Here is a 115343-nt window from a genome sequence, read left to right as displayed (position 1 = left end):
AAACTCCTCTACAGCAGTGATATCTTGTTCCTCATAGCCAGCAGGGTGAAAAATTCTGCCAATGTATTTTCCTCGTAAACGAATTTGTCCAATGACATAAATGCCGTCTCCAACGCTGTAAACGCCCTGACTAGGATTGCGGGAGTAAATTGCAATATAACCTCCATCATTGCGTTGATAGCGATTGACCGTTGGTAAAATGCGCTCTTGGTAGCCCGGTACGGGATGATTGATCACACTCCCCTCACCTACATATACTCTGAAATCTTCACAAAGGATCCGGTTTTCCATACAGTTTTCACAATCAATGTTGTTTTTTATCCTAGTCTAGTAAAGCACCGCAAACCTAGTAGACGGAAGCGATCGCCTCCAACGCTGCACTCTTTTGTTATCACCAGCCTTTTAAAAATTGCCGATCGTTTCTAGGGCTTTCAACTTGAACGCAACACAAAGCGATTGTTTAGGGGTTGCACAGGTCTGGCATCAATGGATATTAAGTCAGCAAATCGTTGGACTTGATTTTGTGAGATTTCAATAGGCTGCTGCATCACAATCCAGTTCACTCCTTGGGAGCAGGGTGGCGTCGTCAGAGAGCCAAAGTAGCGGTAAACCTTTCGGTCTTTTGGTAAAAATTGCTCTGCATTTACCTTCACTGTCTTCACTAGTTGCTCCGGTTCGTTGCGATTTGGGAATGCGTCCCAGATCGGTTGCAAGGCAGCATTGTGTTGTCCCTGCTTCAATAACACTCCAATCACAGCTAATGCACCAGCCTCATTGCGATGCACTAGATGCAGTTCCATGTCAAATGGTTTTTTATCAATGGTGTGTTCACTGGGGTCATGGAAGTGAAATTGCACCAGATTATAGGTCTGATCGTCCAGCTTAATTGAGCTTCCTGGTTCATAGTTCACTTGGATGGTATGACCGTTATTGACGATTCGTAGAGGAGTTTGCTTATAATCAATTTCAATCGGTGACAGTCCCGCTGCGACCGCTCCCTGCAAATCAATTGGCGATTGCTGGATTCCCGTTTTGCACAGTTGAAATTCGGGAGACAGGTTGCCCCAATTCTGGGAACCGCTTTCTCCGATATAGCCCCAGTTAACTTCCTTTCCAACAGCCGCAGACGCCAACGATGGGAAACTGGCACCGAACGAAATTTCCAACGCCCCAAATCCAAAGAGTTTAAGTAAGGTTCGTCTATCCATTATTGTTAACCTAAAGTTCTAAACAGCATTTTTTAACTAATAAGCGTGAATGAGTGCAACACAACCGTTTTGACTGCTCGGACTGTTCACCAAACACAACCGTTAATTCAAATCTTACTTTATTTAACTGCAACTACTGAATCAACTTCACTGTCCCTCTAATTAGCGATACGCCGACTTCCAGAGGCGAGCTAGCGCTGCTGCTTTGCTACAGATTGCCAGCCTTCAAAGAAAATATCGCGCTGATGCACAAATCAATGACACCTTGTCAAACATTAAAATTTTCTCAAAAAACGCACTGTAAAGGATTGTTGCAATACCATTACATTGGAATCTATCTATAGATTTTGGCTGATTATAGGGGGTAGCTTGTGGAATTTTTGTCGGATTCAGTTGTGCTATCACGTATGCAGTTTGCCCTAACTGCATTATTCCATATGCTCTGGCCTGTCCTAACCACAGGTATGGGAATTTATCTGGTTATTGTTGAGGGGGTGTGGCTGAAAACTCGTAATCCTGACTACTACTACCATGCCCGTTTTTGGTCTAAGTTTTACGTCCTGAATTTTGGGATTGGTGTCGCAACGGGCATCCCAATGGAGTTTCAATTTGGCACCAATTGGTCACGCTTTTCCGAAGCAGCTGGTAACTTTTTTGGCAGTGTGATTGGGTTTGAAGCTTCTTGGGCATTTATGCTAGAAGCTGCTTTCTTGGGTATTATGCTGTTTGGTTGGGAACGCGTCAATCCTATCATTCACTACGTTTCTACCATCCTGGTTGCAGTTGGCGCAAACTTATCAACTCTGTGGATTTTAACTGCAAACTCTTGGATGCAAACCCCAGCTGGTGGGGAACTTGTTAATGGTAAGTTTATTGTTCATGATTATTTTGCGGCGATCGCCAACCCGTTCATGAAAAACAGTGTCCTCCATATGTTCTTTGCCACATTGGAGACTTCTTTGTTTGTCATTGGTGGAATTAGCGCTTGGTATATTCTCAATCGTCGTCACGAAGCTTTCTTTTCCAAGTCTTTGAAGATAGCATTGGCTGCGGCGATCGCCGTTGCACCATTGCAGATTTACATCGGGCATTTGAGTGGTGAACAAGTCTATCACTACCAACCTTCAAAACTTGCTGCAATGGAAGCGCAGTGGGAAACGACACCTGCTGGACAATCTGCAGATTGGAGTTTGCTCGCTATACCCAACGACAAAGCACAGAAAAATGACTGGGAAATTACCGTTCCCAATGCCCTTGGATATATTCTGGAATTTAAGCAAAAACTCACATACCCAGTACGCGGATTGAGTGAGTGGAAACCAGAAGACCGTCCTCACATGATTGGTCTAATTTACTACGCTTTCCGCATCATGATTGGGATTGGGTTTTTCTTCGCCGGATTAATGCTATTGAGTGTCTTGCAGTGGTTACGTGGTAAACTCTCTGCTGAGAATATTACTCAACAGCGTTGGCTGATGCGTGCGTGGGTTTTTGCGGCTCCTTTAGGATACATAGCCGTAGACTCCGGCTGGATTGTGCGTTGTGTGGGACGACAGCCGTGGATTGTTTACGGGCAGATTCGCACGGTTGATGGGGCATCCAATATACCTGCTAGCAATGTCTTAGCCTCACTCACTGGCTTTACTGTTGTCTACAGCATTTTGTTTGTTGCGGTTTTGTACTTTGGTAGCCGCATTATTCGCAGAGGTCCAAATTTAGAACTTCCTCTGCCAGGTCTAGAACCCGATGAACCCGCTGTGGACACCACTCCAGCAGAGTTTGTGCCAGATGATCGTCCTGTTGAAGCAGAACAGTAAAAAAATTCAAAATTCGTCTTGGAAAGTTTGCTACGGAGGGAAACCAACGCCCTTCGGGTATCTCCTGCGGAGACGCTACGCGTAAGTCCCAAAGGGACACGCTTACGCGAACGCCCTTGGCGTGCGCTTTGCGCTTACGCAGTCGCCTCTGTCGGGAGACCCCTTCGGGTTCGCCAGATGCCTGCGGAGGGAGACCCTCCCGCAGCACTGGTCTCACCTCCTGCAGCGCTGTCTCACCAGATACCTAGGTCGGGAGACCCTCCTGCAGTACTGGCTCCTCCTGGCAACTTTCCGCAAAATTCAAAGTTCAAAATTTAAATCATCAATTCTTTGGATTTTTGAAGAATTTGAAAATTAACACATTTATGCTCTCAACAATACACTACATCCAAAGGAGGTTGTATGGAGACGCTAGAGTATTTTCTGCCCCAGGTATGGTTTGTGGTTTTAGCCTTATTCTTGTTGCTGTATGTGACGCTAGATGGATTTGACTTAGGGGTAGGTATCTTATCTCTAACTTCAAAAGATCAAGAACGTCGTGGCATTTTAATGACAAGTTTGAGCAACATTTGGGATGCGAATGAAACTTGGCTGGTTCTTATGGGAGGAGGTCTTTTTGGAGCATTCCCGCTTGCTTATGGCACAATTCTCAATGCGCTTTACATCCCAATTTTTGTTATGATATTTGGGTTTATCTTTCGGGCTGTAGCGTTTGAGTTTCGGGAGCTATCAAACCGAAAACTCTTTTGGGATTTTGCCTTTGGTGCAGGGAGTTTTGTTGCAGCACTTGGTCAAGGTTTCTCCCTTGGTGCTGTGCTAAAAGGGATTGCTGTTGATGAGGCTGGTCACTTTATTGGGACATCTTGGGATTGGCTGAGTTGGCAGTCTGTACTGGTAGCTCTGACTTTAATTCAAGCATATGTCCTTATTGGCTCAACTTATCTGGTTTGGAAAACGACAGAGGAGTTGCAAACAAATCACTACAGAACTGCTAAAATTGCAGCTTGGACTACATTAATTGGTGCCATTTTCATCACAATTTCAACACCAATATTTTATGAAAGTGTAAGGATGCGGTTGTTTCAGCAGCCACTCGTTTACATCTTTGCCGTTATTCCAATATTAGGAGTTCTGCTCATTTGGCAACTTCTCCAAAGCTTAAACCGTAAAGAAGAAAGAGCACCTTTTCTCTGGACAATTCTTCTTTTCGTTCTCACATTTCTGGGACTGGGGTTGATTGTTTTCCCCTATATCATTCCAGTGAAGATTACCATCTATGAAGCATCTGCTGACCCCAGTTCGCTTGTTATTATGATTATCTTCATTGGCTTCCTCATCCCCATCATGCTGTTCTATAACCTTTACCAGTACATTGTTTTCCGGGGCAAAGTGACTGGCGGTCATTACGAGGGTTAAAGTATTGGAGACTGACTTGTGAGAGTCTGCTCCAGATAAACACGGATAATTTAACGGACACTTGCTGGATTGTCAGGCGTTACCTGCTTACAGCAGTGTCCTCATCTGTGGTTCTAAATATCTATGAACCAGACTTTTGCAAGAAGTTTAATCTCAAAGCTATTATGAAAATGATTATCATAATAGTTAAGCTTGCATGGAAACTCCTCCACCATCCCTTCCCAGTAAAATTGATCTAGCAATTATTGGTGCTGGACCTCACGCTCTTACTTTAATCACCCATCTGCTGCAAAAACGGCAGACTATGCGGGGTAGATTTATGGTACTTGACCCCAGTGGCAGCTGGATAAGGCGATGGCAACATCAATTTGCAGGTTTTGAAATTCCTCACTTGCGTTCCCCTGCAGTTCATCATCCTGATCCTAATCCGTTTGCTTTGCGGAAATTTGCGGAATCGCGTTCTCATGAGTTGTTTGCTCCCTACGATTTGCCAGGAACTAAATTATTTGAAGATTTTTGCTTTGATGTCATTCGCCGCTTCCAATTAGAAAATCAAGTTTATACCAGTGCAGTAACTCGTATTGAACCTTTGCCTCACCCGATTCATCCACAATTTCGCTTATGGTTGCAAGACGGACATACCTTGACTGCGCGGCGGGTGGTGCTGGCAACTGGTAACGGAAAACTTCAAATACCAGATTGGCTAAAAGAGATTCCGTCAGGATATCCCCAGGATAAACTTTTTCATTCACAAACAGTGGATTTAGGTAAATTGCGATTGACAGGTGAAAGAGTATTGATTGTAGGTGGTGGGTTGACAAGTGGACATTTAGCAGTCGGTGCGATTTCTCGTGGTGCAAAAGTTCATCTGATGATACGACGACACTTGCAAGAAAAACTTTTTGACGCTGAACCGGGTTGGTTGGGACCAAAGTATCTCAAAGGGTTTTTTGAAGAGTTGGATTTTGAAAAGCGCTTTTCTATGATTCAGCAAGCGCGTAATGGTGGTTCTATGACGCCTGCGATGGTGTTTCAACTACGCCGAGAAATGCGTAGCGGGAACTTGAGAATTGATGAAAATTGCCAAGTGCTGAAAGCTGAGTGGTTGGGTAAGACTTGGATAGTGAAGTGTGGTGATGGTAGCGAATATGAGTGCGATAGCATTTGGTTATCAACAGGAACCCGCTTCGATGTAACTGCTGAACCACTACTGACTGAAATCTTACAAACTTACCCAATTCCGATAGTTAATGGCTTGCCCGTTTTGGATACTCATCTGGGTTGGCAAGGTTGCGAATTATTTCTGATGGGTGGGTTAGCTGCTTTGCAAGTAGGACCAACAGCGCGCAATCTATCAGGTGCGAGAATGACGAGTGAGAAGATTGTGCCAGCGATTATCAAACCACGTATTGCGCTTTCTTATGCCAGAAGTGCTTGATACTTTAGTGTATAGTCTAAAAAAAAGTGGCTTTTTGAACTTGGTCAGTACAATTGTGTTATGGTTTGGCATCAGCGTTACCATGACGGTCCGCTACACATTTGGCTACGCTCACTAATAGTGTCCCAAACCCAGTGACTAAATTAATTGACATCTTACAACCAAGGCGTGAGATCCTAAGAAACAGTCAACAGAGTCAACCAAGTGTGAGCGAAATGGAACAACATCAAAAGCCAACGGTTGTGATCACAGGTGCATCATCAGGAGTCGGTTTGCAAGCGGCGAGATCGCTTTCCCAAAAGGGATGGTATGTGATTATGGCTTGTCGAAATATCCCGAAAACAGAAAACGCGGCTCAAAGCTTAGGAATGTCGCCTGACAGCTATACAATCATACATCTGGATCTAGCTAGCTTAGACAGTGTTCGCCAGTTTGTGAACAGCTTTAGGGAAAGCGGTAGATCCTTGGATGCTTTGGTGTGCAATGCTGCAGTTTATCTGCCTTTATTAAAAGAACCTTTGTACAGCCCAGACGGATATGAATTGAGCGTTGCTACGAATCACCTCGGACATTTCCTTTTGTGTAACCTTATGCTAGAGGATCTGAAAAACTCAGGTGCGAAAGAGCCTCGACTCGTCATTTTGGGCACTGTGACAGCTAATCCTAAGGAGTTGGGAGGTAAGATTCCGATTCCAGCGCCTCCAGACTTGGGCGATCTCCAAGGCTTTGAAGCAGGTTTCAAAGCGCCTATCTCAATGATTAACAACAAGAAGTTTAAATCCGGTAAGGCATACAAGGATAGCAAACTCTGCAATGTGTTGACCATGCGCGAGCTGCATCGGCGCTATCATGAGTCAACGGATATCATATTCAGTTCTCTGTATCCCGGATGTGTAGCAACAACAGGCTTGTTCCGCAACCACTTTCCCCTGTTCCAGAAACTATTCCCACTTTTCCAGAAGAACATCACAGGGGGGTTTGTGTCTGAGGAATTGGCGGGCGATCGCGTCGCCCAAGTCGTAGCTGATCCTGAATACAACAAATCTGGTTCCTATTGGAGTTGGGGGAATCGACAAAAGCCCAATCGCAAGTCTTTTGAGCAAGAGATGTCTAATGAGGCGCTAGACGATAAAAAAGCTCAAAAACTTTGGGATTTAAGCGCCAAGTTGGTTGGATTGGCGTAAGGAAGATAGTGCTTTTTTGTTTGTGGCGATACGCCGCCAGAAGTCTGCCCTTGGGGCGATCGCCTTCACCCTTGGAAAATTAATCAGCGGATGGGCAGATAAATCTGTACTTGATTCAAATGAGAAGCGCTATATACATGCTGCTTGGGTAATTGCGTAATAAGTGATTCATGAAATCAAAGATACTCGTAACACACATGTTATAAAAATTATTACAATGAGCATACAAGTATAAAGAGCAACGTTATGCCAGAAATTACCTCTGTGCCACCTACAAAAATTGGGAGGATCCCAATTTTGCAAAAAACGGTAGTGGGAGCATCTTGCTCCCTAGTTTCTAACTGAAGCGGGCAAGATGCCCCGCAGTCGCCACAACGGGAGCCAGCGCGAATGACGGCTTTCCCGACAGAGGCGTCTGGCGTTGGGGAACCCCCGCAAGGCGCTGCTCTCCGCAAGGCGCTGCTCTCCGCACTACAAAATCAAATAATTTTACACATTTGGGATGCTCCCGAAAAATTCAAATTCAACTGCCATGTTTTTTTTCCTAAAACAGCTTTAGGTAAGTTAACTTATCCTACTACAGAGTATAAACTTTTATCTGAGCGTGTTTTCGAGATTCTGGTTTCGCCTTCACCACAATCTGCACATCACAACCTAAAGCATTCAAAAATCGGAAAAGTCGTTCTGTTGAAAAACCTGATAGTTTTCCCCTCATTAGGGCAGAAATCTTAGGTTGATCCACTCCTAAAAGTTCCGCAGCTTCAATTTGAGTCATATTCTGTTTGGTGATGATTTCGCTAATTTGACGTGCAAGTTCTGCTTTAACAAGTAGCTCATCAGGATTAGCTAGACCTAAATCTGCAAAAACATTACCACTACTTGCTTTGACGTTGATTTCCTCAGTCATTTTTCTCTTCCTTTTGCTTGGCGCTATAGTTCTGGGCGTGATGCTGTTTTGCTCGTTTGAATCTTGCTTCGATTAGTTCGATATCTTGCTTTGGCGTAGCTATACCATGCTTTGATTTTTTCTCAAACGCGTGTAAAACATAAACCACGCCTTCCAATTTCACTGTGTAAACGGCTCTGTAAGTATCGCCATCAAAGTCTTCTACAACTTCCAATACTCCAGCACCTTTAAATCCTTTAAGCGGTTTTGCAGAATTATGCTTCTCGCCACACTGAGCTAAATAAAGAGCGTAACCCATCACCTGCTGAACTTCTTCTGGGAACTCTTTCAAATCATCAAGCGAGCTTCCAACCCACTCAACTGCTTTTAGTGAAAAACTCATATTGACAGTATGCTAGTTTTGGCATATTTTGTCAATGATAGCGTTCACGACTTTGCTGCGGCGGGGCGTGCGAGTCCAGCATATGCGGCGAGGGAGGCGATAAGCCGGAGGCTTGACGCTGAGTCCTTCGGACACGCTGCGCGAACGCGTATCGCAAACACTGCCATCACACTGGACATGGCGATCAGCAATGCTAGCGCTCCCTGCTGGAGCATCGCTGTTCGTCCGTCATAGAGGAAGGCGATAAGCGCACTGGCTAAGGCACCGCTCAGCATTTGCATAAATCCCACCGTAGCGGATCCAACTCCAGCAATTTCTGGCATCGGCTGGATGGCACCGTGCATCGCCTTTGATCCGATCAGTCCGCGACTGAAGGTGTTAAGTATCAAAAGTGGCATTAGCGTTATTAATTGCGCCGGAGGAGTCCTAAATGAATATACCAATCATAATACACTCCTTATCAATTCTGAATTCTGACTCAATCATTGCTGATTTTTTACGTAATTTATAGTGTTATACTGCTCTATAAGCCCATATTTCAAACTTAGCTTTTGATGAAATAATTCTTTCCAAAGAACCATAATGCCTGATACAAAACTCTTGAAAGTCTTTCATTTTTTTATCAAAGATTTCATCTGATACCTGCCAACAGAAACCATATGCACGGGATTGGAAAAAACTTAGTAACTCCTCAACCGTATTGCTAACGATCCATTCCTTAGCTACCAAGTAATTTGATACGTAACCTTTTTGATGTAAATATCCTTCTACATTTATATCTTGTATTGGCGCATCAACACGCTTTGATTCTGGCTTTGAACCTTCATATTTGGACAGTATCTCTCGGAAATAGCCTTCAAATTCTCTTCTGGCTGGTGGGGTAATCCATTGACAATTGAGATAAAAACCTCCAGGCTTCAGTACTCGATCAATGTCATCTAAAAATGCTGTCCACTCAGAGACAGTATGAACCATGTGAACAGTTAATACAACATCAAAACTGTTATCTGGAAAAGGTAACTGTGAAGCATCAGCGTGGATCAGCTTCAAATTGGGAGGAGTTCCATTTAATTTCTGACGCAACTGATTAAGCATTTCTTCAGAGACATCAATTCCCGTTACAGCATAGCCACGTCTGACCAGAGGAAGAACATTCAATCCTGTGCCAATGCCTGGTTCTAGAAAAGATGTCTCTAGTGTCGCACCAACAAGTTCAACAATAAAGTCAGCGACTGCCTCTGCTACTGTTTGTGTTAACCAGCGCGTTTGGTCATAGATCGGTGCAATATTGTCGTAGTAGTTGGACTTATTCATAATTAAATTTCTTTTGGAGGATGCCAACCCGCTAATACCCATTGTTGTCTAACTGTAACTGATACAATGTTGTTTAGTTGTAGGGCGATAACTGTAACTCGACCACAAGCAGTACGTCCAATAATTTGAGTCCCATCTTCACCCCATTCAAAATGTCTTGACCACTCTTGTTTCCTGGGATTAAATAACTTTACTCTTCTACCAGTTACGGGATCTACTGTATCAGTTTGAATTCCTTTATAACCGTTACACAGGCGACAAGCTAACCATAAATTATCTTCATCCTCTGTACCTCCTTTAGCTTTGGGAATAATGTGTTCAATTTCTAAAAGTCCAAGAGCATACATACTTTTGTAAACTACGACAGTAACCACATTGATTACCTGCTTGAGTGCGAATTTTTTCTCTGAGTGTTTCTGACATCCAGCTTGAACTCACGCATCTAAAGGTTCTCGTAAACCTCGCTGGACTGCTTCACGTAAAGCTTGAGCTTTAAGTAATAGTTTTTGTTGATAAACTTGCATTAAATCCAAAGTTCAGAATGCTCAGTATCGGCAAGTGTCCCAGCTTGTTGATTGTATAGCAATTCGCTTAACCTTTAGTCTTGTTCTGGCTCGATCTGTAATTCGGTGACGGCGATAACTTCTTCATCAGATAAAGAAACAATAGAGGGAGTTTCTTTGCTGTCAATCGATGTAGACTGGGGACTGACTGGAGACAGAGAAAGTGCTATTGCTTGCGTCAAAATATCACCCACAGCACGGTTAGTGAGTTGGGCAAAATGTTCGGCTTTTTTGTAGACTTCATCTGGTAAGTTCAAGATAATTTGAGTAGTAATAGAATTTCACACTCTTGTGCTATCTCTGGTGGTACTTTCTTCCACATTATCTTCCACATTACTAGTACAGCGCGACAGAAATAAAGCTATTATTCCAAATTCTCGCACAGTTAAATACCACGTACAGCCAGTAAGGTTCCCGTAAGTTCCATCCTCACCCACTCGTTCCATGCTGCTTAAACCAATCCTGAAGTCGTTGCCAGCCTTCTTTCGCTTCTTTCTCCCGGTAGGAGGGGCGATAATCGGCAAAAAAGGCATGGGGTGCATCTGGGTAGACAATGATTTCCGATTTGCTGCTGCCTGACTTCAGGCGATCGCGCATCTGTTCGACAGTATCAAGAGGAATGCCTGTATCCTTGCCACCATAGAGTCCGAGAACAGGGACTTTCAGCCCAGAGGCAATATCGACAGGATTCTTAGGTGTTAGTTCAGTGACATCGCCTACTAGTCGCCCGTACCAAGCGACACCTGCCTTAACTTGAGGATTGTGTGCCGCATACAACCAGGTAATACGACCACCCCAGCAGAAGCCTGTAATCCCCAACTTATTGCTATTGCCCTTTGATGATTTCACAGTCCAGTCTACTGTGGCATCGAGATCGGATAACACTTGAGCATCTGGCACTTTAGCTACTATTGGTCGAATTTCTTCGATGCTGCTTAACTTCGAGACATCACCTTGACGCACAAATAATTCGGGTGCGATCGCCACATACCCTAACTTAGCAAAACGACGGCATACATCCTGAATGTGTTCGTGTACACCAAAGATTTCCTGAATAACTAGGACAATCGGGAAATTTCCACCTTTTGCAGGCATCGCCCTGTAAGCCGGAATTTCGCCATCTTGAACAGGTATTTTCACCGCACCCGTGACTAATCCTTTGCTATCGGTGGTGATGACTTTGGCAGAAACCGGTTGTACTGCTAAGGCAAAACCTGTTGCTATAGTAGCTGTTGCAATAAATTTACGGCGCGTTATCTGTTTCATTATTCTCTTGAGTTATGCGACCAGCAGAGCAATAAGCCTTTATGGTATCGCTTTTGCTGGAAATGGTGTCTCATCAAGTAGCTATCGGGTTCATAGAATAGTTAGGTAATCTAACTATTAAATTCATATCATGAATAATCGTAAATTGAGTTGCCAACAATCTTCAGAACCCGGATTTCTCGCGAGAAGTCGGGGTTCTTGTTGAAGCAGATAGCTTGCTTGTTAAGGTTTGCTGTGATATTGTTCTAAATTAGAAAATACAATTAATCTATCGATTTAGTGAAGTTTGTAATAGTACTCAATCACTGAAATTGGTTTGTGAGTTAGAAGCTGAATACTAAGTAAAGCTTTCTATGCAGATCCAAACTGTTGTATTTTAAGTCCGGACAAATTTACTGAGCGAAATTATTACTATTCTTTCTCAAGAAAGTAGATCAAGTCATAACTTTCAAACTCATTCAGGAGACTTTCAACATGAGTAAAATACGTGCCGTCGTTGTCGATCCCAATGTATCAGGACGTTTGGCACTGCGTGAGGTTGATGCACCGACACCTGCTGCTAATGAGGCGGTGATTAGGGTAGCAGCAATTTCTCTCAACCGAGGTGAAATCAGACGTTCCACTACTGCTGAAGCGCTTTGGCGTCCTGGTTGGGACTTAGCGGGAACAGTTGAAACTCCTGCCGCTGATGGTTCCGGACCAGCTCAAGGAACGCGGGTAGTTGGTTTTCTTCGTTCTGGTGCTTGGGGAGAATTGGTGTCTGTACCCACCCACTCTCTAGCAGAATTACCACCTTCAGTATCCTTTGCCCAAGCTGCTACATTACCTGTGGCAGGTTTAACGGCTTACCATGCTTTACTCAAAGGTGGTTCGCTTCTTGGTCGTCCAGTTTTAATTACAGGTGCATCCGGTGGCGTTGGTAACTTTGCCATCCAGTTAGCACGGTTGAGTGGGGCGCAGGTTGTCGCACACATTCGCCGTCCAGAATACGAAGCTTTTGTCAAAGACGCTGGGGCGCATTCTGTTGTCATTGGTGAAGACGTTTCAGCAGCCAGTGAGTACGGTCCATATCATTTGATTTTAGAGTCAGTAGGCGGGAATGTCCTGGGAACAGCCCTCGGTTTGTTGGCACCAGATGGGGCGATTATTCTGTTTGGCACCTCAGGGGGAAATGAAGTAACATTCAACGCTCAACGCTTCTATGGTACAGGTGGTGCGAGTTTATACGGTTTTATATTGTTTCATGAACTACAACGAGAATCGGCAGCAGTTGGGTTGAAACGGCTGGCAAATTTAGTACAATCAGGACAATTGCGTCCTCACATCGATTTAGAAGCTGATTGGACACAAATAGCTGAGGTGGCACAAAAACTACTCGATAGGGGCTTTCCTGGTAAGGCAGTACTGCACGTCACGAATTGAAAAATCCTGGAGTATAATTTAGAGCCGAATCTAGCTATATTTAGCAACGGGGGAGATACGAACGATCCATTTCATCAGAAGGAAGGTTGGAACCAATGTCTCAAAATGCTGAAGATACTCAGTTGGCTGGACAGTCAATCCCTTATGCTGAATTAAATCCACAACAACAAAAACAACGACTTCAAGAACTAGCACTTGTTTTTTTGAAATTGGGCGCGATCGCCTTTGGAGGTCCCGCAGCCCACATCGCAATGATGGATTCAGAAGTGGTGACTCGTCGCCAATGGTTGAGCCGCGAGAAGCTTTTAGATTTGCTAGGTATAACCAACCTGATACCTGGTCCCAATTCTACTGAGTTGGCAATTCATATTGGCTATGAGAGAGCTGGATGGCTTGGACTGCTCGTTGCTGGTTCATGCTTCATTTTACCTGCCATGATTATTGTTTGGACTCTGGCAGCCATTTATGCTCGCTACCAAACCATTCCTCAAGTTGAATGGTTACTTTATGGTATTAAACCCGTAATTATTGCGATCGTCGTACAAGCAGTGTGGCTGTTGGGTAAAAAAGCTATTAAGGATATTCCAACAACTATTGCTGCAATAGCCGTAATTATCGCCTTTTTCCTCAAGGTGGATGAACTGCTGTTGCTACTGCTGGCTGGGCTAGGGGTAATGTTTTTCAAAAATCTGTGGCAGAGTAAAAATAGAACATCAGCAGCTTGGTTACTACCTATTTCTCTAGTTATGGGACAGACCGGAGGTGCAACTGTCGCTACTTCTGTGAGTTGGCTTCAGGTGTTTTTGTTCTTTTTAAAAATCGGCTCTGTGTTGTACGGTAGTGGCTATGTACTGTTAGCGTTCTTACAAAGGGAACTCGTAGAACAGAACCATTGGCTCACTTCTCAACAGCTTTTAGACGCGATCGCTATTGGTCAGTTTACACCAGGTCCAGTATTTACCACAGCTACTTTTATAGGTTACCTATTGGCAGGTCATGCAGGAGCGATCGCCGGAACAATTGGTATCTTTCTGCCTGCCTTTGTTTTGGTATGGATCGTTAACCCTTGGGTTCCTAAGCTACGTCAATCTTCTTGGGTGAGTAGTTTTTTAGATGGGGTAAATGCAGCTTCTTTGGGACTGATGGCAGTAGTTACGTATACCTTGGGACGCGCTGCAATTATAGATTGGTTGACTGTGCTGTTGACACTCCTGAGTTTAATTGCTGTTTTTCGCTTCAAAATCAACTCAGCTTGGTTAGTCCTTGGGGGTGGATTCGTGGGATTTGTGGCACGATTTTTGAACGGTGCGATCTGATTACCCCCAAAAATATCATAGACAAACGGTGCAAGCCGTTTCTATGATACGTAATGTTATTGATCAACTGAAGCTAAGCGCTACTGGTAACCTGGTAAAAAACCTTATTGAATATTCTGGCTTAATTTTTGATAATGAAAGGCAATATTTTTTGTAATATTTATGACTAAATATCATATCGTACTGCATCGACCTATTGACCTTGATAAAATTGCTACCGAAGCCGAGAATAATAAATGTCCTAGGCATGTAATGTGGATCTTAAAGCAAAGACTCAATGCCAGCATTCATACACCATTCGGATATCAAGGTTCTTTTGTGGACAAACTTGTTTCCAAAATAGCAGGTTCGCCAGAGTCTTGGGCAATGGCACGTGCTTTATCATCTCGACTGGAATCGGATGACATAGTATTCTGCAACAGTGAGGCTGGAGGTATTCAGGTTGCAACACTTTGTGGATTTAAGCGCAACCGCCCCAAAATTGCAGTGTTTTTTCACAATATTGATCGACCTCGTGGACGCTTAGCACTAAAGTTATTTAACTTGGCCAGTAAGATCGATTTGTTTTTAGCCTGTAGCAAGCGCCAAGTTACTTTTTTACGCGATTATCTAAACCTACCCGCATCTCGTGTTCATTTTGTTTGGGATCAAACCGATCTCAAATTTTTTGCACCTAAGCCTGCTTCCGCGAAGAAGTCGCGTCCAATGATCGCTAGTGTTGGTTTAGAACAACGTGATTACAGAACTCTGGCAGCAGCAACAGCAAATCTAGATATTGATGTGAAAATCAGCGGTTTCTCCAACGATGCACTTTTATTAAAACGAGCTTTTCCTGAAGAATTACCACGAAATATGTCACGCCGATTTTATGAATGGCCGGAGTTAGTCCAGCTATATCGGGATGCAGATATTATTGTGGTTAGCATCTTTGAAAATAGTTATGCTGCAGGAATACAGGCATTGATGGAAGCAATGGCGTGTAGGCGTCCTGTGATAGTCACTCACACTCTTGGACTCGATCAATATATAGTAGAAACTAATGCAGTAATCATGGTTAAGCCAGAAGATGTTGAAGGCTTAAAACAAGCTATTATCTATTTGTTGAATAACCCTCAAGAAGCTGATGCTTTAGCTGAACGTGGTTATCAATTAGCTCTAACTCGGCATAATAGTGACCACTACGTAAATTACATCACAAAAGAGCTTAAACAGCTTGAAGGTTAAGATTAATTTTTGAGTGGAACTTGGAGTGTTCGTGTAGATTTTTTTAAACGCAAAGTTTTTCCGGGTTAAATCTTGGGCGTTGCACTATAGAAATATGAATTAGGGCGATACGGGCGAATCGCACAAAGCAAGAGACGCGACGAGCGGGTATCGCCCTTGCTTTGTCCAAAGTGTGCATCATATCGCTTCTTTAACAATAACTGTGAAGTGAAAAACTTTTGTTAGTATTGAGCTTTTGAGATTGGGAAAAAGTATTCATATCAAGTTCGCCTAATTATTTACAAAAAAACGACTTGGCCCCCTGGCCTTCTCCTTGATAAGGAGAGGGGTGCCCGATAGCGTAGCGTGCCGTTAGGCATAGGGCGGGGTGAGGTTCTTCGTTTTTTATAAGTGTTGATCAGAACATGATATCACGGCCAGAAAAAACCTTCTGGATAAGGATTGTAGCAGATTTTGCTTTTAATAACAGCTTCCGTCTCATCACCCTTGGAAATATCCTATTCAAAGTTAGTCAACCTTATTTAGAAGGGAATGGTTATATCCGGGCGGTACGTTTTTGGGGGAAGCTTCCCCCGGAAAGCTGCCTTCTGTGATACCCTCTCACAAAAATCCTGATATATTTGACTCCCCCGACTTCCCCACTTACCCGCGTTTGTTCTAACTTTAAAGTCAAACGGTATGAGGTGGCAAAATACTCAAAGCTATCTAAGAATTTACTTCAAAAACGAGTATCTAGGTTGGGCATTTTGCAAAGCGAGTTCCAAAGGAAACCGCTAGCCCCTCTTAGGGGCTAGCGCAAACGCTAACAATAACTTTGAATAATCTTTATAAAATCCCAAAAAATCTGATAGACAAACGGAGCTAGTTGTTTATATGATACGTAATGTTACTGGTAAAATGAACTTAACTGCTACTGATGATTGGCTAAAAAAGCCTTGTTGAAGATCTATCCTAGCTTAATCTTTTTCTTTCATGAAAAGCAATATTTTTTGTAATATTTATGACTAAATATCACATTGTACTTCATAGATCTATTGACCTTGAGAAGATTACTACCGAAGCTGAGAGCAATAAATGTCCTAGGCATGTAATGTGGAGCTTAAAGCAAAGACTCAATGCCAGCATTCATACACCATCCGGATATCAAGCCTCTTTTGTAGACAAACTTCTTTCCAAAATAGCAGGTTCACCAGAGTATTGGGCAATGGCACGTGCTTTATCATCTCGACTGAAATCGGATGACATAGTCTTCTGCAATAGTGAGGCTGGAGGTATTCAGTTAGCAACACTTTGTGGATTTAAGCGCAACCGCCCCAAAATTGCAGTGTTTTTTCACAATATTGATCGACCTCGTGGACGCTTAGCATTAAAGTTATTTAACTTGGCCAGTAAGATCGATTTGTTTTTAGCTTGTAGCAAGCACCAAGTTACTTTTTTACGCGATTATCTGAATCTACCTGCATCTCGTGTTCATTTTGTTTGGGAGCAAACCGATCTCAAATTTTTTGCACCTAAGCCTGCTTCAGCGAAGAAGTCGCGTCCAATGATCGCTAGTGTTGGTTTAGAACAACGTGATTACAGAACTCTGGCAGCAGCAACAGCAAATCTAGATATTGATGTGAAAATCAGCGGTTTCTCCAACGATGCACTTTTATTAAAACGAGCTTTTCCGGAAAAATTACCACGAAATATGTCACGCCGATTTTATGAATGGCCGGAGTTAGTCCAGCTATATCGGGATGCAGATATTATTGTAATCAGTGTCTTTGAAAGTAATTGTGGTGCAGGAATACAGGCATTGATGGAAGCAATGGCGTGTAGGCGTCCTGTGATAGTCACTCACACTCTTGGACTCGATCAATATATAGCAGAAACTAATGCGGTAATGATGGTTAAGCCAGAAGATGTTGAAGGCTTAAAACAAGCTATTACCTATTTGTTGAATAACCCTCAAGAAGCTGATGCTTTAGCTGAACGTGGTTATCAATTAGCTCTAAGTCGGCATAATAGTGACCACTACGTAAATTACATCACAAAAGAGCTTAAACAGTTTGAAGTTGAAAAACAAGTCAGAACTCAGGAGTCAGAAGCGATTAGTGGGGAGATTGTGACTGTACCACTAATCGAAGACCACGCTCATCAAGGATTCAGTACAGGACTCTGACGCCTCTACTGATTCGCTCTATGGCGTCAGCCATAGAGCGCTATATGTGTTTTTGAAACACAGAGTTTTTCTGGGTAAAATATCGAATCACTACGACGCATCGACGCAAGCCCAAATCATATGATACGACACGATTAAAGCCAAGCCCGCTCGTACTGAACAGGTGAAAATTTTTCCTGTCGCAGTTTTTTGGCAGCAGATAATGCCCAGTAAGGATTGCGTAGCATCTCTCGTCCTATTAAAACAATATCTGCCTGACCTGTACGAATAATCTGATCCGCCTGTTCTGGAGATGTAATTAAACCGACAGCACCTGTGAGGATGTTTGCCTCGTGGCGGATTCTCGTAGCAAACTCAGTTTGATAACCAGGGCCAAAGGGAATTTTGGCGTTGGGTACAGAACCACCGCTAGAAGTATCAATTAAATCCACACCTAATGAATTCAGTTTCTCTGCTAAGGCGATACTCTGCTCTATATCCCAGCCATTTTCTACCCAATCTGTTGCAGAAATTCTTACCCACAAGGGATAATCTGATGGTAAGATTTCTCGCACCGCTTGAACGACTTCTCTTAGCAAACGAGTGCGATTTTCAAAACTACCGCCATATTCATCGTTGCGTTTGTTACTTAGAGGCGAGAGAAATTGGTGTAAGAGATAACCATGAGCCGCATGGATTTCAATGACTTTAAATCCAGCTTCTTGTGAACGTTGAGCCGCTTGTACGAAGTCATTTATAATCTGTTGGATGCCTTCTATGTTTAATGCTTCCGGAATAGGGTGGTTTTCGCTAAAAGGAATAGCACTACTAGAAAGTACAGGATGCCAACCACCATTGGATGTGTTTAAAACTTCTCCTCCTTCCCAAGGTGGTGCAGTACTGGCTTTCCTACCAGCATGAGCAAGTTGAATACCTGCAATCGCCCCAAAGTTATGAATTGCCCTAACAATTTTTGCCAATGGCTCAATATGCTCATCCAACCAGATACCCAAATCTTGGGGACTGATTCGTCCTCTTGGTTCGATGGCTGCTGCTTCAGTGAAAACTAAACCTGCACCACCAACAGCACGACTTGCCAGATGAATCAGATGCCAATCATTAGCATAACCATCTGTACTGGAATATTGACACATTGGCGAAACTGCGATGCGGTTGCGAAAAGTCACTGCGCCAATTGTTAGGGGTGTAAATAAATCTGTCATGGTAAGGGTGAAATCTCACTAAATTGAGTCTTGTGTGCGAAAACAGATTGCTCCTGAAAATTCATGTTGTCTTATCAAAAGTTTAAGTGTCATCTAACTGCAGGACTGTTGCCCTGGATTCTCCCATAGAATCGCTTGCTTGGAAGTCAACAATTAGGGAGTTCAGTGAGGGTTAGGGCAGGATTGTGTGTGGTGCGATAAGCTGTGCTTAAAGCATAAAGGCTTATCGCGTATTTCTTTAGCAGTGACAACAAACTCTCGTAAGTCAACACTATCCACAAACCATTGGTCTGCTTCTAAGGGTTCAAGAATGGTAGCGTGAAACATAGGATTTTAGATCGTTGATTGTAGATTTGGGCTTTAGACAGACGCGGGACACTCTGTTTGGTGTTCTAGCCGCACTTGTGCCAGCAAACAACGGTAATTCGATTAAGTTTATGACTATTAATCGTTTAATAGTAACAATTCAGGGGATAATTGCTTGTGACGAGTGATACTTTTTATGACTGTTATCCAAATATTTATTCTGATTGGAGTTTTCTTGATAGCAAGCATTATCAGCGTCATTACTGGTAGTACTTCCCTGATTACCGTACCTATAATGTTTCAGGTTGGTATTGATCCGCGCACTGCTCTTGCTACTAATATGCTGGCATTAACCTTGATGAGCGTTGGTGGCACATTGCCTTTTCTTGGGAAAGGAGTGATTGATCGTCGTCGCTTACCACTACTAATATCACTAACGCTTTTCGGTTCAATTTTGGGAGCATTACTTGTTTTTATTGTTCCGTCAAAATCAATACCGTTTATTATCTCTATCTCAATGATTGCAGTTGCCGTGTTTTCAATATTTAACCGAGATGCGGGAATAGTGCCAATAGAGGGAGTGCCTTCACGAGTAGCAGAAATAACGGGATATGCGGCTACCTTCATATTTGGTATCTATGGTGGCTTTTTCAGTGGCGGCTATGTAACACTGCTGACAGCAGCCTACATAATGCTATTTCGCATGACATTTGTCCAGGCAATAGCTACCACTAAACTCATCAATATATTTTCCTCACTTGTTGCTACCATAATTTTCATGATGCAGGGAATTGTGGATTACAAACTAGGCTTTATTCTTGGTATCGCTATGTTCTTTGGTGGAATTATTGGAGCGCGTATTACACTCAGATTAAGTAACGCCTGGTTGAAACGTATCTATCTGACAGCAATAACTATTCTTGCCTTCGTAACATTCTATAAACAAGAGCAAAAAGCGCCTCAAACAAACGTCGGCTAGAAGATTCCCGACTTTTATAAGAAGTCGGGAAACCGCATCCTAACCATCCTGCTGTCATACTGGTAGCATTCGCATTGATGGATGGTAAGCCAACAGCGATCGCTCGACTATAACCTCCTGTTCCAGCACCAATATCAGCAATAATACTTTTCTTTGGTAGGTTGAGTAAATTAATTAGAGAATTTATAATTCTCTAATCAGGAAGACGCGAATTAGAATAGACTTTGCCAATGGAATTGTAGATAGTCATTATTAGTAACCAGCATTTTTATCTACGACATTTCGTAGGGGCTTTCCGTGGCGATAGCGTGTTAAATTATCGAGGAAAAGTGCAAGCGAACGCTCTTTAACTTTGGGTGAATGACTGGAACAGTGGGGTGTAATAAAAACATTCGGTAACGTCCAAAATGGACTTTCTGGCGGCAGTGGTTCCGTAAACACCGCATCTAAAGCTGCACCTGCAATCCAATTTTCCTGCAACGCTTTTAACAGTGCAGGTTCATCCACAATTTTGCCACGAGCAATATTTATCAAATAAGCATCGGGACGCATTGATCGCAGTACTTCTGCATTAATCATGCTCTCGGTTTCCTTTGTCAGAGGTGTAGCAATAACTACGTATTCTGCTTCGTTTAGGAGTGCTTTCCACTCATTTGTACCCACTACTTTGTCGAAATTTGGTAATGGTTGCGGGTGACGACGGCTTCCAAAAATCCGCATCCCAAAAGCTTTGGCACGGGCAGCAATTTCTTGCCCAATTCCCCCTGTACCAATAATTAATAATGTCTTATCTTGCAGTTCTTCAATTTGAAAATCCCTTTGCCATTGCTGTTGAGTTTGTAGCTTGTGTAATTTTAGCAATTGCTTGGCATAAGACAACATATAAGCAATGACAAATTCGGCAATGGGAACAGCATGAACTCCTGCACCGTTAGTCAGGATGATGTCACGTTCTAAATATTTTGGTGTCAGGATATTATTGACACCCGCATTCGGTGCATGATGCCAACGCAATTGAGGTGCAGATTCTAAAACTTTATGCAAAGTTGTGGGTTTAAGATAATAAAGCCAACTGAAGTAGACTTCGGCATCTGTAGCATCACCGTCCAGATTGCCATCAATATCTGCCCGGACAAATGTTGTATCGCTAGGTAGATGCGGCTCAAGTTTATCAGCAACTTCTATCGGTATAATTAGTTTCATGATAACTGTTAATAGCCCTACGCAAAACTATATTAGCAGTCTAATTCAGCCGAAAGTTCTGTATCAGTTGCCGCTGCGATCGCTTAAGCGCCCTACGCCCCGTGCTATTCTATACTAAATAAATTATGGGGCTGGATTGGGATAATGTGTATGAACTGCATCTAACTCTGCTAAAATGTCTTGGTTGAGAATTACATTCACACTGTTAATATTTTCTTGTAGTTGTTGTAAAGACGTCGCACCAATAATTGTGCTACTCACAAACCACCGACTCCGCACGAAAGCCAAAGCTAATTGTGTAGGCTGCAAATTATATTTTCTGGCAATTGATACATAAGCCACCACAGCGTCATTTACATTTTGTTTGAGATAGCGTTGTCCAAAACCTTGAAATAGAGACAGTCGTGTATTTTCTGGTTTTTTATCGTCTGTGTACTTCCCAGATAACAAACCAAATCCCAAAGGACTATAAGCTAGTAAGCCAACATTGGTATAACGATAAACTTCTGCTAAAGCTGAATCAAATACACGATTAAGCAAGTTGTAAGCGTTTTGAATGGAGATCACTTTGGGTAATCCTAGCTGTTTGGCAACATGAACAAACTCACTAACACCCCAAGGTGTCTCATTACTCAAGCCCAGATAGCGAATTTTACCTGCTTTGATGACATCTGCAAATGCTTGTAATTGTTCAGCAATACTCACAGTTTCACGTTCAAAATCAGGTTTGTACTCTGTCTGTCCAAAGGTGGGAACATAGCGTTCTGGCCAGTGAATTTGGTACAAATCTATATAATCTGTTTGTAATCGTTTCAGACTATCATCGACCGCTTGCTTAATGTTGTTGTGGTTAATTTGAAGATTTCCTCCCCGCAGCCATTTGGACGACCGGGACCTGCAATTTTTGTGGCAATGATGAGTTGATTCCGCTGCTGTTTTTTCAACCATTCGCCAATGTAAGCTTCCGTTTTTCCTTGAGTTTCGCCACGAGGCGGTACTGGATACATCTCCGCAGTATCAATAAAATTTATCCCTTGAGCAATAGCATAATCTAACTGTTGATGCGCTTCCTCAATGGTATTCTGCTGTCCATAAGTCATGGTTCCCAGACAAATTTCAGAAACCTTGAGGTCACTCTCGCCAAGTTGGTTGTACTTCATATTCTTGAATTAATTATCTTGATTACTTTATCAGCAATTTCGTAAAAGTATAATTTGGTTAGAACAAGATCCTTGACTTTGTAACAGTTGTAGGGGATCTCCGTCTTTTATTACTAACAAAAAATTATGACCAATTTTACCGAGTTGCTTAATTATCGTTACGGCGATACGCCGCCCCAAAGGGGCGATAAGCCGGAGGCTTTACGCTCCGCGTATCGCACCGTCAATACAGATATGCCTGGAAATGACTGTATCAGTTGTGTAATTGAGATGGGAAAAGTCTATGGTTTAAGTACCTGGGGTTTATTTTGGCGAATTATTCTTCCTGGGGCATTGTCCTCTATTTTGGTGGGTGTCCGTTTTTCTTTAGGTATCATGTGGTTGACACTGATTGTTGCTGAGACAATAGCCGCTGATTCTGGTATTGGTTACATGGCAATGAACGCCAGAGAATTTATGCAAACAGATGTTGTTGTATTGAGCATTTTGCTATACGCTTTGTTCGGTAAATTAGCAGATGTTATCGCCAGAGCCTTGGAAAATTACTGGTTGCAATGGAATCCCAATTATTCTAGATCTTAGATATATCGATTTACAGTAATTTAAAGGTATGTGGTAGTTCATAAGCCCCAAGCCCTTTAATCAAAAAGAAATCTCGTGATGTTCCACCCAATCTTTCATCTTGCCTTTCCCGTCCGAAACCTCGAAGAATCTAAGAACTTTTATGTCAACACCTTCGGGGCCAAGATCGGTCGTGTCCGTGATAAGTGGATTGATGTATTTCTCTTTGAAGCTCAGATTACTTTGCACGAACAACCCTCTGAAGTGTTAGCGATGACAAAGCATGGCGTGCGTCACTTCGGCGCGGTTTTGGCGTGGAGTGATTGGGAGGCTCTTGCAAATCGTCTTGATAAAATGAGGGTTCAGTTCAAGGTAAAGCCAAATGTTTCTTTTGTGGGTACCGACGCAGAGCAAGCGAAGATGCTATTAAGTGATCCCAGTGGAAATGTGATCGAAGTAAAGGCATACAGAAATCTATCAGTCGCCTTGGAAATGGAAGATTTGCAAGAGTGTTCAGCAACCGAGGTTTAACCCAACCTAACGTGGGGCGCACAGGTAGTGGTAGTTTATATCGGGTAGTCCAATGCAACTCAAACTTTGCCACCATGTTGATTTGCAGGTACAGCTTCTGACATTTTTTTAGGATAGGGCAGGTTCAGGTTATTCATTAACATCATGAACTGGCTACGGCTGTGTCCAGCAAATCGGGGATTCCAGCGCTTTTCTTCACCAATCGTAGACACTGTTTGTCCCTGGTAGTCGTGAGCGGGATATACCAAGGTATCATCTGGTAAGGTGAATAGCTTCTGGGTAACAGCGTCATACAGCAATCCAGCATCACCGCTTTGGAAGTCGGTACGACCGCAGCCCCGGATGAATAGCGCATCTCCCGTTAACAAGTGAGTATTATTAACCAGGTAAGCCATATGACTGTCGGTGTGTCCAGGAGTCGCGATCGCCTGAATTTGTACATTGCCTATATGTAGCATCTTTCCATCGGCAATATAGCTGTCTGCACAAGTCGTCTGGGCATTCTCAGGCATGATACTTAGACAGCCTGTTATACCCTTAAGTTGTCTTGTTGCAGTGATGTGATCAGCATGGATGTGAGTTTCCAGACAGTAGCGCAGGGTTAAGCCCAATTCTCGTAATATTTGAATGTCACGTTCAACTTGCTCTGATACAGGATCTACGAGAATAGCTTCTTTAGTTTGTGGATCGGCAATCAAATATGTGTAGGTACTCGACTCTTTATCAAACAGTTGACGAAATAGCATGGCTGGTTTTGGAGCAAACCAATTTTCAACAACAGCATAAGCTATAGGATTGAGAGATTTCAGTAAATCTTGTGCCAAATTCGCGGCTTGAACACGAATTTCCGGCACAGCAGTAGTTTCCCAAAGATTTCCCTTGCGCGGTGTCCCTAGTGTATACAGTAGTTCAGAAGCATTCCCATCTGCATCCAGCAGCGCACCGTTGACAGCAGTGTCAATTCCTATTGATAGAACATTAGGACGAATCAGGCGTTGTTCTTGAAGGCTGGCGAGTAATGGATGCTGTAAAGAGCGATAATTACAGTTTGAGCCTGTGCAGTTGATAATTCGGTTAACCTGTAAAACAATCTTTGCCTGTGTTTCTCGTTCCCTAATAGTCACAGTTAATTTATTATCAAACTCCTGACAAGTTTGAATCCGTCCTGCATAGTAGCTTAATTGACCAGATTCCTCCGCAGCATCCAGCACATCAGCAATTTCTGGGGCAATTAGGTGGCGGTGAACTTCCCAATAAGCCTTGAGGTGGCGTAGAAATCTTTTTTGTTCTTTTAAGGGGAGTGTTTGCCAAATTTCTTGAGTAACTGGACGAAGTGCATCGATGACTGCCCGCCAGTCAAGTCCATGATCATCCGCTGTTCGCACTTGCTGACGTACTAAATGCAGGAGTTCTCGTGCAGTTTTTGGTGCAGTCTCTAAATCAATAAATGTGGGATAAGGAATTGTTGATTTGTGACTACACGGCTTCAATCCATGACGAGAAACAGCATGGATTTTTCCATGAAATCCTTTGGCGTGCAAGGCAACAACTGCATCTACCATCGTCAGCCCGCTTCCAATCAATAGAATAGAATCTTCTGGGTTTAAATCGGCAATCGCCTGACTCGACCAAGCATCTCTAATATTATTATTGTGGTTTTCCACACACGCAACTGGTTTTGGTAGAGATGCAGGGAAATTACCCAACGCCAGCACAGCCTTTTGAACGTACAAAGACTCACCGCGACTCAGTTTGACGATGACATTATCGCTTTTATTTTCAATGGCGATTGCTTCATCGACAATTCGCTCTAACATTACATAAGCTGGAGCGCTTGCCTCTGCTTCGCTCAAAGTCGCCTGCACATAATCCCCATAAACCTTACGTGGAACGAAGGTGGACGCCTTCACCTCTTCATGTCCGTTTCTATGCAACCAGTTCAAAAAGTGATTTGGTTCATCAGGAAACGCGCTCATTTTACCTGCCGGAACGTTAAGCAAATGACATTCAACTGGCGTACCGTAAGCAACTCCTCTGCCTACTTCTTGATTGCGTTCAATTAACTTAATGAACAGTGGCATGGTTGCTTTTAGCATTATATTTGCTGCCACCAGAGAACCACTTAAGCCGCCACCAATGATAGCGATCGTAGAAGGAGAAATAGTTGAGTTCATAATACAGTTATTCATAGGATGTAAGACTTATTTATTGACAGAATTTCTGTTGCTGAGTGCAACCATTTCTGATTTATTCAAACTCAGTATAGTTTAGAGATGTTTATTTTTCTTTAATAAGTGTCAGCAAAATCAACTTCTACAGTTTGGGCATATAAACATCAAACAAGCTAGTCACATATATGAACTATGCTGGTTGCTGTATATCTACAAATTTATAACAGATAAACAGTTTTGTGTATCTGTTTTGCAAAAAACATATGAAATTAATTTAAACTCCACTTCTACATGTGAAAAACAGGGAATTAAATTTGAGTTTTTGATTTCGCCACTTTAGACAATATGAGACCAAAAAGAACTGATACTATATAAGCCTTTTGGGGTTTTATATAGCTTAATTTCGACAAATCCGATGTAAATATCGTGGTTTTAAAATAATCCTTGATAAACTCCTCCAGAATAGAAAAAATACCTATCTAATTATCAAATTTTTCTGACATATAGCCAGCAATTTTATATGTAAAAATCAAAAACACTTTTGATAAACGTAGACACGAAATGGCTTGCCGCAGGCTATCACAGAGGCGCTCCAGAAGAGGACACTTCTGTGTAGGTATTCCCCCCCGTCCTTGGAATATGTCCGTCACAAAGGAGGAGGAAACACAGAGTTTCACCCTCTTATTATTTAGGACTGATATAGATAACTTATAAGAGTCTTTTGGTCGCTAATATACATCCGTCAAACTTTGTCTAAACCAGACTCAAGAATATTGCATGAACGGAATAAATACGATATGCAGATGAATCAAGTGTATTATTTGAGTGAAAAGTGTTGCTTTACTCCTTTAGCTGTGCAATAATTTGAGGATAACAGATAAACTACGGTATACAAATAAGCTTACCGTAAAGATAACACAATCCGATTTTGCAGCCAGATTAAATAGGGATTATGCAACTACTTTGGTTTATTCCCACACACGGAGAAGGACGCTATCTCGGCACTGCTATAGGCGGGCGGGCAGTAAATTTTGATTATTGGCGGCAAATTGCTCAAGCAGTAGATCACTTGGGCTTTACAGGTGCTTTATTACCTACAGGGCGTTCTTGTGAAGATGCTTGGGTTTTGGCATCAGCGCTGGTAACGCATACTACAAAAATGCGGTTTTTGGTGGCAATTCGTCCGGGGTTGATGTCACCAGGAGTAGCAGCGCGGATGGCTGCGACGTTTGATCGCATTTCTGGTGGGCGCTTGTTGATTAACGTGGTTACAGGGGGCGATCCTACAGAGTTGGCGGGAGATGGTTTGCACCTTTCCCATGACGATCGCTACAAACTAACAGACGAATTTTTAACAGTGTGGCGGCAGATAGCAGCAAGTGAAGTTGCAAATTTCCAAGGTGATTATCTCAACATCCAAGATGGCAAGTTACTTTTTCCATCTGTGCAGAAACCTTATCCTCCTCTGTGGTTTGGCGGTTCTTCACCCATTGCTCAAGATATTGCCGCCAAGCACGTAGATGTGTACTTGACTTGGGGTGAACCACCAGCACAGGTTGGTGAAAAAATTGCCGCAGTTCGTCGGCTGGCAGAAGCGCAAGGCAGAACACTTCGCTTTGGCATTCGCCTACACGTCATTGTGCGGGAAACCGAAACTCAAGCTTGGGATGCGGCAAATGATTTAATTCGCTATGTAGATGAAGAGGCAATCGCCAAAACTCAAAAAGCATACGCCCGCATGGATTCGGAAGGGCAACGCCGAATGCAAGAATTGCATCAAGGTAGTCGGGAAGCTTTGGAAATTAGCCCAAATTTGTGGGCAGGAATTGGTTTAGTGCGCGGTGGTGCTGGGACTGCTTTGGTAGGCGATCCTGATACCGTTGCCCAAAGAATATTGGAGTATGCAGATTTGGGGATTGAGACTTTCATCTTTTCTGGTTATCCCCATTTAGAGGAAGCATATCGCGTCGCCGAATTACTCTTTCCTCGTCTGCCTTTAGAAAATAGACCTGTTGTAGAACCACAGCTGATGAGTCCGTTTGGTGAGATAATTGCCAATCGAGAATTCCCGAAACAACAAGTCCAAGAAAAAACAGCAGCTACCGTAGATTAACTGAAAGATTATTAGCAGGAGACTTTGACAAAATTGCTCATATTTTAGCGATCGCCTACCTCTATTGGTGAGACGCTACTTTAAACGCGCAGCGTGTCGCTTTGCAACAAGCCCTTCGAGTCGCCGTGTTCATTGATTAGTCAACCATGAAGGCTGGCGGATTATTTTTGTCGTGATCTACTAGCAATTTAGAAGAAGCTCTTCTCCTGCACAGCGCTACTGTGTCCAGCGACAATTTGCCAAGTGCCGGAGGAGCGACGACACCAGATGCGGGTGTATCGGAGGTCATCTGTGAACGGTGACTCACCAAAGATGCCGGTTAGCTGCACACGAACTGAGACGATCGCAAGCCCCTCAATAAACTTTATTTTTCTTTCTGATGGTTTGATCGTTTGGAACTTGAATACGCCAGCTCGATGAAACGCCAGATCGTCCTGCTTGCTGACGACCTGACCGAGGTGACTGGTGAAGATGACATCGGCTGAAATTAGTTCATCCAGTGCTTCGACATCTGAAGAGAGCATGGCTAATCGTAGTCGCTCTTCGACATCAATAATTTGCTGTTCAGAGACGGACGGCATTGGCTAAGTCCTTTTGAGTGTAATCTAATACAAACTAACAGATCATAGGCTGCATAAAATTAAGTTCAACCGCAGCCGCTACGCAACGTGGTTAACTACGGATAACCTTAATCACGGCTACAAAGAGCCATAGCATGTAAACCCGTAAACCATAAGTGAAAATAGGTCAGTTTGTTGGGCTTTAGTCGCATCAAATCAAGGGCTAAATCCGTCCAAAACTCCATCGCACACACCCATAACTGACCATACAAACCAACCCAAAAAGTACTATGTCGGCGATGCGATCGCTTGGGTTGGAAACGTCAGTTCGGGGTGAATGGGTAGAGTAGGGCGATCGATCACCTGATCAATCAAGCCATACGTTACTGCTTCCTGTCCGGACATAAAGAAATCCCGTTCAGTATCTTGTTCTATTCGCTCCAATGGTTGTCCCGTGTAGTTAGCCATACGCTGGTTAATCTGCCGCTTCAAGTACAGAATTTCCTTCGCTTGAATCTCAATATCTACTGCCTGTCCCTGCACGCCACCAGAGGGTTGATGAATCATAATCCGCGAACTGGGCAAACTGCTGCGTTTGCCTTTAGCACCTGCACCGAGTAGAAATGCGCCCATACTGGCTGCCATGCCATAGCAAATTGTGCAAACATCCGGACGAATGTGATTCATTGTGTCATAAATGCCCAGACCTGCCAGCACAGAACCACCTGGAGAATTGATATACAGGTAAATGTCCTTTTCTGGGTCTTCGGCTTCCAGAAACAGCATTTGCGCCACAATTCGGTTAGCCATTTCAGACTCAACCGTTTCTGCCAGAAAAATAATCCGCTCACGCAGCAAGCGAGAATAAATGTCGAAGGCTCTCTCGCCCCGACCCGATTGTTCAATGACGGTAGGAATCATGCAAGTTTCTCCAGATCAGAATCAAAGGTTGGGAATTGGGATTAGGGATTGGGAATCGGGAATCGAGAATGATTAAAACTCTAATGACCCATTAGCGATTCCATTACTTGCAGGCAGCCAAGGCTAGTACATCGCCTGTCAAGAGCAGGCGCTTGAGACTAGACAAAGTCGCGCTCCAGCCTCGGCTAATGCTCATGTAAGCTTGTGCATCGAGACGATCGTGAGTCAGCGTTAACTTTACTGTTGAGCCGTTTTGCTCTAACTCGAACAACACACGTGACGGACGTTCTTCGTTGAAGCCAGGCGACTGGAAGGTATAGGAAAGCCGATGAGGTGGTTCAGATTGCAATACTTCGCCTTCCCACTCAGACTCGCCATCTTCCTTAACATGCTGCACGGGTGAGCCAACCTGCCAATCAGATTGAATTCGCCTGCCGCCCCAATATTGCTGGGTGAATGCTTCGCCGGTCAATGCCTCCCAAAGTTTTTCAAGGGTTGTGGCAATGTAGGTTACATAAACGAACTTTTGCTGATCCATGTTATGGCTCCTTGGTGTTTGCTTCCAGGTTTCGCTTTAATTCACTTAATGCTTCTAATTGCTGACGTTCATACTTACGAATCCATCGATCGTAAATGTCTTGAATCGGGGCTGGATTGAGGTAATGCAGTTTTTCTCGTCCACGCCACTCTGTGACAACCAGATTCGCTGCCTCCAACAACGCTAGATGTTTGGTAACGGCTTGCCGCGTCATCTCTAGGTGTTCGCACAGTTCACTTAATGTTTGACCGTTGTGGCTGTACAACTGGTCGAGTAATTTCCTGCGGCTCGGATCGGCAAGCGCTTTGAACACTGCATCCATATTATCATTTTATGCAACGAATTGGTTGCATGTCAACCAAAAAAAACTAGCTCTTGACTTCCACATAATAAATGAGAAACTAATAATTAGATAACCTAAATATACCACTAAGGAAGTGCATCCTACTTGTGACGAAACTGACGGGAAGAACCGATCGCTTGGAAATGCCTGTTAACTTTCCGAACCCTGCGGTCATATTGGAAACTCAGGAACTCACGCGGCGCTTTGACAAGTTCACCGCTGTTGATGCCCTGAATATCTCTGTTACATCTGGAGAAGTATTTGGCTTGCTTGGTCCAAATGGGGCAGGTAAAAGTACAGTCATTAAGATGTTGACAACGCTGCTACCGCCAAGCGCTGGACGGGCAACTATAGCTGGCTATGATGTCACTCATCAGCAAGGTGCTGTCAGAAGAGTCATCGGCTATGTACCCCAAGCTCTTTCTGCTGATGGCAGTCTTACAGGCTATGAAAATCTTTTAATCTTTGCCAAATTGTACGACATTCCCTCTAAACAACGTAGAGAGCGTATTCGTGACGTGCTGGCGTTTATGGGTTTGGAAGAAGCAAGCGATCGCTTGGTGAGAAATTACTCTGGTGGCATGATTCGCAAGCTAGAAATTGCCCAATCCATCCTGCATCGACCGCAGATTATGTTTCTCGATGAGCCAACAGTCGGACTCGATCCCGTTGCTCGCAGCCAGGTATGGAATCTTATGGAAGAACTTCGTGCAGATTATGGCACAACCATATTTTTAACTACCCATTTTTTAGAAGAAGCTGATAGTTTGTGTAACCGGGTAGCAATTATGAATCGGGGCAAAGTAATTGCGACTGGCACACCCAGCGATTTGAAAGCTGCTTTAGGTAAACCAAACGCCACCTTGGATGATGTTTTTATTCAGTATACAGGGGACGAATTAGCGTCAGGAGTTAGTTATCGTGACACAGCAAAAACCAGACGTAATGCTCGACGGTTGGGTTGAACCACGACTTAATCGGCGAGAAAGTTTTATCTATGCGCTCTCACAATTAGTTACCAAAACTCTTGTCTTAGCTGAACTAGAAGTCCGCAAACTCCGCCACGATCCAAGCGATTTGCTCATCCGAGGTGTACAGCCTGCATTATGGCTTTTAGTCTTTGGGCAAGTTTTCACCCGAACTCGGGCTATTCCTACAGGGAATTTATCTTATTTAGACTTTATGGCTCCCGGTATCTTAGCTCAGAGTGTGCTGTTTGTGGCAATTTTCACTGGTGGAATGACACTCATTTGGGAGCGAGATTTAGGAATTGTGCAGAAATTGCTCGCTAGTCCCATACCCCGTGCGGCGATGGTGTTGGGTAAAGCCGTCGGTTGTGGAGTACGGTGCTTACCACAAATAGTCATTATTTACGGATTAACGCTATTGTTAGGTGTCAATGTTAATCTAAATCCTTTGGCTTTACTCCAAGTACTCGTAATTGTGCTTTTAGGGGCGGGTTGTTTTTGTGTTTTTTCACTCATCATTGGTTGTCTGGTAAAAAGTCGAGAAAGATTTACAGGAATTGGACAATTAATAACTATGCCGTTGTTTTTTGCCAGTAACGCCATCTATCCCTTATCACTAATGCCAGGATGGTTGCATATTCTTTCCAGTATCAATCCCTTAACTTATCAAGTTGATGCTTTACGGGGTACAATGCTAGTAAATGGTTCCAGTCTCTATGGATTTGGTCTGGATTGTACAATTCTCTTGCTAACATTGATAGGCTTAACAATTATCTGTGGACGACTCTATCCACGGGTAGCGATGTAATCAGGAGAAAAACAATCCCATGAAGCTCGGTAAACCCTCTGAAGAATGTGCCGTTAAAGTCATGGATACGATTCCATTGGTGATGCGGTTTATCCGAGCGGATATGCGTGAGAACAGTGTCGCGTCTCTATCTATACCGCAATTACGGGCGATGCTATTTATCAAACGCAATCCTGGAACCTCTGTTTCGGAAGTTGCGGAACATTTAGGTGTCACTTGTGCTACTGCATCCACAACGACAGAACGCCTAGTACAACGTCATTTTATTGAACGCAGCGACCATCCCCAAGAGCGACGGCGGGTGGTTCTCAATCTCACGGATGAGGGCAAGCACCATCTTGAGCAAACCCTCGCCCAAACTCGCGCTCATATTGCAGACTTGTTAGAAGGTCTGACAGCAGAGGAAATTGCACACATTGAAGAAGGGTTGACTCTACTTAAACATGTCTTCGACCGATCCGAAGTTAAAAAAGCTCCTTAAGACTGAGGCTGTAAAACACGATCCCTTTGCAGCCTTGAGGTTTCGAGATTATCGATTATTTACGATTGGGCGCGTACTCCTGTTCACGGGTTCACAAATGCAGACTGTGGCAATTGGCTGGGAACTCTACGAGCGTACTGGTTCAGCGCTGGCGTTAGGTGGAGTTGGGCTGGCGCAAGTCGTGCCGATGATTGCCTTAACTTTGGTTGCCGGACACGTAGCAGATCGCCGTGCTCGCAAACACACTACCCTACTCTCAATCATGCTGCTAGTCCTTTGCTCGCTAGCTTTGGCGGTTGTTTCCTATAGTAAAGGCGCAATAGTTTTAGTTTATACTTGCTTGTTTTTTACAGGTGTAGCTAGGGCGTTCTTGAAGCCTGCCAGCGATGCGCTTATGTGGCATTTAATACCAACAAGTGCTTTTACTAATGCTGCCACTTGGAATAGTACTAGCTTTCAGCTAGCAACAGTTATTGGACCAAGTTTGGGAGGATTTGGGATTGCAGCTTTGGGAAGTGCCACAGGGGTATATGTATTGGCGGCCATCGCATCACTTTTGTGTTTTGCTTTAATAGTGCTCATTAGAGAAAAAAAGACAGCCCTCTCCAAGGAACCAATATCATTAAAAACACTAGCTGCTGGTGCTGAGTTTGTGTGGCAGAATCAGGTAATTTTAGCAGCAATTACTCTAGATATGTTTGCCGTCTTGTTGGGAGGTGCAGTTGCACTACTACCCATCTTTGCCAAGGATATCTTGCATGTCGGTCCAATGGAGTTGGGGTATCTAGAGGCAGCACATTCGATTGGCGCACTAATTATGGCGGTACTTCTAGCGCATCTGCCACCTTTACGCAAAGCAGGACCAGCTTTACTGTGGTCTGTGGTAGGTTTTGGTGTGGTCACAATAATTTTTGGGTTGTCTCGTTTGTTTTGGCTGTCACTGCTGATGTTGGCATTGAGTGGCGCACTTGACAGTATTAGCGTTGTCATTCGCCATACTTTAGTTCAGATTCGGACACCTGACTATTTACGCGGTCGAGTGGCTGCCATCAATAATGTGTTTATCAGCGCCTCGAATGAGTTGGGAGGTTTTGAATCAGGTTTGACTGCTGCTTTGTTTGGTCCAGTGATTTCTGTGGTTGGCGGTGGAATTGGGACGATTGTCGTGGTGATGGCGGTGGCTGCGATTTGGCCAGGGATTCGGAAGTTGGGGGCGTTGCATGAGTATGAGTAGTTAGTTTTAGCGTTTCAATGTTGTTTAAACTAACCTACAAGCTTGTGAGGTAAAATACTCAGTTTATACTTTTTTCATGGGCAAAACGTCGCAATTATTACCCATGCTATTACTAACCCAAGTTGCTAGTTATCAGCCTTCACGTATTTTGCAGGCGTTAAGCGTAAGCGTAAGCGCACGCTAAAAGCGAACGCGCAGCGTGCGCCTTTGGCGCTTAGCTCTGCCGTAGGCAATCGCCCACAACAAGATGTACGGTTGGGCGACGCGCAACCGTTACTCAAGCTTAATTTTCAACTATTTAGAACTTCTCAGACATCCTCTTAAAAGCTATCCATTACCCGGATCTTTCTTAACATTTCACCGAAAGTAGGCGGGAGTAGGGTTGTAAAGGAAGAGTCCAGTAGGAGGAGTTGACATGGAGAAGTAGATGTCTATCGAACAGAAACATTAATGTAGGCGAGTGCGCGGTTGTATTTGTTGTATTGCCGAATGCAAGTATTTTGCATCGTCGTTGACTCGTCGATTGTGAGTGCCGCGAATCAGTAAATGAGAATTAACCGGACGCTCCAGGCAAAATAAATCATAGATGTCGCCCCTGCATGACAACCATGTCACCGTTGTTAACAGTGGCGAGCGCGATTCTAGTTTTCTGTGCGGTTTGCTAGCGCGGTGAACAAGCATGTAGCAGTTGCACCAGCATGACTCCAGCCAGGAATACTGCCAACACTTTAGCGAAGCGGGGGATACGCATCGCATGACTCCTTATAAAGTAAAAAATCGAACGAAATAAATTTTTTATTTTATGCTCTTTTTTTGGGCAAAACCTCAATAATAGAATCATAGCAATCCCACTTCAATGACGGGCATTTGCAATAATTCTTCAATAAAAGGTTGAAACTATGACGGCGAAAGCAACCTATCAGTTTGCAGGCAAAACCATCCTGATTACAGGCGGTGCGGGAGATATTGGCAAGGCAACTGCACACCGTTTTGCCGCTAATGGCGCAGGTGTAGTCCTACTGGATTTGAATGAAGCGAAGATGGCAGATGTGGCTGAGGAACTAAAAGAGTACAACGTTCCAGTCGCTACGTTTTCTTGTGATGTTACGGCTGCTGATGATGTTGCCAAAGCTTTTAGTGGTGCTGTTCAGCAGCTTGGGCAAATCCACTATGTTTTTAACAACGCTGGCTATCAAGGAGTGTTTGCCAAAACGGACGAATATCCCGAGGACGATTTTCAAAAGGTCATTAACATTAACGTAGTCGGCGTTTTTCACGTTCTCAAGGCGGCTGCCCAGCATTTACGTGATGCAGGTGGAGGTGCGATCGTCAACACCGCAAGTTATGCAGGGGTAGTTAGTCCGCCAAATATGCTGGCATATGGCGCTTCAAAATTCGCGGTGATTGGAATGACTCAGACAGCAGCGAAAGATTTGGCTCCCTACGGCATCCGGGTGAATTCACTGTCTCCTGCGCTCATCGGTCCCGGTTTTATGTGGACGCGGCAAACAGAATTGCAGGCAGCAGTAGGATCACAGTACTTTGATGCCAATCCCAAGGTGGTTGAGCAACAGATGATCGATTCAGTGCCAATGCGGCGTTTGGGAAGTCTTGAGGAGGTGGCGAATGGGGTAGCGTTTCTGATGAGCGAGGAAGCAAGTTATATTACCGGGTTTAACTTGGAGATTACTGGCGGGCAATAGAAAATAGAGACAAGAGGTTTGCGGTTGGAGGTGTATAGTCGGTCGCAGCTTTCTGTATGCAGGGTAATGTCAGAGCACTTCTAGTCGAGTTGATCGCTGTACTCTGTTGACAAAGAATGAACCAACCCCAGCATAAGATTGTTTCAATTACTGGGAATATGTCCCACTGTGGGCGTGCAGGTCGCTACGAAGTGGTTATGCATTTTACTGATGAAGCAGCTGCCCAAGCGATTCTTGCTAAAATTTAGTACTAGTTGCCTTTGAAGGAGTGATATCCCAGACTTGGCACGATGGATTTAAAAATTGCTGCGATTGCCTTTGGCACTGCGCCTCGCGCAATCGCGCCAGTGAATCAAGCAATTCTCTTGACTCGAAATTCCTGTGATTTTAGGTAATACCCAGGTGTAGGGATGATATACGGAAAATTGTTATATATAGCGGTTCTCACTTCGGTGCAATACAGTCGTCACCTCACCCCGCATTTGCTGACGCAAACGCTCCCCTCTCCTTACTAAGGAGAGGGGTTGGGGGGTGAGGTTGAAAAATGTACTTCATGCAAACGAGAACCGCTATAAATACCCTGTAACGAGATAGTTATATAGAGAGTTTCTGTATAATATCTGTACCAAGGGTGTTCTGTATAAAAATTCTGTATAAATAACCTGTACAAGATAGTCAGATGGAAAGTTTCAGTGTAATAACGTAATTATGTGTAAATGAAAATCTCGACACAAACCGAAAACTGTAGCTACGACACACAATACTTAATTGAAGAAATTACAGATAGTGCCATTCACATCAATTTGGCATTTAAAAAAATCGTAAGTGTTCAGTCGAAAAGAGCCTATAGAGAGCAAATATGCAATTTAAGTCAGGGCGAATTATCAAAGTTCAAATGGATAATATCTGGTTGTGTCAATGTAGACTTTACTTGGTATCTACATGCTGTTGAGAGACAGGAGACAGATAAGGTTGGTGATATTGATAACATTACAAAACCCATTCTGGATTCTTTAATTGGTCCAAATGGAGTTTTAATTGATGATGCTCAAATCAGAGCACTATACACATATTGGCTATCACACAATGAGTTGGTCGAAGATAATTTGCTAAAAATTAAAATCTCATTCAACAATGATAATTGTCTGGAGAAATCAAACCTGATATTTATTCAATATGCTAACGCCATTTGCTTGCCGGTTAATGTCGAACCTACTGACCACAAGCAGCTTTTGGGGGCATTATTGCTTGTGAAGAGTAGGCAAAGACAGAGAACTGCTGCAAAAAGTATCAGATTTATCGGTGGAAACGTTGACAACTATTTGGTTTTATCACCTTGGGATTTTCATCGCACTAGGTTAAATGAGTTTCCTTCTTCTAATATTTATTCAGTTTCCAGTTTTAAGGAACTTTGTCGCAACAACGGCTTAACGTTCTTAGCAATATTAAGATTGATGCGAGAAGCTCGTGGTGGCACATAACAAGCGCGATAAGCCGGAGGCTTGACGCTGCGCGATCGCCCTTCCAGCATGGATTCTTACAGAAAGCGATCGCCAAATTACAGCATAGATTTACAGTGCGGTCATCTCTTGGTACTGCTCCCATTTCACAAAAATCAGATAAGACTGATATATTTAAGGCAAATAATTATCATCCAATAATTGTGCAAGAGTGTAAAGACATTTTTCTGGAAAAATCATTAAATCGGTTTTCACTTGCACAAAATCAACCGCACTTTGATAAATATTCTCTAAGTCATCCTGTAATTTATTCATTAAATTCGTGGTTAAATGATTATTTAAGTCATATCTAAATGTTTTAATTTCTCCAAGCCAATGACGATAGTTTCTTTCATATTCTACATGCCAATATTGGAGTAATAATATATGAATAATAATTTGCCTTAAAAGACTTTTTGCTTTAGCTAAATCTCTTTTCCCCAAACTAATTAATTCCTCAATTAAATTTTCTAAATCAAGTTGGTTAAATAGTTTTTGTTTTAATAACTTAATAGTTTCTTCTAGCCATAAACTATTATCAGTTTCATAGAGCTTTTTTAAGTTGGTAGTAATTGTCATATTTTTAGCTTATACCTACATTCCATAATTTCATCATACACAATTACAAATTTCTAGATGCAAACCACCAACTGGAGTTTAGACTAATTTTGGCTTTAAAACCGCCAAACCCTTATCCAGACTTCTTTTCCAATTTAGAACCGCTTTCGGATTCCAAAATGTAAAATCCTTATTGATTTAAGCAACCCCTGTTGAGAGCAAACAACTATGATTGTTAGCATAGCCCCAATAAGTAACTCGATAGGTGTATGAAAATCAAAACAATCATTCATCCAGCAGAAGAAGGGGGCTATTGGGCAGAGGTTCCCGCACTTCCCGGTTGTATTACTGAAGGAGATACGATGGAGGAGGTGATGGCTAATTTAAAGGACGCTATTGAAGGTTGGCTCGATGTTGCTAACAGTCATTATGCAATTGAGTCAACAGATCAAGTTGTCGAAATTGCTATATGAAATCGAAATCAAGATTTGAAAGTCGGAACCTTGAGAGCTTTGATGAAAATAGCCCAGCTAACTGAGGAAGATTTACTCTAATTTTGATGTTGAAGTATTGTAGGCGATGGTGTTTTGTCAACGAACGGCTTTAAGGGCATCGTACAATAACTTATATCGCTTAAAACCTGCTTCATACACAGCATTTACTTGCGGCTGTACCACACTCGCATCCTGCGGCAGAATCTTAAATGCAGCTTCTAAATTGGGGTATGCACCAACCCCCACCATTGCCAAAATCGCTGCTCCGTAAGCTGCTCCTTCTTCAGCTTTGGGAGCAATGAGTTCTGTTTGCAAAATATCTGCTAAAATTCGTAACCAGATGTTGGATCGCGCACCTCCACCTGTTGCCAAGAGTTGATGAACGGGAGCGATCGCGCTGATAACTTCCAATGCTTCCCGCAAGCTAAATGCCACGCCCTCAAGAACAGCACGAATAATATCTGGCTGCGTATGAGCCAATGACAGATTCACCCAAGCACCGCGAGTATCTGGATCGAGATGGGGACTACGCTCTCCTGAAAGATGGGGCAGAAATAGAACACCACGAGCACCGGGCAATGATCGCTCTGCCATATCCATCAGATCAGTATAGGGAACATTCGGTGCAAACGTATCCCGATACCAACGCAGAGAACCACCAGCCCCCAGCGTCACTCCCAGCTGATGATAGCCACCATCCACATGACAGAACAAATGCACCCGACCTTCTGGATCGGGAATTGGGCGCTGGCACGGTGCAAAGATAACTCCCGACGTGCCAATACTCAGACTGCCCCGGTTCAGGTTGCTTGATGAGATACCCAGACCGATCGCCGCTGCTGCATTGTCGCCTCCGCCTGCAACCACAGGTAATCCGGCTGGTAGTCCCACGCGGGTGGCTATTTCTGATTTTAGCCGTCCGGCGATCGCCGTAGACTCGATTACTGGGGGAAACAACGCTGGGTTGAGATTGAGAGCATTGAGAATATCCGTATCCCATTGCCGAGTCGCCAGATTCAGACACCCAACACCGGACGCATCGGATGGTTCTGTCACTGACTCACCAGTTAGCACATATCCTAAATAATCTTTTGGTAAAAGAATCTGCCAAAGCCGAGCATATGCTTGTGGTTCTTCAGTCCGCAACCACACAAGCTTGGGAAGCTGAAATCCTGTAATCGCCGGATTTCCAGTACGCTGGATCAACTCCTGAGGGGGAATGGTGGCTTCAATCGCATCAACGGCTTTACCAGTGCGCTGATCATTCCACAAAATTGCTGGTCTAATGACTTTACCCTCTGCATCCAGAGGAACCATACCATGCATTTGTCCTGACAAACCCAGAGCAATCGCTCGGTGTCCATCTAGCTGTTGAGCAACATCGAACAGGGCATCCAGACTCGCCTCGACCCAATCTGATGGGTTCTGTTCCGTCCAACCGGGCTGTGGGATTAACAGGGGATAGCTTCTGGTTTCTTTTGCGATAACTTGCCCTTGTAGTAGGTCTACTGCGATCGCCCGCACTCCTCCTGTACCCAGATCTAAGCCCACAACGACGTCAGTCAATTCCCCCTCCCAAATTCTCAATCTAGTGAAGGACTTCAAAACTTGAAACTTCTTTTAGTCTAATCTTCTCACATAAATGTATGAAAAACTTCCTAAACTTTTTGAAAATCGCACTACCAGTAATTACTCTTTACTCTGTTTAATAATCGCAGTTATTTCTTCAAAAACTAAATCAGCAGAGTGTTGAACAACAGAACTTAATTCTAGTCCAAAATCAAAATTTTCGGCTTCAATTAAGTAAACAGTCACCTCTTCGGGAAAGTCTTCTTTAAAGATTTTCCTACCTGCGGCTAAAGCATGATCCCAGCGAAAATCATGCAAATTATAACTGGGTTCTGGCAAAGCTTCAAGTTCTTTTCCAGGAACTTTAAATATAGCCCCTGGTTCAGAATCAGTTGAACTGGCATCAATAATAATTAACTTTTTGCTACCTCTTGCCTGAAACATGACTTCCATCCCTGCAGTACCACAGTCATAAACTTGCACATCAGGAAGAGGATATTGAGCAAGGTATTGCTGTAAGCGTTGGGCAATGAGTACGCCTACAGCGTCATCACTACGATTGAGATTACCGCAACCAATGATTGTGAGCATTTTAGATCTAACGGCTAATAGCTAAACAATTGAGTGTTACACTACCATAAACGCAAAGAACTTATATTTTATGAATTTAAAAGATCAAAATTGGAAAAATTTCACGACTAACCATTTGGGTGACTGGCATGGAATTTGGACAAAATACTCTCCCCAAGGTGAGGTGGCAGAATCGTTTCAAAGTCTCAGAAGCTTTCGGAGTAATTCAAATGAAACCGAAATCGTTCAAAAGAATCACTACGCATACAGTGATCGCAGAAGAGTAGAACAAAGTTGGGAATATAATCAACTCTCGAATAGCTTATCTAATGGAGTTTTTATTCCAGAAATTGAATCAATGAGGGCAAATTTCTTTGAATCAGGTCATGCTGCTTGGGTTTCAACTAAGTTGAAACCAGATTCATATTTTGCCGTTGAACTATTTTTTAAATACCAGGAATTAAGACATAGTGTAGGTATCGTTTATGATGATAGTGGTTGTTTGTTCAGAACGGCAAATATTCGCGAAGATAGTACTGGCTTTCCTAGTCAATACTGGTCAAATGAAACCAATCAATTGCCAGAGTGAGATTTCAGCGGTAATTGGCAAGGAACTGCTGTGACTATGACTCCAGATTTCAAAATTTCTCAGCCTGTCGCGACTCAGTTACACTGGGTTGGGGAAGGACACAAAACTTTCTTTTTGCCTGATGGCGTTTCTATCAGTTGTCCAGGCAAAGTGAGTGTTGGCACTTCCTTTACGGCAGCTAACTGGTTAGTGAAAGCCTCCGAGATGCAACAACTGCTTGTCAACTATGACGAGTGTGGAGATTTTTCCGCACTGACGCTGGAACTATTGTACCTTTGAATACGTCTAAGTAGCAGGGCTGTTTCATCCTCTAAAAGATGTAAAATTGCAAGCATCAAGGGGATGAAAAATAATGGATGCCAATCTGATTGAACAACTGCGGCAAGTCAAAGACTTTCGGACAAAAGACGGTCGAAGACACCCACTGTGGTTAGTATTGTTGTTTGTAATTATGGGAACTATGAGCGGGTATGTTGGCTATCGTGCATGGGGGGATTTTGTAAAAAGGCATCGTCGGATATTGATTGAAAAGTTTGAAATACAAAAACACGGTGTTCCTTCATACTCAACAATCCGACGCATACTCATGGGAATAGACTTTGACACACTTGCCGTGACCTTCAATCAGTGGGCACAAAACTACGTTGATTTGCAGGTATCAGAGTGGTGTGGGATTGATGGTAAAAGTATTAAAGGGACAGTCCAAGACTATAAAAGTGAGTATCAAAACTTTGTGAGCATTGTCTCCGTATTTGCACAGCATAGAGGACTAGTTCTAAGTATGGACAAATTGGAAAATAAGCAAGGTAGCGAAATTACGACCGTTCAAAATCTGATTGCAGCATTAGACATCGAAGGTGCTGTATTTAGCTTGGACGCTCTACATTGCCAAAAAAAACTTGCAAATTAATTATTGACACCGGTAACGACTACGTAATTGCAGTCAAAGGCAATCAACAAAACTTGCATCGTCAGATTCAACGCAACACAGCTAACACCAGACCGACAAGTCGTTATATCGCAAGCGAACGAACTCGAAATCGAGTTACAACACGCACCACAGAAGTTTTCAATGATTTAACTGGCATTAATCAACAATGGACTGGGCTAAAGTCTTTAATTAAGGTTGAAAGACTAGGTACTCGTGCAGGCAAACCGTATCATCAAGTTGTTTATTATATAAGCAGTCTTATACGTTCAGCAGTTGATTTCGCCTGCGGGATTCGCGGACATTGGGGAATTGAAAATCGCCTCCATTGGGGAGGCAGCGCTGTGGGCGGGTTCCCCGACTTGAGGCGACTGCCATTTAAGGATGTAGTTTTTGATGAAGACAACTCGACTATACGCACGGGAAATGCTCCTGCGAATCTCTCAATTGTGCGATCGCTCGCACTGAATATTTTGCGTCGAAATGGTTATTCTTCCATCACCTCCGCTTACAGATTTCTATCCAACGATATTGACAAACTCTTATACCTTGTGGGATGAAACAGCCCTGGTCTAAGTAGGGGAAGCACTTTTCATACTCTCAGTGTGGGTATTCTGTAAAAGGCACTAACATTTAAATTGGTGTTGAAAATCTAACAAGGAGATACGTCAATGGCAGATCTATTGAAAGTCACAAACTCACAAGGAACAAATTTCAAACAGAGTCTTAAGGACTCAAGTGATCTGGGAGTTTGTGAGAAGTTTAATGTCAGCAGTGGCAGGTCTTTTAGAGTTAAAGAAAGAGTAGAGGCAGACAAAGACCACTATAGAGTCACTCTGTTTGATAAACTTGGAAATCCTGGATGTTCTCAATTCGACACTTGGTATGTCTTTAAAAACCACGTCAATATCCAACCAGAAACATCTGGTTCTGTTGCAGACGTGGTTGTTATCAATGCTTCGAGTGGTCTGAATGTTCGGGAACAACCGGGCACGAGTGCTCGTGAACTTGGTAAGATTCCCAATGGGTCAAGAGTCTCTGTATACGGTGAAGGTAAAGATAGTAACGGTTTTCGTTGGATTAAGGTTAAATCTAACCAATGGGTTGCTTCTGAGGGCTGGGTGGCGACTGAGTTTCTAAAGATTTTATCAGTTCAATAAACTTGTAGACCGTATTGTGAGGATTGTCATTAGTCATGAGCCACTAAACCACAAAAGACTAATGACTAATGACAGTCTTGTGGGTTTGCCCTGATGTTCGCCAGTAACTTAAACGGGTAAGACTTAGGAAAACCGTGTGGATATCTTAGCTGTTTCTGTGTCTTCACATTTAGCATTAATTCTGAGGTATTTTTTTTGTTTTACGCTCTACAAAATTAGAAAAAATGATGAGATTTTGACAATAGATTTAAGTTATTTGATGAATTTAAAAATTACATCAAAAATAATCACATAACAGAAAAATTTTATACTCAAAATTTATCTATATAGGACTCATATTTTATTTTTGATGAACCGAGGTATACTTTTATTGCTTCTTCCCTGTTAAGCGTTCTCTGTCTCTACGAGTGATTCACCAAATCAAACCGGATTCCTATAGGAGTAAGAAGTTAGTTAAGACATGTTTGTTTATTTATCTTATTGTAATGAATCTGCATCAGTAAATAATTTCTTCACTTCTTGAAAAGACTTTAAGAGTATAAAAAATCATATTAAAATAGTATATTAATTAACTTTAACCTGATATCAAGCATTTCTAATAAAATATAAACTAGCAATTAATAGAGTATTTTGGGTTTACTATTGGGATATTGCAACAAAAAGTTTTTTGACAGCAGTTTTCAATTTATCCTCAAAGACTTCAAAGCAAAATGAGTTTTTAGTCATTTTAAGTCCTGAGTAATGTCTGAAGGAATTTATTTGGCAATGGAACAATGACCGATGACACACTTGAAGAATTAGTCAAAGAAATCAGCCGTTATGAGGCAATTATCTCTGAGTGGGATGAAACTTACAGAGGTGTCGTCGTAGGTTTAAAACGAGCCATTGAAGCATTACACAAAGAGGCATTGACACGTTTAATTAAGACTGTGAAGCAAGAATCCATGCCAGCTTTACGTAATGCTGTTAAAGACGAAGTTGTGTATGGAGTGCTGCTTTATCACGAACTTGTAAAGCCTCCTATACCACCGCTAACGCAACGTATTCAGCAAGCGCTTGATGAAGTCCGTCCTGGTTTAAAAAGTCATAACGGTGATGTGGAATTAGTGGATATTAAACCACCAGATACAGTTGAAGTCAAATTAATTGGAGCTTGTAGTAATTGTCCGACTTCAACTGTGACTTTATCTCAAGGAATTGAGCAGGCAATCAAGTCGTATTGTCCAGAAATTGTTAATGTGCTTGCTGTACGTTGACGAGTTGATCATGACTAGCCGTCAACTCTAAGCCCTATGTCCTTCGGACATAGGGCTTAGCGAGTGTCAAAGGACTTTACTACAGATGGAAGCTTTGCCTAAAGGGCAGTCGGTTTCGCCACATCTCGTATGAGTTGAGACGGGTTGTAGGTATCTGTAACAACTTGCGGACAACGCATACAAGCTGTCTTACCTTCCTGCTGCCACCAACGACAATTTCGCCGGATAGAACAGGGTGGAAGTTCCTCAGTCACTACAGATAAATTCTCTACAATTCGCTGTGCCAAACGACAATCTTTACCGTCAAAATGCATACAGCCCGATTCTATACAGCGTCCTGCCGTCCGAAAAATTTCTGCTGGTGTAGCAGGGCTAGACTTTGCTATTAGTTCATCCGTGACAGGCTGCGGCTGCTTGAGATAAGCTATACGGGGTTGTGCCACCGTCCCACTGACCACACCAAAGACAACACTATCTCCTGATTCTGGTCTAGCGCTGGGGCAAAGTGTAGTATTCTCAGTCGCAATGTTTTCTATCAATCGAACCTCCAGCGAAGAGTATCTTTGTTAAGGCTCGAAGATTATGCTTTTGAGGCTGAGTCTTTTAGGTAGTCAGGAGCAACCATTATCCCAAGTACAATCGGCGGACAAACAGGTTTGGGAGTTGGTTGAGGAACTGCTATCTTACCAGTTATAATTGGCAAACAAATACTAGATTTAGAAAGTTCTGCCACCGCACCACCTAGAATGCTTTGTGCTTCTGTTTCAGCCAAAACCAACAAAGCATCTTCTGAATCTATAACTTGGCTGCGTCGTTCAACTGCATTCTTCACGGCATCATCAATCAGGTCATTTATTTCAAATCTGCCGTTGTAGTTTACTTTGTTTGGGTTCATTTTTACTGTCCTGGGAATTATGAGTAGTGTTAGGTTCAAAAACTAAACCGCGTAATTGCCTAATTTGTTATTAGACAAAATTATACTAATATCCAATAACTTAATTTAGCAAAATAGATCATATTATTTAACAATAAGCATCAAAAAACTTGCTCATTGAGGGTATTGCAAACTTAAGAAATTCTGTCAAGTTTCTTCTCTATTTTTCATTCAGTAATTCTTTTAAAGCGAGGAATTGCCAATTTGTGAAAGTGCGATCTGCACTCCGCGCAGACGCTTGAAGGCGTATCGCATCCCCTTATACCAAGTTGCATTCAAATGCGTAATATCATGTCTGGGTAGTTGATGCAGTTTACTGCCTTGATTGGCAGGTGTCCGGCTGATTTCGCGGATTGTGCACCGCAGGGTTAGATGTAGAGGCAACTAGGAAGATGTCTCCATTGGGAGTGATCTGCCATCCGGTGGCTTCGATAATTGGAGTGTCGGATTTGGTAGGTAAAGTCTGAGTAGTGATTTCAGTATGGGGTTTTGTCTGTCCAATCTGCTGTTGCACTGTTAGGCGGCGGCGGTCTTGCCACTCGGCGTCATCGTCTAATTGTTGTTCTGGAGTGGGCGGTAAGCCACCGCGACCGGTGATTACAAAGGAATTACCTTGGTCTGCCGGACAACCTTGAGCTATCAAGCCAGAACGATCTACGACATTGACTGGTAATTCTACTAATCCCGAAGTGGGATCTAGATCGGGTCTAGTGATTTGCACATTACCGCTTAACTCGCGAGTAGCCCCGGTGGCGGTGATATCACTTGTTTGAAGAGAAGCGACCTCCCGAAACTGAATGCCAAAGATACCTTGAGTATTGATTCTGACATTTCCGCCCCGGAAGTTATCCGAGTTGGCGCTGATGTCACTATTTTGAAAACCAACCAGGACATCGGTATTAATATTGATGTTGCCGCCGATAACGTTTTCTCCTGTGGCGTTGGTGATGATGTTGCTATTGCGAGTGATGATCAAATCTTGTGAGTTAATGTTAATTGTCGCCTGTTCCCTAGTAGGGTCAACTTTAGGGCTGCGTGTATTAGCGCTGAGTGAGGCATTGTTGTTTAAACGGATAGAGCGAGCATTTAATGTCATGTTGCCTGCGGTTCCTCTTCCGCGATTCTCCACGCTGATTCCTGCCTTATCTCGCACTAGCAAAGTATTAGTTTTCACCGTCAAATCACCCGCATCCCCTGTTGAGTTAAAATCTGCGCCAGCAACCAAAACAGTGGAAACCCTACCATCAGCGCTTGTACCAATGATTTGCACATCTTGGGCATCAACCCTTAAATTTCCCCCCTTGCCCGCAGCGAAAGTGGCAGTTTGTACCTGTGCCCCATCTCGCACGAGCAAGGTATTGGTTTTGATTGTCAAATCACCCGCATTCCCTGTTGAGTTTAGCTGTGCAGAAGCAAACAAGCCACTGGCAACTTGACCATTAGGGCTTCTGCCGATGATTTGCACATTTTGGGCATCAACGCTCAAATTTCCCCCCTTGCCCGCACCTAAAGTGGCAGTTTGTATCCGTTGCCCCATCTCGCACGAGCAAGGTATTGGTTTTGATTGTCAAATCACCCACATTCCCTGTTGAGTTTAGCTGTGCAGAAGCAAACAAGCCACTGCCAAATCGACCATTAGAGCTTCTGCCAATGATTTGCACATCTTGGGCATCAACGCTCAAATTTCCCCCCTTGCCCGCACCAAAAGTACCAGTACCTACCTGTGCCCCATCTCGCACGAGCAAGGTATTGGTTTTGATTGTCAAATCACCCGCATTCCCTGTTGAGTTTGGCGTTGTAGAAGCAAACAAGCCACTGCCATCCTGACCATTAGCGCTTCTACCAATGATTTGCACATCTTGGGCATCAACGCTCAAATTCCCCCCTTTGCCCGCACCGAAAGTAATAGCATTTATCTGTGCCCCACCCTCAAGCCGCAAGCTGCTTGCACTGATGCTGACATCACCTCCCTGTCCATTTGCTCCTGATTGCACGTCATTATTAATTTGACTAAGCTTGTTAAGGTTTATTGCTCCTGTGGCATTAATCGAAATATCTCCCGCCTGAGTCCCAACTGTCCCCAAACCCCGCCCTATTCCAGCTTGAAGAACACTTTCTCCCGTCATCTCTAAATTCCGGGCATTAACTGCAATACTACCACCACCGCCTGAGCTAACATCAACGATCGCACCATTCGTCAGCGATACATCCGCTCGCTGCACTCCCACAGGAAAACTCAAGCTACCATCACCATTGAGTCCTATCGTCCCAGGAGCAGATAATCCTCCTAACTCAACTCGTCCACCAAAAGCATTCAACTTACCCCCATCCATTTTGATATCGCCGCCTACTAGCAGCAAACTCTGACCATTTGGAACACGTAAACCAAATGCATCCGCGCCAGCCAGAGTAGTTCCTGCTGGTGCAGTTGAGTTATTTTGAATTCGTGCTGCCGCAATTTGATTGAAAAACAAAGCATTTGGATTAATTGTCAGCAAGGGTGAGGGTGCTTCTGGGTTCGTTGCACTGAAAAATCCAAAATTACCAAACTGTATGGCATTCGCCGTTGTGGCGACAAACGAACCGCCGATATTCAAACTGGCATTTTTACCAAAGATAATTCCCGACGGATTGAGCAAGAACAGGTTAGCGATGCCGTTGGTTCGGATTAATCCATCAATATTAGAAATCGAACCACCTGTGACTCGCGTCAGGATGTTCTGCACATCGGCAGCATTGTTGAAGAAGGCAGAACCTCCCGTCGGTACAGAAAATGATTGGAAGCTGTGGAACAGATTGGCACCCCGCCTTCCCCCGCCGTCTATCTGGAAGTTGGGATTGCCTGTGACTTGCGTTCGCTCTGCCGCGCTTAGTGTGTTATCGGGAACAACTTGTGCTGCGATTGGTTGAGCACAACCGAGTACACACAAAGCACTACCCAGCAAAACCCACGATTTGAGATGCCAAGCGCTCATTTTGTCTTGCCTCCAGCTATGCAGTCACAAAAATCTAATATCGCAGTCCCTACTTAAAAATACTTTAAGGTAAATTGGTGCGAAAAAAACTATCTAAAAACCAGATAAATAAAGTTAGCAGACAATAGTTACTCCCTTCCCGGTGTAAGATTACCGATGTAATTTCTCACCCGGTGCACCCAAGCGCTCCCCTGCTCCCCTGCACACCTTACGGTAATCTTCGGGCGGGAAAGGAGTAGTCGGGTATAGGCTAATTATGCGATCGCATACAACTACCTTTGCGCCAAAATTAGCCAATAAAACTTCCACCCCCTGCAACAGCATTGAGTCCACCCGCAATGAACGCGGTAATAAACAGAAGTAAGGTATGCAACATCATAAAAGATGAATTATGATATGATATTAGTCAGTAGACTTCCGACAAAATTGATTTCTAGCGAGTAGAAAAGAGTGAACTGTTATCAAAAGAACTCAGAACTCAGAACTCAGGAATCAGAATAAGAAGAAAGAACCAGGCATAAATTATAGAGTTCTGGGAACGGAAGTCTTTGGGTTCAAAACCCCACCGTCTATACGGGAGCCAGTACTGTGGGAGGGTTTGCCTCCGCAGGATAAGAGCGTTGTCTTCAATTCGGTGGGGTCTGAATCCAAGGGCGGAAGTGATTCTGAGTTCTGCGTTCTGACAACTGAGTTCTTCTTCAAAAAATCTTAGATCTACTTTGTTGATTGACATGAAACTTTACTATATCACCTTGAATAATTCAGATGAAGCACGTCAGATCGGTCGTGCTTTGTTGGAACAAAAACTAGCTGTTTGTGTTAATTGGTTTCCCATTACCTGCGCTTATATATGGAAAGGAGAAATTACAGAAGAACCAGAAGTCGTTTTGATTGTAAAAACTCAATCAGGTTATCGGGAGCAAATTGAAGAAGTGATTCTCCAGCATATTACTTACACTAACTTTATTGCAGAAATCTCACCTACAGAAATAAACAAAGGCTTCTTAGAATGGCTGAATGCTGAAGTTCCTTTACCTCTAAAAAAACTAGAGCGACTAAATTGAAAAACCAAGAACCCCGATTTATCACCAGAAGTCGGGGTTCTTATTTATGACGGATGTAAGCGTTTCGATTAAACAAAGGTAGGCAATCGCTAACATTAAAAGCCGCTGCTAATTCCACATCGAACTAAAAACCTTTGCCAATCAACTCTTTTCCAGAACTGCATTGTTTCATATATGTTAATAAATCATGCTTAAATGCATGAATGCATGAAATGCTACTACAGCAGTTTCTGCTTCTGGTGAAAGACTGCCATTTAGAGCGTATTGCAAGTTTATGAGGCACACCATCTAGTCATGATTGTAAGACCTAACGGTTGTTAGCCTTGTCATTGGCATACCTCACTTACCTGAAAGTGCTGTAAATCACTAAGAATTGCCCCTGCGTCAATTAAATCTTCAAACCCACATTCCGCACCTAGAACACCGATTCAGTATTCATAATTGTGACTAAAAAACCCGGTTTTTTATTGTTGAGTTAACGAAACTTCGGTCTTCCCAGTAACAGAAACCGGGTTTTTGGGATTAGTGAATCGGTGTTCTAGTAGGACATAATTTATAAAAACCGTATTTTCATTCCTCATGGAACTTGCGCTGAATAAGCGTTTTACAAAAAACAAAAACACGGGTTTTAACGATTAAGAACTATTAGTAGTGTCACATAGTATGAACTGTGAGCGTCTGGGTTGCCTTATAGTATTTTGGTACTAGATAAAATCAAAAAACGAAGAGGTGGGATCCTCCAGCAGGGAGCGTTAGCATTGCTGATCGCCAACAAACGAACCAACCCAATCTAAAATCTAAAATCGCAAATCTAAAATTGACGGATTGAAGAATTAATTTCGTCCTAAAAGGACGAGGCTTGTACCGACTAACCCCAATCTAAAATCTAAAATCTAAAATCTAAAATCGTTTCGGTCATTTTGCCTAAACAAGGAGCATTTGCGCTGTGCGCAAATGCTCCTTGTTGATTGTAATGTCGTGCCAGACCACGAATCCAGCCCCGACTGTAGCCTGTTACTTCGGCTAGTTCTGCCGTTGTCTTTCCTTTGGCTAATAGCCAAATTATTTGATAATGGCGGCTTTCAACTACGTCAGAACACTCACGATAACGTTGTTCAAGTTCCTCAACCCTCATGTGAGGTTGAATTGTTACAAGTTTCGGCATTAGCGATCGCAACTGGTAAACGCACACTTACTTTATTAAACACTATTCAACCGGACTTAATATTACTAACTGCCGCAGCCAGCTTCTGGTTCGCAATCATACCAGATACGTTAAGATCTTCTATCCGAATGTTGTACGCTTTGCGACTCATACCAATTCTCCATGAAGATGCACTTAATATTTATTAAACGAACCGCCAAGACGCCAAGAACGCCAAGAATTAAAGAGTAAGTATTAAGTGCAAGTTTACAGAGAACTGGTATCAAATCAGTAGTCATATTCTGCGTTGTATCTTGACGAATATTAGAGATACGCAGGTGTTGACGAGACAATCTGATGTAGTATTTTGTAACTTTGTTAGAGGCTATAATTTGAAATTTTTTATTACCTAAAACTTTGTTACGATTACGCCACTGGAGCTTACCGAGCTTGGTTTTCGCAATCATTGTGGTAACGGGTATATCGTACTTACTGCCATCACTAACAGTCGCTAAGCACTTTACTCCCAAATCTACTCCTGCTATGAGGACAGGATGAACAATAGGAGGTATCTTGAGAGCACCTAAAACAAAAGAAACGAACCACTTGTCCGCAGAGATCGAAACCGTAAAAGTTTGAAAACTACAAATAAAATCGATTCGTTCTTTAAGTCTAAATGTTTTTAATCCAGGCAGCTTAATCTGTTTTCCCGCAAGAATTGTTACTCGGTTAGTGAAAGGAAGAGGAGGTTTACCTTTTTCTGGATACACTCCTGCTGTTTTATAAACAGTGAAAGAATCTCCTTTCTTTTTGGACTTCTTCTGAGGGAATTCTGCTAATCCTTCTCGCCACCGATAAACAGCGTTCTTCAAGTCAATAAATGCAAACTAATAAATAGTTGATGGGTACTTTTTCATCCAACTATTCTCAGGTTTTTGCATCGTAACTTGAGTGAACACTTTCTTGATAGCATCTATTCGCTTAGAATCGCTAGCCTTTATTTCTGGAAATTGCCAGCTAGTAACCAACAAGTCTAAGCCAAAGTTGTAGATTATCCTCTTAAATCCAGCAATGCCGCGCATTTGAGAGATTTCTTTGTTATTTAGTTTTAGCTCTCTTTTTATCGCGTACATAGCTAAACTTATTTAAACTTACCTAAGTCTATCAGATTCCTTGCACGGATCTATACCATCAACAATTTTCTTCACTTTTGTTTTATATTTACGTAATCCGTACAACCGAGACGATAAACAGTGGATAATACAAAGCAAATCTGCTGTCAATTTCTCTTGAGGAGAAAGCGTTTGGCCGTTAGCATCTGGTTCAACCGCATGAGTTGTAAAACTACTGCGGTTTCGATATCGCGCTAGCTGGCTTACTTAATAATTATTTTTTTTAATAAAAAAATAATATCTTTGATTAGGATTATTATTGGCGAAATTCTTGAAGAAAAGACTGATTTATGTATTATTTTATATACAAAACTTTCAGGACAAGAAAACATTCTCTAAGGCTAATAGTTTGATAATGAAAGAGTTGAAAATTAACGATAGTTTTTAACTACATCTGTTGGTAGAGTTAAAATTAACACGAATCATGCTAAAGACGGATGAAAACTCAATGATTAAAATTTAAAAAAATAATACAAAGATTAAAAAAAATCCCAGTTTTAATGAACACAATCTGTATGTTTTCCTGGAGACGAAAAAATGGTTTCTATGGAAAGTAAGTGCTTCCAACAAGTTGCTGACTTTCCAGTTGCACAACTTCACGGGGGCTTTTCCCAAACTCTAGTCCAAACGCCGCCTTCACCATATTGTGAAGTTTGCGTGATTGTTCCAGTTCGCAACGAAGCTGAGACGTTGACACAAACTCTTGCTGCTTTGGCATATCAGGTTGACTTAGAAGGGCAGCTTTTAGACTCTAAACGCTACGAAGTTATCTTGCTGGCAAATAATTGTAGCGATGATTCGGTGGCGATCGCCCAGAATTTCGCTCAACAACATCCATCTTTTGCACTCCACGTAATTGAAAAAACATTACCCCCGACAGAAGCTTACATTGGTCGAGTGCGTCAGATTTTGATGGATGAGGCATATCACCGCTTGAGTCGTTTAGGACGCACACGAGGGATCATTGCCTCAACCGATGGGGACTCGCAAGTCAGCCCCACTTGGATTGCAGCCAACCTACATGAAATTGCTTGCGGTGCTGATGCAGTAGGAGGACGGATTATCACAAACCAAGTTGATCGTGCTGCCTTAGATCCCTACGCTAGAGCCTGTCATCTACGTGAGGTAGGCTATCGTTACTTGATTACAGAATTAGAATCTTACATCGATCCCGACCCTTATGACAGTTTTCCTCGGCACTACCAACACTACGGGGCAAGTTTTGCGGTGACGGCACAAATGTATGCACTTGCAGGAGGTTTACCCCCCGTCCGTACTCCCGAAGATGTTGCATTCTATAACGCTTTAGTCCGGGTGAATGCCCGTTTTCGTCATAGTCCGCTAGTACGGGTTGTGACTTCAGCCAGACAAACTGGACGTACAGACATTGGTTTGGCAAACCAGTTAAGTAAGTGGTCACAAATGGGACAGCAACAGCAATCATTTTTGGTTGAATCCGCAGCTGCAATTGAAACTCGTTTCCAAGCGCGTCACCAATTACGAAAAATGTGGTCGTGTGTTCTCAACGGCTTGAAGCCAAGTTATATGCACGTAGCACTTTTGGCAAATACGCTGGGAGTTCCGACGCTATGGCTTGTCGAAGAATTTGCACAACCATATACCTTTGGTCAGTTGTTTGAACAAGTTGAACAACGCTCTTTACTCGAAGGTATATGGCTTTCTCGCTGGGAAAATGTGAAAATTGAACAGGCTATTCAGGATTTACGCTTGCGTGTTGAAAGTTGGCGTCGAGATAATAAGCTGTTGCGCTTTAAATCTTGATGTCCCAAACCGTTGCTCTAAGCTTTCCGTTCGTTTATTTTCGAGGGGTGCCTCTATTATGTTGTATGTTTTACTCCGGTTCTTCCTGGTTTGTTTCTGGTTCTGCAATTAATTCATCCAAACTATCTGGAAATGTTAAGCGTGCTACCATCTTGGTAAAAACTTGATAACAATCATCCTTTGCTCCCTCTTTGCGGGGAAATCCTAGCCACAAAATCACAATTGCCTTTAATTCTCGGGTATCAAATGCTCGAAAAAACAAGCGATATCTTTGCGGTAAAGCCATCTTCTTTACCCGTCCGTAGCGCTTTAATGCTCCCGTCAAAGCAAAATTGCTGCCAAATGGATCGCAAGGAATTTTAGTTTCAATTGCAACAGTAATTGCTGCAAATAACTTCACTGTTGGATGGGTTTTAAACTCACTTTCTGGTAACTTTTGCTGTAAATTACAAACACGGTCAAATAATTCTTGATACTGAGTTCCAAAGAGTTGTGGGTGAAAATAAATCTCCCAGCCATTACTGACAAACTTAGCCATCTTCCAACGATTCGTCCTCTAATTCCACACCCTCAATCAATTTATGTGCAGCTTTGGACATCTCAGTTGTGTAAGGTTGCAGGGTATTATTTTTCAAAGCTTCTGCCGTCGCAAAATCGAGAAACAGGCGCATCACTAGGGAATCTTCCTCATCCTCGTGATCAACCGATTCGGGAATAATCTTGACGATCGCAGTATCAGGGGACAATACTTCTATCCAACCTGAAGCATTAGCAAACTGGGGATGTTCGCGGTAAAACTCCGCAGGTAGGCGAAATCCGGCGCTGTTACCAATTTTGGTGCTACGAATTTTGTAAGAGTCGCTCATTATGTATGTACTGGATGTACTTACATAATAGTGGAATTTTGGCTCAAAACACCCGTTCAAACACGTCAAGCCGATACTCTTCTTCCCGTTTACCTTTTAAATGCCGCAGGTGAGTAGGTGTCAAATCAAAAAAGGAGTCGTGAACCTGATCGCCATTGAGGGGATAATCACGAGCATATTGTGTCCAGTGAACTAAAAGTAGATGTCCCCCTGGTTCAAGGTGTTTGAGAATGCACTGTTGAGCTTTTTTGAGATCTTCCCAGCACCAGTAGTAACCAACTTCAGAAACCACAGTCAAATCAAACATTTCCTCAGGATACTCTTCTGGCAAACACATAATTTCAAAGCGCACCTGCGGTAAGTGTTGACAGCGTTGAATTGCTTTTTTCTGAGCTATTTTTGATACATCAACAGAAAGTAGCGAGTCGCAACGTTGGGCTAACTTTTCTGTCAAAACACCGATAGATCCACCAATTTCAAAAGCATAATGATAGCGCTGTTTGGGTAAAGCTGCGATTGTGGCAGTATATTTTTTATTTTCGTATTCGCTCGTTTCAAACTTCCACGGGTCGGGGTTAGTACCATAGAGCGTTTCAAAATAACTCGCTGGCAGGGAATTGTTTTGTACCTGCAACGGTTTGTGCTGGTTGGGGATGCTGGCAGTATCCAGGGCTTTTAAAAAAGATTCAAAGTCTATAAAGTCTGGTATAATACACTCAACACCAGCATTTTCTAAGAGCGGCTTTTGTGTATCGCTGGCGACACCAACAAAAGGTAGTTGCAGTTGGATAGCAGTCAAAACATCCCAAATGCCATCGCCGATGCAAACAATTCTTTCAAAATCAGGCTGATCGTAGAACGCCTTAGCTCTCGACACACCGGTTTTCACAATATCTTCTCGGGAGATGCTATCATCAGCAAACGCTGCTGGTAGTTGCGTTATATCTAACCCCGCCGCTTGCAGCTTCATCTCGGCTGAAGCACGCCATCCGCCTGTAGCAATTGCGATCGCCCAATCTTTTGTTTGGGCTAGGTGCTTTAACATCACACAAGCTCCAGCTATTTCGATAAATGATGCAGGAGTTTCTATATAATGACTATGCAATAACTCTACAAAGCATTGCTGCAATTGGCATAACTCAGTGGTTTGGGGAACACGTCCCCAGTTGTGCTGAAAAATTTGCAAAGCTATCCCAGAGTCAGTGGTATGTCCATAGGTAGACCAGTTCGTGTTTATTTCTTTGATTTTAAATTCGTTGGCAAATGCTTGTACGAAGCATTGGCTATCTACATCATTTGTTTGAGTTAGCGTTCCATCAATATCAAAAATTGCCAGTTTCATAGTTCTTAAATTTTGGCTTCTAAATAAACTTCCCAAGAACGGGTAAAGTTCAAAAGCATTTCCGGAGTCAGGCGAAAGCCTTCTGGATCATCATCAATTAAATCTGTGGTTTGCGAGCGATAGGCGGCGATCGCTCGCTGTTTCAATTGCACTACCCCGCTAATATCCAATCGCCAACTTGTGACTTCAAGAGATTCTGGTAAGCTTCCTCGTTGCTCTGGATCCCAATCCCAAATAGGATACTCGATTAATTGCGGTGATAGACGTGAGTCAGACAGCGCGGTGTGAATTAACTTCCAAGTGGCTCGATGATCTGGATGAGGATCGTAGCGCCACGGTAAAAAGATCATTCGCGGGGCAATTTCTGATAAATAAGTAACGCAAGTCGTCACAGCACCTTTATACTGTGCTGAAATTGATCCATCTTGCAGACGTAAAAAAGTGACAGCGTTTGCTTCCACTCCTAATACAGAAAGCGCCGAGAGTGTTTCACTTTCCCGCAATGCCTGCAGCGCAGGTGCGGGAAATTTCTGGGAATTAGCGTGTGAAAGAGTACCGTTACTAATGACCAAAACACGTACCATCAAATTGAGAGAACGTAGTAAGGCGATCGCACCACCACAACCTAGTGTCTCATCATCGGGATGAGGGGCAACGACTAACGCCGAACCACAAGCAATCTCCTTGAGTGAACGCCAAGGCAAACTATTAGAATCAGTGAGTGGTGATGCAATCGTAACCTGGTTATTCATGCTGACCTCGCGGGAGTGTGGAAACCGTGATCCTAAAGACCACGGAGGAAACACGACACGGTTGATTTATCAACCGTCAAATGCTCCAAATTAGGCATACGAGTAACCGTCCTTTTTGTGAATGTGCTTGCAATATTTGTGATTAATCCCTTGAAGTAACCCGTTCTTGGTTGAAATATTGAAACTACCTGTTGCACGAGTTGCAATTCTTCCAACGTATCCGCCTACTTTTTTACCTGACGTGACAACAGCTTTAACAATATCGCCAGTCTGAAAACCAAAGTGAAATTTAGTTCTGGAACAGTGACGATTCGGAAATCCAAATTTATCAGTGCGGCATGATTGGCGTGTACCGTGACCATTAGCAGTAATCAACAAAGGTTTAACGCCTTTGATATTAAGAATTGGTGTTGACTTTCCAACGCAAGCAGCGTCTAACCAATGTAGTTTCACTAAATTCTGTTGATTACGGTTAAATTTAGTTAATCCTCCTGAACCAGTTTCTACAGGAAATCCTGTTGCTTTTAAGACTTCTAACAACGTAAATCTAGTTGTATTGACTGCTGCAGCATCAGCCAATGGTCTTTTTGCTTGTTTCAAGATTTTTTCTAACCTTGCAGAGTTTTTTTTGAAAAAATCCTTGATATCTTTAGTCCCTTTCTTTGTGTTGCATTTCTCGCAACTCAATGTCAAGTTTGTAATTGAGTTCGTTCCTCCTTTTGCTCTCGGGTAAATGTGTTCTATTTGTAGTGGAACATCTTTGACTCCACAGTAAGCACATTGTCGATTCCACTTTTCTAACAAAAACTCCCGTGTTTCGTAACCTGCAAGTGTGCCTTGCTGATACTCTTTACCTTGGATATCTGGATTCCGCATTAATTGCATATCAAAACGCACTAACTCTTGGCTAATTGCGTTAATTGATGTAAGTTTACGTAATCTGTTTACCCAAGTCTTAATATTTTCAACACGACTTTGTAAGCTTGGTGCTAACCATCCGTCAGGTCGTGTTCTATTTAGAAAACGTGGTTTACGATATCTCGTTTGTCGGTTTCTTCTACCTCTACGAAGCTGTCTTCTAGAAGTTAAGGCAAACGAAATTGCAAAACCTCTATGCTTCAATTCAGCAGCGAAGACAACTTCACCAGTCGAATCGTTGACTAATGCAATTCCTGTATGTTTTGCACCTGGGTCAATCTTTAATCTGAGTGGTTGAATTGGTGCGTCTGGACGTGATTCTTTAAGAATCAACGTGAAAGGAAACCGTTTAAATATGGCTGCTTTTTTGTTTCGCAATAATTGCCTCGCTTGTGCTGGGTGAACTGGATTTAATGGTCGTTTTTCTAAGTCAACTACAAACACTTTGGACATGAAGTCCCTCCTTTCGGGTAATGTTAGCCTGGACAATGTTATTGGTCGGTACTATGTCAAAGGCACTAGCTTTAAACCTTTATGCTTGTTTAACCTTCAACTTCTAGAGCCTGGAACTGGCTACGCATTCCAGGGTAGGTTCTTTAACGACTTGCCAATAACGTAGTACTCAAGGTACTTAGTCGGGTAAGCTAGGCTTCAACATTTGCTGAAGCCCCCAGATTCAATCTGGGGGTTGCTTACTATTCCAAAGCAAGTGAGCAGGATGAGTTTCAGCTAGGACATACTGTCCAACATTGGCAAGGGCTGCATCAAAGGCAGGTTGACGTAGGTACAAAGTTAAATCCCGGATGATGCGTTCCATCGGATTTGGTGGTAGTAAACCGCGAGTGCCAATACAGCGCTCACAAATTTGCATCGTGTCAATGCAAATTTGTTCAATTGTCGTCCGCACCATATTTGCATAGGCGACAAGTTGGTCTGCTTGCGGGTTGTTAACACTGGGATAACCCCCAAACACAGGCGCATAAGCTGCTACCATATCAGCAGCACCACGTAGCCACAGATGACCACTTTCAATGGCGATCGCCATCCTGCCCAGCCGTTCTTTTTGGTATGGATCGTTTGTATATTCCATTTTCTGGAGATACTGGCGAGTTAAGTCAAACAGTGCCTCTGCCCCACCCAATTGCACCGCAGCAAAGCGAACGACTCCCCCAGACAACCAAGGCTGGCGAAAGTAGTCTCCTGGCTTAGCAATTAATGAACTTTCTTCCAACTCCACGCCGCTAAAATTTACTTTGTAGCTAGCAGTTGCTCGCATTCCAGAAGGTTGCCACCAATTAGGATCACTGAGTGTGGTAACTTGATCCATTGGCACAATGAACATTTGCCAACTACCATCGGGTAACGCTCCATTCACAAAGGGACGCTCAACATAGCCAGATCCCGAACAAAAGGTTTTAGAACCTTCCAGACGATACTTACCATTGTCAAGAGGGATAATCTTGACACCATCAGACGCTTCGGCATTCCAAACGCCAAAAATTTTGTGGCGATCGCGGGCATCACAAGCATAACTTGCAATTTGTTCTCTAGTTCCAAAAGTCTGAATCAGTTGCAGTGCATTGACGTGCCCCTCATAAACTCGACCCACCGCCAAATTCCCACGCCCCATCTGCTTTAATAGCATTAGTGATTCGTAGGTAACATTGGCATCAATACCTGCACCCCACCCGCCTAACTCTCGCTGCAAAGGTGCAGCCAACAAGCCTGCTTTTGCAATTCGCTTAAACTCGCTCTCAGGAAAAGCGCCATTGTTATCAATCGCAGCCGCGTTAGCTGCACAATAATCAGCAATTTCTACAGCATGTGTTAAGGCATCAGCAATGCTTGAGGTGTGACATTCCTGGATGACGACATCCTTGGATAGTTGAGCGGTAATAGTCGCCTCCTTTACATAATATTTCTTGATATATTGCTGAAGATAATAAAATTTAGTAGGTAAATACCTCTATCTTGGGATGGTATCTGTTGAGAGAGGGATTAAGCCTCACATTTGGTTAGAAGAAGTAGGGATATCAGAAAATTAATTTAGCGCAGCAAGAAAAGCACGGCATTGCCGTGCTTCTACGGAAAAAGAACAAGCACATCACCTGATTTACTATACGTACTTTCCTGGCTGAGAAAACCAGCCCTGAGGTTGATTTCAATTGCTTGACGAGTACTAAGGCGGGGATGAATCACCTCTGTAACAGCAAACCAACCAACAGAGATGTTCACTTCAAGGTAATTTTTCGTAACATGTTGATGTCGATGGTGATTGCCGTACCCTGGATTTGTCCACCTCTAAGGGGATAGTATGAGACAAATCCACGGCTTGGACTGTCGAAGAGATAACCACGAGGTGAAGCTGAAATTTTGCCCTGCTTGACTAAAGACATGAAGGCTGAAAGATATCTGCGTATACTTTGACGATTACCTAGAGTTGCGTTTGTATGGTTCTTAATCAGCATCATGAACAAGTCCAAGCTGCGGTTATCTTGTCCGTTAATTAAACTACCGTTTTCTAGGAAAGAACTTGCTACGACTTTTCCATCAATTTGTTGCACTTTAAAGAGAGTATAAGAGCGCGATTCTTTCTTGGGATCGTTCACATAACAGACCCAATCACCGTTTGGGTTTTGTATAAAACCTTGTTGCGCAAGGTAGGAAAGCGGGGAATTGGTTGGTTGATTTGGTAGTTGATTTGGTGGAGTTGGTAATAAATCCGCTACTGGATCGAAAGAGCAAATTCTTTGTTGTGTTCTCTGTTGAGGACTAGTGGGAACTCCTTCTGCTAGTACCATAGAAGAAACAGTAGTAAACGCAGACGCAGAGACAGCGAATGCGCTAAGCAAACGAATAATTATATTCATCTTTCTTGTTTATAAGTAATTATTAGGACACCTTTTCGTAGTGGTCAGGCGTCTTTTAGTTCTTAATACTTTAATTCAATTCCCTAATGCTCTTTCCGGAAAAAGTCTGAAAACACATTTTATCTGTTTTGTTTGATTTTTAGTATGACTATAAACGTTGGAAGAGAAAACAATTAGTAAAAAATTATATATAGTAATCCTAAATGATTTGTGAGATCAACAAACCCGCTATCTCCCAGATACCGTGTTTAATCGGCTCAGTATTTTCTTACAAATGATTCTGGATTGCTATATATTGGAATCAAATTTTACTGTTTGAAACATTGTTTAGTTATTTAAGGTATTTTTAAATACTTATTTTTGTATAGGACTCATCTTTGATTTTTGACGAAGCTAGGTACACTTTCTGTTAAGCGTTCCCTGTTCCCTACCTCGACGAGTCAATTCAGAAATCAAACCGGATTCCTATAGTTTCGCTTGGTTTGTTAATACATCTGGGTTTTAGTCATTTTTGCGCATTTAGCGTACTTTAATTGCCCTGCAAAGGTTTGAGGCTTGTTTTTACCTCAAAAAGTAATAGCTTTATCGTTGATATTCCCAATGCTCAACTGTGCTTACCGTCGGGTGAGCCATTCACATTCCGTTCAGAGAAACCAATTGCGGATATTACTGAGATAAGCATAACGAACTTTGACGCCAAGACTATCCGGGTAAGTGTGATAGATGAAGCGAGTGCACCAATAGTCGAGTTGTTTGATAGTCCTAATGAGGGTCTTATCTTCTCTGTTGCAAGTACTGCATCCTTAGCACAACAGGGGCAGCAACCTCAAACACAATCACCTACACAGCAACAGCAAACCAAACATAACCAACTCAACCATTATCTTCTGGTGATGAACCAATTGAACTAGTGGTGACAGGGCAGCAAGATGGATATCGTGTCCCCAATACGAGAATTTTCCGATCCGACGCGGACACACGTGACATGAAACTTTTTCAAAGATGCCAGCAAACTCCAATTCAAAACCCAGAACAAAAGCTTGGATCAGTCAACGGGAATTTCTGAACTGGCTACTAAGTTCTGGGTTGTGAGTTTTTTATTGGTCAGTTGATCAGTTAAATTTCAGCCGAAGCCCGCTCAATCAATCGACGTGCTAAAGTTTGTGTACCTGTATGTTCGTAGTAATTCGTCGATACATCCAGGAACGCAGCCAGGTAGTCTAGCTTATCATCTGCAAAGTCAACAAAATTTTGCAAGTTGTTAGCTACCTTTTGTGGTGTTAAATTCTTGGAAGAGACTAAACCACTCATCCAACCACTGACTGAGTCAAAGCTTTGACCGATAAAGTTCAGTTTGCTGCTAGAATCATTACCTGGAATTGCGTCTTTAATATTCGCAAAGGTTGAGTTTTGATCTAACTCCTGAGGACTTGTGTGATTAAGTCTAGATAGTGCACTACTGATGAAGTCTGGACCTAAGGGTATCAAACCATCAAAACAAACTAATGCAGCCATGCGGATGAACGACTCACCGCTGTATTCACCCAAAGAGCCGACAAAATCGCCAATGCTGTCTCCGGGAATACCGTTAATTTGACAGAAGGCTACTAACTCAGCAACTAATTTTAAGCACAAGTCTATGGTTTGTGCTTTTTCAGCTTTGGGAGTGACTCGGTTTAAAAAACCCAAAAGGGGAATTTTCTCACCCACTTTGTTTGCTAAAGCTGCTGCACCAAGTGCTTTATCTGTGCTATCAACGGTTTGATAAAGCCACATGGCTCGTTGATATCCTTGAGAGCGATCGTTGTAGAGATAAACCGCTCGATCGCCTATTTGTTGAATCAGCTCTTCGTCGTCTTCACCAGTGACAGTTTTGATCGTGTTGACAAAGCCAACTACATTTTGCCACTCACCAGGAGCAACAAAATCGAGCGATCGCAATGCCGAAATCGTTAAGTTGTTAGTTGGTAATTCATCAACCAACTCAAAAATTGATTTACTCACAATATAGACTCCTACTTAATTATTTTCTGCTTACTCAGGATTTCAGTTGTCGAAGTCCATGATCTATTTAGTTTTAGCAAGTTGCGCCAAACCATTTAAGTTAAATTTCTGTATCCAAGCTTCGCGTTCAGCCTCTGTAAATGACGCATCGCGAGATTGCACTTTCACTTGATAGCGATTCCCTACTAAAACAGCAGTACCAGTACTTCCCTGACTAACAGCTGGATATCCGGCTATTGTTTTTGGGCTATTTACGAATTTTGCCGCTGGGTTTGTAGCGCCTTTAACTCCTTGTGTATCATTAATCGATAGTACAGCTAAGTCTTTGCCATCTCTTTTCAACTTCGCTTCAGCAAAGCCTTTCTTCTCTTGGGTGTAGACGCGCTCATAGCCAGCCCCAGCAGCTGGGAAAAATTTGTTAAATTCGCTACCTTGGGTTGAATCTTTAGCAATTGCCTGGCCACTTTTTTGTCGGGTGCTTTCCTGCTGTGCCTGGTCAAAACGTCCAGGAGTCTTTGGCGCACAGGCTGTGGTAAACAGTAATAAACATAACAACAAAGCTGCGAAAATTCTTCGGGCACGGGGCAAAAACATCTTGGACTCCTCCTTTTGTTTGACTTTGTGTGAAAATTATCAACGTTTGTTCTGGCTAATACCTGGAAAATTTACTTTTTAACTGAGCGAATACCGATGACTAAGAACTACGGTAAGCAATAACAGCATAAAACGGATCGCCTCCTGCGACACCCATCCACTGTAATAAATTAGGAAGGGATGAGCGACGAGCAATTACTTCTGGAGGCGTAAGTCCTGGAAGTGCAGAGAAATAGCTTTTTACCAATTCCACTCTACTGGCTTCTGTACCCTCTCGCCATGCTTGAATCGCTTTTTGAAAAAACATCCGATTGGAAAAGCTGAAAATTGCCACACCACGAGGTTTGAGGATGCGGTGAATTTCTGAAAAGATCGCTTCTGGATATTGCAAATACTGTACTGAAACGCAGTTAAGAACGGCATCAAAACTTTGGTCTTCCAGAGGTAGTTGAGGATTTTCGTTGAGATTTTGGACAAAATAATGATTGAACCGAGGATTTCGTGCAAGTTCCTCTGCGTTGAGTCCGTGTCCTTCAACATGGGCAAAAGATATCTCTTCTGGCAGATGCGACACCCAACTGCTCATCATGTCCAAGATACGAGTGTTGGGTTTGAGGCGCTCGCGATATAAATCCGTTAGCTGTTGGATAAAGCCATCGTCTACATGAGTGACGAAGCGCGGATGTTCATAAAATAGCTTGTCGTCTGTACTGTCTTGCTTAGTGCGTTCCTCTGGTTTAAGCGCCATAAATATCTTTCAAGTTTCTCTAAAATTTTGTCAATTTTGATTGCGTTTGGTGGAAACAATTGATATACCACCATACGTATTCTAAAAATAGACACAAAAATATTCATGACCCAAAAGAAGAATTTGGCTGCGCACAATTCAATGTTATATAAACTGCAATTTCTTCGTCCAACCAAGATAACCATCAGTATTTTACGTGGTTTTCCCCACATTTTATTGTTAATTTGGTTACTCCCCTTATTACTGTTTGGTTCTGGACAGAGTAGCCTGATGGCTCATGATGAAGGGCTTTACGCTTGGCGATCGCGCCTAATGATAGACACTGGTGATTGGATACATCCTTGGACAACTCCCCACCATAAAACTCCTGGTCCCTATTGGTTAATCGCCAGTAGTTACACATTGTTTGGCATTAATGAAGCGAGTGTGCGCTTGCCAAGTATGATTGCTGGTGTGCTGAGCGTACTACTTCTGTATGAAATAGGCAAAATCCTGATTGGGAAAAAAATTGCTTGGCTTGCGGCTGCAATTTTGAGTGTAGAATTTCTCTGGCTGCAATACAGTCGTTTAGGCACACCAGATGTGCCTGTGATTTTCCTAGTTCTTTTAGCGATTTGGTCTTTATTAAAAGCTGAATTACACCCAAAATATCGCTTTACTTGGTGCTTTCTAGCTGGTTTTAATTTTGGCTTGGGCTTTTTAGTCAGAAGTTTTATGATTTTTGTCCCAATCATAGCTTTGTTACCTTATCTCATATGGGAGCATCGCCGTCATCGTCATCTTACAAACCCGATGTTGTATTTCGGGTTTGTGGTAGGGTTAATTCCCACCTTTATCTGGCTATGGCTGAGTTGGTTGCGATACGGTAGTGGTAGTTTAGGACAATTAATTTACTTTGTTCTCAAATTAGGATCTAGTGAACGCATACACAATGGGTTAGGGTTTTATTTCTGGGATATACCCATAAAAGCGTTTCCTTGGGGTTTTTTCAGTTTTTTAGGGTTATTTTTGCTCATTCGTCGTCCGATTCCTCGCTATCAACTAGTATTGGTTGGTTATCCCCTCACTTTGTTCGCTGAACTAAGTCTTTTTTCCACCCGTTTATCCCATTACAGTCTTTTGCTGTATCCATTTATCGCTTTGCTTGCTGCTGTAGGGTTAAATTGGCTGAGTGCAGGGATCAGGAGGGAGGAAGGGAGAAAAGGAGAGAGGGACAGAGGAAAGGATATTTTCCCACACTCGTATACTGCCACACTGCCACACTGCAACACTCCCTCATCCCCAGTTCCCTCCTCTTCGCTTCTTCGCAATCTGAGTTATGGCTTTGGTATGTTCGGTGTTTTGCTGTTAGTGGTGGGAATGGTTGCTTTTGTTTGGGGTGAGACAGCGCTGCGGGAGGGGAGCCAGTCCGTTGCGGAGCCAGTGCTGAAGACGGGTTTCCCGTCGCAGGCATCTGGCGTTGGGGTTCCCAAGGCAGCTTTTGGGGGGAAGCGGAGGAACATAACGTGCCGCCCCGTTGTAGGACCTGGCGTTTTCCCTCCGCAGGCGACTGCGAACCCGAAGGGTGATGCACAAGTCCATAAGTACGCGATCGTGGCATTGGTATCAGGAGCCAGTTGGTTAATATTACCTTTAGTGTGGATTGGTCCTTACCAATTGGGCAAAAAGTTTCTGACTTCTGGTTACTGGTTAGCGAGTTGGTTAGTTCCTATGTGGATATCTTTGGCTGCTGCTAGTTGTAGTGGCTTTATCGGCGACTACAATCCTGATGTCAAAGCTTTGATCCAACAGCCTGCGATCGCTCAAGTTTTACACTCATCTGTTATTAATTTTGTAGACATACGAGGCAAATCTGACGTATTACTCAAATTTTATACTCCTCATCACGGCAAGCGAGTACAGCAAGTTTCGCAACTTCCAGCCTTAAGCTATGCTTGGGTTTCTAGCAAACAAATGGCTAATTTATCTCAGCGTTATCGAGTTCTTGGTACTGTGCAAGATGTCAGTTTAATAGAAGTTATCAATCAATTTTGAATTTTAGTTGAGTTTTGTAAACTTTAATTGAGTAAAAGCTAAGTAAGATAAAAAATAAAGTACTGGGTAATATGGTGCTGCATACTAGTTCAGGAATACAAAATCTTACATTGGAGATTTGGGGCAAAGTCGCCGAACGACTTTGGGAACAAGTAAAACATTAATGTTCAGTATTGTATAAGTTGTGTGGAGCAGCAGGATATAAATGGAAATCCTACGTATAGTAGTGACGGGAGGTATGGGTGCGGGGAAGACGACCTTGATTCGCACAATCAGTGATATAGAGGTGGTAGACACTGAACAAAAAGCGACAGATGAAGTTGGACTACTGAAGAAAACGACCACAGTCGCTTTGGATTTTGGGCGGCTGACTATAGGACTGAATCAATCACTACACCTGTATGGCACACCAGGACAAAGTAGATTTGACTATATGTGGGAGATTTTGATTGCAAAAGCCCACGCTTACATTTTGCTAGTAGCAGCTCACCGTCCGCAGCATTTCCGTTATGGTCGCAAGCAACTCAACTTTATGAATCAACGGGTGCAAATTCCTTATGTGATTGGGCTGACTCATACTGATTGCCCGGATGCATGGGAAGCCCAAGATGTGGCGATCGCCTTGGGATTGGATGATGAGAAAACTCGACCACCAATAATTACAGTCAATGCTACCGAGTCCACTTCGGTCAAACAAGCTTTGATTGCACTCGTCGAAGAATTTGCCAATTACTACCACAATACCACTGGATAGCTGGCGCTTTTATCGTAAATGAAAGGGGGGTTCCCCCCTTTCCCCTTAACCTTTTCCCCTTAACCTTTTCCCCGACAACTGCCACGAAGTTTATTGTATGGGTTGTACCTTAAGGTGGCATTTTCAGCATATCATCAAATTTTTTACGTAATTATCCTGAATATATTTCATTTTTAATGTTATTTTAAACAAAGATATCAGGCAGCAAATAACCAACTGACCAATAGCTTCAGAAGCTATGCAGATAGGCATAAAATCTTGGGAGCTAAATGGAGTTTGAGTATTAGACGTTCCAGCAGCGAGCTAAACACAAACCCGTAAGCAAGATGCCAAACGAGTGTTTGTTGAGCGCTAGACATGCACAGGAGTTTCCATCGTAGAGACTAGCTCTGCCGTTGGGTTAATAAATAGCCCGCAAAGGACAGGTATTTTCTGGCACGTCGATAAACGAAAGCATCTATCTACAAATTTTGTACAAATGTTTCTTTCTCTATAAGCGATAACCGTATGATGACAACTTCCAATACTCTCAGACCACAGCTAGGAGATTTCGTCAATGTGATGGACTACAAAGCTTTGCTGGATGGCATAGAAGATAACTTAGGTTCCAAAGCTGCAGCAGTCATCATTGGTGCTGCGGGTCGTACCTACGGTAAGAAAATTGCCACAAAACTTGGGGCTTCAATGGAATCAAATGATCTTCCAACTATACTGAAGCGCCTAAACACAAGTTTAGGTGTCGAAGGAACACGACTCTGTCTTATCGAAGAAGTATCTCAACAAGAAAACTTTATTAGGGTAAAGGTGACCGAGCCAGTTGAAATGTCTGGTGAGAATTCAGGTTCCATCCGTTTATGCCCATTTACCCTAGGTATACTGGGTGGCTTTATCGATCAGGTTATGCAAAAACGCCACCAAGCTCGACAAGTTCCTGTTGGCGATCAAATAAATTTTCAAACAGAGTTCGAGTTCACGGCTCTTTGAAATCAACCTCAGTCAACGCTTGCGGGTTAAAGCGATTGAATTGATACTTTGAGGCAGTAGCTTCGATGTTTTTGAATTCACCGCATACATTTAGAGGATGATCATAAATACAGCAAATGCAGTCATCCTCTTACCCAAATTCTGTTGACACACATAGAATTTGCCTGCAAGTTTATTACAGGGGTTTTCTTTAGGGTGGACAAAATCCTGTAATGCAAGTAGTCAAATAGAAAACTGAATTAGCAACCAAAATCCACAGGGAACCCAAATCAAAGCAAAAGAGGAGTGTAGCATGGCAATTAACACAGCAAAACTTAGCAGCATTCTGCAAAATTTTGTCACCGCAACAAGTGATGTCCAAGGTGCAGTGCTTGTTTCTCCAGATGGTCTAACTTTGTCGTCAAGCTTACCAGGCGGGATGGACGAAGAGCGGGTATCAGCAATGGCTGCGGCAATGATATCTCTTGGTGAGCGCATTGGGAGTGAGTTAAGCAGAGGCAATATAGAGCGGATTTATGTTGAAGGTGACAAGGGTTTTGGAATTCTCAATGGCTGCGGCGAGGACGCTGTACTACTAGTTTTAGCAAGTGATAGTGCCAAACAGGGATTGCTCTTGCTAGAAATCAAGCGTGTTCTTACAGAATTGAGGAAGGCTATGATGTACTAATTCTGCGTTAAAAGTTCTCAAGCCCTAAAAAGCTAGGTCTGACTTTATCAACAAGACCTAGCTTATTTATTAAACCTTATCAGCATAACTCTCCTTACGAAACACAGGGGTGTAAGGGTGTAGGGGAAAAGAGTATTTTTTCCATTCGTAGCGGCTGGCGCGCCGCCCGTGGGGCGCTACTAAGTAAAACTAATATGATATTTACTGGTAATTTAGCAGAATTTCCCTTGCCAAGTATTTTTCAATTGCTAGAGCAAGGAAACAACACAGGATTACTCACAATTCGTACCTTAGCTGCTGATGTAACTGCTTTTAAGCCTGTTTATTACATCTGGCTGTATCAAGGTCGGATTGTCGCTGCTGCTGATCGTCTAGATGAAAAAGGCTTGCTTTCAATGATCGCTCAACGGGGCTGGGTAAGCCAGGACGTTGCTTTAAGAATGGCTCAGATCTGTCGGGCTAACACGCCGATAGGTTTATGCCTCAAGTTCCAAGGACTACTGCAAGCCGAACAACTGAAACTACTATTTCGTATCCAAGTTGTGGAACAAGTGTCTGTTTTGTTTGAACTCAAAGATGGTCAGTTTGAATTTGACGCTGAAGCTGATTTACCCGACTCAGAGATGACAGGCATAAGTATACCAGCAACTGAGATTACACTTATCGGTTTGCGATTGCTGCAAGATTGGAGTGTATTAGCCCAACAACTGCCTGAGTTAAGTCTAATCCTGTCAAATAAGAATATTACTCAGCCGACATTACAGTTAGACTCTCTGGAATTGCAAGTTTGGCAGTTGGCGAATGGCACTATTTCCTTGGGGGAAATTGCTAATCAACTTGAGCTTGCTGTAGAAAAAGTACAGCAAATTGCCTTTCGACTCCTAAGAAGTGATTTAGTAGAAGAAGTTTTCCTAACTAGTGCTTCAAGGAACGAAGTCACACAAACGACTTTTGTAGCAGAAAATTTACTCGGGTCAATTGTGGACTCTTCCAGGCAAATTGACAACACGCAGCCGTTAAATCACATAGTAGCACAAACGACTCCTGTAGCAGAAAATTTACCAGAGTCAATTGTGGACTCTTCCAGGCAAATTGATAACACGCAGCCGTTAAGTGACATAGTAACACAAACGACTTCTGTAGCAGAAAATTTACCAGAGTCAGTAGTAGACTCTTCGAGCCAAACAAACGTCTTTCAGTCGTTTCTCAAAAAGTTAGGTCGTTGGCTGCGTCTGATTCGGTCGTTTTTCCAAGGATTATTTAGTTTTGATCGAAGCAAAACTTAGTACGATAAATCATAAAAAACACACTAATGACTGATGACTAATAACTTCGATTTCCCCCTAGCTTTTTATGAAACAGAACTAGGGAACAGTTTGATGAGCGAAGGATGAGTTTATTTTTTGTTAATTTTTTGTAAAGATTTATTGTGAATATATTAAGTAATAAATACTAGTATCAATTAAGTATATTTTTTGGGATGATCAGTAATTACCCAACTATAAATAGAGAAAGAAATTGAGTAGTTCTGCATCCACACTAAAATATTGGATTGAAGTTGCAAGGGTGCAGGGGTGCACAGGCACAAGGAACAAGGAAAACAGACTCATCAACTGATTAATTTTTAGCTAAGAAATTAGACTAGACGCGCTAGCAGATAAAATTTGGTTTTTGTTGATACTAGGAGAATCATCACATGACTTTACAACCACAAGCCTTTTCGTCTTTAATGGAAAGAGGTGTTGAGCTGACAGATGAGGACAAAGCTGTACTAAAATCTGAGGCAAAGCTACGTCCAACCCTTGGAGATTTCAATAGTATTGTCTGTTTTAAGTCGGCAGTTATCGGAATAGAAAAAACTTTGGGTGAAAAGGCAGCTGCGATCGCCTTAACTACAGCTGGGCGTCATCGCGGCAAAGATCTTGCACAAGAATTATGTTTCTCAGGATCATCCTGCTCTTTTGACGATATTGGCTACAAACTCGAAACAGCTTTAGGTAAAGACGGAACTTGCTTGTGCATCATTAATAACATCATAAGAGAAGACGATGTTATTCATGTTTACACTTCAGAAACCTTTTGTTCAGCGGGCGAGCCTCAAGGTTCCGAGCGTCAATGTACTTACACGCTCGGTGTTGTTTGGGGATTTATAGAGCAAGTTCTCGGTAAGCGCTTGCAAGGTAAACACACGGAATCAGTGCTTCGTGGTGGTGATTACGATGTGTTTAAGTTTACTTTTTTATGAGAGCTAAGAAGACTCACAGAATTTTTTCAAGCGCTTGTAATACAACGGGACGGACAGTTTCTCCCGCAGGGAAACCCTACTGAGATAAGATTTACTTTATAAATGATCTCTGAGTAGGTTGGCACTAATTTTAGCGAAGTATATAACGTTTTGTCAGGGGAAAGGGAAAAGGTTAAAGGTTTTCCCTGCCCCTTTACCGATTGCAATTTGACCTACTCCCCGGCATAAATGCGTGGGGATTCTTAAAAGATGTTACAACGCAGGCTCAAAAGCCGTGCTTTTCCACCTTTGTTCCTGTTTCTTAGACTCTTAACTAGACTGTTGCCAATCCCCGTCAGACCCTCCGGGTTCGCCAGTCGCCTGCACCAGGGTTACCCTACCAAGAGCGCTGGTCTCACCGTCTGCGCAGGCAATTTAGCTTAAGGTCTACGATGCGTCCCACCGCAGACTCCGGTACAGTCCAAAGACTACGTTTCTACCCTCGGAGTCCAGTTATGGATATCCTGTATGGGTCGCCACCCAGTACCTTCAGGAATTATAACAAACAAACAACAGGTTAAAACCTGTTGTGTCGAGCTTCATCCCCGAATTAAAAGGCAGGGGTTCTCGCTCTCCCATTTGCAGCCTGATAGTTCTGTTTATTTACACCCATCTATAGGAGTGCGGTTTGATTTGGTGAGACCAGTGCTTGATGAGGGTTTCCCTCACTTGGCATCTGGTGAGTGAGGGCGCTCTTGGTAGGGTAACCCTGGTGCCGGCGACGGGCGTGCGTTCTGCGCAGACCTGAAGGGTGAACTAACAAAGTCCGGACGCTTAACAGAGAACGCTTAACAGGTGAGACCGGCCCCCGTCTTGGTGAGTCCACTTGCCGTCTTGGTGAACCAGCACTGCGGGAGGGTTTCCCTCCGCAGGTGACTGTTGAACCCCGTAGGGGCGGTTCCCGTCACGTTCGCGAGTGCGTCTGGTGTAGGAGTTTGGCAAAGTGGCGAACCCGTTAGCGTCCCTTGCGCGTGTCCCCTTGGGACTCAGCGTGCCCGCAGGGCATAGGGCGGTCTCCGTCACATTCGCGTAGCGTCTCCGTAAGAGATTGGGGGACGGGCGTTCCCGAAGGGCTTCGCCTACAGCGTCAGCCCTTCGGGAAGAAGCACTCAAAGTGTACCTAGCTTCCTCAAAAATATGCGGAAGAGTCCTATACTTAATTAATACTATTGTAGGTAAAGCTTAACTATAATAGCCACACCTGTAAAAAGTACTAAAACACCCTCACTCACAATGGAAAGAGTTATGATTTACGTTTCCATGCTACAAGACGAACTGCAAAACTTTGTCTCAAGCAGCACTGGGGTTCAGGGTGCAATATTGTTAAGCCCTGATGGCTTAGCTTTGGCTTCTGTATTACCTACAGGAATGGATGAAGGGCGTACTGCTGCCATGTCTGCATCTATGCTCTCGTTAGGCGAACAAATAGGACGCGAACTTGCTCGCGGAAATATTGACCGTATCTTCGTTGAAGGTGAGAAAGGCTATGGCGTGTTGGTTAGCTGTGGTGATGCAATTTTATTGGTTCTCGCTAATGCCTCTATTAAGCAAGGCTTATTATTTCTAGAAATTAAACGGGCTGTTGTTAAAATAAGATCCCTAATGGGTTAAAGTTCACTCGCTGAGTCCTGAGTCCTGAGTCCCAAAGGGACACGCTCTTGCAACGGGCACGACGGGCTTTGCCCGAACGGACAAGCTGCGCCTTTGCCTCCGGCGTGCGCTCTGCGCATACGCTCAAATTCAAAATTCAAAATATGCCCTCCGGGCACGCTGCTTTGTAAGTCCCAAAGGGACACGCTTACTTTGTATCTCCTGCACAGACGCTCTTGCAACGCTCGATTCGTGCGCTTGCGCTTACGCCTTTGATGTGCGCTTTGCGCATACAAAATTCACGCATTAAAGACACCGGAACAAATCAATGCCAGATTATTAGTGATAATAATATAAAAATGAGTAAAACATGACAAGAATTCTAGGAAAATTTAAGGGTAATTTCTGCCAGACAATAAATTCCACGTAAACTCAACAGATAAAGGAAACGAAAAGATGATATCAAGTGAACAGACTTTTATGACTCAACAAATGAGCCGTTTGCGTCCGGAACTGGGTGATTTTAGCAGCATAATCTTTTTGAAAGCAATCCTTATTGGTATTGAACAAGCTTTGGGTGACAAAACGGCTGCGATCGCGATGATATCTGCTGGTCGTAACCAAGGTAGAATTTTTGCTAGAGACTTAAATTTAGTTGGCAATAAAGCATTTTTGTCTCTTGAACAAATCCAAAATAATATTAATTTGGTTTTAGGTAAAGAGGGAACTCGCTTGTGTCTTATCGACAAGATAGAACAACAAGGAGATATTTACAAAGTCTATGCCAAAGAAACTTTTTGCTCTGCTGGTGAAGTGGAAGGCTCATCACGAACTTGCACTTATACTTTAGGTGTTATTCAAGGTTTTTTGGAAGCTCTTTTGGAGAAGCGTTTGTACGGAAAACAAACTGAGTCTGTTTTGCGTGGTGGTACTCATGATGTATTGGAGTTTTGTAGTATAGCTTAAACATAAGACAGGTAAATAGTAAACTCCGCAAGTTTTTGGTTGAAACCTTGCGGGGTTTTACATGATCATGGGATTAGTCAACTCTCATCAAATCACTGCTGGTGCAGGTTCCCAGAGTTCTCCATATTGCTCCCGTAAAGTCTGCCAAGCCTCTACTTGTCCACGTTCGTATTCTCCTGGTTTACCCCATTGTAGAAACAAACTTAAAGCTGGCTCTTGTTTGTCATCCAAAAACCGAATGGCATAGGTGGTAAAGTTACCTCGCTTGGCTTCACCGGTTTCAAATTTCACCTGCGTAATTTTATCCATATTCAAGTGAAATTCAAAACCTTCGTTGTGCATGTTGGCGTACTTACCTTTTGGGAGTTCTGCATAAAACAGCTTTTCCACTCTACCGCGTGCTTCCAAAACAGCGGCGCTGCTTGTGACAATCAGACGTAGTGTTCCCAGAGTTTCGCAAGCTTCCAAAAATTCTTTTAGTGTTTTAGTCATGTGTGATTCGTCATTTGTCATTTGTCATTTTTTCATGACTCGGGACTATTTTTCATGTTGTTCGTATGCAGCGACTATACGCTGAACAAGAGGATGGCGGACAACATCTTTTTGAGAAAATTCGCAAAAGGCTATGCCTTCAACGTGTTTTAGAATTTGTATAGCTACCGTTAATCCAGATTGTTGGTTGGCTGGTAAGTCGGTTTGTGTGATGTCACCTGTAATCACCATACGGGAACGGAAACCCAAACGAGTCAAAACCATTTTTATTTGAGCTGGTGTGGTGTTTTGAGCTTCATCAACAATCACAAAAGCGTTGTTAAGAGTCCGTCCCCGCATGTACGCTAAAGGAGCAACTTCAATAACGCCTCTTTCCATCAATGACGGGACTTTTTCTGGATCAATAAATTCATTGATCGCATCGTAGAGTGGACGCAAATAGGGATTGACTTTCTGCTGCAAGTCTCCTGGTAAAAAACCAAGTCTTTCGCCAGCTTCGACAGCTGGACGAGTGAGAATGAGCCGTTCAAATTGGTTCGCCAGAAGTGCTTGTACAGCAACGACGACTGCAAGGAAAGTCTTTCCTGTACCGGCTGGACCTGTACAAAAAGTTAAATCCCGTTTGCGTAGCGCTTCGATATACTGTCGTTGTCGGAAGGTTTTGGCACGGACTTCCTCACTTTTACGCGTTTTAGCAATGATATCGCGCTGTAAATCTAGCAGTTCCCCTTCACGATGAGTGTCCAAGGCTTGGCGAGCTGTTAATATATCTGTACTAGAAATATTGTTGCCTTTGCTCCAAAGGTCTTCAAGCGATCGCACTAATCGATTTGCCAAGTCAACTTGCTTTTCGGTGCCAGAAATATGCAGTTCTTGTCCCCGCAGAACTATATTGGCTCCTGTTTGTCCTGCCAAAGTTTTGAGATTTTCTTCCCCTTCTCCTGCTAGTGCGATCGCACTTGGAAGATTCGGCAGTTCAATCGTTAAGGCACCTGCCATCATAAATTCATCATTCAAAATTAGAAAAATACTTCACAGACTTTAGTTGAACTAAACAATTTTGTTGTTTTGTTGATGTTAAGAACATTTGCCTTGAAATTACATTTTATTAGGAAAAGTAGAGGCGCATAAAATCGCTGCTCTACTTTGCCGAATATTTGCTCTACAACAACTTTCAGACTTTAAGGTAAATAGCTAGCTGGCATTAGTTAACCGCCATCATCAAAGATAGAACTTTGATTTAGAAGCGACCACCTTTGCGTGCGGCTTCCGCTTTGCGCTTACGGCGCATACTGGGATTTTCGTATCTTTCTCGGCGCTTGACCTCGGATAAAATTCCGGCTTTTTGAATTTTCTTTTTAAAGCGCCTTAATGCTGAGTCAATCGACTCATCTTCACCCAAACGGACTTCAGCCACTCCCTGGTTTCACCTCCTTACAGAGATTCTCTAAGTATCATCTAAAAACATAGTCAACCGCTGTTTTTTCTGTTCTGACTTCTGTGTGAGCGCTTTACTTAGTTTACGAGTGTTACACTCAACCGAGTAAGCGTAAGATGTAGGAATCATACTCGGCGCTTACACAAAACCCTTGACGGCTTTGGGATAGACCGAATCTACTTTGTTTGCAACTGCGCCAAACTAAGCTATTGCTAACCGGGCTTTTTTTTCATGCTAGCTTTTCCACTACGAACGCACTTCGGTACAAACTGTGACTTGAATTTCCTAAGTCGATAAAAGCTGCAGTTCCATAAATACTCAGTGCTAGAATTTACTTATCATGTTTTTGTTACGGACTTGGTGTTAAACCTAGTGGGAGCGTATTCTGGCAATAGGTTTATCTTGTCCGTCTCCACGTTTTTCTCTGGGTTTTGGTGGCGGTAATCGTTCTTCCTTTTCTTCTTCAAAAGATGAGCCATCCCGATTACCAGCACTGCTGCCATAGATATCCAGGTATACTGAGTGTCCAGCTGTTTGAGCTGCTGCAGTAATCACAGTGCGAATTGCTTGAATATTACGTCCACCTCGACCAAATACTTTTCCCTTATCTGAGCTTTCAAAGGCAATGCGAATCCAAGCATGGTTGCGGGTATTAGACATTTCACAATCGACGCTCAAAGACTCAGGAGAATCTAAAAACGGTTGCATTAGAAACCGTACCAGTCCAACGTAGTCTGGACTGGTTGTGGGGGATTTTGTTCCGATTTTAAGTTGAGGCTTTTGCACTGACCTGTTCAAAGACATTGGCTTTTTGCAGGATGTGACGTACGGTATCAGTCGGTTGAGCGCCTTGTTGTAGTCGCTTGACGATGCCGGGAACATCCAGTCGTACTTCATCAGTTCTGGGGTTATAAAAACCCAGTTCTTCCAACGGACGACCATCGCGGCGAGCGAGGTTGTTGATTGCGATGATGCGGTAACTTGGTTCTCGTTTTTTACCGTATCGCTTCAGGCGCAGTTTAATCATGGTTAAGAAATCGTTCTCCTGTTTCTAGGAATCTGTTTGCAGTTAGTTTATTGGGAACTTAGATGAGCGTGAAGTTTCCGGAACACAGTTCCAAAGGGAATGTTATTGCTGTTGAAAGCTGTCCCATTGGGTAGGCAGTTTAACTTCTGGTGCTAAAATGCCCATTTTAGCACTTGCCAAGTGTTAGGTGTTAGTCGCTGTTTGTTATTTGTGAATTGCGACTAACCACCCATGAGTGGCTAAAGCGTACCGAAGCCTTTCTTCTTTTTGTCTTTCTTCTGCTTCTTTTTCGAGCCAGCGCCGCTATTGTAACCCCGCCAACCAGGGGCAGCTGGGCTGTTACCAGCAGCCGGACCACCCATTCCACCAAACATTCCTGGCATACCAGCGAACTGCCCTTGACCCATTTGCTGCATCATATTGCGCATTCTTTGGAAGTCACTGACCAGTTTACTAACATCTGTCTCTTTATAACCTGCTCCACTCGCAATGCGTCGCCGTCTACTAGGAGAACTTGCCAACAAATCGGGGTTCTGGCGCTCTTGACGCGTCATGGAATTAATCATCGCTTCACAGCGCTTAAGCTGGGTTTCTCCATGCTTAAGTTGGTCATCTGTTAGCTTGTTCATCCCAGGGATGAGCTTAATTATACCACCCAGTGAACCCATGTTCTTGAGTAGGCGCATTTGCTTGAGAAAATCGGTAAAGTCGAAGTTCGCTGACAGGATTTTCTCCTGCATTTTCTCAGCATCAGCAAGGTCAATTTCTTCCTGAGCCTTTTCTACCAAGGTCAGAACATCGCCCATGCCCAAAATGCGCGATGCCATACGGTCAGGATAAAACGGTTGTAAAGCTTCAACCTTTTCACCCACACCGACAAACTTAATGGGTGCTCCTGAAATATGCCGCACAGAAAGTGCTGCCCCACCCCGGCTATCACCATCCAACTTGGTAAGAATTGCACCAGTAATCCCAATTTTTTCGTGGAAAGTACGGGTAAGATTGGCGGCTTCTTGACCCGTCATGGAGTCTACCACCAAAAGAGTTTCATCGGGTTGGACAGTTTCTTTGATGCGGGCTAATTCCGCCATCATGTCTTGATCAATTTGTAAGCGACCAGCAGTATCAATAATGACTGTGTCAACCCCTTCTGCTTTGGCGCGTTCCACGCCCTGCCGTGCAATCTCAACTGGATCAGCATCAGATCCTAGTTCAAACACTGGCACGTCAATTTGCTTACCTAGTGTGATCAATTGGTCAATAGCCGCTGGACGATACACGTCCGTCGCGACCATTAAGCAGCTGCGTTCTAACTTACGTAGATGCAAGGCTAACTTGGCAGTAGCAGTCGTTTTACCAGTACCCTGCAACCCTGCCATCAGAACAACTGTGGGAGAGTGATCAGCTTGTGCTAAAGGAACATTCTCTTGCCCCATTACCTGCACTAGTTCATCGTGGACAATCTTGATGAACTGTTGGTCAGGTCGGACGCCAGTAATAACTTCCGCTCCCAGCGCCTTGGTTTCAACTTCGGTGACAAAATCTTTAACTACCTGAAGATTAACATCCGCTTCTAACAGCGCACGACGCACTTCGCGCAAAGCGTCTTGAATATTCGATTGGGAGATTTTGTCCTGACCCCGGAGTTTCTTCCAGGCACCTTCTAAACGGTCAGCTAATGCTTCAAACATAATCAGTTAAGTTACAGGTAGTTAGTCAGCAGAGTTTTTTGCCATATATACAGCTTAGTGTTTTTTCAGTTCGACTGTATTGGAATATAGTCACAAGGGAACACGGAACAGTTATCAGTTATCAAATAACTGATAACTGATAACTGATAACAGGGAAGAAGGGAAAAAAGTGTTTTTTCATTCGTTGCTGGCGTGTCATCCCGCCCCTTAGGCGCTGACAACCAACGGTGAGTGAATTTGACCCAGCAGCACTTCTTGACGCGCTCCGGTTGCGGTTGGTAAGTTGCCAGGAGTACCCATAAAGCGCCAGTATGCCAAAACTGCAAAGGCTATTGCTTCTTTGAAATCAGCACTCAAGCCAACTTCATCTGTGGTAACAACTGGCACAGGTTCCAATAGTACCTGTAACCGACGCTTGAGATAGAGATTGCGACTACCTCCGCCACACAATAGCAACCGCTGTGGCATTTGTGGTAAAAAAGTCCGGTAACTGTGAACAATTGAAGCTACAGTGAGTTCCGTAAGCGTCGCCAGCAAGTCGGCTGGACTGAGTTGGTAGGCTTGGGCGTCTTGTAAACATTGATGCAGGTAATCAACACCAAATAATTCTCGACCTGTGGATTTGGGTGGTGGTAGATAAAAGTAATCTTGGCTTAGCCAGTGCTCTACTAAGGGAGAACAGGGAGTACCACTCGCTGCCCAAGAGCCATTTTCATCATAAGTTTTCGCACCATCCGTTAAATGCTCTACCGCCAAATCCAAAAGACTATTTCCTGGTCCTGTGTCCCAGGCGCGAATTTTTTCTAGCCAGTTGTCACGACGAACTGGAATATAAGCAACGTTACCAATGCCCCCAATATTTTGAATACAACGTGCTTCTTGAGGATGACTGAGCAAAGCCGCATCGATACGTGGTACAAGGGGCGCACCATGACCACCAGCAGCAATATCTGCTACACGAAAGTTAGAGACTGTTGTTATACCTGTTTGATTGGCAATTGATTCACCACGCCCAAGTTGCAAGCTATACCCGATTGGTGTGATAGGTTGTGATGGTGGTTTATGATATACTGTTTGACCATGAGAACCAATTAAAGTGGGATTCTCGTGACCAATTTGAATATTTTGTGCAGCTTGGGCAAAAGTACAGGCGATCGCATCATCTAATTCTGCCAATTGAGCCATCGAAATAGCTGCCCCTGCACAAACCGCTAAAATCCGTTCTCTCAAATCTGCTGGATAAGGATATGTTGCACGAGCCACCAACTCAATTTTGATATCCAAGTCTGTACCAGAAATATCTACCAAGGCAGCGTCTATACCATCTACAGACGTGCCACTTATTAAACCAATTACAAGAGTCATTTGATTTTAAACCGCTGATGTTGACTCCCTCTGGGCAGCTTCCCGGAGGATACGCAGATAATTAGCGGTTACCATTTTAAATCAATCAATTGCCGAACGAGTAGGAGTATTACTTTTTTCGGCGGAAATAATATGTAAATCAACATTTTTCAGTAATCGTAGCAATTTATGGGTTAAAGCGCCTTTAAAGAGAATTTGCCAGCGCGATCGCTGACTTGCCCCAATCACAATTTGAGTGATCCGGTATTGTTCAGCAATTTGTGCGATCGCCTTGGCTACATCAGTGCCAGTGGTACGAATGAATGTACCATCAAATTCTTTGCAAAGTTTTTCACAAGTTTCGATGTACAAACTTTCCTCCTTAGTCAGGAAGCGCTCTGGATGAGAAATATATATGGTAAATAGAGGAGCACTCATGTAACTCGCAATTCTTGCTCCTCGACGTAACAGTTGGATTGAGTTGGGATAAGTGGACACGCACACCAAAACTCGTTCATGAATGTTACAGAATTGACCTTGTGGAGTAGAAGCAACGGCATCTTCCTCAACGTTATCTGCGACTTCCCGCAGTGCTAACTCTCGTAAGGCAATCAGGTTACGGCGTTGGAAAAAGTTATCCAGTGATTGTTGAATTTTTTGCGGCGCGTAAATCTTGCCTTCTAACAAGCGTTCTTGCAGTGTTTCTGGTGTAACATCTATTACTACCACCTCATCCGCTTCTTCTAAAATACGGTCAGGAACCCGTTCTCGCACAACCACACCAGTAATCCGTGCTACCAAATCATTGAGACTCTCCAAATGCTGAATATTCATTGTGGAGTAGACATCAATACCTCCTGCCAAAATGATTTCTACGTCTTGGTAGCGTTTTTCTCGTAGGGAATCTGGGACATTTGTATGTGCTAATTCATCAATCAATGCCAGTTGAGGTGAGCGAGCAATGATCGCATTCGTATCCATTTCTGTTAGAGTTAACCCACCGCGAGGAATTTCCTTACGGGGTATCATCTCTAACCCATTTGCCTTTTGGGCTGTTTCTTTGCGTCCGTGGGTTTCTAAAAGCCCAATAACAACATCAATTCCTTCGTCTTTGAGTGCATGAGCTTCTTCTAGCATCCGGTAGGTTTTGCCTACTCCGGGTGCCATACCTATGTAAATTTTATGCTTACCTCGTCTTGCTGGACTTATGCTAGCAGGAAAGGTTGCAGGCATAGCCCCGGCTTGTGCTGTTTGAGTATTATCAAACATCTGGTGGTGTGATAAATCCTGAGAGTATTTAAAAAGTGAAAATCACAAGTCAAGAAACAATGACTAATAACTACTTATCTATTTTGTTGACGGTTAAACTCATCTAAATCCAAAGCATAATTTAATTTTAGAACATTAACTCCTGGCTCACCAAAAATACCTAAAAATCTTCCCTCTGTATACTTATTTATAAAAGGAAGTATCTCATCTGGTCTGAGTTTACGGGCACGAGCCACTCTATCCAACTGCTGCCGTACTGCTTTGATAGAGATATGCGGATCTAAACCTGAACCAGATGTGTAAATTAAATCAGCAGTAGGTTGAATTTCTTCATCTTTCAGTAGATTTGCTTCTTCTACAATTCGCTGTAGCAATTTTGGACTGCTAGGTGCGAGATTGCTAGCTCCAGAGACGCCAGTAGGATTGCCTTGCTTTCCTTGGCTATATCTAATTGTACTAGGGCGACTGTGGAAATACTGGTCAGATCTGAATTGTTGACCAATCAAAGCTGAACCAATGATTTCTCCCTTGATATTTAACACTATGCTCCCTTCAGCTTTGTCTTTAAGAAAGGGAACTTGAGCGACGAAAAGTATAAATAAAGGATAGATAATAGCCGTTAATAACCATAAGATGAAGGTGATGCGAATCGCTTTACTAATTTCTTTATAAATAGACATATCAAACTACAACGCCCTCGAAAATTTACTGTTATGAGTAACAAAATTGTCTAGGAATCCGGTTTTGTTTATGAATTTACTAGTTGAGCTAGGGAACAGGGAACAATTGATCACTGGTAACTGGTAACTGGTAACTGGTAACTGATAAAAGTGTACCTAGTTTCGCAAAAATCAAAGAAGAATCCTATATTACCTAATTAAAAGCGTTCTGGCTGAAAAACGACAATAGACAAATAAATGATAATTGCTAGTGTTACTAATCCCAAAACACCAATTGCCCAACCAGAAAAGCGTTCCAAAGTGCTGTCAGCAGCATACACTATAGGGGCAATCAGCAAATTGAGGCACAGCGCGACAAAAATAGCGAGAGGCAACTTTTGAGAGCGCGATGCTCCTAAAGAGCGATAAGCCAAAGGCTTGACGCTACGCGTATCGCAACCAGACAAAAGAAATCGCCTCAGCCACTTTCCTTAAGAAAAACTTACTGGATAGATGATTTGGTTTGAGTATTTTCCTCTGATTTGTCTGCGCTTGGTGCAACTTATTTTCTAAGCCAATCCCGCCAGAGTAATCAACAAATCAATCAACTTAATTGCGATAAACGGCGCAATCACACCTCCCAAACCATACATAAAAATATTTCGTTGCAAAAGCTGATTAGCCGTCAAAGGTTGAAATTTTACACCTGTTAGTGCCAAAGGAATCAAAGCTGGAATAATCAAAGCATTGTAAATCAAAGCCGACAGTACAGCAGAATTGGTACTCGTTAACTTCATGATATTTAAACTTCCCAAATTAGCTGAGGTAAACAACACTGGGATAATTGCAAAATACTTGGCAATATCATTGGCAATAGAAAACGTCGTCAAAGCACCGCGAGTAATCAGCAGTTGTTTTCCAATAGCAACAATATCAATCAGCTTTGTGGGATCAGAGTCCAAATCCACCATATTGGCTGCTTCTTTTGCTGCCTGGGTACCAGTATTCATTGCTACTCCGACATTTGCTTGCGCTAGTGCGGGTGCATCGTTAGTACCGTCACCCGTCATCGCCACCAGTTTGCCCGCCGCTTGTTCGCGCTTAATCACAGAGATTTTATCTTCTGGGGTGGCTTCGGCAATAAAGTCATCAACTCCAGCTTCCCCCGCAATCACAGACGCAGTTATGCGGTTGTCTCCAGTCAGCATGACGGTACGCACTCCCATTCGCCGCAACTGCTCAAAACGTTCACGGATACCTGGTTTGATAATATCCTTAAGATAAATAACGCCGTAAATTTCACTATCAAGGGCTACTGCTAAGGGTGTTCCTCCCAGTTTTGAAATTTTTTCATATGCTGCATCGAGTACCGGCGTCGGCGTATCTTGTTGATTGCGAGAACGGACAAATCCCTTAATTGCCGACACTGCACCCTTACGCACTTGGCTACCATTGGGTAAGTTTGTGCCACTCATACGAGTTTTTGCTGAAAACTCTATAGCTTCAGCCCTGTTACGGTCAAAATCAATGGTAGCCCCTAATTTTTCTGCCAGTCGAACAATTGATTTCCCTTCTGGTGTATTGTCAAAAATACTTGCTGCTAAAGCAACATTGGCAACTTGCTCTATGGAATACCTGTTGATGGGGATAAACCCTTCTGCCAAACGATTACCAAGAGTGATTGTACCTGTTTTATCAAGCACCAAAGTATTGACATCACCGCAGGCTTCTACTGCTCGTCCTGATGTGGCAATAACGTTAAACTGGGCAACTCGATCCATACCAGCAATGCCGATCGCACTCAGTAATCCCCCAATTGTTGTGGGAATTAAAGCAACTAACAAGGCAACTAATACTACCACACTAATTGGACTTCCAACATAGCTGGCGATCGCAGGCAAAGTCACCACAACAAAAAGAAACACCAAGGTGAGAACCGCTAGTAACACCGTCAAAGCAATCTCATTCGGTGTTTTTGTGCGTTCTGCCCCTTCCACCAAAGCAATCATGCGGTCGATAAACCCCTTGCCTGGATCTACAGTGATACGGATAATAAGTTCATCAGAGAGAATTCGCGTACCGCCAGTTACAGAACTCGCCACATCTGAACCTGTTTCCTTCAGGACTGGTGCAGATTCCCCAGTAATTGCAGACTCATCCACACTAGCGACACCCATAATCACTTCCCCATCAGCGGGGATCACATCACCAGCAGCCACATACACTGTATCGCCTATCCGCAAGCTGGTGGAAGAAACTTCACTAACTGAACCATCAGAGAGAAGTTTTTTGGCAATGGTTTCTGACTTGGTTGTCCTTAAAGCATCAGCTTGCGCTTTACCGCGTCCCTCTGCGACAGCTTCCGCAAAGTTGGCAAATAAAACGGTGAAGAACAAAATTCCTGTAATCAATCCGTTGAAAAGTTGTAGATTCTTGCCTCGAACTGGACCAAACAAATAAGGGTTGATAGTAGCTACTAAAGTGATAATTGTACCAACCCAAACCAAGAACATCACGGGGTTTTTAATCGCGTATTTAGGATTGAGCTTGACAAAAGCATCTTTGATCGCTCTGAGGTAAAGTCCTGTGGTGCTGACTCGCGATTGTTTACCTGCTTGGCGGCGATCGCTTTTGCGAGGAGAATAAGAAGGATTTGTGGTGTCCATGAGAGGGAATTAAAAATTCAAAGTTCAAAATTCAAAGTTCAAAATATCAGGACTTATGCAAGGTAAACGTAGTTGTGTCATTGCGACGTAAGGAAGCAATCTCACAATCTTGTTTTTTCGTAACTCGTGCGTAATACCAAGTTGCATTCATACAGGTAATCTTCTTTTTTCTTCCTTAGCGCTCTTTGGGACGCCAGACGCCTACGGAGGAGCCAGTACTGCGGGAGGGTTTCCCGACAGCCAGGTATCTGGCGTTGGAGAGCCGTCATTCGCGCTGGCTCGTCTTTGTGGTTGGTTTCTGAAATTATTTCTTTGAACGCAACTTAGTATAAGTCCTAAATATGTCCTTACGGATACGCACTTTACAGCGGTTTTCTGTAAGGTGGGCATTGCTCACCCTCCGGGTATCTCCTGCGGAGACGCTACGCGAACGCAGTTCCTATCTCCTCCGGAGACGCTGCGCGAACAACGGGGGGAACCCCCGCAACGGACTGCGAACCAATATCTCAAATGTCTATCACATAAGCTTTTATGAGCAATGCCCAACGCCAGATGCTTCAAGCCGGGAAACCCGTCCAACGCACTGGCTCCCCTACGATTTGTGGTCTATTCATATAAAAACCGCTGTAAAAGATTATTTTATGGGGCTGGCAAGTTTAATACCTTCGGCGATCGGCCCTAAAGCTAAAACGGGGAAGAATGTCAACAGACCTAAAATCAAAATGATTCCAGCTGTAATGGCAGTAAATAATGTAGAGTCAGTTCTGAGGGTGCCTGGAGTTTCGGGTACTGGTAGTTTGCCTGCCATGCTCTGTGCTAAAAGCAAAATGGCAATAATTGGTATGTATCTTCCCATCAGAAGGCTAAAACAAGTACTTAAATTCCACCACAAAGTGCTATTTCCCAATCCCTGCAAGCCAGAACCATTGTTAGCACTAGCTGAAGCGTATTCGTAAATCACTCGGGAGATGTTGTGAAATTCTGGGGATTTCGTATATCCCGGCGGTGGAATGAAAAATGCTAAGGTATTTGGAAAAGCTAAGCTAATGGCACTGGGGAGCAATACAGCAATTGGATGAACCAGCAGCACAACACTGGCAAGGACAATTTCTTTTTTTTCAATTTTGCGTCCTAAAAACTCTGGAGTCCGTCCCACCATCAGTCCTGTGAGAAATACGCTGAGAATTGAATAAATAAATAAGTAAGCGGTTCCAGTTCCTTGTCCGCCCCAAACTATCTGTAAAAACATATTCAATAAGGTAGAAAAAAGTCCTTGAGGCATCAAGGAATCATGCATCCCGTTTACAGAACCAGTCATAGTTCCAGTTGTCGTTATTGCCCACAACGCCGTTTGTGCCCAGCCAAACCTGACTTCCTTCCCCTCTAAATTAGGCAATTCTAATCCCAAGGCATTATCAATAATCGGATTTCCTTGATACTCACCAATCGCTGTGACACCAATCAAAACTCCATAGATGGCAAATACCATCCAATAAAGTAGCCTTGCTTGCTTGGCGTTATTGGCAAAAATGCCATAGGTGTGGATCAACGCCGCTGGTATGCAAATCATGGCAATGATTTCTATGAGGTTAGAAATACTGCTAGGATTTTCATACGGATGAGCAGAATTGGCATTAAAAAAACCACCACCATTCTCTCCCAATTGTTTGATGATTTCAAAAGAAGCAACAGGACCTCTGGCTATATACTGCGTTGCTCCTTCCAATGTTGTCAATTTCAAAGATCCATCTAAGGTTTGTGGTACGCCTAGGGCTAGTAGTGCGATCGCACCTACAATCGAAATTGGCAGCAATATGCGCGTTATGGAACGAGTCAGATCAACATAGAAATTTCCCAGTCGTTTACCTGTCAAACCTCTGATGAACGCAATTCCAACAGCTAACCCAGTTGCGGCTGAAGTAAACATCAAAAAAGTTAAAGCTGCTGTTTGGCTAAAATAACTTAAGGTTGTTTCACCAGAGTAGTGTTGCTGATCGGTGTTTGTCAAAAATGAAATGGTCGTGTGCAGCGTGATGTCCCATTTAGGAGCAGCTAATCCCTGAGGATTCCAAGGTAAGATTTTCTGAAGACATATGAGCACAAACACCATAACACCCATGAGCATGTTGCTGCAAAGTAGTGCTCTGGCATACTGCCAACCCCTCATGTCATCTTCGGTTGATGTATCTGCCAATTTATAAATCATTCCCTCTACAGGTTTCATTATTGAGTCCAGCAGCGTTTTTTGTCCCAAAAACACACGCGCCATGTATCTGCCTAATAGTGGAGTGATTACTATTACAACAATACACAACGTTACCCCAATTTGAAAAAATCCTTGTCCCATTTACCTAGCCAAAATTGTAGATGGATATTGTTAAATTCTTTGCATTTTAAAATTGTTCAGCTATTGATTGATAGCTGAACAATTTTATTCTTTATAAGTTACGAGTTATCAGTTATCAGTAAACAGTAAAAACTGTTCACTGATAACTGTTTGAAAAGTTTACCAATAAAAAAATAATGCGATAGATACACACTTCAAAACCCCTGTTACGTCTGGCTTTATTCATTTTGAATTTTGAATTTTGAATTTTGAATTGGTTTTGTTGTGTCCAACCTTAGCACAACATATTATTTCTTTATTCTTTTTTAAGAGATTTCATATTTATGGCGTTGTCAGCAATTCATTATTTGTCATAACTATTCTATACATGACATCGGTAAAAGCAAGTGTATATAGGGAGCATTCCAAATATTTAAATTCCTGGGAGCATCCCATTCTCGTGTAGAAGCGCAGTTCCCGACGGATGATACTGATGGTATTCTTCCGAAGTCATGGCTTTTGCAAGCTCGCGATCGCTATAATGCTAACCCCCAATATTGGGATGATTTGGCGACGAGTGATATCTGGCGGCTGGGTTTGGATGTGGGGGATGGACAAGATAATCTGGTTATGGAAAGTTTTCTGAGCCAGTATTGTTTACTCGTGTTGTGGGGGAGTGGTAACTCTTACTGTATATATTCGGACAAAATCTATACAGAAGGCATTCTACTCAAAAGCCTTTCGTGGATAAATGTCTGGAATATATGCTATTCCTGATGAAGAACTAGTATGTCTGTGCATCATAGTAATACCACTACTAAGGAAAGCTAGTATGTTTGGTCGCAAACCCTCTGACAATTCGCAGCCAAAAGTTTTCATTAGCTATAGCAGGGAGTCAGATGAACATAACGATCGCATACTGACATTATCGGATCGTCTACGCGATGAGGGGGTTGATAGTCAGATTGACGAGTATGTACAATTTCCACCTGAAGGTTGGCAACGCTGGATGGAGAATCAGGTGGAATGGGCTGATTTTGTGCTTGTAGTTTGCACTGAGACATACAATCGACGATTTCGGGGTAAGGAAGAACCTGGTAAAGGTTTAGGTGTGACATGGGAAGGAGCTATTATCACCCAACAACTTTATGATGCTCAAAGAAGGAATACCAAGTTTATCCCTGTTGTGTTTTCTTCGCAAGACGCAAAGCATATCCCTATAACACTTCGTTCTTACAGGCATTATCTTATCGACGTCACAAAGGAAGGAGAGGAAGGGTATTTAGAACTTTACCGCCTTCTTACAAAGCAACATAGTACTCCAATAACAGAACTTGGCAAACGGCGAGAGTTACCACTTCGTGAACGCCATAAAACCGCAAACCCTCACCAGCCCCTCTAAACTCCGGTGCAAGTTCAGAGGGGCAGAGGGAATTTCAAGCACGAAAGATACCCCAAAATATTCCCCCCAGTAATACAGATAAGTTTATCGGACGATCGCGTGAATTAGAACGCCTCCACCAACAGTTACAACGCAATAATGAAGTCGTCATTGCAGCTGTTGAAGGTATGGGGGGAGTTGGTAAAACAGAATTAGCAATCCAGCATTCACTGCTACATTTACAGTTGCACACTTATCCTGGTGGTATTTGCTGGCTACGCGCAAGAGAAGAAGATATTGGTTTACAGATAATACAATTTGCTCGAACAGATTTGGGCTTGCAGCCGCCAGAAGATTTGGAGTTACCAGAACGAGTACGCTGGTGTTGGCAACATTGGCAGCACAAGGGAGACACGCTTGTGGTTGTGGATGATGTTAAAGATTACAGTCTGATAAAACCATTACTACCACCACAACCATCCCAGTTTAAAGTACTGATAACAACACGACTCAAGTTAGATTTAGCAGGTTCTTTGTTTTTGGAAGTTTTGCAAGAGGATGATGCACTCTTATTATTGACTCAATTGGTTGGGGAACAAAAGGTCACCCAAGAATCCATAAAAGCAAAAGAACTCGTTCAGCGTTTAGGCTACTTACCTCTGGCGTTGCAATTAGTCGGGCGGTATGTAAAAAAACGTAAAATATCCTTGACAGAAATGCTGCGACGCTTAGAGGAAAAAGGGCTAAGGCATCCTTCTTTAGAAGTAAAAGAAAATGATCCCACTTGGACTCTAGATATCAAACGTGGAGTAGCGGCTGCTTTTGAATTGAGTTGGTCCGAATTAAGTGAGTCTGCTCAACAATTAGGCTGTTTACTAAGTTTGTTTGCTTTAGCTGGGATTCCTTGGTTACTGGTGGAACGTGCGGCTGCGGATCTTGATGCAGAAGAACTGGAAGATGCAAGAGTAGAATTAGAAAACTTGCACTTGCTTACGGGCGAAGATACTTATGTGTTACATCAGTTGATTCGAGAGTTTCTGAGAGACAAGCAAAAGAACTTAGCTTCAGGCGACGAGCATAAGTCTAGTTTTTGCCAAGCAATGGTAGAAGTGGCGAAAGAAATTCCTCAAACACCTAATCTGAACGAAATCACTGCTTTAACTCCTGCTATTCCACACTTAGCAGAAGTCGCACAAAATCTGATTGATGCAGTCAGTGATGAAAATTTACCTTGGGTTTTTACTGGCTTGGGTAGATTTTATTCAGGACAGGGTTTGTATGCGTTGGCGAAACCGTGGTTAGAGCAATGTGTATCAGTCGTCCAATCCCGTTTGGGAGAAGAGCATCCGGATGTCGCCACTAGTTACAACAATTTGGCATCACTCTACAAATCCCAAGGACGGTACACTGAAGCAGAACCGTTGTACAAAAAAGCATTGGAACTCAGGCAACGCCTGTTGGGAGATGAGCATCCCTCTGTCGCCACTAGTTACAACAATTTGGCATCACTCTACAAATCCCAAGGGCGGTACACTGAAGCGGAACCATTCTACAAAAAAGCATTGGAACTCAGGCAACGCCTGTTGGGAGATGAGCATCCCGATGTCGCCAGTAGTTACAACAATTTGGCTTATCTCTACAAATCCCAAGGACGGTACTCTGAAGCGGAACCGTTGTACAAAAAAGCTTCGGAACTGTTCCAACGTCTGTTAGGAGAAGAGCATCCGGATGTCGCCACTAGTTACAACAATTTGGCAGGACTCTACGAATCCCAAGGACGGTACACTGAAGCAGAACCGTTGATCAAAAAAGCTTTGGAACTCAGGCAACGTCTCTTAGGAGAAGAGCATCCCTCTGTCGCCACTAGTTACAACGATTTGGCTCTACTCTACGAATCCCAAGGACGGTACACTGAAGCGGAACCGTTGTGCAAAAAAGCTTTGGAACTGCAGCAACGTCTCTTAGGAGAAGAGCATCCCGATGTCGCCACTAGTTACAATAATTTGGCTCTACTCTACGAATCCCAAGGACGGTACACTGAAGCGGAACCGTTGTACAAAAAAGCTTTGGAACTGCAGCAACGTCTCTTAGGAGAAGAGCATCCCGATGTCGCCACTAGTTACAATAATTTGGCTCTACTCTACGAATCCCAAGGACGGTACACTGAAGCGGAACCGTTGTACAAAAAAGCTTTGGAACTGCAGCAACGTCTCTTAGGAGAAGAGCATCCCGATGTCGCCACTAGTTACAATAATTTGGCTCTACTCTACGAATCCCAAGGACGGTACACTGAAGCGGAACCGTTGTACAAAAAAGCTTTGGAACTGCAGCAACGTCTCTTAGGAGAAGAGCATCCCGATGTCGCCACTAGTTACAATAATTTGGCTCTACTCTACGAATCCCAAGGACGGTACACTGAAGCGGAACCGTTGTACAAAAAAGCTTTGGAACTGCAGCAACGTCTCTTAGGAGAAGAGCATCCCGATGTCGCCACTAGTTACAATAATTTGGCTCTACTCTACGAATCCCAAGGACGGTACACTGAAGCGGAACCGTTGTACAAAAAAGCTTTGGAACTGCAGCAACGTCTCTTAGGAGAAGAGCATCCCGATGTCGCCACTAGTTACAATAATTTGGCTCTACTCTACGAATCCCAAGGACGGTTCACTGAAGCGGAACCACTTCTTCTCAAAGCATTGGAAATTGCTGAACACAGTTTAGAGGAAAATCATCCCCACACAATCAGTATCCGTAAAAGTTTAAAATCTTTGCATGATAATCGCTAGTCTTGGTTAGTAAAAGTCGTTTCTTTTGTCGTTCGCCTTTGGCGGTGGTAACAACAAATTCTAAAGAGTGCTTCAAGAATTGGGAGCGATCGCATGACTAATTTAAATGTACAAATTCCTCAGTCTTTGTATAAACAAATAGAAACTTTGGCAACAAGAGAAAATATATCAATTGAACAACTTGTCGCTGTTGCTCTCTCTGCACAAGTTTCGGCTTGGATGACGAAAGATTATTTAGAAGAAAAAGTTCAACGTGGGAGTTGGGAGAAATTTCAACAAGTTTTAAATAAAGTCCCTGATGTAGAACCAGAAGATTATGATAAGTTTGATTAATTTGGTTGTAACTCAGATTATGCTGTGAGTCGGATGCCTTTCCCTGATAAAAATCGGAAGAAATAACTAGTACACTAAGGCGTAAATAAACCACCCATTCCAAATCATAGTTGCAGAAGTCTATCGTCAACAACTCTGGTTGTACGAAAATAAAAAACAGAGTATTGACGCTATAAAACCTGACAATGTGGTCTTATTTGTTGAAAATCAAACAAAATATCTTAACCAGGAATGAACGAGGACTGATTTACTGGTTGATCATCAGTGGATTTGCCATAGTTATAGCGCTGGAATACCTAACGCCGCCTGAGTATGTATTTGGCTACCTCTACACCGGAACGATTTTGTTGGCGAGTTCCCGCCTAAGTCGTACCGCAGTGCTTGGCGTGACGCTAGCGGCTACCGGATTAACGCTGTTGAATTTGTTTATCCCTGGAGTAGAAACGGTTCATCCGCCAACGGTAGCAAATCGGTTAATTGCTGTAATTGCATTGGTTGTAACAGGTTACTTAAGCGAACGTAACCACCGCAATAAGGAAGCTATTGCTTACGCGCAAACACAGTTACGCTCTCAACAACAGCTAGCGCAGATGCGGGAAGATTTTGTTTCTACCTTAACTCATGACTTAAAAACACCCCTACTAGGAGCAATTCAAACGTTGAAATCGTTTGAAGAAGGGCAATTTGGTTCAGTTACACCGATGCAAGAGCGTATCATACAAACAATGACTCGTTCTCACCGCACCACGTTGCAGCTTGTAGAAACTTTGTTGGATGTATACCGCATCGACACTGAAGGGCTGAAACTTCAGCGATCGCCAGTGAATTTAGTCACAGTAGCAGAGGAGGCGATCGCCACCCTAACTGAAATCGCAAGATCACGTCAGATTTGTGTCTGTCTTAATTATGGAGAATCAGATTTTCGCCGCTCATTGTGGGTTAATGGCGATTATTTGCAACTTGGGCGAGTTTTCTCCAATCTTTTAATTAATGGTATTAACCATACTCCCCGTGGTGGAAAAGTGGAAGTCGTGCTGGAGACTTCTGCTATTGATCAAATTGTGAAGATTTCTGACAATGGTTGTGGGATAACACAAGAAGAACTACCTTACCTGTTTGAGAGATTTTATCAAGGACATGGCGATCGCCTGTTTGTAGGTTCAGGGCTAGGATTGTATTTATCTCGCCAAATTATTGAAGCACATGGCGGTATAATTTGGGCAGAGAGTCGTGCAAGCAAAGGGGCAATATTTGGGTTTCGACTGCCTGTGTGTCCGCCACCAGGGGATAAATAGGGCGAGGTATGGCAAGGTTTGTGAGATTTTCTCGTGAATGGCTGACTTGTGAACCAATAACTAAAAATGAAACCAGGTGCGGTAGTGAAGATATTACTCGTTGAGGATGATGAACTGTTTCGCTTGGGTTTGCGAATGCGGTTACAACAGGAGACGGGTATAGAAATCGTAGCTGAGGCAGAAGATGGTGAGCAAGCTGTAGAACTAGCTAATCGTTATCTGCTGGATTTGGTTTTGCTAGACGTTGGTTTACCAGGGATTGGTGGAATAGAAGCTTGTCGTCAAATCAAGCAGCAGCACCCAGATTTACCAATTTTAGTTTTAACATCTCGTTCGGAAAAACCTTTGATTGCGCGGTTAATTGAAGCAGGGGCGCAAGGTTACTGTCTCAAAGGAATCCCACCAGAGTCTTTAATATTGGCACTGCGTTCGGTAGCAGCAGGCGCTTCTTGGTGGGATCAAACAGCAACCACAGAAATTCGAGCCGCTTTTGGCGCAAACAATACAGCAGCGCCCATACAAAATAAGCAACCAGCAGATAATCCCTTAACCAAGCGCGAGCAAGAAATTCTGGCACTAGTGGCTGCTGGTAAAAGCAATCAAGAAATAGCAGAAATTCTCTATATTGCTTCTGGTACAGTACGGGTTCATGTCCATGCGATTTTGCACAAGTTAGAAGTACGCGATCGCACTCAAGCCGCAATATTGGCTATACAGAAAGGATTAGTAGCAAAAGAATTGCTGCGCAATTCGTAACAGTTATCAGTTATCAGTTATCAATTGTTCGCTGTTCACTGTTCCCTGTTCCCTTCCCTTAGCAATTTACTTGAGCCAAAATCAGTCATGATAAAAGTATAGCCATTGTTCTATGCTGGGAAAGCTATGACTAATATCCCGCTTTTTGCTAATCGCACTCAAGCTGGTGAGCAACTGGCGCAAGCAATTGACGCTATTTTGACCCAGCAAATTGCTGATCAAGTTACAAACCCTGTTACAATTGTTTATGCTTTGCCAAGAGGAGGAATACCAGTAGCAGCAGCAGTCGCGCGTCTCCTCAACTGTCCGTTAATGATAGAGGTGGCGAAAAAAATTGGTCATCCGGAAAATCCTGAGTTAGCTATTGGCGCGGTTACTGCTTCCGGAAATGTTCTTTGGGATGAGCACAACATATTTTTTCGCCATACACCGAAATCAGGGTGGCGGGAAAGAGCTTTGGATGCAGCTATTAGTCAAGCTAAGTCTCTTCAGGCTAAATTAAGTCCTGCTTGTCCGCAGGTGAACACTCAAGGTGCTACCCTCATCTTAGTTGATGATGGTATTGCCACAGGTATGACAATAGCAGTCGCGGCAACATCTCTCAAGGCACTCTCGCCTGCAGAAGTTTGGTTATGTAGTCCAGTAGCGCCTTTGGAATTGTCACCCTGGTTGGATCAGTGGGGCGATCGCGTGGTTATCCTATCAACACCAAAACCTTTCTTCAGTGTCAGCAATTTTTACTTAGAATTTCCTCAGGTACAGACAAAGGAAGCTTTTGATTGTCTACTACAACAAAACCAGGACAAAATGAATCCTCAAAAACAAATTTGATCCTTCATAGCGTGATCATTTTTGTCTGTAGCCGATTGCGAATAATCTACTCCTGAGTCTTACGAGTCTTCGAGAAACTTAGCTAGCTCTAAACTTTCTTCATAGTAATTAATTGCTTTAACATAATCGCCCAAGGCTTCACAAGCAACTCCCAAACTACCTAGTGATTGTTCTTCAGTGCGCTTGTCTTTCAGTGCCCTAGCTAATAATAAACGTTGCTCGTAGTACGCGATCGCTTTGGCAAAATCCCCTAGGGCATAACAAGCATTACCCAAATTGTGTAACACCTGAAGTGCAGTGCGGTGATTGTTTAGCGAGTAAGCTCTTTTGATACACTGCTGGTAGTAGGCGATCGCTTTGGCAAAATCTCCTAAACCATACCAAGTGTTGCCCAAATTCTTTAGCACCTGCTCTTCGCCCCAATGATCTTGGAGTTCTCGTACAATTTCTAAGCTTTGCTGTTTAAATTCAATTGCCTGATCAAGGTCACCCAAAGCTTTATAGACCAATCCCAAATTATTGAGTCCCGCTACCTGACTTCGCTTATCTCCTAGTTGCTGCGCTGTTTTCAAACACTTTTGTAGAAATTCAATTGCTTTGTTATATTCACCTAAATGACGATAAGCATTGCCTAAATGCGAAAGAGCCTGCATTTTTATAACTTGTAAGTTGGTGACATCATTTATTAAAAGTAAACATTGTTTTGAGTGGGAAATTGCACTTTTGTAGTCTCCTAAGTGGTAAACTATGTAAGCTAAACAAGAAAGTACTTGCGCTTGTTTTTCAATGTCTCCCACTGCTTGAAATAACGCAAGGGATTCTTGCAAAGACCTCATAGCGGCAAGTGAATCCCCAGCTTGCTGCTGTTGGACTCCTTCTCGTAATAACCTGTTTGCTTCTTCATAGTGGTCTTGTTGTCTCTGGGGAACTAGCATTTCCTCATGTGAATCCCTGAAATCATCAGAAATACTGACATGTTCCCTTTGTGTTAGGCATGCTCTAAGTGATTCCACGGGAACTATGTTTTCGACCTGGAATTCCATTCGTTTTTCCACATCAACCTATCTTTGTTAATAGTGGTGATACATAATAGTGTTCCCAAAATTAGAGTGCATATCTCACGGGAAGATGGAGAATATAGAAATTGAGGATTGTTTTTGAGGATGAGGGGTCAGTAGGCAACTCCAAAGCCCTTGAAGATTGCAGTGGAGTCGTGAGAATGACGATAGAAAGAGTCCTAGAACCGGAAGTCATGGATAGTTTAGAGGAAGCCATTGAGTATGATGCAATGGACTTCGTCACAGTAAATACTGCTTTTGCTGAAGAAGCAAGCGCTTTTGGGCCAAAGGAACAGGGTTTAGTACTTGATGCTGGTACTGGTCCTGGTCGTATTCCAGTTTTACTGTGTCAAATGCGTCCCCAATGGCAAGTTATCGCTATTGATTTGGCTCAAAGTATGTTACAAATAGCGTCACAACACATTCAGCAGGCTGGTTTACAACAGCAAATTCGTCTGGAATTAGTAGACACAAAAAACTTGCCTTATCAAGATCAGCAGTTTGATATGGTTGTGTCAAATAGTCTCATCCACCATTTGCCCGATCCGTTACCTTTCTTTAGCGAACTTAAGCGTGTCTTAAAACCGAATGGTGGTATTTTCATCCGCGACTTATTTCGACCAGCTGATGAAATCACAATCAATGCTTTGGTGAATAATATAGGAACAGAATACAATCCCCATCAAAGTAAGTTATTTCGTGATTCTCTTCACGCTGCACTCACACTGGATGAAGTGAATCAGTTGATTTCACGGGTGGGGTTGCAAGAAGTAAAGGTCTATCAATCAAGTGACTGTCATTGGACTGCACAACGCGCTTGGAGTGATTGAGTTGGGAGTTTGAAGTCGGAAGTTTGAAGTCGGAAGTTGGGAGTTGAAAGTCGGAAGTTGGAATCTGTTCCTGGGGGGCAATACGGTTGCTGTTAAGGATTTTTGGTGAGATTTGGTGATGTGTAGAGACGTAGCATCCTACGTCTCTACATTATGGATGTTGGTGTATGTGATTCAAATGAGAACCGTTATAATTAACCGAATTTGATATTACGCCACGTTTGCCTTAACTAAATTTTCTCTACCTTGAATGACTTTTGCCGACTCAACTTTGTCACCCGCCTTGAGTTGTTGCAAAACATCTTTACCTTCAGTGACGTAGCCAAAGACTGCGTAACGACCATCCAACAAGTTGCGTCCTGCTGGAGTGAGTTCCGGTTCAAACAAGAAGAAGAAGACTTGTGATGAACCACCATTGTTATCATCTTCAGGACGTGCCAAGGCTACAGTACCATAAGCAGAGAAAGGTAGAACAGGTAAATCAGTGTAACGACCAGCCTCCTCTAAAGTGATACCGTAAGTAGGTTCTTTGTCACCTCTTACAATATATTCTAGTGGAATGGCGCGGTATTTACGTGTTTTTGGGTCAATAAAGCCGACATCTTTACCTGGTGGGTCTCCAGTTTGTACAACGTAGGATTCTTCTGAACGGGTAAATTCTAAGCCATTATAAAAACCCCGTTGCACCAAATCCACAAAGTTCCCAGCAGTGACAGGGGCGCTGTAGCCGTCTACAACAACTGTCAGGTCGCCTTTGTTAGTTTTCACTTCCACAGTGGCACGACCTTTGAGTTGAGGTAAATTGCTGTATTTGGCTGGCACTTCAAAGGGAAATTCTGTCACCATTGACTCTTCTAGTTTGCCGACAAGACTCAGCAATTTGGCACGTTGATCCTGAACTTGTTCTTTATCTTTTGTTTTGGCCACTTCTTGCAAAGCATTTACGCCGGATTTTAATTCAGCAATCATAGCTTCAGCTTCGCTTTGGCGTTCTTGTGGAACATCTGCCAAAATTTTGGAGGGTTGACCGAGAATTCGCGATGCTTTGCTGAGGTCTTGAGAAACAGCACCCCAACGTCGATTGGCTCGCAGTTGAGTGCTAATGTCCTCCAAAGAAGCTTGCAGTTGCCGTACAGGTTTATTATCTATTGGAAGTGAGTAGCGCAATAGAGAATTGCCGTCAGTAATGGCATTCCCTGCTGGTAACAGTCCAGCGCTACTAGAAGGAGTCCATGCGGCTGTACTTATCCCTAAAAATAGAGTTACCAGCAGCAGTGCTATTGGGCTGTTCTTCAGCCAGGATTTCAATATTTTGAACATAAGATAGCTCAAATGCAGCATCAAATTGTTGACTGGGCGTCACCCAACAATTATCTTCCCACAGTACAGGAAGCACTTTCGCTTTGATATCAAGTTACATCCTTAGAAAACGTAAATCTAGAAACCCGGTTTGGTGGAACTCGACTTTAGGGATTATGGCAATTTTAAACGAATAATCATGGCAAGGTTTCAACTTTTGGGCGATCGCGTCCCTTGCGCGTGTTCCCTTGGGACTCAGCGGCTCCCTGCTGGAGCATCGCCTGAGATTATTCTCAAATGCTATTTGGATCAATACCCAACTCTCTCAACTTTGCTGCTAGTCTTTGTTGGTGTTGTTCAGCAAGTTCCCTTTGTTGTCGTTCGCTTTGAGCAACTTCATCAGCAGTCAGATATCGCTTACCTTCCTTATCATGCCAATACAATACTTCTCGCTTCACCACACCAGAAGTATAACTTCCACGTCCAATTCCCAATCCTACTTCTGGCATCCAAAACGGTTCTTGTATTTGCTGTTGATACTCTCCATCTACCAATTTATACAATTCAAAGGGTTGATGTTGGTCGCGTCGCCAATACTGAGGATTATAAATAACGTAATACAAAACTCCTAGTTTTGCATAAATTTCTAGCTTCTTGTCATACTCATCCCCAGGTGTTTTGGAAACCACTTCCAAAGCGAACTTGGGTACTATTTCCTCCTCTTCCCAGACTGCGTAGCTCAAACGAGACTTTCCTGCTTTGCGTCGTTCCACACCCAAGCTGAAAAATCCATCTGGTATGACTGGTACTAAGTGACTCACTCCTGTTGTGTGGTAAATACCCATATCAATACCAAAAAACCAATCATTCCGATTTGCCCAAATGGATTCGAGGATAAATAATAACAGGTTGGGGAGAAAATTCTGGTCTTCGTTATCCACGGGTGTATCGTCTGAACATGGTAGTTCTTCGGTAGTTGGTAGGGTGAAGCGTGGTTCAGACTGTACCATAGGTAGGACTTTCAAGTAATTTGACCGATGGATGTGGTGCCTCAGATTCTATTCTAGAAAAAATTAGACCATCTGTTTGTCAGTTATCAGTTGCAGGCATTTTCAGGTAAATAGCACTTACGCACAAGTGACGAAAAAACAAGATTGTGAGATTGCTTCCTTACGTCGCAATGACACAACTACGTTTCCTTTGCGTAAGTCCTGACAAGCTTAATGAGACTGCAAAAAATAAAAATTTATATACTGAGCAAAAATGTCCAGAATAACAAACCCACCTGACGCGACTGTCACAGCTGCGTCTTGCTCTCATAGAAACCTCGCGGGATGCGGGAAACGAGCGCGTCTTTAGACCCTTCGACAAAGCTCAGGGCAAGCCTGAGAGGGAAGCGACACGAGCGACTTTAGTCGCCTTCAACATTCACCTCATCAATAAGTTTATCAACGAACTCTCTTATCCGTCCCTGCCAGTCAGGGACGGATTTTAACTTGTCTTTTACTCCTGGTAAAACCTTAAAGCAAACAGGATCTTTGTCAAATGGTTGTTCGCTCGTAAAGCCTAATTTATGTTTTTTCTGGAATGGCATTGTTTTTACTGTATATATGCATATACTAATATATAGCACATTGGAAGTCGAGACAATGTCTAAAACAAAAAAGTCAATGGGAGTGCAGCAAGTCTTGCTGCGTCTCAGTGATGAAACCAGGTCAATATTAGAGTATCTCTCTCAACAATCAGGCAAGTTATACAACAATGGTGTGTATTTTGCTCGTCAAACATTTTTTAAAACTGGCAAACTGTTAACTGGCAAATTTGATTTAGCTTTTGAAGCGTCAGTTTCAAAGACTTTGATTGCTCAATCGTTACCATCAACGCCTATGCAGCAAACATTGATGTCAGTAACAGAAGCTTTTAAATCTTTTAAAGAACTTAGAGAGCTATATTTCAAAGGTCAACTACATTTTAAGCCTAAGCCACCTGATTATCTCAAAGGGTCTAAGTTGTTCAAAGTTGCTTATCCAAATTCTGGTGGACAAAAGCCAACACTTATTGATGGGCGGCTTAGATTTTCTTTGGGACTAACCGTCAAGCGCTGGTTTGGAACATCTGAGTTCTTTCTTCCAATGCCTTCAAACATTGACTACTCACCGGTTAAAGAGTTTACCATCCTTCCCAATAATGGGGCTTTTTACCTTGAAATTTCCTATGAGGTGGAAAAACAAAAACACAAGTTAGATATTAATCAAGCATTATCAATTGATCTTGGCACTGCTGATAATCTTGCTGCTTGTGTTGATACTTTGGGAAATTCTTTGTTGATTGATGCTCGCGCAATGAAAGCGATGAATCAACTTTGGAATAAGAAAGTATCAACACGTAAAGAAGGCAAGGCAGAGGCTTATTGGGACAATTGGTTAGACTGTGTAACTCGTAAGCGCAACCATCAAATGCGCGACGCAATCAATAAAGCAGCAAAGCTAATTATTAACCACTGCCTTAAACATGGTATTGGAACATTAGTAATTGCTTGGAACGAGGGTTTTAAAACTAACGCCAATATGGGTAGGTTGAACAATCAAAAGTTTGTTCAAATGCCTTTGGGCAAACTCAAAGATCGACTAAAACAGCTTTGCGATTTGCATTGTATTAGATTTCAGGAAACCGAAGAATCTTACACCTCAAAAGCTAGTTACTTAGATGGAGACTCCCTACCCAAGTATGGCGAAAAGCCAGAGGGGTGGAAAGCGTCAGGTAAGCGCGTTGAACGTGGATTGTATCGGTCAGCCAAAGGTTTTATCGTTAACGCTGACCTTAATGGGGCGGCAAATATTCTTAAGAAAGTAGGCAGCAATCTAAGCATAGACTTAGGCTTACTGGGTAGACGGTGTTTGACAACCGTAGCGAGAGTTAGGCTTTGGGCGCTGCCTGAAACTACTTTGTCCGCAGAAACGAGCGTGGCTTCAGCCCTGAGAGTGTCAATTCCTAATAGTCGTCGCGTCTAAATAACCCCAATAACGGACCAAGAATCACACCAAACACAAAGCCACCTATATGCGCCCAGTAAGCAACTCCTCCCGTCTCCACACTCATGTTAGCGGCTGCTTGCAGGTTGGCAAGACCAGATATCACATTCTGAACAAAGAAAAGTCCTATTACTACAACTGCTGGAATTCTAATTGTCGTGACGAAAAAACCTAAAAAGATTAACGATAGAACTCTTGTATCGGGAAAGCGGATAATGTAAGCGCCTAGAATTCCAGCAATAGCACCACTTGCCCCCAAAGATGGAATTCCAGAATTGACACCTATCACCCACTGACATAAAGCTGCTAAGGCACCGCAACTCAGATAAAAAATTAAGTATTTAAAATGACCTAAGCGATCTTCAATATTGTTGCCAAAAATCCATAGATACAGCATATTGGAGAGCAAGTGCCACCAACCGCCGTGTAAGAATTGGGAAGTAAATAAAGTTGTCCACTCAGCAGCAAAGTTGTTTGTTAACTCTCGTGGTATAACCGCATACAACTGGAAAAATTGCTCTATTTGTGCATTTGATAGACTCACCTCATGAAGGAAAACTAAGACGTTCATGCCAATCAACCCATAGGTAATATATGGGGTGATTCGTGTTGGATTTTCGTCGTACAGGGGAAACACAGGTGTTTTTCCTAATCACTGATTAAGTGCAATATATCTTGTAAAACTGGCAGTTGCTGAATATTTAGGAATTTTAACTGCTGCTATTCAGCTGCAAGAGAAAATCCACATTTGGCAAACTTAAGAACGAATCACAAGTGCCAACTCTATTGAGGGCACTTGCTTTGTACTATCTGTACCAAGATTCTTGCCTTGGTTTGTCGCTAAATAAACCCAACAATGGACCGAGAATTGCCCCAAAAACAAAACCACCTGCATGTGCCCAGTAGGCAATACCACCACTTTCCATGCCAACATTAGTCGGTGTTTCTAGACTGGCTAATCCGTAGAAAGCTTGTTGGATAAACCAAAATCCCAGAAAGAAGTATGCTGGGACACGAAATGTGGGGAAGAAAATTCCTAGAGGAACGATCCCGAGAATTTCTGCTTGGGGGAAACGGAGAATGTATGCCCCTAACACGCCGGCGATCGCACCACTTGCTCCCAAAGAAGGAATTGAAGACCCTTGTGCAAAGTACCACTGGGCTAGTGATGCCAAAATACCGCAACTTATATAGAAAAACAAATATCTGACATGACCCAATTTGTCTTCTACATTGTTACCAAAAATCCACAGGAACAGCATATTACCAGCCAGGTGCAGTAAACCGCCGTGCAAAAATTGCGAAGTAATCAAAGTTAACCATTCTGGCACTGGTTGGTTAACTGAAATTCCCGCAAAGCTAGCAGTGAGTTCTCGCGGAACAACAGCCGCAAGGTGTAAAAATCCGTCTAATTGTCGTGCAGGTAAACTTGCTTCGTAAAGAAAAGCCAAGACATTGACAGCAATCAGTCCATAAGTTACATATGGGGTGATTGTCGTCGGATTATCATCTCTAATAGGAACCACAGGCGTTTTTTCCGATTTTTGAGGAACCAGCCTCACATTATCTAATTTTTCGTGTGTTTTCTTCTAGCCTGTGGAGGTATTTAGCACAATCAATAGTCATCAGTGAACAGTGAACAAAATTACTAGTGATAACTGCTAACTGATAACTGATAACTGTTCACTGCTTAATAATTCTTCATCGCCCGTTGCATGTCACGCTGATCTTGGCGTCGTTTGATGTCTTCGCGCTTATCATGAACTTTTTTACCTCTGGCAAGAGCTATAGTTATTTTCACCCAACCACGTTTGAGATACATCTTCAAAGGTATTAAAGTTAAACCCTGCTGTTCTACTTTGCCAATAAGCTTGCGAATTTCCTCGCGATGCAGCAACAGCCTGCGTGTGCGGCGAGGTTCATGGTTAAAATACTGTCCACTAGCATTGTAAGGCGAGATATGCGCGTTAAGAAGCCATGCTTGACCATCACGGATTAAGGCATAACCATCTTGGAGATTAACCTTGCCCGCACGAATTGACTTCACCTCGGTTCCTGTCAATTCAATTCCAGCTTCGTAGGTTTCGAGAATTTCGTATAAGTAACGGGCTTGACGATTGTCGGTAACAACTTTGTAACCTTGGCTGTTTTCACTCATTTATAATTCTACGTATGTCTAATGTGTTAGAAAAGATAGTGTATGGTCGTTTGTCATAGGTGCGGATACTAAACCGCGATCAATATTCAACTGAATATCAGTGTTATCCTACTAATTTAGCTTTTTTGTACTGTTTTAGGTTGTTTGTATTGTTAATTAACTTTTGCAACTGTTGTAGCTTATTTAAGGTTGTTCATCCCCGTTTGTCTAACTTATTTTTACTAGGTGATAATGAATGAAACATTGTTAACAAATACAAACTTAGTATTTTTGTTGTGTAAAGGTTGAGATAATTTTGTACTTCCTCAGTGTGAGTTTATAACAAACTCATTTTATAGCCGCAGAATGATTTTGTTCATGTCTTGCATGAGTAGATTGGTGAATGAACTCTCAAAGCTTGAGGAAGTTAAATCATGAAACGTCAATTAACTAAAGTCATTGGTACCAGTGTTATCGCTTTAGGTATGGCATTGCCCTTTAGTGTCCCCGCTTCTGCCCAGACTACAACAGATCCTGGAACTACCACCGCCCCAGGCACGACAACCAACACAAGAACCTATAGTGACAATGATTTTGATTGGGGCTGGTTGGGATTATTAGGTTTGGTAGGTTTAGCTGGTTTGGCTGGCAGAGGACGCCGTGAGGAACCAACCCGTTACCGTGATCCTAATACGGTTGGCACTACTAATTACAGAGAGTAACTCTATTCTGTGTGCAACGAGTCAATACAAAATGAAACAACAAAAAGACACAAAGCCTTAGACTGGATATCTAAGGCTTCTTTTGAGCTTATTGATCAAGGACAGTCTAGTCTTGCAAAGACTGTCCTTAACTATTGTAAACAAGAGTTAGCCAGCTGTAGGCTCTGGATTCGGGGAATTTAATTCTGTGGCTCGCCCTTGCGGTATAGATTTGTAATAGCAGGCAATTAAGCCAACCATCAGCCACCATACGGTATTGACTTCAGGACGAAACCAAACGGTATCAAATAAGTTGTGGGCAAGTGTACCAGCTAGGGCAGCGATCGCCCCCATTATCCAAAATCCATCCACACTTTTGATTTCTCGTAGCCGTCGTAACTGCACTAAACCCGTATTAAATATTACAATCAGCAGCCAAAGAAAACAAGCGAAACCAACAAAACCAGTTTCTACAATCACCTCCAAGAAAATTGAATAAGCACTCAAAGCGCTATAACGCGGAAGTTGATAAATCGGGTAAATTTTATTAAAGGCACTGTGACCTGGTCCAATACCAGTGATTGGATAATCCTGAATCATCTTGAAGACCGCAGTCCAAACATTTCTGCGAAAGTTATTACTACTATCTTGTCTATCAGCAAAGATACTGAAAACTCGCTCACGTACTGGCTCAACAAACACTACAGCTATCACCAATACACCAGTCAAGCTAGTCAAAAGAATCCACGGCAAACCAGTACGCCAGAAAGGAGGCATTTGCACGCTCCACCAGTAGTACAGCAATCCTATTAAGATCAGAACTGCAACGACTAGCCCAATCCAGCCACCACGACTAAAAGTCAGAATTAGGCATGAACCATTAACAACACACATGGTTAATGCCAATGCTTTTTTGAACCAGCTAGCCCACGCAAAAACTGCGACTATGCTTAAAACCACAGCAGGCAAAAGGTATCCAGCCAGCAAGTTAGGATTGCCCAAATAACTATAAACCCTTGTGGTCTTTGACATAGTTGATGTTGGATCAACCCACGTCGCCAGTGGTGGTGCTCCAAAAAACCATTGTCGTAACCCGTATACACTCACAATCAAAGATATGTGCAAGTACAGCGTAATCAGCCATTGGCGAAAGCGAGGCAATCTCAGAACTCTAGCACACAGGGCAAACAGGAGCAAATAGAGTGTAAAATTCCTCAAATCGGTCAACGCTGCCATCTTCACAGGTGACAATGCTGTAGCTACGACAGCTATTCCCCAATAAAGCAGTACCAGCAAATGAATCGGGGTAACACTTGAGGCATTTGGTGTTGTTTCATCTGATAAAGTTAATAGCAGCCAAAATCCGGCACAACCTACCAATATCAATCCCAATAGGTCATTGGACATAAAAGGTGCAAGAGCATACACCAGGCTGAGTAAAACAGCTGCTATTGTTTCTCCCCACTGCATTAATAGACTGCTTTGTCGCCAAGAACGGAACAGCCCCACCAAAGAGCGGTGCAGGTAACTCGTGCCAAGATATTGTCTTAGAGGCAGATAGGATAAAGTGAATCGTTGCCAAACTAAATTCATAGTATCAAGCTGTGATGAATTAGCACGAACCGTGTAGAACTTCGACAATGATGATAATCTGGGTATTTTAAAAAGTTCATAACACAGATTGCAAGTTATTATTCATTCGTTCCTAACTGCCATCCGCCATTGTTAATCATTTGAACAATTTGCACTTGTTTAGCTAATTGAACACAAGTTATCTATAGGAATCCGGTTTTATTTGGTGAATCACCCGTAGAGACGCTTAACGCTTAACGCTTAAGAAGCAATAAAAGTGTACCTAGCTTCGTCAAAAATCAAATACGAGTCCTATAGTTTGGCATCAACACGATTCTTTGCCTGAGTCAGACATCGCTCTTTGCTTGCGCTGTGTCTAAATTCAGTGGCAAACTCAGTACATAACGATATCCTGATTGTGATGAACCTTGAATAACAATTTGTCCACCATGTAACTCTGCCACATGACAACTCAGTAAAAGTCCTAAGCTTTCACGAGAAAGATAAGCGTGAGACTTGGTTGCACTAGTGCTTGACATATCCACGATTAAGTTTCCTGTTTGCTCTTGATTCTCTAAATGACCACTATGAGTTGAATGATTACGTGTCAGTTCTTGCAATGGTAATGTTCTGCTATGAGAAAACAAAGGATCAACTTCAGTTATCCCCTCACCTAGCCAAGGATGTGACACCCAGACAGTGATGTTTAGTGTGTCATCTTTGGAAGAAACATGAATGCGAACAGTACTACCTGTAGCTGAAACCTGAATCACACTGAAAAGCAGGTGATATAGGATTTGTCGCACCTTGTCTTTATCCAAAGAGCAAATGCGGTTGCGTTCTGGTTCTATAGACAAACGAATATCTTGCTCACGGCGGTTAGCTGCTTCTTCTAAAGTGCTGATCGCCTGTTGACACAGCATTTCAATATCGATTGGAGTTAAATTTAATGCTGTTGGGTTTTCCTCCATAGTCCCCATCTGAGAAATTTCGTTCACCAATGAGAGCAAGTACCGACCACTGTGTTGAATAATATCCACATATTCTCTTTGTTTATTTGTCAAGGGACCATAAATCTCACGTCCCAAGACACTAGCCATGCCTAAGACTGATGTTAAGGGAGTGCGTAACTCCTGAACGAGTTGTCCTAACAGTTCCAATTTCAGTTGGTTGGTAAGAACTAAATCTTTTTGTATAGATGGGCTGATTTTGATTTCAGTAGTATTAACAACATCCTTCTGTGAAAAGTTAGAAGTACTACCAGGAATACTATTACTTGAGGTTGTTTCCAACAGACGGTTACGCTCAAACTCACTCATACTCCAACGGGCAATAATTTGTATACATTCAATCTCTTTATCTGTGAAATCGCGGGGTTTTATATCCATTACTGCTAATGTACCCAGACAATGCCCACAAGCATCAAACAGTGGCGCTCCCAGGTAAGAACGAATACCATAATCTTGGATCAACTTGCTATACGGAGAACTGTCTGCTCTTGTCAAATTTTCCGTATCATTAATGACAAGAGGTTGTCCAGTTTCTACCACCTTAGTACAAAACGATTCCTCACGTAACAGTTCACGGCTTTGTGCGAGATGATTCATAATTCCTCCCCGCAGCTTTGATAAGCCCAGAGATGATTTGAACCAATGGCGTTCTTGATCCACGAATCCCAAAATGCAAATTTGTGCTTCCAACAAGTGGGCTGCAGTTTGAGTAGCCTCTTCAAAAACTGGAATTGTCTCGCTTTGGCGCAAACCTAAATCTAATAAAACTTTAAGGCGTTGTCGTTCTCCCGTTTCCTGGAAAACCCAGTCATCCCCTGAGGTAAACAATTTGTTTTCAGACTCTACCATTGTCATCGCTACCTTAACAGTCTCTTACTAGAGTAATTTATATAACCACTGTTTCTGGGTTATTTACTATGCTTAAGATTCCCTAATTCGCTTCAAAATGAACATATTTAGATGATTTTTTTTTAATATATGTTTGACTTGAAGTACTAAAAAATACGTAGAAATAGCTTGCTTTTCTCACAAGGTAATGGAATATTCTTGAATCAGTATCTATAATGAGCTACTGTTATAATTCAGTTTATTGTATAAAAAAATAAAATATTTCAGTATTAACACTATCGTACGGAGGAAGGACATATCACAATCAACTACAAGGCTTATCATCAATGATCACAAATCAATTTTTATGTTTTTATACTAAACTAGAATTGGATTTGGGCAACATGTTAGATCCCACATTCTGCATCTGGATATGTAACATAGTATAATCACTGTTAAAATTGCTTATTTTTATGTATTAAATAGAAATTTTTAGTAAGCAAATTCCAGTCAAAAAACAGTAAGTATCTTAGATAGCATTCCTAGTACAGCACGGCGTAAGTTAACCAGGTATTACTGTGGGAGAATGAGTAATTAGATTAAAAGTAGTTTTTGCTGAGAAGCGGAGAATTAGGATGTGGCAGGATTAGCTCCAAAACAATTAAACTTAAGCGATGGCGATCGCTCAGAACTGCAAGAGTTGGTAAACCGACACAATACAGGGCAACAAATAGTACTACGTGCAAAAATAATTCTTCTAGCGTCAGAGGGGAAAAATAATGGCGAAATTGCTCGAACATTAAATATAAGTCTGGATATGGCTCGTTTATGGCGAAACCGATGGTTTAAAACTAGCGATAAAAAGTTGCCTACTTTTGAGAGACTACGAGATTCGGAGCGTATTGGGGCACCAGTAAAATTTAGTATGGAGCAAGTAATCAAACTGTTTGCCCTTGCATGTTCAAAACCCGAAGACTACGGACGACCAATAAGTCATTGGACACCAAGAGAACTAGCAGACGAAATTATAAAGCAAGGGATTATTGAAAGCATATCTGTCCGCCATGTTGGAAGATTACTAGAAGAGGCAGAACTTAAACCCCACCAGAGTAGTTACTGGTTAACCCCCCCCTAAGGACGAAGAATTTGACGTAAAAGTTGAAGATATTACTGGTTTATACATAAGTGCGATTGAACGTTATCAAAACGCAGAGCGTACAATATCAATTGATGAAATGACGGGTATTCAAGCTACAGAGCGTCTAGAAAAAGATTTACCGATGCGACCTGGTAAAGTTGAAAGAAGGGAGTTTGAGTATATTCGTCACGGTACACAGAGTTTAATTGCTAATTTTGATGTCGCTACTGGTAAGATTATCGAGCCTACTTGTGGAGATTCTCGAACAGAAGTTGATTTTGTTCTCAATATTCGTCGAATCATTGAAAGTGAACCCAATGCTAAAAAATGGCATCTAATCATGGATTGTCTGAATACGCATCAGTCTGAATCGCTGGTTCGTTTGGTTGCAGAAAAAGAAGGTTTGAATATCGATCTGGGTATTAAAGGAAAAAGGGGAATACTCAAATCCATGAAATCCCGTGCTGCTTTTTTAAGTGACAAAACACATCGAATTGTTTTCCATTACACCCCTAAACACTCTTCTTGGCTCAACCAGATTGAAATTTGGTTCAGTATTTTGGTTCGTAAGTTACTTCAGCGTGCTAGCTTCAAGAGTCAGGATGACCTAAAAACCCGAATTCTTGAATTTATCGACTACTTTAATAAAACAATGGCTAAACCTTTTCAGTGGACATATAAGGGTAAAGTGTTAGCTGTCTAATACTTGGTTTATTTACGCCGTGCTGTACTAGTAGTTAAAAACCCGTAAAAACCGATACCGTCAGTTGAGAGTGCGGAATATCGGTTTTATATTAATATGCGATTCCAATATGAATTAAGTTGTCATAATCATTCATTTGATTGAATCTCTAACAAAATACTTTCAATAAGTAGCCCTCATGAACTGCATACACTCTAGTGGGAACGCCCACATCTTACGGTGAGTAAGCGCTGCGATCCTTGTCTCCCTTCGCAGCGCTAGTTTTACGAGATACCCTACGGAAGAGCCAGTACTTGATGAGGGTCTCCCGACAGAGGATAAGAGCGTTGGAAATCCTCCTGGGTGTAGTAACTCCCCATGAGGAACTACCATGCATGGTCTCCCAACAACTCAGCATCACGCGCGATGCTTGTACCTTTTTTACCGTTTATCATTCTGACTACTGTTAGCGCAGCGAGGCGCAGCCCGTTCTTTTTTCAGTCAGAAATATAAAGTTAATCAAAACTTTAGGATTTCTTCATAATAAAACTTTGACAAAACTATAGTATTTAGTACAGCAATTGTGACAGAAAATACTAGGGACTTGCCTAAAAATGAATAATAAGACTGTAACGGTTCCTTTTGTAGACCTAACTTTACAGCATCAACCAATTCAAACTCAATTACAACAAGCAATCCAAGGTGTAACGGAACGGGGAGATTTTGTTTTAGGGCAAGCACTCAAAGAGTTTGAAGCAGCTTTTGCGGCTGCGTCTGGCGTAGAGTATGGAGTTGGTGTTGCTTCGGGAACTGATGCGATCGCCCTCGGTTTACAAGCGTGTCATATTGGTCCTGGAGATGAAGTCATTTTACCAGCAAACACCTTTGTTGCGACGTTGATTGGGGTAATACGTGCAGGGGCAAAGCCAATTTTTGTAGATTGCGATCCACAAACAGCTTTAATTGATTTAGAAGCTGCAGCGCGGGCAGTTACACCTCAAACCAAAGCAATTCTTCCAGTACATCTTTACGGTCAGATGGTGTCGCCACGGCAGTTGTTAGATTTTGCCGAGACTTTCAAAGTGCTGATTTTTGAAGATGCAGCACAAGCCCACCTAGCCGAACGAGAAGGATATCGCGCAGGTTCAGTGGGAAGCGCAGCAGCTTTTAGTTTTTATCCCAGCAAGAATTTAGGGGCATTTGGAGATGGCGGGATGTTATTAACGCGAGATCCAGATGTCGCTCAAAAAATGTTACGCTTGCGCAATTATGGCGCGGCTCAAAAATACATTCACGTTGAAGAGGGAACCAATAGCCGTTTAGATACAATTCAAGCAGCAGTGTTGCACGAGAAATTACCATATTTGCCACAATGGAATCGCGATCGCCTCAATGCAGCCCAGCAGTACGACATTGAACTAGCACCTCTAGCATCAAGCGGACTCATTCCCATACAAAACCACAGTAGCGAGGGACACGTTTATCATCTTTATGTCATCAGAGTAGATGATTCTTGTGGTGTACAACGTCAGCAACTTCAAGAACAACTCGCACAAGTGGGGATTCAAACTGGCGTTCACTACCCAATTCCTTGTCATCTCCAACCAGCATTCACCCACCTAGGCTATCAAGTCGGGGACTTTCCCAATGCTGAAATGCTGTCGAAGCAAATACTATCCTTACCCATGTATCCTGGTTTAAGTCATAGCCAAGTTCAGCAAGTAGTATCGGCTATCACATTAATTCTCAGCGGTGAACATCAAAAAATTCTGTGTCTTTAAGAAAATCTCATTATTGATTCTTTATCATAAAAGCTATGCAAATTCGGCACCAGCTGAAAAATGCAAATACCACACGCCTGATTACTCCAGCTATATTAGGCATTTTGCTACTGCTTTATGCTCCTGTGTTATTTTACTGGGTGCAAGGTTGGCTCAACAAAAGTATCAGTATCGAACACGAATATTTTAGCCACGGTATCATTGGTTTACCCTTTGCTGCATACCTTTGCTGGTTGAACAGAAAAAAATGGCAAAGACTACCAGATTTTTCCCATCCTTTGGGCGTGGCGTTGTTAGTACTGGGAGGAGTTTTTTACCTGAGTGGTGTCAGCGAGTGGGTTAATCTTTCCTTTCCAACTATACTGACAGGGTTGTGTTTGTGGCTTAAGGGAATTCCTGGCTTAAAATTGCAAGGATTTGCTTTAATACTAGTACTTCTTGCAACACCAACATCAGTTCCCTACCTCATCACTCCCTACACATTGCCCCTGCAGAGTTTGATCGCGGGTACTGCTGGCTTCATACTCAGTCAGATTGGTATGCAAGTCACTGTCGAAGGAGTAAATATATATGTCGGGGGAAGAATTGTAGAAGTTGCACCCTACTGTGCAGGGCTGAAAATGCTATTTACGACTTTTTATGTTGGCTTGATGCTGCTTTATTGGACAGGTGCTTTATCCTCCCGCCGCAAAAGTATTTGGTTTTTATCTATTGCAGTCTTAATTAGTATTTGCGCCAATATCGTTCGTAACACATTACTGTCCTTCTTTCATGGCACAGGACAAGACGGAGCTTTTCATTGGCTGCATAATGGTTGGGGTGGTGATTTGTATTCTGCTGTTATGCTGCTTTCATTGGTGCCAACTCTAAATTGGATTGAGAAATATTTTGCCGAAGTTTCGGAGTAAAATTTTGTCTAAGTACTGTAAAGTTCACTGATGATTTCTTTTTCCAAGTTTCTCAAGGAGCAGCGGTTTTCTCAGATAGTAGCCCTTTTGTTGCTATTAGTACTGTTGCTTATAGGAGCAATTCCTGGTTACCTGACAGGACACTGGCAATGGCAGGAATTACCACGAATAACTCGTCTGCAGGAGTTGAAAAATTTACGTCAAAAGGGATTGATCCTTCCTGGTTGGCAGACTATAGAACAGCGAGAACAAGAGATAGGGGAAGGCACATGGTCTTATCAGTTTATTCAGAAAAAAAGCGACAAAACCAAAGCAGTTCTGCTTTTGCGACCACAAACAGGATCTAAAGATCAGCCTGTGGTGGAGTGGACGGAAATAAACAGCCTTTGGCAGTGGAAGATAGCTCAGTATCGCTCTGCTGATTTTACTGTTAAACCGCAAGGGACAGGGTCAAATCCTGCTGAAACAAAAGTACAAGCTAGGTTCTTTCGTGCCTCAACAAATCAGCAGACTTTTGCGGTTTTGCAATGGTATGCCTGGTTCAATGGTGGTAGTTCATCACTTTTCCCCTGGTTTATCGTCGATCAGCTAGCACAGTTGCAAAAAAAACGCGCTCCTTGGGTTGCTGTGAGTATTCTTATTCCTATGGAACCATTAGGGCAGGTGGAAACAATTTGGAATGAAGCTAAATCTCTCGGTCAAACAGTGCAAGCTGTTTTGATGGCAGGTCCAGTGTCAAGTCATTCGCCAATACAGTTGTATAAAAATAACAAAAAGTAAAGTTTTGCCATAAAAAAGGTACTTTTCACTCTCTTAATTAAAGTAAAGTTATAACTCTGTTATATACATTGGCACTTCATACTATAAGTAAGTTATAGTGCCAATGTCTATTGTTTCTGGTTGTCGTATGCGCTTGTTTAACGCCCTGTCTTTTGCTGGTCTGTACGTAGGCGTTTCTTTGGTAACAATTGTCCAACCGGTTGTTGCTCAAACATCAACGCAGAAACGAACGCCAGGACAAACTCCCGCACCTGTACTTAATACTCCAGCAAGACAGGCTCCCGTACCTGTACCTAATACTCCAACAGGACCATTACTACGACAACCTCCCCCAGCTCCGCCCAGTAGTACTGACTTTGTCGCTCCTGGTCTTCGAGAAGGGATGTCGCCGCAATTGAACCGCTACCTCTTGGGACCAGGAGATAGCATTAACATTTTGGTTCAGCGTCCTCCTGGCTCCTATCGTCTAGGACCCGGAGATAGCATTGGAGTTTCAGTTGTACGTTTCCCAGATTTAAGCTTTCAAGCTCTGATTAACCCCGAAGGAAACATCGTCGTACCATTACTGGGAACAGTGTCACTTAAGGGATTGACTCTACAACAAGCACAACAAAAAATTCGCTCAGGCTATAATCGTTTCGTGGTCAATCCAAATGTGACATTCTCATTGCTGGCGCAGCGCCCAGAATTCAATTTTTCGGCTCAAATTAATCCTGAGGGCAATATCATTGTGCCACAAGTAGGCACAGTATCGCTACAAGGCTTGACTTTGGAAGAAGCGCAAGAGAAAATTCGCTTAGCTTTGAGTCGCCAATTAGTTAACCCATTAGTGTCACTATCACTAATAGGACAGCGACCAGTTCAAATCACTATTAATGGGGAAGTCAATCGACCAGGAGTTTATCCTGTTAACTCAATAACGCCTCGCGTTAGCGATGCATTGCTCTTAGCTGGTGGTTCTGCGATGATGGCAGATTTGCGTCAAGTCCAAGTACGCCGGAAGCTAGTAGATGGCTCTGTGGTTTCACAAACTCTCGACCTGTATACTCCATTACAAAATGGTGGTGAAATACCTAACCTCCGCTTGCAGGACGGCGATGCGATCATTGTGCCACGTCGGGAAATTGCAAACGATAAGAGTTATGACCGCGCATTGGTATCTCGCTCAACTTTAGCAACACCACAGATTAGAGTTCGTGTTTTAAATTATGCTGGTGGGGGAATAGTCACTGTTCCTTTGCCTAATGGTAGTACTTTTATTGACGTATTGGCAGGAATTAATACTGACAGTGCCAACCTCAGTGACATAGCTCTGGTTCGCTTTGACCCAGAAAAAGGTCGAGCGGTTAAGCAATCGATTAATGCTAAAAAAGCTTTGTCAGGGGATGGATCTCAAAATGTCGCACTTCAAGATAACGATGTTATCGTAGTAGGACGAACCCTAATTGCTAAAATTACTAATATCATCGGTACAATTGCCCGTCCCTTCTACGATATTCGTACCTTTCTCGGCTTCTTCGGTGTCAATGACAACAGATACTAGATTAGTAGTCCTTGCCAGCCGTGTGTAAGAGAAGGAAGAGGAATGAACTTATGAAATAATTTCTAATTTCAGACTCCTCAAAACCGAAATTATATAAAAATTGTAGTCTAATTTATACTTAGTTTTGATTTGCTGCTGCCATGACTCCACCAATTGTAAAACGCTACCTCATTGCTTTCGATAAGTACAAGTGGATTGGACTAGCTAGTTTTGGTCTAGTTGTAGCGGGATCAATGGTGGTGGCATTGCAACCACGACAATCTAGATATGTAGCGAACGGCGCACTGACCTATAATCGCCCAACAGTTTCTTTTTCCGCAACAGGTAATGAAATTAATCTGCAAGGGCAGGAACTGAGCCAAGATATTTTGTTATCAGAGCCAGTCATTGATGCAGCAGCAGCAAAAGTTAATGTCAAGCCAGCAAAAATACGTCAAAATGTCGTGCTTACGATGCCTGACAAAGACGCAAAAACTACAGGAGACAAACAACCCACACCCACACTCATCGATCTGAAATATAACGATACTAAGATCCAGTCAGCACAAGAAACATTGCAGGCATTGATGGAGGCAATGATCGCCCTGAGTGCCGAAATTAATACACGGAGATTAAAAGCAGTTATTGGTAAAGTTAATGAACGCTTGCCACAAGCGAAAAAAGAACTACAAGTGGCTGAGCAGAAGTTAGAAGTGTATGATCGCAAAGAGCGACCAGCAATATTGGCAGCAGAAAATGGAAGTTTGCTCAACGCAGTGACTAGTAGCCAAGTACAGCAACGACAAACTCAATTAGTTCTTGCTGGAATTGATACTCAAATTCGCAGCATACAAGATAAGTTGGGTTTAAACGTCAACCAAGCTTATGTCTCTTCTGCTTTAAGTGCTGATCCAATTATTGCTAACGTGCGAGCACAACTTTACCAAATTGAATCCCAAATTGAAATTCTAAAGAAAGAAGGTTTGCGCCCCGAACACCCGACAATGATTCAGTTGCGCAATCAGAAAGAAGGTTATGAGAACTTACTTCGGCAACGTGGTGCTGAAGTTGTAGGCGGGAAAGACGGAACAGCGCCGCTTCCAGCTACTACGGCCATTCGCTCCCGAAGCAACCTAGATCCAGCCCGACAGCAGCTGGCAAATCAGATGGTTGCTTTGCAAACCCAGCGCGAAACACTGCAAGAGCAACTTGTTGACCTCACAAAAGATGAAGCACGATTGCGGAATGAGTATTCGCTGATACCCAACAAGCAATTGGAGCGATCGCGCTTAGAACAGGAGGTTGCACTCAAAAAAGCCGTCTATGACCAAATGCAGGTAAAGCTAACAGACGCAAAAACAGCAGAAGCTGAGACAGTCAGCAGTCTTGGAATTGCTAGACCACCAGTTGTGCTTGATGCTAATAAGGATCGTCTGAGTCCGCCAATTACCCTAGGTATAGGCAGTTTACTAGGATTGTTGGTAGGTGCCGGAGTTATATTTTTACTGGGATCATTGGAAGCAACCTTCAAGACCAAGGAAGATATCCGCGACAGCCTCAAACAACGAGAAGTTCCTTTGTTGGGCGAATTGCCTTTGATGCCAATTGATGGGTTAAATCTAGGTGAAGTGCCAGTGGTTCTTTCTCTAGATTCTTTGTATCTAGAGTTTTATGAAAAGTTCCGCAGTAATCTGCGCCGCGTTGGCGGGAGAAAATTGAAGGTGGTATTGATTACCAGCACCAGCAGTGGAGAAGGTAAGACAGTTAGCGCTTATAACTTAGGAATAGCATCCGCTCGTGCAGGGAAACGAACTTTGATTATTGAAGCAGATTTGCGATCGCCAACTCACTCTTCATCCCTAGGAGTGACTTCCGACCCCGATGCTACGATTGAACCTTTGCGTTATTACGGCAACTTGGGCGAATATATTCGCTTAGTGCCAGATATAGAAAATTTATACATTCTTCCTAGCCCAGGTCCTGTGCGTCAATCAGCGGCAATCCTAGAATCTAGTGAAATACGACGCCTGATGGAGGATGCACGCGAGCGTTTTGATTTGGTGATTTTAGACACTCCTGCTCTGAGTTTATCAAATGACGCTTTGTTAATACAGCCTTACACCGATGGCATTGTGCTAGTGACAAGACCAAACAATACACAAGAAAATATACTCACTGAAGCGATCGACCAATTGGTGGAATCTGACCTTGAGTTATTGGGAGTCGTGATCAACGGTACTGATATCACCATGCCTGTGCCTTACTCATATATGGGTTCAAACTATCCACCTGAAGAACCACAAGCACGAGTGATCAATGGAGCTAGGAGATAAGTCGTGCTGATGAAAAAGTAGCAGCTTGACCATAATATTGCTGCTGTTTATCTAAAACATTCCAAACGATACCATTTTCTAGGAAGAAGCGTTTACCAGTACTGGAGATGCGGACGCCAGAATAACTACTAAAACCTTTGCTTAGCGTCTCAGCTAGGAGTTTATTACGTTCTTCCTGCAAGACTTCCTGAACTGCCTTACGCGAAGGCGTTTGCATAAACTCTTCCCAAGAAAGTTCCCATAATTGTAATGCCTTACGATTACCATAGTTAAAGATTGGATCTGATTGGACACCGTGAGAGACTAAAACAAACGGTGCTTCAAACAGTCCCTTGGCTATTTCCTCTGGTGAGCCGCTAGCATCTAACAAACAACGTCCTGTCCAATTGTGAAAACTTTGGATCAGGCGTTGACTGTGACGAATGACCGTCTCTTGCTGCCAAGGAAGTTGTTTATCACGGTTCATAAATGTAGCGCGTTTATATAAGCATCAAAACCTGCGCCATTTTAACGTTTTTTCATACAAGATTATTAATTTAGCTGAGATTTTCGGAAAAACGTGAATTCCAATGTCATATGATATAAAATATCATCTATCTAGAGGAGTAATAATGAGTACAAAATTATTTTTTGAAACTTTGTGCATCTTACGGAGGATTTTCACACGCTCATAGTCGCAGAGCTTATACCCTGCCGTTAACATCATAATACATTTCACTCCCCAAATTCAAATAACTGGTTGCCCTAATGCAACCTTAAAGTTAAATAATATTATCCCTAGGACATATATTTGAGCAGTGAGAGTGAATATTTAATTAACATAGGTACGAATAGATTTCTCTATCTACTGTATGTATCGTTTCGTAAAACTCCACACATATAATCAATAACAGTCAAACACCCGCGTCAATGGATACTAACGAGACTGGAAGCATTGCCAGCATTATTGAAAAGCGTCTTCCCTTAGC

At 42.8% G+C, this 115343-nt stretch carries 114 protein-coding genes and 3 pseudogenes (2 of these 117 only partly in view); 57 read left to right on the top strand and 60 right to left on the bottom strand.

The window, feature by feature from the left end; genetic code table 11:
* Together DP114_RS10755 and DP114_RS10750 are read right to left on the bottom strand one after the other, a co-directional pair.
* On the bottom strand, window positions 1-291 hold the 5' portion of the coding sequence (locus DP114_RS10755) for a hypothetical protein (RefSeq protein WP_171976074.1). 87 nt of this gene lie to the left of the window's left edge; 291 of the gene's 378 nt are visible here — the first part of the coding sequence; its start codon is at window positions 289-291; its stop codon lies off the left edge, out of view.
* A gap of 140 nt (window positions 292-431) precedes the next feature.
* Window positions 432-1208: a carbonic anhydrase gene (locus DP114_RS10750; protein ID WP_169264923.1), complete on the bottom strand. Its 777-nt coding sequence runs from the start codon at window positions 1206-1208 to the stop codon at window positions 432-434.
* Window positions 1209-1579: 371 nt separating this feature from the next.
* Here DP114_RS10750 and DP114_RS10745 point away from each other — a divergent pair, with 371 nt between their 5' ends.
* The 5 genes from DP114_RS10745 (at window position 1580) to DP114_RS10725 (ending at window position 7223) form a co-directional block, all read left to right on the top strand.
* A complete protein-coding gene (locus DP114_RS10745) occupies window positions 1580-3025 on the top strand; it encodes a cytochrome ubiquinol oxidase subunit I (protein ID WP_171976073.1) in 1446 nt (481 codons plus the stop codon).
* 402 nt (window positions 3026-3427) lie between these two features.
* Complete coding sequence (gene cydB / locus DP114_RS10740; RefSeq protein WP_169268497.1) at window positions 3428-4441, top strand: cytochrome d ubiquinol oxidase subunit II; 1014 nt, start codon at window positions 3428-3430, stop codon at window positions 4439-4441.
* A gap of 196 nt (window positions 4442-4637) precedes the next feature.
* On the top strand, window positions 4638-5879 hold the full coding sequence (locus DP114_RS10735) for an FAD-dependent oxidoreductase (protein ID WP_171976072.1): 1242 nt from the start codon (window positions 4638-4640) through the stop codon (window positions 5877-5879).
* A 215-nt stretch (window positions 5880-6094) separates the two neighbouring features.
* The gene (locus DP114_RS10730; protein WP_171976071.1) at window positions 6095-7063 is read left to right on the top strand and encodes a protochlorophyllide reductase; all 969 of its coding nucleotides are present in this window, start codon (window positions 6095-6097) and stop codon (window positions 7061-7063) included.
* Entirely contained in the window at window positions 7050-7223 is a 174-nt protein-coding gene (locus tag DP114_RS10725) for a hypothetical protein (RefSeq protein WP_169268495.1), read from the top strand. The genes DP114_RS10730 and DP114_RS10725 overlap by 14 nt, the downstream gene beginning before the upstream one ends.
* A 417-nt stretch (window positions 7224-7640) precedes the next feature.
* On the opposite strand, the gene DP114_RS10720 is transcribed toward DP114_RS10725, so the two are convergent.
* Window positions 7641-7970 carry a helix-turn-helix domain-containing protein gene (locus tag DP114_RS10720; RefSeq protein ID WP_171976070.1) on the bottom strand — a complete coding sequence of 110 codons (330 nt, stop codon included), beginning with the start codon at window positions 7968-7970 and terminating at the stop codon, window positions 7641-7643.
* Complete coding sequence (locus tag DP114_RS10715; RefSeq protein ID WP_169268493.1) at window positions 7963-8352, bottom strand: type II toxin-antitoxin system RelE/ParE family toxin; 390 nt, start codon at window positions 8350-8352, stop codon at window positions 7963-7965. The genes DP114_RS10720 and DP114_RS10715 overlap by 8 nt, the downstream gene beginning before the upstream one ends.
* Window positions 8353-8361: 9 nt before the next feature.
* Here DP114_RS10715 and DP114_RS10710 point away from each other — a divergent pair, with 9 nt between their 5' ends.
* A complete protein-coding gene (locus DP114_RS10710) occupies window positions 8362-8586 on the top strand; it encodes a hypothetical protein (protein WP_171976069.1) in 225 nt (74 codons plus the stop codon).
* 279 nt (window positions 8587-8865) lie between these two features.
* Here DP114_RS10710 and DP114_RS10705 read toward each other — a convergent pair whose 3' ends face one another.
* The 4 genes from DP114_RS10705 to DP114_RS10690 all read right to left on the bottom strand — a co-directional run bounded on the left by DP114_RS10705 (window position 8866) and on the right by DP114_RS10690 (window position 11495).
* Window positions 8866-9666, bottom strand: a complete 801-nt coding sequence (locus DP114_RS10705; protein ID WP_169268491.1) for a class I SAM-dependent methyltransferase — start codon at window positions 9664-9666, stop codon at window positions 8866-8868.
* A gap of 2 nt (window positions 9667-9668) precedes the next feature.
* Complete coding sequence (locus DP114_RS10700; protein WP_246163106.1) at window positions 9669-10040, bottom strand: HNH endonuclease; 372 nt, start codon at window positions 10038-10040, stop codon at window positions 9669-9671.
* A 224-nt stretch (window positions 10041-10264) separates the two neighbouring features.
* On the bottom strand, window positions 10265-10486 hold the full coding sequence (locus DP114_RS34855) for a hypothetical protein (protein WP_246163105.1): 222 nt from the start codon (window positions 10484-10486) through the stop codon (window positions 10265-10267).
* A 172-nt stretch (window positions 10487-10658) separates the two neighbouring features.
* Window positions 10659-11495, bottom strand: a complete 837-nt coding sequence (locus DP114_RS10690) for a dienelactone hydrolase family protein (protein WP_171976068.1) — start codon at window positions 11493-11495, stop codon at window positions 10659-10661.
* A 474-nt stretch (window positions 11496-11969) separates the two neighbouring features.
* On the opposite strand from DP114_RS10690, the gene DP114_RS10685 reads away from it, so the two are divergent.
* From DP114_RS10685 to DP114_RS10670, 4 genes are all read left to right on the top strand, one after another.
* Entirely contained in the window at window positions 11970-12917 is a 948-nt protein-coding gene (locus tag DP114_RS10685) for a zinc-binding dehydrogenase (RefSeq protein WP_171976067.1), read from the top strand.
* Between the two features lie 95 nt (window positions 12918-13012).
* Window positions 13013-14233 (top strand): chromate efflux transporter, encoded by a 1221-nt coding sequence (gene chrA / locus DP114_RS10680; RefSeq protein WP_171976066.1) that lies wholly within the window; start codon window positions 13013-13015, stop codon window positions 14231-14233.
* Window positions 14234-14395: 162 nt separating this feature from the next.
* The gene (locus tag DP114_RS10675; protein WP_171976065.1) at window positions 14396-15457 is read left to right on the top strand and encodes a glycosyltransferase family 4 protein; all 1062 of its coding nucleotides are present in this window, start codon (window positions 14396-14398) and stop codon (window positions 15455-15457) included.
* Window positions 15458-16457: 1000 nt separating this feature from the next.
* Complete coding sequence (locus tag DP114_RS10670; protein WP_171976064.1) at window positions 16458-17621, top strand: glycosyltransferase family 4 protein; 1164 nt, start codon at window positions 16458-16460, stop codon at window positions 17619-17621.
* A 134-nt stretch (window positions 17622-17755) separates the two neighbouring features.
* Here the strand turns inward: DP114_RS10670 and DP114_RS10665 are convergent, their stop codons facing one another.
* Entirely contained in the window at window positions 17756-18823 is a 1068-nt protein-coding gene (locus DP114_RS10665) for an NADH:flavin oxidoreductase/NADH oxidase (protein ID WP_171976063.1), read from the bottom strand.
* Window positions 18824-18985: 162 nt separating this feature from the next.
* The gene (locus DP114_RS10660) at window positions 18986-19150 is read right to left on the bottom strand and encodes a hypothetical protein (RefSeq protein ID WP_169263525.1); all 165 of its coding nucleotides are present in this window, start codon (window positions 19148-19150) and stop codon (window positions 18986-18988) included.
* 14 nt (window positions 19151-19164) lie between these two features.
* Here DP114_RS10660 and DP114_RS10655 point away from each other — a divergent pair, with 14 nt between their 5' ends.
* Both DP114_RS10655 and DP114_RS10650 read left to right on the top strand, forming a co-directional pair.
* Window positions 19165-19317, top strand: a complete 153-nt coding sequence (locus tag DP114_RS10655; RefSeq protein WP_171976062.1) for a hypothetical protein — start codon at window positions 19165-19167, stop codon at window positions 19315-19317.
* A gap of 8 nt (window positions 19318-19325) precedes the next feature.
* On the top strand, window positions 19326-20108 hold the full coding sequence (locus DP114_RS10650) for a sulfite exporter TauE/SafE family protein (protein WP_169263556.1): 783 nt from the start codon (window positions 19326-19328) through the stop codon (window positions 20106-20108).
* A gap of 252 nt (window positions 20109-20360) precedes the next feature.
* On the opposite strand, the gene DP114_RS10645 is transcribed toward DP114_RS10650, so the two are convergent.
* Together DP114_RS10645 and DP114_RS10640 are read right to left on the bottom strand one after the other, a co-directional pair.
* Window positions 20361-21311 carry a D-2-hydroxyacid dehydrogenase gene (locus DP114_RS10645; RefSeq protein WP_169263557.1) on the bottom strand — a complete coding sequence of 317 codons (951 nt, stop codon included), beginning with the start codon at window positions 21309-21311 and terminating at the stop codon, window positions 20361-20363.
* 123 nt (window positions 21312-21434) lie between these two features.
* Window positions 21435-22471: pseudogene (locus tag DP114_RS10640) on the bottom strand (NADP(H)-dependent aldo-keto reductase).
* Window positions 22472-22732: 261 nt separating this feature from the next.
* On the opposite strand from DP114_RS10640, the pseudogene DP114_RS10635 reads away from it, so the two are divergent.
* Together DP114_RS10635 and DP114_RS10630 are read left to right on the top strand one after the other, a co-directional pair.
* Window positions 22733-23053, top strand: a pseudogene (locus DP114_RS10635) (ABC transporter permease subunit); the annotation flags it as partial.
* Window positions 23054-23131: 78 nt separating this feature from the next.
* A complete protein-coding gene (locus DP114_RS10630; RefSeq protein ID WP_169263559.1) occupies window positions 23132-23563 on the top strand; it encodes a VOC family protein in 432 nt (143 codons plus the stop codon).
* Between the two features lie 59 nt (window positions 23564-23622).
* On the opposite strand, the gene DP114_RS10625 is transcribed toward DP114_RS10630, so the two are convergent.
* Window positions 23623-25737, bottom strand: a complete 2115-nt coding sequence (locus tag DP114_RS10625; protein WP_246163104.1) for an FAD/NAD(P)-binding protein — start codon at window positions 25735-25737, stop codon at window positions 23623-23625.
* Between the two features lie 949 nt (window positions 25738-26686).
* Between DP114_RS10625 and ssuD the strand changes: the two genes are divergently transcribed.
* Window positions 26687-27847 carry an FMNH2-dependent alkanesulfonate monooxygenase gene (gene ssuD, locus DP114_RS10620; RefSeq protein WP_171976060.1) on the top strand — a complete coding sequence of 387 codons (1161 nt, stop codon included), beginning with the start codon at window positions 26687-26689 and terminating at the stop codon, window positions 27845-27847.
* A gap of 188 nt (window positions 27848-28035) precedes the next feature.
* Here the strand turns inward: ssuD and DP114_RS10615 are convergent, their stop codons facing one another.
* The 4 genes from DP114_RS10615 to DP114_RS10600 all read right to left on the bottom strand — a co-directional run bounded on the left by DP114_RS10615 (window position 28036) and on the right by DP114_RS10600 (window position 30188).
* On the bottom strand, window positions 28036-28428 hold the full coding sequence (locus tag DP114_RS10615; protein WP_169263562.1) for a nuclear transport factor 2 family protein: 393 nt from the start codon (window positions 28426-28428) through the stop codon (window positions 28036-28038).
* A 267-nt stretch (window positions 28429-28695) separates the two neighbouring features.
* Window positions 28696-29328, bottom strand: coding sequence for an ATP-dependent Clp endopeptidase proteolytic subunit ClpP (clpP, locus tag DP114_RS10610; protein WP_171976059.1), 633 nt, complete (start codon window positions 29326-29328; stop codon window positions 28696-28698).
* A gap of 103 nt (window positions 29329-29431) precedes the next feature.
* A complete protein-coding gene (locus tag DP114_RS10605) occupies window positions 29432-29866 on the bottom strand; it encodes an SRPBCC family protein (RefSeq protein WP_169263564.1) in 435 nt (144 codons plus the stop codon).
* Between the two features lies 1 nt (window position 29867).
* Window positions 29868-30188 (bottom strand): ArsR/SmtB family transcription factor, encoded by a 321-nt coding sequence (locus tag DP114_RS10600; protein ID WP_169263565.1) that lies wholly within the window; start codon window positions 30186-30188, stop codon window positions 29868-29870.
* A gap of 128 nt (window positions 30189-30316) precedes the next feature.
* Between DP114_RS10600 and DP114_RS10595 the strand changes: the two genes are divergently transcribed.
* The 7 genes from DP114_RS10595 to DP114_RS10565 all read left to right on the top strand — a co-directional run bounded on the left by DP114_RS10595 (window position 30317) and on the right by DP114_RS10565 (window position 36884).
* Window positions 30317-31174, top strand: a complete 858-nt coding sequence (locus tag DP114_RS10595; protein ID WP_171976058.1) for an ATP-binding cassette domain-containing protein — start codon at window positions 30317-30319, stop codon at window positions 31172-31174.
* Window positions 31131-31985: an ABC transporter permease gene (locus DP114_RS10590; protein WP_246163103.1), complete on the top strand. Its 855-nt coding sequence runs from the start codon at window positions 31131-31133 to the stop codon at window positions 31983-31985. Before DP114_RS10595 ends, DP114_RS10590 begins: the two co-directional genes overlap by 44 nt.
* Before the next feature lie 19 nt (window positions 31986-32004).
* The gene (locus tag DP114_RS10585) at window positions 32005-32466 is read left to right on the top strand and encodes a MarR family winged helix-turn-helix transcriptional regulator (RefSeq protein ID WP_169263567.1); all 462 of its coding nucleotides are present in this window, start codon (window positions 32005-32007) and stop codon (window positions 32464-32466) included.
* Entirely contained in the window at window positions 32429-33700 is a 1272-nt protein-coding gene (locus tag DP114_RS10580; protein WP_171976057.1) for an MFS transporter, read from the top strand. Before DP114_RS10585 ends, DP114_RS10580 begins: the two co-directional genes overlap by 38 nt.
* Before the next feature lie 899 nt (window positions 33701-34599).
* Window positions 34600-35403, top strand: coding sequence for an SDR family NAD(P)-dependent oxidoreductase (locus DP114_RS10575; protein ID WP_169263569.1), 804 nt, complete (start codon window positions 34600-34602; stop codon window positions 35401-35403).
* 116 nt (window positions 35404-35519) lie between these two features.
* Window positions 35520-35651 carry a hypothetical protein gene (locus DP114_RS35735; RefSeq protein ID WP_256379359.1) on the top strand — a complete coding sequence of 44 codons (132 nt, stop codon included), beginning with the start codon at window positions 35520-35522 and terminating at the stop codon, window positions 35649-35651.
* 468 nt (window positions 35652-36119) lie between these two features.
* The gene (locus tag DP114_RS10565) at window positions 36120-36884 is read left to right on the top strand and encodes a RusA family crossover junction endodeoxyribonuclease (RefSeq protein WP_169263570.1); all 765 of its coding nucleotides are present in this window, start codon (window positions 36120-36122) and stop codon (window positions 36882-36884) included.
* A gap of 153 nt (window positions 36885-37037) precedes the next feature.
* On the opposite strand, the gene DP114_RS10560 is transcribed toward DP114_RS10565, so the two are convergent.
* Window positions 37038-37481 carry a DUF29 domain-containing protein gene (locus DP114_RS10560; RefSeq protein WP_169263571.1) on the bottom strand — a complete coding sequence of 148 codons (444 nt, stop codon included), beginning with the start codon at window positions 37479-37481 and terminating at the stop codon, window positions 37038-37040.
* 248 nt (window positions 37482-37729) lie between these two features.
* Between DP114_RS10560 and DP114_RS10555 the strand changes: the two genes are divergently transcribed.
* Window positions 37730-37933 carry a type II toxin-antitoxin system HicB family antitoxin gene (locus DP114_RS10555; RefSeq protein ID WP_169263572.1) on the top strand — a complete coding sequence of 68 codons (204 nt, stop codon included), beginning with the start codon at window positions 37730-37732 and terminating at the stop codon, window positions 37931-37933.
* 117 nt (window positions 37934-38050) lie between these two features.
* On the opposite strand, the gene xylB is transcribed toward DP114_RS10555, so the two are convergent.
* Together xylB and DP114_RS10545 are read right to left on the bottom strand one after the other, a co-directional pair.
* Window positions 38051-39520, bottom strand: coding sequence for a xylulokinase (gene xylB / locus DP114_RS10550; RefSeq protein WP_171976056.1), 1470 nt, complete (start codon window positions 39518-39520; stop codon window positions 38051-38053).
* Between the two features lie 123 nt (window positions 39521-39643).
* Window positions 39644-40114 (bottom strand): hydrogenase maturation protease, encoded by a 471-nt coding sequence (locus DP114_RS10545; RefSeq protein WP_171976055.1) that lies wholly within the window; start codon window positions 40112-40114, stop codon window positions 39644-39646.
* Window positions 40115-40184: 70 nt separating this feature from the next.
* On the opposite strand from DP114_RS10545, the gene DP114_RS35945 reads away from it, so the two are divergent.
* The 5 genes and pseudogenes from DP114_RS35945 (at window position 40185) to DP114_RS10520 (ending at window position 44026) form a co-directional block, all read left to right on the top strand.
* The gene (locus DP114_RS35945) at window positions 40185-40682 is read left to right on the top strand and encodes a DUF3598 family protein (protein WP_305764695.1); all 498 of its coding nucleotides are present in this window, start codon (window positions 40185-40187) and stop codon (window positions 40680-40682) included.
* A 36-nt stretch (window positions 40683-40718) separates the two neighbouring features.
* Window positions 40719-40961 carry a hypothetical protein gene (locus tag DP114_RS35940; RefSeq protein WP_339379356.1) on the top strand — a complete coding sequence of 81 codons (243 nt, stop codon included), beginning with the start codon at window positions 40719-40721 and terminating at the stop codon, window positions 40959-40961.
* Window positions 40962-41034: 73 nt separating this feature from the next.
* Window positions 41035-42170: pseudogene (locus tag DP114_RS36260) on the top strand (ISAs1 family transposase).
* Between the two features lie 111 nt (window positions 42171-42281).
* Entirely contained in the window at window positions 42282-42770 is a 489-nt protein-coding gene (locus DP114_RS10525) for an SH3 domain-containing protein (protein WP_169263577.1), read from the top strand.
* Between the two features lie 773 nt (window positions 42771-43543).
* A complete protein-coding gene (locus tag DP114_RS10520; RefSeq protein ID WP_169263578.1) occupies window positions 43544-44026 on the top strand; it encodes a NifU family protein in 483 nt (160 codons plus the stop codon).
* Between the two features lie 98 nt (window positions 44027-44124).
* Here the strand turns inward: DP114_RS10520 and DP114_RS10515 are convergent, their stop codons facing one another.
* From DP114_RS10515 to DP114_RS10500, 4 genes are all read right to left on the bottom strand, one after another.
* Complete coding sequence (locus DP114_RS10515; RefSeq protein ID WP_211178303.1) at window positions 44125-44565, bottom strand: nitrogen fixation protein; 441 nt, start codon at window positions 44563-44565, stop codon at window positions 44125-44127.
* A gap of 41 nt (window positions 44566-44606) precedes the next feature.
* Window positions 44607-44921 carry a hypothetical protein gene (locus DP114_RS10510; RefSeq protein ID WP_169263579.1) on the bottom strand — a complete coding sequence of 105 codons (315 nt, stop codon included), beginning with the start codon at window positions 44919-44921 and terminating at the stop codon, window positions 44607-44609.
* 352 nt (window positions 44922-45273) lie between these two features.
* Window positions 45274-46497: an S-layer family protein gene (locus DP114_RS10505; RefSeq protein WP_172195189.1), complete on the bottom strand. Its 1224-nt coding sequence runs from the start codon at window positions 46495-46497 to the stop codon at window positions 45274-45276.
* Window positions 46436-47935 carry a two-partner secretion domain-containing protein gene (locus DP114_RS10500; RefSeq protein WP_172195187.1) on the bottom strand — a complete coding sequence of 500 codons (1500 nt, stop codon included), beginning with the start codon at window positions 47933-47935 and terminating at the stop codon, window positions 46436-46438. The genes DP114_RS10505 and DP114_RS10500 overlap by 62 nt, the downstream gene beginning before the upstream one ends.
* 731 nt (window positions 47936-48666) lie before the next feature.
* Between DP114_RS10500 and cutA the strand changes: the two genes are divergently transcribed.
* Window positions 48667-48999, top strand: coding sequence for a divalent-cation tolerance protein CutA (cutA, locus tag DP114_RS10495; protein WP_171976053.1), 333 nt, complete (start codon window positions 48667-48669; stop codon window positions 48997-48999).
* Window positions 49000-49885: 886 nt separating this feature from the next.
* On the opposite strand, the gene DP114_RS10490 is transcribed toward cutA, so the two are convergent.
* The 3 genes from DP114_RS10490 to DP114_RS34355 form a co-directional block, all read right to left on the bottom strand.
* Window positions 49886-50164, bottom strand: coding sequence for a helix-turn-helix domain-containing protein (locus DP114_RS10490; RefSeq protein ID WP_171976052.1), 279 nt, complete (start codon window positions 50162-50164; stop codon window positions 49886-49888).
* 110 nt (window positions 50165-50274) lie between these two features.
* On the bottom strand, window positions 50275-51015 hold the full coding sequence (locus tag DP114_RS34360; protein WP_216669988.1) for a hypothetical protein: 741 nt from the start codon (window positions 51013-51015) through the stop codon (window positions 50275-50277).
* Between the two features lie 15 nt (window positions 51016-51030).
* Complete coding sequence (locus tag DP114_RS34355; RefSeq protein WP_216669987.1) at window positions 51031-51276, bottom strand: hypothetical protein; 246 nt, start codon at window positions 51274-51276, stop codon at window positions 51031-51033.
* 576 nt (window positions 51277-51852) lie between these two features.
* Here DP114_RS34355 and DP114_RS10480 point away from each other — a divergent pair.
* Entirely contained in the window at window positions 51853-53097 is a 1245-nt protein-coding gene (locus DP114_RS10480) for a glycosyltransferase family 2 protein (RefSeq protein ID WP_246163102.1), read from the top strand.
* Between the two features lie 70 nt (window positions 53098-53167).
* Here DP114_RS10480 and DP114_RS10475 read toward each other — a convergent pair whose 3' ends face one another.
* The 8 genes from DP114_RS10475 to DP114_RS10440 all read right to left on the bottom strand — a co-directional run bounded on the left by DP114_RS10475 (window position 53168) and on the right by DP114_RS10440 (window position 59845).
* Window positions 53168-53635 (bottom strand): type II toxin-antitoxin system YhaV family toxin, encoded by a 468-nt coding sequence (locus DP114_RS10475; protein ID WP_171976051.1) that lies wholly within the window; start codon window positions 53633-53635, stop codon window positions 53168-53170.
* Window positions 53628-53963 (bottom strand): hypothetical protein, encoded by a 336-nt coding sequence (locus DP114_RS10470; RefSeq protein WP_171976050.1) that lies wholly within the window; start codon window positions 53961-53963, stop codon window positions 53628-53630. The genes DP114_RS10475 and DP114_RS10470 overlap by 8 nt, the downstream gene beginning before the upstream one ends.
* Window positions 53964-54006: 43 nt before the next feature.
* Complete coding sequence (locus DP114_RS10465) at window positions 54007-55305, bottom strand: SAM-dependent methyltransferase (protein WP_171976049.1); 1299 nt, start codon at window positions 55303-55305, stop codon at window positions 54007-54009.
* Between the two features lie 5 nt (window positions 55306-55310).
* The gene (locus DP114_RS10460) at window positions 55311-56057 is read right to left on the bottom strand and encodes a PIG-L deacetylase family protein (protein ID WP_171976048.1); all 747 of its coding nucleotides are present in this window, start codon (window positions 56055-56057) and stop codon (window positions 55311-55313) included.
* Between the two features lie 90 nt (window positions 56058-56147).
* Window positions 56148-57428 carry an RNA-guided endonuclease IscB gene (iscB, locus tag DP114_RS10455; protein ID WP_171976047.1) on the bottom strand — a complete coding sequence of 427 codons (1281 nt, stop codon included), beginning with the start codon at window positions 57426-57428 and terminating at the stop codon, window positions 56148-56150.
* Window positions 57429-57651: 223 nt separating this feature from the next.
* Window positions 57652-58842 (bottom strand): acyl-CoA dehydrogenase family protein, encoded by a 1191-nt coding sequence (locus tag DP114_RS10450; protein ID WP_171978160.1) that lies wholly within the window; start codon window positions 58840-58842, stop codon window positions 57652-57654.
* A gap of 215 nt (window positions 58843-59057) precedes the next feature.
* On the bottom strand, window positions 59058-59210 hold the full coding sequence (locus DP114_RS10445; RefSeq protein WP_169266783.1) for a hypothetical protein: 153 nt from the start codon (window positions 59208-59210) through the stop codon (window positions 59058-59060).
* Complete coding sequence (locus DP114_RS10440) at window positions 59207-59845, bottom strand: hypothetical protein (RefSeq protein ID WP_171976046.1); 639 nt, start codon at window positions 59843-59845, stop codon at window positions 59207-59209. Before DP114_RS10440 ends, DP114_RS10445 begins: the two co-directional genes overlap by 4 nt.
* Before the next feature lie 548 nt (window positions 59846-60393).
* On the opposite strand from DP114_RS10440, the gene DP114_RS10435 reads away from it, so the two are divergent.
* The gene (locus DP114_RS10435) at window positions 60394-60756 is read left to right on the top strand and encodes an AMIN domain-containing protein (protein WP_246163101.1); all 363 of its coding nucleotides are present in this window, start codon (window positions 60394-60396) and stop codon (window positions 60754-60756) included.
* A gap of 205 nt (window positions 60757-60961) precedes the next feature.
* Here the strand turns inward: DP114_RS10435 and DP114_RS10430 are convergent, their stop codons facing one another.
* From DP114_RS10430 to DP114_RS10420, 3 genes are all read right to left on the bottom strand, one after another.
* Window positions 60962-61849, bottom strand: a complete 888-nt coding sequence (locus DP114_RS10430) for a hypothetical protein (RefSeq protein WP_171976045.1) — start codon at window positions 61847-61849, stop codon at window positions 60962-60964.
* Between the two features lie 63 nt (window positions 61850-61912).
* On the bottom strand, window positions 61913-62443 hold the full coding sequence (locus DP114_RS10425) for a hypothetical protein (RefSeq protein WP_169266786.1): 531 nt from the start codon (window positions 62441-62443) through the stop codon (window positions 61913-61915).
* A gap of 100 nt (window positions 62444-62543) precedes the next feature.
* Window positions 62544-63191: a class I SAM-dependent methyltransferase gene (locus tag DP114_RS10420; RefSeq protein ID WP_169266787.1), complete on the bottom strand. Its 648-nt coding sequence runs from the start codon at window positions 63189-63191 to the stop codon at window positions 62544-62546.
* 141 nt (window positions 63192-63332) lie between these two features.
* Between DP114_RS10420 and DP114_RS34845 the strand changes: the two genes are divergently transcribed.
* The 8 genes from DP114_RS34845 (at window position 63333) to DP114_RS10375 (ending at window position 72470) form a co-directional block, all read left to right on the top strand.
* Entirely contained in the window at window positions 63333-65225 is a 1893-nt protein-coding gene (locus tag DP114_RS34845; protein WP_246163292.1) for an ArnT family glycosyltransferase, read from the top strand.
* 205 nt (window positions 65226-65430) lie between these two features.
* A complete protein-coding gene (locus DP114_RS10405) occupies window positions 65431-65979 on the top strand; it encodes a GTP-binding protein (protein ID WP_169266788.1) in 549 nt (182 codons plus the stop codon).
* 507 nt (window positions 65980-66486) lie between these two features.
* Complete coding sequence (locus tag DP114_RS10400; RefSeq protein ID WP_246163100.1) at window positions 66487-66963, top strand: hypothetical protein; 477 nt, start codon at window positions 66487-66489, stop codon at window positions 66961-66963.
* Between the two features lie 292 nt (window positions 66964-67255).
* The gene (locus tag DP114_RS10395) at window positions 67256-67630 is read left to right on the top strand and encodes a roadblock/LC7 domain-containing protein (protein WP_169266789.1); all 375 of its coding nucleotides are present in this window, start codon (window positions 67256-67258) and stop codon (window positions 67628-67630) included.
* 194 nt (window positions 67631-67824) lie between these two features.
* Window positions 67825-68916 carry a DUF4388 domain-containing protein gene (locus tag DP114_RS10390; protein WP_171976044.1) on the top strand — a complete coding sequence of 364 codons (1092 nt, stop codon included), beginning with the start codon at window positions 67825-67827 and terminating at the stop codon, window positions 68914-68916.
* 443 nt (window positions 68917-69359) lie between these two features.
* Window positions 69360-69875 carry a hydrocarbon-binding protein gene (locus DP114_RS10385; RefSeq protein ID WP_171978158.1) on the top strand — a complete coding sequence of 172 codons (516 nt, stop codon included), beginning with the start codon at window positions 69360-69362 and terminating at the stop codon, window positions 69873-69875.
* A gap of 1227 nt (window positions 69876-71102) precedes the next feature.
* Window positions 71103-71525: a roadblock/LC7 domain-containing protein gene (locus DP114_RS10380; protein WP_318284514.1), complete on the top strand. Its 423-nt coding sequence runs from the start codon at window positions 71103-71105 to the stop codon at window positions 71523-71525.
* A gap of 459 nt (window positions 71526-71984) precedes the next feature.
* Window positions 71985-72470, top strand: a complete 486-nt coding sequence (locus DP114_RS10375) for a hypothetical protein (protein ID WP_169266804.1) — start codon at window positions 71985-71987, stop codon at window positions 72468-72470.
* A gap of 87 nt (window positions 72471-72557) precedes the next feature.
* On the opposite strand, the gene DP114_RS10370 is transcribed toward DP114_RS10375, so the two are convergent.
* The 12 genes from DP114_RS10370 to kdpA form a co-directional block, all read right to left on the bottom strand.
* Window positions 72558-72962, bottom strand: a complete 405-nt coding sequence (locus DP114_RS10370; RefSeq protein ID WP_171976043.1) for a ChuX/HutX family heme-like substrate-binding protein — start codon at window positions 72960-72962, stop codon at window positions 72558-72560.
* Window positions 72963-73007: 45 nt separating this feature from the next.
* Complete coding sequence (locus DP114_RS10365) at window positions 73008-73961, bottom strand: PhoH family protein (protein ID WP_171978157.1); 954 nt, start codon at window positions 73959-73961, stop codon at window positions 73008-73010.
* A gap of 241 nt (window positions 73962-74202) precedes the next feature.
* Window positions 74203-74379 carry a 30S ribosomal protein S21 gene (gene rpsU, locus DP114_RS10360; protein ID WP_169266793.1) on the bottom strand — a complete coding sequence of 59 codons (177 nt, stop codon included), beginning with the start codon at window positions 74377-74379 and terminating at the stop codon, window positions 74203-74205.
* Between the two features lie 390 nt (window positions 74380-74769).
* On the bottom strand, window positions 74770-75204 hold the full coding sequence (locus DP114_RS10355) for a KH domain-containing protein (protein ID WP_171976042.1): 435 nt from the start codon (window positions 75202-75204) through the stop codon (window positions 74770-74772).
* Entirely contained in the window at window positions 75167-75427 is a 261-nt protein-coding gene (rpsP, locus tag DP114_RS10350; protein ID WP_169266795.1) for a 30S ribosomal protein S16, read from the bottom strand. The genes DP114_RS10355 and rpsP overlap by 38 nt, the downstream gene beginning before the upstream one ends.
* Window positions 75428-75666: 239 nt before the next feature.
* Window positions 75667-77118 carry a signal recognition particle protein gene (gene ffh, locus DP114_RS10345; protein WP_171976041.1) on the bottom strand — a complete coding sequence of 484 codons (1452 nt, stop codon included), beginning with the start codon at window positions 77116-77118 and terminating at the stop codon, window positions 75667-75669.
* Between the two features lie 207 nt (window positions 77119-77325).
* A complete protein-coding gene (locus DP114_RS10340; RefSeq protein WP_171976040.1) occupies window positions 77326-78483 on the bottom strand; it encodes an anhydro-N-acetylmuramic acid kinase in 1158 nt (385 codons plus the stop codon).
* A gap of 81 nt (window positions 78484-78564) precedes the next feature.
* Complete coding sequence (locus DP114_RS10335) at window positions 78565-79731, bottom strand: sensor histidine kinase KdpD (RefSeq protein ID WP_171976039.1); 1167 nt, start codon at window positions 79729-79731, stop codon at window positions 78565-78567.
* A 74-nt stretch (window positions 79732-79805) separates the two neighbouring features.
* A complete protein-coding gene (gene kdpC, locus DP114_RS10330) occupies window positions 79806-80411 on the bottom strand; it encodes a K(+)-transporting ATPase subunit C (RefSeq protein ID WP_169266798.1) in 606 nt (201 codons plus the stop codon).
* 197 nt (window positions 80412-80608) lie between these two features.
* Window positions 80609-80857: a potassium-transporting ATPase subunit F gene (locus DP114_RS10325; protein WP_246163099.1), complete on the bottom strand. Its 249-nt coding sequence runs from the start codon at window positions 80855-80857 to the stop codon at window positions 80609-80611.
* A gap of 102 nt (window positions 80858-80959) precedes the next feature.
* Complete coding sequence (gene kdpB / locus DP114_RS10320; protein WP_171976038.1) at window positions 80960-83056, bottom strand: potassium-transporting ATPase subunit KdpB; 2097 nt, start codon at window positions 83054-83056, stop codon at window positions 80960-80962.
* Between the two features lie 634 nt (window positions 83057-83690).
* Complete coding sequence (kdpA, locus tag DP114_RS10315) at window positions 83691-85403, bottom strand: potassium-transporting ATPase subunit KdpA (protein WP_171976037.1); 1713 nt, start codon at window positions 85401-85403, stop codon at window positions 83691-83693.
* Window positions 85404-85901: 498 nt separating this feature from the next.
* On the opposite strand from kdpA, the gene DP114_RS10310 reads away from it, so the two are divergent.
* The 7 genes from DP114_RS10310 (at window position 85902) to DP114_RS10280 (ending at window position 92764) form a co-directional block, all read left to right on the top strand.
* The gene (locus tag DP114_RS10310; RefSeq protein ID WP_171976036.1) at window positions 85902-86159 is read left to right on the top strand and encodes a hypothetical protein; all 258 of its coding nucleotides are present in this window, start codon (window positions 85902-85904) and stop codon (window positions 86157-86159) included.
* Between the two features lie 55 nt (window positions 86160-86214).
* Window positions 86215-86784, top strand: a complete 570-nt coding sequence (locus tag DP114_RS10305; RefSeq protein WP_211178628.1) for an SEFIR domain-containing protein — start codon at window positions 86215-86217, stop codon at window positions 86782-86784.
* An 86-nt stretch (window positions 86785-86870) separates the two neighbouring features.
* A complete protein-coding gene (locus DP114_RS10300; protein ID WP_171978155.1) occupies window positions 86871-89549 on the top strand; it encodes a tetratricopeptide repeat protein in 2679 nt (892 codons plus the stop codon).
* A 93-nt stretch (window positions 89550-89642) separates the two neighbouring features.
* Window positions 89643-89882, top strand: coding sequence for a hypothetical protein (locus DP114_RS10295; protein ID WP_169263425.1), 240 nt, complete (start codon window positions 89643-89645; stop codon window positions 89880-89882).
* 185 nt (window positions 89883-90067) lie between these two features.
* Window positions 90068-91177: a sensor histidine kinase gene (locus DP114_RS10290; protein WP_169263426.1), complete on the top strand. Its 1110-nt coding sequence runs from the start codon at window positions 90068-90070 to the stop codon at window positions 91175-91177.
* A 66-nt stretch (window positions 91178-91243) separates the two neighbouring features.
* Window positions 91244-91933, top strand: a complete 690-nt coding sequence (locus DP114_RS10285) for a response regulator (RefSeq protein WP_169263427.1) — start codon at window positions 91244-91246, stop codon at window positions 91931-91933.
* Window positions 91934-92059: 126 nt separating this feature from the next.
* The gene (locus tag DP114_RS10280; protein ID WP_171976035.1) at window positions 92060-92764 is read left to right on the top strand and encodes a phosphoribosyltransferase; all 705 of its coding nucleotides are present in this window, start codon (window positions 92060-92062) and stop codon (window positions 92762-92764) included.
* A gap of 59 nt (window positions 92765-92823) precedes the next feature.
* On the opposite strand, the gene DP114_RS10275 is transcribed toward DP114_RS10280, so the two are convergent.
* On the bottom strand, window positions 92824-93699 hold the full coding sequence (locus DP114_RS10275) for a tetratricopeptide repeat protein (RefSeq protein ID WP_246163290.1): 876 nt from the start codon (window positions 93697-93699) through the stop codon (window positions 92824-92826).
* A 290-nt stretch (window positions 93700-93989) separates the two neighbouring features.
* Here DP114_RS10275 and DP114_RS10270 point away from each other — a divergent pair, with 290 nt between their 5' ends.
* On the top strand, window positions 93990-94652 hold the full coding sequence (locus tag DP114_RS10270; RefSeq protein WP_171978154.1) for a class I SAM-dependent methyltransferase: 663 nt from the start codon (window positions 93990-93992) through the stop codon (window positions 94650-94652).
* Between the two features lie 210 nt (window positions 94653-94862).
* Here the strand turns inward: DP114_RS10270 and DP114_RS10265 are convergent, their stop codons facing one another.
* From DP114_RS10265 to DP114_RS10255, 3 genes are all read right to left on the bottom strand, one after another.
* Complete coding sequence (locus DP114_RS10265; protein WP_171976033.1) at window positions 94863-95993, bottom strand: peptidylprolyl isomerase; 1131 nt, start codon at window positions 95991-95993, stop codon at window positions 94863-94865.
* 251 nt (window positions 95994-96244) lie between these two features.
* Window positions 96245-96961 carry a Uma2 family endonuclease gene (locus DP114_RS10260; protein ID WP_171976032.1) on the bottom strand — a complete coding sequence of 239 codons (717 nt, stop codon included), beginning with the start codon at window positions 96959-96961 and terminating at the stop codon, window positions 96245-96247.
* 401 nt (window positions 96962-97362) lie between these two features.
* Window positions 97363-97545 (bottom strand): hypothetical protein, encoded by a 183-nt coding sequence (locus tag DP114_RS10255; RefSeq protein ID WP_169263430.1) that lies wholly within the window; start codon window positions 97543-97545, stop codon window positions 97363-97365.
* Window positions 97546-97621: 76 nt separating this feature from the next.
* On the opposite strand from DP114_RS10255, the gene DP114_RS10250 reads away from it, so the two are divergent.
* Window positions 97622-98962, top strand: coding sequence for an RNA-guided endonuclease InsQ/TnpB family protein (locus tag DP114_RS10250; protein WP_171978153.1), 1341 nt, complete (start codon window positions 97622-97624; stop codon window positions 98960-98962).
* On the opposite strand, the gene DP114_RS10245 is transcribed toward DP114_RS10250, so the two are convergent.
* The 3 genes from DP114_RS10245 to smpB all read right to left on the bottom strand — a co-directional run bounded on the left by DP114_RS10245 (window position 98943) and on the right by smpB (window position 101141).
* Window positions 98943-99620, bottom strand: a complete 678-nt coding sequence (locus DP114_RS10245; RefSeq protein ID WP_171976031.1) for a rhomboid family intramembrane serine protease — start codon at window positions 99618-99620, stop codon at window positions 98943-98945. The genes DP114_RS10250 and DP114_RS10245 overlap by 20 nt on opposite strands.
* A gap of 169 nt (window positions 99621-99789) precedes the next feature.
* Window positions 99790-100509 (bottom strand): rhomboid family intramembrane serine protease, encoded by a 720-nt coding sequence (locus DP114_RS10240; RefSeq protein ID WP_169263454.1) that lies wholly within the window; start codon window positions 100507-100509, stop codon window positions 99790-99792.
* A gap of 164 nt (window positions 100510-100673) precedes the next feature.
* On the bottom strand, window positions 100674-101141 hold the full coding sequence (gene smpB, locus DP114_RS10235) for an SsrA-binding protein SmpB (RefSeq protein WP_169263432.1): 468 nt from the start codon (window positions 101139-101141) through the stop codon (window positions 100674-100676).
* Window positions 101142-101554: 413 nt separating this feature from the next.
* On the opposite strand from smpB, the gene DP114_RS10230 reads away from it, so the two are divergent.
* Window positions 101555-101842 carry a WGxxGxxG family protein gene (locus DP114_RS10230; protein WP_169263433.1) on the top strand — a complete coding sequence of 96 codons (288 nt, stop codon included), beginning with the start codon at window positions 101555-101557 and terminating at the stop codon, window positions 101840-101842.
* Window positions 101843-101989: 147 nt separating this feature from the next.
* Here the strand turns inward: DP114_RS10230 and DP114_RS10225 are convergent, their stop codons facing one another.
* On the bottom strand, window positions 101990-103414 hold the full coding sequence (locus tag DP114_RS10225) for an IctB family putative bicarbonate transporter (protein ID WP_169263434.1): 1425 nt from the start codon (window positions 103412-103414) through the stop codon (window positions 101990-101992).
* A 326-nt stretch (window positions 103415-103740) separates the two neighbouring features.
* Window positions 103741-105252, bottom strand: a complete 1512-nt coding sequence (locus tag DP114_RS10220; RefSeq protein WP_169263435.1) for a GAF domain-containing sensor histidine kinase — start codon at window positions 105250-105252, stop codon at window positions 103741-103743.
* Between the two features lie 616 nt (window positions 105253-105868).
* Here DP114_RS10220 and DP114_RS10215 point away from each other — a divergent pair.
* From DP114_RS10215 to DP114_RS10185, 7 genes are all read left to right on the top strand, one after another.
* Window positions 105869-106366 (top strand): helix-turn-helix domain-containing protein, encoded by a 498-nt coding sequence (locus DP114_RS10215; RefSeq protein ID WP_169263472.1) that lies wholly within the window; start codon window positions 105869-105871, stop codon window positions 106364-106366.
* A 31-nt stretch (window positions 106367-106397) separates the two neighbouring features.
* Window positions 106398-107072: a transposase gene (locus tag DP114_RS10210; protein WP_256379389.1), complete on the top strand. Its 675-nt coding sequence runs from the start codon at window positions 106398-106400 to the stop codon at window positions 107070-107072.
* Between the two features lie 593 nt (window positions 107073-107665).
* Window positions 107666-108832: a DegT/DnrJ/EryC1/StrS family aminotransferase gene (locus DP114_RS10205; RefSeq protein WP_169263436.1), complete on the top strand. Its 1167-nt coding sequence runs from the start codon at window positions 107666-107668 to the stop codon at window positions 108830-108832.
* Between the two features lie 35 nt (window positions 108833-108867).
* Window positions 108868-109740, top strand: a complete 873-nt coding sequence (crtB, locus tag DP114_RS10200; RefSeq protein WP_169263437.1) for a cyanoexosortase B — start codon at window positions 108868-108870, stop codon at window positions 109738-109740.
* Window positions 109741-109770: 30 nt separating this feature from the next.
* On the top strand, window positions 109771-110520 hold the full coding sequence (locus tag DP114_RS10195; protein ID WP_171976030.1) for a cyanoexosortase B system-associated protein: 750 nt from the start codon (window positions 109771-109773) through the stop codon (window positions 110518-110520).
* Between the two features lie 103 nt (window positions 110521-110623).
* Window positions 110624-112063 (top strand): polysaccharide biosynthesis/export family protein, encoded by a 1440-nt coding sequence (locus DP114_RS10190; RefSeq protein ID WP_370469271.1) that lies wholly within the window; start codon window positions 110624-110626, stop codon window positions 112061-112063.
* 140 nt (window positions 112064-112203) lie between these two features.
* On the top strand, window positions 112204-114375 hold the full coding sequence (locus DP114_RS10185) for a GumC family protein (RefSeq protein ID WP_169263439.1): 2172 nt from the start codon (window positions 112204-112206) through the stop codon (window positions 114373-114375).
* On the opposite strand, the gene DP114_RS10180 is transcribed toward DP114_RS10185, so the two are convergent.
* On the bottom strand, window positions 114365-114841 hold the full coding sequence (locus DP114_RS10180; RefSeq protein WP_171976029.1) for an MEKHLA domain-containing protein: 477 nt from the start codon (window positions 114839-114841) through the stop codon (window positions 114365-114367). The genes DP114_RS10185 and DP114_RS10180 overlap by 11 nt on opposite strands.
* A gap of 443 nt (window positions 114842-115284) precedes the next feature.
* On the opposite strand from DP114_RS10180, the gene DP114_RS10175 reads away from it, so the two are divergent.
* Window positions 115285-115343 carry the start of a hypothetical protein gene (locus DP114_RS10175; protein ID WP_171976028.1) on the top strand. 2392 nt of this gene lie beyond the right edge of the window, so 59 of the gene's 2451 nt are visible here — the first part of the coding sequence; its start codon is at window positions 115285-115287; the stop codon falls past the right edge of the window.

Origin of the sequence: Brasilonema sennae CENA114 (assembly GCF_006968745.1) — a bacterium.
Lineage (GTDB): Bacteria > Cyanobacteriota > Cyanobacteriia > Cyanobacteriales > Nostocaceae > Brasilonema > Brasilonema sennae.
This window is presented reverse-complemented; position numbering and strand designations above follow the sequence as displayed.

What these genes read in the sequence shown, in the direction of transcription:
- DP114_RS10365 (WP_171978157.1), bottom strand. Translation starts at nt 73,961, where the DNA reads ATGGCAGGTGCCTTAACGATTGAACTGCCGAATCTTCCAAGTGCGATC.
- DP114_RS10370 (WP_171976043.1), bottom strand. Translation starts at nt 72,962, where the DNA reads ATGACTAAAACACTAAAAGAATTTTTGGAAGCTTGCGAAACTCTGGGA.
- DP114_RS10190 (WP_370469271.1), top strand. Translation starts at nt 110,624, where the DNA reads ATGTCTATTGTTTCTGGTTGTCGTATGCGCTTGTTTAACGCCCTGTCT.
- DP114_RS35735 (WP_256379359.1), top strand. Translation starts at nt 35,520, where the DNA reads ATGAACCAACCCCAGCATAAGATTGTTTCAATTACTGGGAATATGTCC.
- DP114_RS10525 (WP_169263577.1), top strand. Translation starts at nt 42,282, where the DNA reads ATGGCAGATCTATTGAAAGTCACAAACTCACAAGGAACAAATTTCAAA.
- ffh (WP_171976041.1), bottom strand. Translation starts at nt 77,118, where the DNA reads ATGTTTGAAGCATTAGCTGACCGTTTAGAAGGTGCCTGGAAGAAACTC.
- DP114_RS10505 (WP_172195189.1), bottom strand. Translation starts at nt 46,497, where the DNA reads ATGGGGCAACGGATACAAACTGCCACTTTAGGTGCGGGCAAGGGGGGA.
- DP114_RS10285 (WP_169263427.1), top strand. Translation starts at nt 91,244, where the DNA reads ATGAAACCAGGTGCGGTAGTGAAGATATTACTCGTTGAGGATGATGAA.
- cutA (WP_171976053.1), top strand. Translation starts at nt 48,667, where the DNA reads ATGAAACTTTACTATATCACCTTGAATAATTCAGATGAAGCACGTCAG.
- DP114_RS10185 (WP_169263439.1), top strand. Translation starts at nt 112,204, where the DNA reads ATGACTCCACCAATTGTAAAACGCTACCTCATTGCTTTCGATAAGTAC.
- DP114_RS10715 (WP_169268493.1), bottom strand. Translation starts at nt 8,352, where the DNA reads ATGAGTTTTTCACTAAAAGCAGTTGAGTGGGTTGGAAGCTCGCTTGAT.
- DP114_RS10705 (WP_169268491.1), bottom strand. Translation starts at nt 9,666, where the DNA reads ATGAATAAGTCCAACTACTACGACAATATTGCACCGATCTATGACCAA.
- DP114_RS10555 (WP_169263572.1), top strand. Translation starts at nt 37,730, where the DNA reads ATGAAAATCAAAACAATCATTCATCCAGCAGAAGAAGGGGGCTATTGG.
- DP114_RS10490 (WP_171976052.1), bottom strand. Translation starts at nt 50,164, where the DNA reads ATGCCGAAACTTGTAACAATTCAACCTCACATGAGGGTTGAGGAACTT.
- DP114_RS10400 (WP_246163100.1), top strand. Translation starts at nt 66,487, where the DNA reads ATGATGACAACTTCCAATACTCTCAGACCACAGCTAGGAGATTTCGTC.
- DP114_RS10440 (WP_171976046.1), bottom strand. Translation starts at nt 59,845, where the DNA reads ATGAATATAATTATTCGTTTGCTTAGCGCATTCGCTGTCTCTGCGTCT.
- DP114_RS10650 (WP_169263556.1), top strand. Translation starts at nt 19,326, where the DNA reads ATGACTGTTATCCAAATATTTATTCTGATTGGAGTTTTCTTGATAGCA.
- ssuD (WP_171976060.1), top strand. Translation starts at nt 26,687, where the DNA reads ATGCAACTACTTTGGTTTATTCCCACACACGGAGAAGGACGCTATCTC.
- DP114_RS10420 (WP_169266787.1), bottom strand. Translation starts at nt 63,191, where the DNA reads ATGGCGCTTAAACCAGAGGAACGCACTAAGCAAGACAGTACAGACGAC.
- DP114_RS10615 (WP_169263562.1), bottom strand. Translation starts at nt 28,428, where the DNA reads ATGCCGTCCGTCTCTGAACAGCAAATTATTGATGTCGAAGAGCGACTA.
- DP114_RS10690 (WP_171976068.1), bottom strand. Translation starts at nt 11,495, where the DNA reads ATGAAACAGATAACGCGCCGTAAATTTATTGCAACAGCTACTATAGCA.
- DP114_RS34845 (WP_246163292.1), top strand. Translation starts at nt 63,333, where the DNA reads ATGTTATATAAACTGCAATTTCTTCGTCCAACCAAGATAACCATCAGT.
- DP114_RS10230 (WP_169263433.1), top strand. Translation starts at nt 101,555, where the DNA reads ATGAAACGTCAATTAACTAAAGTCATTGGTACCAGTGTTATCGCTTTA.
- DP114_RS10565 (WP_169263570.1), top strand. Translation starts at nt 36,120, where the DNA reads ATGAAAATCTCGACACAAACCGAAAACTGTAGCTACGACACACAATAC.
- crtB (WP_169263437.1), top strand. Translation starts at nt 108,868, where the DNA reads ATGCAAATTCGGCACCAGCTGAAAAATGCAAATACCACACGCCTGATT.
- DP114_RS10645 (WP_169263557.1), bottom strand. Translation starts at nt 21,311, where the DNA reads ATGAAACTAATTATACCGATAGAAGTTGCTGATAAACTTGAGCCGCAT.
- DP114_RS10375 (WP_169266804.1), top strand. Translation starts at nt 71,985, where the DNA reads ATGACTCAACAAATGAGCCGTTTGCGTCCGGAACTGGGTGATTTTAGC.
- DP114_RS10290 (WP_169263426.1), top strand. Translation starts at nt 90,068, where the DNA reads ATGTGGTCTTATTTGTTGAAAATCAAACAAAATATCTTAACCAGGAAT.
- DP114_RS10405 (WP_169266788.1), top strand. Translation starts at nt 65,431, where the DNA reads ATGGAAATCCTACGTATAGTAGTGACGGGAGGTATGGGTGCGGGGAAG.
- DP114_RS10685 (WP_171976067.1), top strand. Translation starts at nt 11,970, where the DNA reads ATGAGTAAAATACGTGCCGTCGTTGTCGATCCCAATGTATCAGGACGT.
- DP114_RS10470 (WP_171976050.1), bottom strand. Translation starts at nt 53,963, where the DNA reads ATGAGCGACTCTTACAAAATTCGTAGCACCAAAATTGGTAACAGCGCC.
- DP114_RS10580 (WP_171976057.1), top strand. Translation starts at nt 32,429, where the DNA reads ATGTCTTCGACCGATCCGAAGTTAAAAAAGCTCCTTAAGACTGAGGCT.
- DP114_RS10720 (WP_171976070.1), bottom strand. Translation starts at nt 7,970, where the DNA reads ATGACTGAGGAAATCAACGTCAAAGCAAGTAGTGGTAATGTTTTTGCA.
- DP114_RS10205 (WP_169263436.1), top strand. Translation starts at nt 107,666, where the DNA reads ATGAATAATAAGACTGTAACGGTTCCTTTTGTAGACCTAACTTTACAG.
- DP114_RS10475 (WP_171976051.1), bottom strand. Translation starts at nt 53,635, where the DNA reads ATGGCTAAGTTTGTCAGTAATGGCTGGGAGATTTATTTTCACCCACAA.
- DP114_RS34355 (WP_216669987.1), bottom strand. Translation starts at nt 51,276, where the DNA reads ATGTACGCGATAAAAAGAGAGCTAAAACTAAATAACAAAGAAATCTCT.
- DP114_RS10335 (WP_171976039.1), bottom strand. Translation starts at nt 79,731, where the DNA reads ATGTTTGATAATACTCAAACAGCACAAGCCGGGGCTATGCCTGCAACC.
- DP114_RS10260 (WP_171976032.1), bottom strand. Translation starts at nt 96,961, where the DNA reads ATGGTACAGTCTGAACCACGCTTCACCCTACCAACTACCGAAGAACTA.
- DP114_RS35940 (WP_339379356.1), top strand. Translation starts at nt 40,719, where the DNA reads ATGACTCCAGATTTCAAAATTTCTCAGCCTGTCGCGACTCAGTTACAC.
- DP114_RS10730 (WP_171976071.1), top strand. Translation starts at nt 6,095, where the DNA reads ATGGAACAACATCAAAAGCCAACGGTTGTGATCACAGGTGCATCATCA.
- DP114_RS10605 (WP_169263564.1), bottom strand. Translation starts at nt 29,866, where the DNA reads ATGGATCAGCAAAAGTTCGTTTATGTAACCTACATTGCCACAACCCTT.
- DP114_RS10465 (WP_171976049.1), bottom strand. Translation starts at nt 55,305, where the DNA reads ATGAAACTGGCAATTTTTGATATTGATGGAACGCTAACTCAAACAAAT.
- DP114_RS10355 (WP_171976042.1), bottom strand. Translation starts at nt 75,204, where the DNA reads ATGTCTTTGAACAGGTCAGTGCAAAAGCCTCAACTTAAAATCGGAACA.
- kdpC (WP_169266798.1), bottom strand. Translation starts at nt 80,411, where the DNA reads ATGTCTATTTATAAAGAAATTAGTAAAGCGATTCGCATCACCTTCATC.
- cydB (WP_169268497.1), top strand. Translation starts at nt 3,428, where the DNA reads ATGGAGACGCTAGAGTATTTTCTGCCCCAGGTATGGTTTGTGGTTTTA.
- DP114_RS10305 (WP_211178628.1), top strand. Translation starts at nt 86,215, where the DNA reads ATGTTTGGTCGCAAACCCTCTGACAATTCGCAGCCAAAAGTTTTCATT.
- DP114_RS10675 (WP_171976065.1), top strand. Translation starts at nt 14,396, where the DNA reads ATGACTAAATATCATATCGTACTGCATCGACCTATTGACCTTGATAAA.
- DP114_RS10545 (WP_171976055.1), bottom strand. Translation starts at nt 40,114, where the DNA reads ATGCTCACAATCATTGGTTGCGGTAATCTCAATCGTAGTGATGACGCT.
- DP114_RS10255 (WP_169263430.1), bottom strand. Translation starts at nt 97,545, where the DNA reads ATGCCATTCCAGAAAAAACATAAATTAGGCTTTACGAGCGAACAACCA.
- kdpB (WP_171976038.1), bottom strand. Translation starts at nt 83,056, where the DNA reads ATGGACACCACAAATCCTTCTTATTCTCCTCGCAAAAGCGATCGCCGC.
- DP114_RS10385 (WP_171978158.1), top strand. Translation starts at nt 69,360, where the DNA reads ATGGAAAGAGGTGTTGAGCTGACAGATGAGGACAAAGCTGTACTAAAA.
- DP114_RS10340 (WP_171976040.1), bottom strand. Translation starts at nt 78,483, where the DNA reads ATGACTCTTGTAATTGGTTTAATAAGTGGCACGTCTGTAGATGGTATA.
- DP114_RS10225 (WP_169263434.1), bottom strand. Translation starts at nt 103,414, where the DNA reads ATGAATTTAGTTTGGCAACGATTCACTTTATCCTATCTGCCTCTAAGA.
- DP114_RS10510 (WP_169263579.1), bottom strand. Translation starts at nt 44,921, where the DNA reads ATGAACCCAAACAAAGTAAACTACAACGGCAGATTTGAAATAAATGAC.
- DP114_RS10630 (WP_169263559.1), top strand. Translation starts at nt 23,132, where the DNA reads ATGTTCCACCCAATCTTTCATCTTGCCTTTCCCGTCCGAAACCTCGAA.
- DP114_RS10460 (WP_171976048.1), bottom strand. Translation starts at nt 56,057, where the DNA reads ATGAATAACCAGGTTACGATTGCATCACCACTCACTGATTCTAATAGT.
- DP114_RS10625 (WP_246163104.1), bottom strand. Translation starts at nt 25,737, where the DNA reads ATGAACTCAACTATTTCTCCTTCTACGATCGCTATCATTGGTGGCGGC.
- DP114_RS10390 (WP_171976044.1), top strand. Translation starts at nt 67,825, where the DNA reads ATGATATTTACTGGTAATTTAGCAGAATTTCCCTTGCCAAGTATTTTT.
- DP114_RS10750 (WP_169264923.1), bottom strand. Translation starts at nt 1,208, where the DNA reads ATGGATAGACGAACCTTACTTAAACTCTTTGGATTTGGGGCGTTGGAA.
- DP114_RS10665 (WP_171976063.1), bottom strand. Translation starts at nt 18,823, where the DNA reads ATGACAGATTTATTTACACCCCTAACAATTGGCGCAGTGACTTTTCGC.
- DP114_RS10585 (WP_169263567.1), top strand. Translation starts at nt 32,005, where the DNA reads ATGAAGCTCGGTAAACCCTCTGAAGAATGTGCCGTTAAAGTCATGGAT.
- chrA (WP_171976066.1), top strand. Translation starts at nt 13,013, where the DNA reads ATGTCTCAAAATGCTGAAGATACTCAGTTGGCTGGACAGTCAATCCCT.
- clpP (WP_171976059.1), bottom strand. Translation starts at nt 29,328, where the DNA reads ATGATTCCTACCGTCATTGAACAATCGGGTCGGGGCGAGAGAGCCTTC.
- DP114_RS10560 (WP_169263571.1), bottom strand. Translation starts at nt 37,481, where the DNA reads ATGACAATTACTACCAACTTAAAAAAGCTCTATGAAACTGATAATAGT.
- DP114_RS10500 (WP_172195187.1), bottom strand. Translation starts at nt 47,935, where the DNA reads ATGAGCGCTTGGCATCTCAAATCGTGGGTTTTGCTGGGTAGTGCTTTG.
- DP114_RS10195 (WP_171976030.1), top strand. Translation starts at nt 109,771, where the DNA reads ATGATTTCTTTTTCCAAGTTTCTCAAGGAGCAGCGGTTTTCTCAGATA.
- DP114_RS10295 (WP_169263425.1), top strand. Translation starts at nt 89,643, where the DNA reads ATGACTAATTTAAATGTACAAATTCCTCAGTCTTTGTATAAACAAATA.
- DP114_RS10480 (WP_246163102.1), top strand. Translation starts at nt 51,853, where the DNA reads ATGGTTTCTATGGAAAGTAAGTGCTTCCAACAAGTTGCTGACTTTCCA.
- DP114_RS10425 (WP_169266786.1), bottom strand. Translation starts at nt 62,443, where the DNA reads ATGTTTTTGCCCCGTGCCCGAAGAATTTTCGCAGCTTTGTTGTTATGT.
- DP114_RS10575 (WP_169263569.1), top strand. Translation starts at nt 34,600, where the DNA reads ATGACGGCGAAAGCAACCTATCAGTTTGCAGGCAAAACCATCCTGATT.
- rpsP (WP_169266795.1), bottom strand. Translation starts at nt 75,427, where the DNA reads ATGATTAAACTGCGCCTGAAGCGATACGGTAAAAAACGAGAACCAAGT.
- DP114_RS10280 (WP_171976035.1), top strand. Translation starts at nt 92,060, where the DNA reads ATGACTAATATCCCGCTTTTTGCTAATCGCACTCAAGCTGGTGAGCAA.
- DP114_RS10600 (WP_169263565.1), bottom strand. Translation starts at nt 30,188, where the DNA reads ATGGATGCAGTGTTCAAAGCGCTTGCCGATCCGAGCCGCAGGAAATTA.
- DP114_RS10520 (WP_169263578.1), top strand. Translation starts at nt 43,544, where the DNA reads ATGACCGATGACACACTTGAAGAATTAGTCAAAGAAATCAGCCGTTAT.
- iscB (WP_171976047.1), bottom strand. Translation starts at nt 57,428, where the DNA reads ATGTCCAAAGTGTTTGTAGTTGACTTAGAAAAACGACCATTAAATCCA.
- DP114_RS10250 (WP_171978153.1), top strand. Translation starts at nt 97,622, where the DNA reads ATGGGAGTGCAGCAAGTCTTGCTGCGTCTCAGTGATGAAACCAGGTCA.
- DP114_RS10180 (WP_171976029.1), bottom strand. Translation starts at nt 114,841, where the DNA reads ATGAACCGTGATAAACAACTTCCTTGGCAGCAAGAGACGGTCATTCGT.
- smpB (WP_169263432.1), bottom strand. Translation starts at nt 101,141, where the DNA reads ATGAGTGAAAACAGCCAAGGTTACAAAGTTGTTACCGACAATCGTCAA.
- kdpA (WP_171976037.1), bottom strand. Translation starts at nt 85,403, where the DNA reads ATGGGACAAGGATTTTTTCAAATTGGGGTAACGTTGTGTATTGTTGTA.
- DP114_RS35945 (WP_305764695.1), top strand. Translation starts at nt 40,185, where the DNA reads ATGAATTTAAAAGATCAAAATTGGAAAAATTTCACGACTAACCATTTG.
- DP114_RS10395 (WP_169266789.1), top strand. Translation starts at nt 67,256, where the DNA reads ATGGCAATTAACACAGCAAAACTTAGCAGCATTCTGCAAAATTTTGTC.
- DP114_RS10670 (WP_171976064.1), top strand. Translation starts at nt 16,458, where the DNA reads ATGACTAAATATCACATTGTACTTCATAGATCTATTGACCTTGAGAAG.
- DP114_RS10710 (WP_171976069.1), top strand. Translation starts at nt 8,362, where the DNA reads ATGCTAGTTTTGGCATATTTTGTCAATGATAGCGTTCACGACTTTGCT.
- DP114_RS10660 (WP_169263525.1), bottom strand. Translation starts at nt 19,150, where the DNA reads ATGTTTCACGCTACCATTCTTGAACCCTTAGAAGCAGACCAATGGTTT.
- DP114_RS10735 (WP_171976072.1), top strand. Translation starts at nt 4,638, where the DNA reads ATGGAAACTCCTCCACCATCCCTTCCCAGTAAAATTGATCTAGCAATT.
- DP114_RS10265 (WP_171976033.1), bottom strand. Translation starts at nt 95,993, where the DNA reads ATGCTGCATTTGAGCTATCTTATGTTCAAAATATTGAAATCCTGGCTG.
- DP114_RS10220 (WP_169263435.1), bottom strand. Translation starts at nt 105,252, where the DNA reads ATGGTAGAGTCTGAAAACAAATTGTTTACCTCAGGGGATGACTGGGTT.
- DP114_RS10275 (WP_246163290.1), bottom strand. Translation starts at nt 93,699, where the DNA reads ATGCTAGTTCCCCAGAGACAACAAGACCACTATGAAGAAGCAAACAGG.